Annotated in this window: 110 protein-coding genes (1 of these 110 running past the window's edge); 48 read left to right on the top strand and 62 right to left on the bottom strand. The window is 68.6% G+C overall.

Annotated elements, in window-relative coordinates:
* Positions 1-565, bottom strand: the start of a protein-coding gene (gene mutS / locus V3W47_RS12250) for a DNA mismatch repair protein MutS (protein WP_331825498.1). Its footprint begins 2,006 nt before the window's first position; the window shows 565 of its 2,571 coding nt (coding positions 1-565); its start codon is at positions 563-565; its stop codon lies off the left edge, out of view.
* 177 nt (positions 566-742) lie between these two features.
* Here mutS and V3W47_RS12245 point away from each other — a divergent pair, with 177 nt between their 5' ends.
* From V3W47_RS12245 to V3W47_RS12235, 3 genes are all read left to right on the top strand, one after another.
* A complete protein-coding gene (locus tag V3W47_RS12245) occupies positions 743-1,240 on the top strand; it encodes a hypothetical protein (RefSeq protein WP_331825497.1) in 498 nt (165 codons plus the stop codon).
* A 338-nt stretch (positions 1,241-1,578) separates the two neighbouring features.
* A complete protein-coding gene (locus tag V3W47_RS12240; RefSeq protein ID WP_331825496.1) occupies positions 1,579-1,911 on the top strand; it encodes a 4a-hydroxytetrahydrobiopterin dehydratase in 333 nt (110 codons plus the stop codon).
* On the top strand, positions 1,908-2,369 hold the full coding sequence (locus V3W47_RS12235) for an acyl-CoA thioesterase (protein WP_331825495.1): 462 nt from the start codon (positions 1,908-1,910) through the stop codon (positions 2,367-2,369). Before V3W47_RS12240 ends, V3W47_RS12235 begins: the two co-directional genes overlap by 4 nt.
* Positions 2,370-2,535: 166 nt before the next feature.
* Here V3W47_RS12235 and V3W47_RS12230 read toward each other — a convergent pair whose 3' ends face one another.
* From V3W47_RS12230 to V3W47_RS12220, 3 genes are all read right to left on the bottom strand, one after another.
* The gene (locus V3W47_RS12230; RefSeq protein ID WP_331825494.1) at positions 2,536-3,180 is read right to left on the bottom strand and encodes a cyclase family protein; all 645 of its coding nucleotides are present in this window, start codon (positions 3,178-3,180) and stop codon (positions 2,536-2,538) included.
* Between the two features lie 110 nt (positions 3,181-3,290).
* Complete coding sequence (locus V3W47_RS12225; RefSeq protein WP_331825493.1) at positions 3,291-3,773, bottom strand: hypothetical protein; 483 nt, start codon at positions 3,771-3,773, stop codon at positions 3,291-3,293.
* Between the two features lie 137 nt (positions 3,774-3,910).
* Positions 3,911-5,917 (bottom strand): vWA domain-containing protein, encoded by a 2,007-nt coding sequence (locus V3W47_RS12220; protein WP_331825492.1) that lies wholly within the window; start codon positions 5,915-5,917, stop codon positions 3,911-3,913.
* A 133-nt stretch (positions 5,918-6,050) separates the two neighbouring features.
* Between V3W47_RS12220 and V3W47_RS12215 the strand changes: the two genes are divergently transcribed.
* The 3 genes from V3W47_RS12215 to V3W47_RS12205 all read left to right on the top strand — a co-directional run bounded on the left by V3W47_RS12215 (position 6,051) and on the right by V3W47_RS12205 (position 12,227).
* Positions 6,051-7,961: a serine/threonine-protein kinase gene (locus tag V3W47_RS12215; RefSeq protein ID WP_331825491.1), complete on the top strand. Its 1,911-nt coding sequence runs from the start codon at positions 6,051-6,053 to the stop codon at positions 7,959-7,961.
* Positions 7,958-10,045, top strand: coding sequence for a patatin-like phospholipase family protein (locus tag V3W47_RS12210; RefSeq protein ID WP_331825490.1), 2,088 nt, complete (start codon positions 7,958-7,960; stop codon positions 10,043-10,045). Before V3W47_RS12215 ends, V3W47_RS12210 begins: the two co-directional genes overlap by 4 nt.
* A gap of 208 nt (positions 10,046-10,253) precedes the next feature.
* Positions 10,254-12,227: a DNA topoisomerase subunit B gene (locus tag V3W47_RS12205; protein ID WP_331825489.1), complete on the top strand. Its 1,974-nt coding sequence runs from the start codon at positions 10,254-10,256 to the stop codon at positions 12,225-12,227.
* A gap of 56 nt (positions 12,228-12,283) precedes the next feature.
* Here the strand turns inward: V3W47_RS12205 and V3W47_RS12200 are convergent, their stop codons facing one another.
* The 8 genes from V3W47_RS12200 to V3W47_RS12165 form a co-directional block, all read right to left on the bottom strand.
* Entirely contained in the window at positions 12,284-14,341 is a 2,058-nt protein-coding gene (locus V3W47_RS12200; RefSeq protein WP_331825488.1) for a S8 family serine peptidase, read from the bottom strand.
* Positions 14,342-14,373: 32 nt separating this feature from the next.
* Complete coding sequence (locus V3W47_RS12195; protein ID WP_331825487.1) at positions 14,374-16,761, bottom strand: tetratricopeptide repeat protein; 2,388 nt, start codon at positions 16,759-16,761, stop codon at positions 14,374-14,376.
* A gap of 59 nt (positions 16,762-16,820) precedes the next feature.
* Positions 16,821-17,021, bottom strand: coding sequence for a hypothetical protein (locus tag V3W47_RS12190; RefSeq protein ID WP_331825486.1), 201 nt, complete (start codon positions 17,019-17,021; stop codon positions 16,821-16,823).
* 204 nt (positions 17,022-17,225) lie between these two features.
* A complete protein-coding gene (locus tag V3W47_RS12185; RefSeq protein WP_331825485.1) occupies positions 17,226-17,645 on the bottom strand; it encodes a type II toxin-antitoxin system VapC family toxin in 420 nt (139 codons plus the stop codon).
* Positions 17,645-17,887, bottom strand: coding sequence for a hypothetical protein (locus tag V3W47_RS12180; protein ID WP_331825484.1), 243 nt, complete (start codon positions 17,885-17,887; stop codon positions 17,645-17,647). The genes V3W47_RS12185 and V3W47_RS12180 overlap by 1 nt, the downstream gene beginning before the upstream one ends.
* A gap of 883 nt (positions 17,888-18,770) precedes the next feature.
* Positions 18,771-21,896, bottom strand: a complete 3,126-nt coding sequence (locus V3W47_RS12175) for a DEAD/DEAH box helicase (RefSeq protein WP_331825483.1) — start codon at positions 21,894-21,896, stop codon at positions 18,771-18,773.
* 92 nt (positions 21,897-21,988) lie between these two features.
* A complete protein-coding gene (locus V3W47_RS12170) occupies positions 21,989-22,429 on the bottom strand; it encodes a hypothetical protein (RefSeq protein ID WP_331825482.1) in 441 nt (146 codons plus the stop codon).
* Positions 22,430-22,720: 291 nt separating this feature from the next.
* Complete coding sequence (locus V3W47_RS12165; protein ID WP_331825481.1) at positions 22,721-23,887, bottom strand: VLRF1 family aeRF1-type release factor; 1,167 nt, start codon at positions 23,885-23,887, stop codon at positions 22,721-22,723.
* A 208-nt stretch (positions 23,888-24,095) separates the two neighbouring features.
* Here V3W47_RS12165 and V3W47_RS12160 point away from each other — a divergent pair, with 208 nt between their 5' ends.
* From V3W47_RS12160 to V3W47_RS12135, 6 genes are all read left to right on the top strand, one after another.
* A complete protein-coding gene (locus tag V3W47_RS12160) occupies positions 24,096-25,070 on the top strand; it encodes an ABC transporter substrate-binding protein (RefSeq protein ID WP_331825480.1) in 975 nt (324 codons plus the stop codon).
* A 111-nt stretch (positions 25,071-25,181) separates the two neighbouring features.
* Complete coding sequence (locus V3W47_RS12155) at positions 25,182-25,898, top strand: hypothetical protein (protein ID WP_331825479.1); 717 nt, start codon at positions 25,182-25,184, stop codon at positions 25,896-25,898.
* Positions 25,899-26,421: 523 nt separating this feature from the next.
* Positions 26,422-28,605, top strand: a complete 2,184-nt coding sequence (gene glgX / locus V3W47_RS12150) for a glycogen debranching protein GlgX (RefSeq protein WP_331825478.1) — start codon at positions 26,422-26,424, stop codon at positions 28,603-28,605.
* Positions 28,606-28,922: 317 nt separating this feature from the next.
* Complete coding sequence (gene treZ / locus V3W47_RS12145) at positions 28,923-30,731, top strand: malto-oligosyltrehalose trehalohydrolase (RefSeq protein ID WP_331825477.1); 1,809 nt, start codon at positions 28,923-28,925, stop codon at positions 30,729-30,731.
* Positions 30,728-33,586, top strand: a complete 2,859-nt coding sequence (gene treY / locus V3W47_RS12140) for a malto-oligosyltrehalose synthase (RefSeq protein ID WP_331825476.1) — start codon at positions 30,728-30,730, stop codon at positions 33,584-33,586. The genes treZ and treY overlap by 4 nt, the downstream gene beginning before the upstream one ends.
* 362 nt (positions 33,587-33,948) lie before the next feature.
* The gene (locus tag V3W47_RS12135; protein WP_331825475.1) at positions 33,949-34,413 is read left to right on the top strand and encodes an SRPBCC family protein; all 465 of its coding nucleotides are present in this window, start codon (positions 33,949-33,951) and stop codon (positions 34,411-34,413) included.
* Between the two features lie 143 nt (positions 34,414-34,556).
* Here the strand turns inward: V3W47_RS12135 and V3W47_RS12130 are convergent, their stop codons facing one another.
* Positions 34,557-34,856 (bottom strand): hypothetical protein, encoded by a 300-nt coding sequence (locus V3W47_RS12130; protein WP_331825474.1) that lies wholly within the window; start codon positions 34,854-34,856, stop codon positions 34,557-34,559.
* 289 nt (positions 34,857-35,145) lie between these two features.
* On the opposite strand from V3W47_RS12130, the gene V3W47_RS12125 reads away from it, so the two are divergent.
* From V3W47_RS12125 to V3W47_RS12110, 4 genes are all read left to right on the top strand, one after another.
* The gene (locus V3W47_RS12125) at positions 35,146-36,024 is read left to right on the top strand and encodes an AAA family ATPase (protein WP_331825473.1); all 879 of its coding nucleotides are present in this window, start codon (positions 35,146-35,148) and stop codon (positions 36,022-36,024) included.
* Positions 36,025-36,027: 3 nt separating this feature from the next.
* The gene (locus tag V3W47_RS12120; RefSeq protein ID WP_331825472.1) at positions 36,028-37,251 is read left to right on the top strand and encodes a VWA domain-containing protein; all 1,224 of its coding nucleotides are present in this window, start codon (positions 36,028-36,030) and stop codon (positions 37,249-37,251) included.
* A gap of 19 nt (positions 37,252-37,270) precedes the next feature.
* Positions 37,271-37,612 (top strand): hypothetical protein, encoded by a 342-nt coding sequence (locus tag V3W47_RS12115; protein WP_331825471.1) that lies wholly within the window; start codon positions 37,271-37,273, stop codon positions 37,610-37,612.
* Positions 37,613-37,999: 387 nt separating this feature from the next.
* Positions 38,000-39,169 carry an RNA-guided endonuclease InsQ/TnpB family protein gene (locus V3W47_RS12110; protein WP_331825470.1) on the top strand — a complete coding sequence of 390 codons (1,170 nt, stop codon included), beginning with the start codon at positions 38,000-38,002 and terminating at the stop codon, positions 39,167-39,169.
* Positions 39,170-39,181: 12 nt separating this feature from the next.
* Here V3W47_RS12110 and V3W47_RS12105 read toward each other — a convergent pair whose 3' ends face one another.
* Genes V3W47_RS12105 through V3W47_RS12095 form a run of 3 tightly spaced genes read right to left on the bottom strand, consistent with a single transcriptional unit; the run spans position 39,182 to position 40,229 of the window.
* A complete protein-coding gene (locus V3W47_RS12105; protein ID WP_442877224.1) occupies positions 39,182-39,490 on the bottom strand; it encodes a metal-sensitive transcriptional regulator in 309 nt (102 codons plus the stop codon).
* Positions 39,487-40,032: a DUF305 domain-containing protein gene (locus tag V3W47_RS12100; protein WP_331825469.1), complete on the bottom strand. Its 546-nt coding sequence runs from the start codon at positions 40,030-40,032 to the stop codon at positions 39,487-39,489. Before V3W47_RS12100 ends, V3W47_RS12105 begins: the two co-directional genes overlap by 4 nt.
* Positions 40,029-40,229, bottom strand: a complete 201-nt coding sequence (locus V3W47_RS12095; protein WP_331825468.1) for a CopZ family metallochaperone — start codon at positions 40,227-40,229, stop codon at positions 40,029-40,031. The genes V3W47_RS12100 and V3W47_RS12095 overlap by 4 nt, the downstream gene beginning before the upstream one ends.
* Positions 40,230-40,370: 141 nt before the next feature.
* Between V3W47_RS12095 and V3W47_RS12090 the strand changes: the two genes are divergently transcribed.
* Positions 40,371-42,890: a heavy metal translocating P-type ATPase gene (locus V3W47_RS12090; protein ID WP_331825467.1), complete on the top strand. Its 2,520-nt coding sequence runs from the start codon at positions 40,371-40,373 to the stop codon at positions 42,888-42,890.
* Between the two features lie 135 nt (positions 42,891-43,025).
* Here the strand turns inward: V3W47_RS12090 and V3W47_RS12085 are convergent, their stop codons facing one another.
* Positions 43,026-43,244: a hypothetical protein gene (locus tag V3W47_RS12085; RefSeq protein WP_331825466.1), complete on the bottom strand. Its 219-nt coding sequence runs from the start codon at positions 43,242-43,244 to the stop codon at positions 43,026-43,028.
* A gap of 149 nt (positions 43,245-43,393) precedes the next feature.
* Between V3W47_RS12085 and V3W47_RS12080 the strand changes: the two genes are divergently transcribed.
* The 3 genes from V3W47_RS12080 to V3W47_RS12070 are packed head-to-tail and all read left to right on the top strand — an operon-like array spanning position 43,394 to position 45,394.
* Positions 43,394-44,572 carry an amidohydrolase gene (locus V3W47_RS12080; RefSeq protein WP_331825465.1) on the top strand — a complete coding sequence of 393 codons (1,179 nt, stop codon included), beginning with the start codon at positions 43,394-43,396 and terminating at the stop codon, positions 44,570-44,572.
* Positions 44,573-44,582: 10 nt separating this feature from the next.
* Complete coding sequence (gene sufU / locus V3W47_RS12075) at positions 44,583-45,008, top strand: Fe-S cluster assembly sulfur transfer protein SufU (RefSeq protein WP_331825464.1); 426 nt, start codon at positions 44,583-44,585, stop codon at positions 45,006-45,008.
* A complete protein-coding gene (locus V3W47_RS12070) occupies positions 45,005-45,394 on the top strand; it encodes a nuclear transport factor 2 family protein (RefSeq protein WP_331825463.1) in 390 nt (129 codons plus the stop codon). The genes sufU and V3W47_RS12070 overlap by 4 nt, the downstream gene beginning before the upstream one ends.
* A gap of 210 nt (positions 45,395-45,604) precedes the next feature.
* Here V3W47_RS12070 and folE read toward each other — a convergent pair whose 3' ends face one another.
* From folE to V3W47_RS12050, 4 genes are all read right to left on the bottom strand, one after another.
* Positions 45,605-46,216: a GTP cyclohydrolase I FolE gene (folE, locus tag V3W47_RS12065; RefSeq protein WP_331825462.1), complete on the bottom strand. Its 612-nt coding sequence runs from the start codon at positions 46,214-46,216 to the stop codon at positions 45,605-45,607.
* 100 nt (positions 46,217-46,316) lie between these two features.
* Positions 46,317-46,961 carry an FMN-binding negative transcriptional regulator gene (locus tag V3W47_RS12060; protein WP_331825461.1) on the bottom strand — a complete coding sequence of 215 codons (645 nt, stop codon included), beginning with the start codon at positions 46,959-46,961 and terminating at the stop codon, positions 46,317-46,319.
* A gap of 59 nt (positions 46,962-47,020) precedes the next feature.
* The gene (locus V3W47_RS12055; protein ID WP_331825460.1) at positions 47,021-48,235 is read right to left on the bottom strand and encodes an adenylosuccinate synthase; all 1,215 of its coding nucleotides are present in this window, start codon (positions 48,233-48,235) and stop codon (positions 47,021-47,023) included.
* A 201-nt stretch (positions 48,236-48,436) separates the two neighbouring features.
* Positions 48,437-50,074: an E3 binding domain-containing protein gene (locus tag V3W47_RS12050; protein ID WP_331825459.1), complete on the bottom strand. Its 1,638-nt coding sequence runs from the start codon at positions 50,072-50,074 to the stop codon at positions 48,437-48,439.
* 685 nt (positions 50,075-50,759) lie between these two features.
* Between V3W47_RS12050 and V3W47_RS12045 the strand changes: the two genes are divergently transcribed.
* The 4 genes from V3W47_RS12045 (at position 50,760) to csaB (ending at position 55,693) form a co-directional block, all read left to right on the top strand.
* The gene (locus V3W47_RS12045; protein ID WP_331825458.1) at positions 50,760-51,815 is read left to right on the top strand and encodes a Glu/Leu/Phe/Val dehydrogenase family protein; all 1,056 of its coding nucleotides are present in this window, start codon (positions 50,760-50,762) and stop codon (positions 51,813-51,815) included.
* Between the two features lie 94 nt (positions 51,816-51,909).
* Positions 51,910-52,524 (top strand): uridine kinase, encoded by a 615-nt coding sequence (gene udk, locus V3W47_RS12040; protein ID WP_331825457.1) that lies wholly within the window; start codon positions 51,910-51,912, stop codon positions 52,522-52,524.
* Between the two features lie 102 nt (positions 52,525-52,626).
* A complete protein-coding gene (locus V3W47_RS12035; RefSeq protein WP_331825456.1) occupies positions 52,627-54,519 on the top strand; it encodes a DUF5693 family protein in 1,893 nt (630 codons plus the stop codon).
* Between the two features lie 202 nt (positions 54,520-54,721).
* Positions 54,722-55,693: a polysaccharide pyruvyl transferase CsaB gene (gene csaB / locus V3W47_RS12030; protein WP_331825455.1), complete on the top strand. Its 972-nt coding sequence runs from the start codon at positions 54,722-54,724 to the stop codon at positions 55,691-55,693.
* A gap of 64 nt (positions 55,694-55,757) precedes the next feature.
* Here csaB and V3W47_RS12025 read toward each other — a convergent pair whose 3' ends face one another.
* Together V3W47_RS12025 and V3W47_RS12020 are read right to left on the bottom strand one after the other, a co-directional pair.
* Positions 55,758-56,237, bottom strand: coding sequence for a PaaI family thioesterase (locus V3W47_RS12025; RefSeq protein WP_331825454.1), 480 nt, complete (start codon positions 56,235-56,237; stop codon positions 55,758-55,760).
* 23 nt (positions 56,238-56,260) lie between these two features.
* Entirely contained in the window at positions 56,261-57,214 is a 954-nt protein-coding gene (locus V3W47_RS12020; RefSeq protein WP_331825453.1) for a CobW family GTP-binding protein, read from the bottom strand.
* Between the two features lie 60 nt (positions 57,215-57,274).
* On the opposite strand from V3W47_RS12020, the gene V3W47_RS12015 reads away from it, so the two are divergent.
* Entirely contained in the window at positions 57,275-59,056 is a 1,782-nt protein-coding gene (locus V3W47_RS12015; protein ID WP_331825452.1) for an ABC transporter ATP-binding protein, read from the top strand.
* Positions 59,057-59,103: 47 nt separating this feature from the next.
* On the opposite strand, the gene V3W47_RS12010 is transcribed toward V3W47_RS12015, so the two are convergent.
* The 6 genes from V3W47_RS12010 to dnaX form a co-directional block, all read right to left on the bottom strand.
* Positions 59,104-59,373: a hypothetical protein gene (locus V3W47_RS12010; RefSeq protein WP_331825451.1), complete on the bottom strand. Its 270-nt coding sequence runs from the start codon at positions 59,371-59,373 to the stop codon at positions 59,104-59,106.
* A 79-nt stretch (positions 59,374-59,452) separates the two neighbouring features.
* The gene (locus tag V3W47_RS12005; RefSeq protein WP_331825450.1) at positions 59,453-59,941 is read right to left on the bottom strand and encodes a flavin reductase family protein; all 489 of its coding nucleotides are present in this window, start codon (positions 59,939-59,941) and stop codon (positions 59,453-59,455) included.
* Positions 59,942-59,970: 29 nt separating this feature from the next.
* On the bottom strand, positions 59,971-61,680 hold the full coding sequence (locus V3W47_RS12000; protein ID WP_331825449.1) for an NPCBM/NEW2 domain-containing protein: 1,710 nt from the start codon (positions 61,678-61,680) through the stop codon (positions 59,971-59,973).
* Positions 61,681-61,822: 142 nt separating this feature from the next.
* The gene (locus V3W47_RS11995; protein ID WP_331825504.1) at positions 61,823-63,343 is read right to left on the bottom strand and encodes a family 10 glycosylhydrolase; all 1,521 of its coding nucleotides are present in this window, start codon (positions 63,341-63,343) and stop codon (positions 61,823-61,825) included.
* Between the two features lie 394 nt (positions 63,344-63,737).
* A complete protein-coding gene (locus tag V3W47_RS11990; RefSeq protein WP_331825448.1) occupies positions 63,738-64,823 on the bottom strand; it encodes a GGDEF domain-containing protein in 1,086 nt (361 codons plus the stop codon).
* 60 nt (positions 64,824-64,883) lie between these two features.
* The gene (gene dnaX, locus V3W47_RS11985; RefSeq protein ID WP_331825447.1) at positions 64,884-67,163 is read right to left on the bottom strand and encodes a DNA polymerase III subunit gamma/tau; all 2,280 of its coding nucleotides are present in this window, start codon (positions 67,161-67,163) and stop codon (positions 64,884-64,886) included.
* Positions 67,164-67,372: 209 nt separating this feature from the next.
* Between dnaX and V3W47_RS11980 the strand changes: the two genes are divergently transcribed.
* From V3W47_RS11980 to V3W47_RS11945, 8 genes are all read left to right on the top strand, one after another.
* On the top strand, positions 67,373-68,422 hold the full coding sequence (locus tag V3W47_RS11980) for an SRPBCC family protein (protein ID WP_331825446.1): 1,050 nt from the start codon (positions 67,373-67,375) through the stop codon (positions 68,420-68,422).
* 151 nt (positions 68,423-68,573) lie between these two features.
* The gene (locus V3W47_RS11975; protein ID WP_331825445.1) at positions 68,574-69,779 is read left to right on the top strand and encodes a CinA family nicotinamide mononucleotide deamidase-related protein; all 1,206 of its coding nucleotides are present in this window, start codon (positions 68,574-68,576) and stop codon (positions 69,777-69,779) included.
* Entirely contained in the window at positions 69,776-70,597 is an 822-nt protein-coding gene (thpR, locus tag V3W47_RS11970) for an RNA 2',3'-cyclic phosphodiesterase (protein WP_331825444.1), read from the top strand. Before V3W47_RS11975 ends, thpR begins: the two co-directional genes overlap by 4 nt.
* Positions 70,594-71,673, top strand: a complete 1,080-nt coding sequence (gene recA, locus V3W47_RS11965) for a recombinase RecA (RefSeq protein WP_331825443.1) — start codon at positions 70,594-70,596, stop codon at positions 71,671-71,673. Before thpR ends, recA begins: the two co-directional genes overlap by 4 nt.
* Before the next feature lie 124 nt (positions 71,674-71,797).
* On the top strand, positions 71,798-72,121 hold the full coding sequence (locus tag V3W47_RS11960; RefSeq protein WP_331825442.1) for an AbrB/MazE/SpoVT family DNA-binding domain-containing protein: 324 nt from the start codon (positions 71,798-71,800) through the stop codon (positions 72,119-72,121).
* Positions 72,118-72,534, top strand: a complete 417-nt coding sequence (locus V3W47_RS11955) for a type II toxin-antitoxin system VapC family toxin (RefSeq protein WP_331825503.1) — start codon at positions 72,118-72,120, stop codon at positions 72,532-72,534. The genes V3W47_RS11960 and V3W47_RS11955 overlap by 4 nt, the downstream gene beginning before the upstream one ends.
* 56 nt (positions 72,535-72,590) lie before the next feature.
* Positions 72,591-72,863, top strand: a complete 273-nt coding sequence (locus V3W47_RS11950; protein WP_331825441.1) for a hypothetical protein — start codon at positions 72,591-72,593, stop codon at positions 72,861-72,863.
* Positions 72,860-73,282: a type II toxin-antitoxin system VapC family toxin gene (locus V3W47_RS11945; RefSeq protein WP_331825440.1), complete on the top strand. Its 423-nt coding sequence runs from the start codon at positions 72,860-72,862 to the stop codon at positions 73,280-73,282. The genes V3W47_RS11950 and V3W47_RS11945 overlap by 4 nt, the downstream gene beginning before the upstream one ends.
* Before the next feature lie 165 nt (positions 73,283-73,447).
* Here V3W47_RS11945 and V3W47_RS11940 read toward each other — a convergent pair whose 3' ends face one another.
* The 3 genes from V3W47_RS11940 to V3W47_RS11930 form a co-directional block, all read right to left on the bottom strand.
* Positions 73,448-74,218 carry a DUF6338 family protein gene (locus V3W47_RS11940; RefSeq protein ID WP_331825439.1) on the bottom strand — a complete coding sequence of 257 codons (771 nt, stop codon included), beginning with the start codon at positions 74,216-74,218 and terminating at the stop codon, positions 73,448-73,450.
* 230 nt (positions 74,219-74,448) lie between these two features.
* Positions 74,449-75,033 carry a biotin transporter BioY gene (locus V3W47_RS11935; protein ID WP_331825438.1) on the bottom strand — a complete coding sequence of 195 codons (585 nt, stop codon included), beginning with the start codon at positions 75,031-75,033 and terminating at the stop codon, positions 74,449-74,451.
* Positions 75,030-75,965 carry a biotin--[acetyl-CoA-carboxylase] ligase gene (locus V3W47_RS11930; RefSeq protein WP_331825437.1) on the bottom strand — a complete coding sequence of 312 codons (936 nt, stop codon included), beginning with the start codon at positions 75,963-75,965 and terminating at the stop codon, positions 75,030-75,032. Before V3W47_RS11930 ends, V3W47_RS11935 begins: the two co-directional genes overlap by 4 nt.
* Positions 75,966-76,123: 158 nt before the next feature.
* Between V3W47_RS11930 and V3W47_RS11925 the strand changes: the two genes are divergently transcribed.
* Together V3W47_RS11925 and V3W47_RS11920 are read left to right on the top strand one after the other, a co-directional pair.
* Complete coding sequence (locus V3W47_RS11925; protein ID WP_331825436.1) at positions 76,124-76,528, top strand: Fur family transcriptional regulator; 405 nt, start codon at positions 76,124-76,126, stop codon at positions 76,526-76,528.
* Between the two features lie 176 nt (positions 76,529-76,704).
* Entirely contained in the window at positions 76,705-79,437 is a 2,733-nt protein-coding gene (locus tag V3W47_RS11920; RefSeq protein ID WP_331825435.1) for a hypothetical protein, read from the top strand.
* Between the two features lie 181 nt (positions 79,438-79,618).
* Here the strand turns inward: V3W47_RS11920 and pth are convergent, their stop codons facing one another.
* The 3 genes from pth to V3W47_RS11905 all read right to left on the bottom strand — a co-directional run bounded on the left by pth (position 79,619) and on the right by V3W47_RS11905 (position 81,255).
* Positions 79,619-80,254 carry an aminoacyl-tRNA hydrolase gene (gene pth, locus V3W47_RS11915; protein WP_331825434.1) on the bottom strand — a complete coding sequence of 212 codons (636 nt, stop codon included), beginning with the start codon at positions 80,252-80,254 and terminating at the stop codon, positions 79,619-79,621.
* A 1-nt stretch (position 80,255) separates the two neighbouring features.
* The gene (locus tag V3W47_RS11910; RefSeq protein ID WP_331825433.1) at positions 80,256-80,678 is read right to left on the bottom strand and encodes a hypothetical protein; all 423 of its coding nucleotides are present in this window, start codon (positions 80,676-80,678) and stop codon (positions 80,256-80,258) included.
* 73 nt (positions 80,679-80,751) lie between these two features.
* A complete protein-coding gene (locus V3W47_RS11905; protein WP_331825432.1) occupies positions 80,752-81,255 on the bottom strand; it encodes a DUF427 domain-containing protein in 504 nt (167 codons plus the stop codon).
* A 171-nt stretch (positions 81,256-81,426) separates the two neighbouring features.
* Here V3W47_RS11905 and V3W47_RS11900 point away from each other — a divergent pair, with 171 nt between their 5' ends.
* Genes V3W47_RS11900 through V3W47_RS11880 form a run of 5 tightly spaced genes read left to right on the top strand, consistent with a single transcriptional unit; the run spans position 81,427 to position 84,283 of the window.
* Positions 81,427-81,591, top strand: coding sequence for a hypothetical protein (locus V3W47_RS11900; protein ID WP_331825431.1), 165 nt, complete (start codon positions 81,427-81,429; stop codon positions 81,589-81,591).
* Between the two features lie 32 nt (positions 81,592-81,623).
* A complete protein-coding gene (locus tag V3W47_RS11895; protein WP_331825430.1) occupies positions 81,624-82,736 on the top strand; it encodes an alpha-hydroxy acid oxidase in 1,113 nt (370 codons plus the stop codon).
* 58 nt (positions 82,737-82,794) lie between these two features.
* The gene (locus V3W47_RS11890; RefSeq protein WP_331825429.1) at positions 82,795-83,262 is read left to right on the top strand and encodes a MarR family winged helix-turn-helix transcriptional regulator; all 468 of its coding nucleotides are present in this window, start codon (positions 82,795-82,797) and stop codon (positions 83,260-83,262) included.
* Positions 83,263-83,273: 11 nt separating this feature from the next.
* Complete coding sequence (locus V3W47_RS11885; RefSeq protein WP_331825428.1) at positions 83,274-83,810, top strand: DUF6022 family protein; 537 nt, start codon at positions 83,274-83,276, stop codon at positions 83,808-83,810.
* 53 nt (positions 83,811-83,863) lie between these two features.
* Positions 83,864-84,283: a VOC family protein gene (locus tag V3W47_RS11880; RefSeq protein WP_331825427.1), complete on the top strand. Its 420-nt coding sequence runs from the start codon at positions 83,864-83,866 to the stop codon at positions 84,281-84,283.
* 32 nt (positions 84,284-84,315) lie between these two features.
* On the opposite strand, the gene V3W47_RS11875 is transcribed toward V3W47_RS11880, so the two are convergent.
* The 16 genes from V3W47_RS11875 to V3W47_RS11800 all read right to left on the bottom strand — a co-directional run bounded on the left by V3W47_RS11875 (position 84,316) and on the right by V3W47_RS11800 (position 96,824).
* Positions 84,316-84,729 (bottom strand): DoxX family protein, encoded by a 414-nt coding sequence (locus V3W47_RS11875; protein WP_331825426.1) that lies wholly within the window; start codon positions 84,727-84,729, stop codon positions 84,316-84,318.
* Positions 84,726-85,769 (bottom strand): DNA topoisomerase IB, encoded by a 1,044-nt coding sequence (locus V3W47_RS11870; RefSeq protein WP_331825425.1) that lies wholly within the window; start codon positions 85,767-85,769, stop codon positions 84,726-84,728. The genes V3W47_RS11875 and V3W47_RS11870 overlap by 4 nt, the downstream gene beginning before the upstream one ends.
* Positions 85,769-86,521, bottom strand: a complete 753-nt coding sequence (locus tag V3W47_RS11865; protein ID WP_331825424.1) for a uracil-DNA glycosylase — start codon at positions 86,519-86,521, stop codon at positions 85,769-85,771. Before V3W47_RS11865 ends, V3W47_RS11870 begins: the two co-directional genes overlap by 1 nt.
* A gap of 131 nt (positions 86,522-86,652) precedes the next feature.
* Positions 86,653-87,162: a hypothetical protein gene (locus tag V3W47_RS11860; protein ID WP_331825423.1), complete on the bottom strand. Its 510-nt coding sequence runs from the start codon at positions 87,160-87,162 to the stop codon at positions 86,653-86,655.
* Positions 87,163-87,178: 16 nt separating this feature from the next.
* Positions 87,179-88,363, bottom strand: coding sequence for a glutamine-hydrolyzing carbamoyl-phosphate synthase small subunit (carA, locus tag V3W47_RS11855; RefSeq protein ID WP_331825422.1), 1,185 nt, complete (start codon positions 88,361-88,363; stop codon positions 87,179-87,181).
* A 141-nt stretch (positions 88,364-88,504) separates the two neighbouring features.
* A complete protein-coding gene (locus tag V3W47_RS11850) occupies positions 88,505-88,957 on the bottom strand; it encodes a hypothetical protein (protein ID WP_331825421.1) in 453 nt (150 codons plus the stop codon).
* Complete coding sequence (locus V3W47_RS11845; protein WP_331825420.1) at positions 88,954-89,484, bottom strand: N-acetyltransferase; 531 nt, start codon at positions 89,482-89,484, stop codon at positions 88,954-88,956. The genes V3W47_RS11850 and V3W47_RS11845 overlap by 4 nt, the downstream gene beginning before the upstream one ends.
* Before the next feature lie 97 nt (positions 89,485-89,581).
* Complete coding sequence (locus V3W47_RS11840; RefSeq protein WP_331825419.1) at positions 89,582-90,052, bottom strand: GNAT family N-acetyltransferase; 471 nt, start codon at positions 90,050-90,052, stop codon at positions 89,582-89,584.
* A 103-nt stretch (positions 90,053-90,155) separates the two neighbouring features.
* Positions 90,156-90,662, bottom strand: a complete 507-nt coding sequence (locus tag V3W47_RS11835) for a GNAT family N-acetyltransferase (protein ID WP_331825418.1) — start codon at positions 90,660-90,662, stop codon at positions 90,156-90,158.
* Positions 90,659-91,186 (bottom strand): HIT family protein, encoded by a 528-nt coding sequence (locus tag V3W47_RS11830; protein WP_331825417.1) that lies wholly within the window; start codon positions 91,184-91,186, stop codon positions 90,659-90,661. The genes V3W47_RS11835 and V3W47_RS11830 overlap by 4 nt, the downstream gene beginning before the upstream one ends.
* A complete protein-coding gene (gene argH / locus V3W47_RS11825) occupies positions 91,183-92,580 on the bottom strand; it encodes an argininosuccinate lyase (protein ID WP_331825416.1) in 1,398 nt (465 codons plus the stop codon). Before argH ends, V3W47_RS11830 begins: the two co-directional genes overlap by 4 nt.
* A gap of 192 nt (positions 92,581-92,772) precedes the next feature.
* Positions 92,773-93,237 (bottom strand): GNAT family N-acetyltransferase, encoded by a 465-nt coding sequence (locus V3W47_RS11820; protein ID WP_331825415.1) that lies wholly within the window; start codon positions 93,235-93,237, stop codon positions 92,773-92,775.
* Positions 93,234-93,653 carry a hypothetical protein gene (locus tag V3W47_RS11815; RefSeq protein ID WP_331825414.1) on the bottom strand — a complete coding sequence of 140 codons (420 nt, stop codon included), beginning with the start codon at positions 93,651-93,653 and terminating at the stop codon, positions 93,234-93,236. Before V3W47_RS11815 ends, V3W47_RS11820 begins: the two co-directional genes overlap by 4 nt.
* A gap of 1 nt (position 93,654) precedes the next feature.
* The gene (locus V3W47_RS11810; RefSeq protein ID WP_331825413.1) at positions 93,655-94,902 is read right to left on the bottom strand and encodes an argininosuccinate synthase; all 1,248 of its coding nucleotides are present in this window, start codon (positions 94,900-94,902) and stop codon (positions 93,655-93,657) included.
* 269 nt (positions 94,903-95,171) lie between these two features.
* Positions 95,172-95,642, bottom strand: coding sequence for a hypothetical protein (locus V3W47_RS11805; protein WP_331825412.1), 471 nt, complete (start codon positions 95,640-95,642; stop codon positions 95,172-95,174).
* A gap of 54 nt (positions 95,643-95,696) precedes the next feature.
* Positions 95,697-96,824, bottom strand: coding sequence for a pyridoxal phosphate-dependent aminotransferase (locus V3W47_RS11800; RefSeq protein ID WP_331825411.1), 1,128 nt, complete (start codon positions 96,822-96,824; stop codon positions 95,697-95,699).
* 149 nt (positions 96,825-96,973) lie between these two features.
* On the opposite strand from V3W47_RS11800, the gene V3W47_RS11795 reads away from it, so the two are divergent.
* Entirely contained in the window at positions 96,974-97,585 is a 612-nt protein-coding gene (locus V3W47_RS11795) for a LysE/ArgO family amino acid transporter (RefSeq protein ID WP_331825410.1), read from the top strand.
* A gap of 30 nt (positions 97,586-97,615) precedes the next feature.
* On the opposite strand, the gene V3W47_RS11790 is transcribed toward V3W47_RS11795, so the two are convergent.
* Both V3W47_RS11790 and V3W47_RS11785 read right to left on the bottom strand, forming a co-directional pair.
* The gene (locus tag V3W47_RS11790) at positions 97,616-97,837 is read right to left on the bottom strand and encodes a DUF433 domain-containing protein (RefSeq protein ID WP_331825409.1); all 222 of its coding nucleotides are present in this window, start codon (positions 97,835-97,837) and stop codon (positions 97,616-97,618) included.
* Positions 97,838-97,868: 31 nt separating this feature from the next.
* Positions 97,869-98,690: a DUF5984 family protein gene (locus V3W47_RS11785; protein ID WP_331825408.1), complete on the bottom strand. Its 822-nt coding sequence runs from the start codon at positions 98,688-98,690 to the stop codon at positions 97,869-97,871.
* Positions 98,691-98,812: 122 nt separating this feature from the next.
* Between V3W47_RS11785 and carB the strand changes: the two genes are divergently transcribed.
* Both carB and V3W47_RS11775 read left to right on the top strand, forming a co-directional pair.
* Positions 98,813-101,884, top strand: a complete 3,072-nt coding sequence (gene carB, locus V3W47_RS11780; protein ID WP_331825407.1) for a carbamoyl-phosphate synthase large subunit — start codon at positions 98,813-98,815, stop codon at positions 101,882-101,884.
* A 20-nt stretch (positions 101,885-101,904) separates the two neighbouring features.
* Positions 101,905-102,777, top strand: a complete 873-nt coding sequence (locus tag V3W47_RS11775; RefSeq protein WP_331825406.1) for a hypothetical protein — start codon at positions 101,905-101,907, stop codon at positions 102,775-102,777.
* Here the strand turns inward: V3W47_RS11775 and V3W47_RS11770 are convergent.
* The 5 genes from V3W47_RS11770 to V3W47_RS11750 all read right to left on the bottom strand — a co-directional run bounded on the left by V3W47_RS11770 (position 102,748) and on the right by V3W47_RS11750 (position 105,940).
* Positions 102,748-103,983, bottom strand: a complete 1,236-nt coding sequence (locus V3W47_RS11770; protein WP_331825405.1) for a site-specific DNA-methyltransferase — start codon at positions 103,981-103,983, stop codon at positions 102,748-102,750. The genes V3W47_RS11775 and V3W47_RS11770 overlap by 30 nt on opposite strands.
* Before the next feature lie 434 nt (positions 103,984-104,417).
* Entirely contained in the window at positions 104,418-104,843 is a 426-nt protein-coding gene (locus V3W47_RS11765) for a type II toxin-antitoxin system VapC family toxin (protein ID WP_331825404.1), read from the bottom strand.
* The gene (locus V3W47_RS11760; RefSeq protein WP_331825403.1) at positions 104,840-105,220 is read right to left on the bottom strand and encodes a helix-turn-helix domain-containing protein; all 381 of its coding nucleotides are present in this window, start codon (positions 105,218-105,220) and stop codon (positions 104,840-104,842) included. Before V3W47_RS11760 ends, V3W47_RS11765 begins: the two co-directional genes overlap by 4 nt.
* Positions 105,221-105,359: 139 nt before the next feature.
* A complete protein-coding gene (locus tag V3W47_RS11755) occupies positions 105,360-105,707 on the bottom strand; it encodes a type II toxin-antitoxin system PemK/MazF family toxin (RefSeq protein WP_331825402.1) in 348 nt (115 codons plus the stop codon).
* Positions 105,698-105,940: a ribbon-helix-helix domain-containing protein gene (locus V3W47_RS11750; RefSeq protein WP_331825401.1), complete on the bottom strand. Its 243-nt coding sequence runs from the start codon at positions 105,938-105,940 to the stop codon at positions 105,698-105,700. The genes V3W47_RS11755 and V3W47_RS11750 overlap by 10 nt, the downstream gene beginning before the upstream one ends.
* Positions 105,941-106,104: 164 nt before the next feature.
* Between V3W47_RS11750 and V3W47_RS11745 the strand changes: the two genes are divergently transcribed.
* The 4 genes from V3W47_RS11745 to V3W47_RS11730 all read left to right on the top strand — a co-directional run bounded on the left by V3W47_RS11745 (position 106,105) and on the right by V3W47_RS11730 (position 107,407).
* Entirely contained in the window at positions 106,105-106,314 is a 210-nt protein-coding gene (locus V3W47_RS11745; protein WP_331825400.1) for a type II toxin-antitoxin system VapB family antitoxin, read from the top strand.
* Entirely contained in the window at positions 106,311-106,712 is a 402-nt protein-coding gene (gene vapC / locus V3W47_RS11740; RefSeq protein ID WP_331825399.1) for a type II toxin-antitoxin system VapC family toxin, read from the top strand. The genes V3W47_RS11745 and vapC overlap by 4 nt, the downstream gene beginning before the upstream one ends.
* A 34-nt stretch (positions 106,713-106,746) precedes the next feature.
* On the top strand, positions 106,747-107,151 hold the full coding sequence (locus V3W47_RS11735) for an excalibur calcium-binding domain-containing protein (RefSeq protein ID WP_331825398.1): 405 nt from the start codon (positions 106,747-106,749) through the stop codon (positions 107,149-107,151).
* 64 nt (positions 107,152-107,215) lie between these two features.
* Positions 107,216-107,407 carry a hypothetical protein gene (locus V3W47_RS11730; RefSeq protein ID WP_331825397.1) on the top strand — a complete coding sequence of 64 codons (192 nt, stop codon included), beginning with the start codon at positions 107,216-107,218 and terminating at the stop codon, positions 107,405-107,407.
* A gap of 69 nt (positions 107,408-107,476) precedes the next feature.
* On the opposite strand, the gene msrB is transcribed toward V3W47_RS11730, so the two are convergent.
* On the bottom strand, positions 107,477-107,944 hold the full coding sequence (gene msrB / locus V3W47_RS11725; RefSeq protein WP_331825396.1) for a peptide-methionine (R)-S-oxide reductase MsrB: 468 nt from the start codon (positions 107,942-107,944) through the stop codon (positions 107,477-107,479).
* 138 nt (positions 107,945-108,082) lie between these two features.
* Between msrB and V3W47_RS11720 the strand changes: the two genes are divergently transcribed.
* Positions 108,083-108,853, top strand: coding sequence for a DsbA family oxidoreductase (locus V3W47_RS11720; protein WP_331825395.1), 771 nt, complete (start codon positions 108,083-108,085; stop codon positions 108,851-108,853).
* Between the two features lie 19 nt (positions 108,854-108,872).
* On the opposite strand, the gene V3W47_RS11715 is transcribed toward V3W47_RS11720, so the two are convergent.
* From V3W47_RS11715 to V3W47_RS11705, 3 genes are all read right to left on the bottom strand, one after another.
* The gene (locus tag V3W47_RS11715) at positions 108,873-109,175 is read right to left on the bottom strand and encodes a hypothetical protein (protein WP_331825394.1); all 303 of its coding nucleotides are present in this window, start codon (positions 109,173-109,175) and stop codon (positions 108,873-108,875) included.
* Between the two features lies 1 nt (position 109,176).
* The gene (locus V3W47_RS11710; RefSeq protein WP_331825393.1) at positions 109,177-110,808 is read right to left on the bottom strand and encodes a carboxylesterase/lipase family protein; all 1,632 of its coding nucleotides are present in this window, start codon (positions 110,806-110,808) and stop codon (positions 109,177-109,179) included.
* A gap of 132 nt (positions 110,809-110,940) precedes the next feature.
* A partial coding sequence (locus V3W47_RS11705; RefSeq protein WP_331825392.1) for an ATP-dependent metallopeptidase FtsH/Yme1/Tma family protein occupies positions 110,941-111,650 on the bottom strand: 710 nt, incomplete at its 5' end.

The following is a 111,650-nucleotide window of genomic DNA, read 5'->3' as shown; positions in this document are numbered from 1 at the left end:
CCGACAGCTCCGGCGCGAGCAGCACCTCCCGCGCCCGGTGCCGCGCGAGTTCGTCGTACAGCGCGGTGCGCGTGTGGAAGGCGGCGCAGCGGAACTCCCCCGTGGACACGTCGAGGAGCGCCAGCGCGTACCCGTCCCCCGTCGCCACCGCCGCGAGGTAGTTCTCATCGGCGGTCAGGTGCCGCTCCTCGGTGACGGTGCCCGGCGTGAGGAGTTGCGTCACCTTGCGGTCCACCAGCCCCGACCCCGGCTCCTCGATCTGGTCGGCGACGGCCACGCGCACGCCCGCCGCGAGCAGCCGTTCCACGTTGCCGTCGAGCGCGCGCAGGGGCACGCCCGCCATCGGGGTCGAGAAGTCCCGGCTGCTCTTGTGCGTCAGCGCGATGCCCAGCAGACGGGCGGCGCGTTCGGCGTCCTCCCCGAAGGTCTCGTAGAAGTCGCCGACCTGAAACAGCAGCAGGAAGTCGGGGTGCTTGTCCCGCAGCGCCACGTACTGTTCGAGCATCGGCGGCAGCACCCCCGATCCCGTCCCCTTCAGCACGCTTTGCGGTACGCCCACCGGCATGGGGGGAGGATAACGCACGGCGTTCTGTTGTGGACGGAACGGCGGTCGCAATTGAGGAAGGAGTTGATCTACGGGCTGGCACGGGAACGAAGAGGACGACCCCACCCCGACCGTGTTTCCGTCACCAAACACAGCCGTAAGGAAACTGTCGGAGGCCGGGGCCGACTATGTGACCGTATGGCCGTGACCGTGAAGTGGTTGACTCCAGAGCAGGCGCACGCCGGGCCGAGGCTGACCCTCACGCCCGGCGGCAACACCTCCATGGCCCTGCGGGGGGGCACCCTGTACGTCCGCCCCCGGCCCGGCGCGGGCCTCACCGCCTGCGACCACGACCGCGCCGCCGCGCTCGGTCACGTCTTCGAGGGGGAGGCCGCCCCCTGGTCCTCGTGGAGCGAAGCCACCCCTTCCCTCCCCAGCGCGCCCACCCGCGACCCGCGCGCCACGCTGATGCTCGGCCTCCACGCCCTGCTGCCCGGCTATACGTGGGACGTGCAGGCGGGACCGCCCGACATGCCCCTCCTGATCAGCGCCGACAGCGCCGAGGGGGCCGTGACCGTGCGCGTCACCCACGCCACCTACCGCCGTCACCGCACCTCCGCCACCCTCGTCTGTGACATCGCGGAAGCGGTACAACGGCGGGTGGAGCGGGAGCCGGTGAGCCTGCTGACCCTCTAGAGCAATTGATATAAGAATGGTCATGCTGAGCGTCAGCGAAGCATCCAGAGATGGGAGGGAAGAGGCCCTTCGCTTCGCCCAGGGTGACGACCGATCTTCTCTTCACCGTTTTAGGGACGGGGGTCGCCAGTCGCCAGTATCCAGTCACCAGAGAACGCTTGAGCTGAGTCACGGTTTGAGGAGGAGCGTTTCTCGCCGTCCAGCAGGACGAGTTACACATACCCCCTCTGCCAGCAGCTCTCCGAGTCCCCCACAAGGAGGGAAGACGACCCGTCCCTTCACCCTGCACCGCGTCCCGCCCCACGCTTTCTCCTCGCCCCCGCGCCTAGCATGACCGCATGAGCTATCACCCCTACGATCCGCGCATGGCCTTCGACCCCGAGCGCAAGCTCACCGACGGCGACGTTCACGACCTCAAGCCGGAGGGCTGGTGGGGGGACGACGGCAAGCTCTACCGGGACTTCGCCTTCGAGACGTATGGGGCGGGGGTGGACTTCGTGGTGCGGGTGGCGGCGCTCGCGGAGGAGCAGGGCCACCACCCCGACCTCCGGCTGTCCTACCGCCGGGTGCGCGTCCTCTACTTCACCCACGACGCGGGCGGCGTGACCAGCCTCGACATTGAGGGTGCGCGGGCGGTCAACGACCTCGCGGCGGAGATGGCCCGGCCTTGAAGCTCCAGATTCCCGACGCGGACGTGCTGTGGGACTCGCTGCCGGACGAGCGGCGGCACGAGATCGAGGTGACGGTCGCGCCGGGCGACCTCGACGACCTGCACCACGTCAACAACACGGTGTACCTCGCGTGGTGCGAGGCGGTGGCCCGCGCCCACGCCCTGCGCCTCGGCATGGGCACGGAGACGCTGATCGCGCTCGGGGCCGTGCCTGTCGCCCGGCAGCACACCATCGTCTACCACCGCCCCGCCCTCCTCGGCGACCGGGTGCGCGTCCGCACGGCCCTCACGGTGACGGGAGGGGTGCGGAGCGTGCGCGCCTACGCCCTCGACCGCCTCATGAAGGACGGTCAGGAGGTCCGCCTCGCCGAATGCGAGACCGAGTGGGTGTGGGTGGACCCGGCGAGCGGCAGGCCGAAGCGCACCCCGGCGGAGGTGGTGCGGGCGTTCGGGTTCTAGGGAGCAGTCAGCCGTCAGCGGTCAGCAATCAGAGCTGCCGTGTTATGGACGGGAGGTGCGAGACAACTGTGGGGGGAGTGTGCAACTGAGTCGTCACGTCGCCCCCTCACCCTGGCCCTCTCCCACGAGGGGAGAGGGAGAAAAACAAATCGCCTCTTCTCCGGCCTCACCCTCCCACGGGCGGCGGTTCGGGCAGCGTTCCGGCGGGAAACAGCACCGCGCGGGCGGGGGCACCGTCCACCCCGGCGAGGGGCAGGGGCAGACACAGCAGGTCATATTCGCCGTCTGGCACGGTGGAAAGGTTCAGGCCCTCCACGATGAGGAGGCCCGTCTCGCGGCAGGCGGCGTGGGCGTCGAGCGTCTTGCTCGTCAGGGGGTCCACGCTGGGGCTGTCGGTGCCGACGAGTTGCACGCCGCGCCGATACAGTTCGTGGATGAGGGCGGGGGCGAGGGCGGCGAAGTCCTCGGGGAAGGTCTCCCAGTGGGCGGGCTGGCCGGTGTGGAGCAGCAGCCGGGGCGGGAGGCTCTCCGGCAGGCCCTCCAGCGCCTCCGGGCCGACGAGGGGGCCGCGCGCCGTGACGACGAGGCAGCGGCCCACGTACACGTCGAGGCCGACCTCCTCCAGCCGCAGCCCGGTGTCGTCGTAGTGCCACGGGGCGTCCACGTGGGTGCCCGTGTGGGTGCTCGTGCGAAGTTCGCCCGTGTTCACGCTGTCGCCCCGCGCCATGCGCGCCCCCGGCTCCACGCGGAAGGGCGGGTCGCCGGGCCAGGTGGGGTGGCCGGGGGTGAGTTGCCGGGAGATGTCGAGCATGGGGGGAGGATAAGCGGTCAGGCATCAGCTTTCAGCAGTCAGCCGAAACGCCGAAGCTTTGGCAAAGGCCCTCCTTGCTGAAAGCTGACCGCTGAGGGCTGACGGCTCCCTCACGTCCCCGGCGTACTCCCCGGCAACACGGCCACGCGCCCGACCATGTAGGCCACCCCGTAGAGAAACAGCGTGGCGACGGGCAGGAAGCGCAAGCCCTGCCTATGTTCGATCATGCGGCCCTTCACCAGCACCTCGATGACGTAGAGGCTCAGGAGGGCAAAGGCCGTGTACATCCAGTGTTCCCAGTCGCGGGAGGGGTCGTAGGGCAGGCCGTACTTCGTCAGGCCGCCGCCGACATTCGTCGCGCTCGGCACCTTCGCGCCGCCGACCGAGAGGATCACGCCCGTCACGGCGGGAATCAGGGTCAAGGCCCACACCACCCGCAGGCCGACGAGGAAGGAGGTGCGGACCGTTCCCCTCAGCGCCGGGCCGAGGCTCCACACGAAGAGGATCAGCGTGGCGAGCGCAAAGGGCGTGGGAAACAGCAGGGCGAGCGAGCTGCCGAACTGATACCCGTGAACGAGCCGCAGGAACTCCATACCCCTCAGCGTAACGCGGCCCCTCCCCACGGACAGGGGGCATCCGTCCAGGGTGGGGCGGGCGGGTGAAAAATAGTGTCCTACTCGAACTCACAGCCTCCGTCGCTGGCGGCTGGAAGCTGGCCGCTGGCCGCCCCTCACCCCTCCTCTGGAAGATCGAGATGCGCCTCCGTCGGCAGGTACGTCCCCGGTCGCAACGGCGTGGTGTCCGGGGCGCGGCGAACGGTGAGGGACGCGGGCACGTCCGCGAGGAGGATATGCGGGCCGCTCGGCGCGACCTTGAGACCGTTCAGGACGGGTGCTCCCAGCACCACGCCGAGGTCCGTCGTGCCAGGGTGCAGGGTCAGCGCGTGATCGCCGTAGGGGCCGACCACATGGAGCGTCACCCCGTCGGCGCGCAGCCGCAGCGGCAGCCCCAGCCCGACGAGGGTGCCCAGCGGCGGCCACGGCGAGCGGGCGGGCCGCGCCACCGCGACGCCGAGCAGCGTGCCGGGCCGCACGGTGTCCCCCTCGGCGAGCAGGCGGGCACCCTGGCTCACCTCCAGGTCGGCGGGCACGCGGCGCACGCGCAGGCCGCCCTGATCCTGCTCCAGCCGCAGCCCGCTCAGGTGCGGCACCCGGCCCACCTGCCCCAGATCGAAGGGGCCGCCGAGCGGGATGGGCACCGCCGTCACCAGCCCGTCACGCCCCACGAGCGCCAGGGTGCGGTCCTCGCGGTACTGGAGACCCTCGACGGTCGGGGGAGGGGCGGCGGGCGGCACGGAGACGGGAACGGGAACGGCGCGGCGGAGCCGGATGCGCGGGCGGCGGCGGGCCACGAGCAGGAGCGCGGCGAGCAGCCCGAGGACGAGGAGACCGCCCAGGATGGCGAGCAGGCGCGGCGGGAAACGCGGGTCCCCCTCCAGGCTGGAGCCATTCGGGGACGACGGGTCGGGCGGGGGAGTGGGCGACGTGCGGTTGAGGACGACGACCGGGACGGCCCGCCCGCCCGTATCCCCCGTGATGGAGGCCAGAGGAACACCGCGCCCGCCCACGAGGTTCAGGACCGGCGTCACCGAGCGCCCCGGCTCCAGCCCCGCGTTCGTGAGCCGCACGGCGACCTCCCGCCCACCGGGAAGGCGCACGAGGTCGCCCACCAGCCCGGTGCCCGGCGGGACCTCCAAAGCCGCCCTCTCCGCCCCCTCCCCCACCCGGAGGCGCAGCGTGACCGTCTCCCCCGCCGCGAGGGTGCGGTCGGCACCGGGGTTGAGCCAGGCGAGGCGGGGTGGCGTGCCCACGTTCAGGCGCAGGAGGACGCGGCGCTCCGTCCCTCTCCTCCCCGTCGGCGCGGCGCACAGCAGGGCGGGCGTGCCGGGCGGAAGTTGCCCCTCCACGCTCAGGCGCGCGAGGCCGCCCACCGCCCGGTCGTCCGCGAGGCGCACCCGCTCCCCCGCCGCCCCCACATCCAGCGTGAGGGGCGTGCCATCGGGGAAGGGCACGGGCACGCGCGCCGGGTCGCGCACGCTCAGGAGCGCCCCGCCCAGCCGCGTCAGGTCCGGCACCCCCCCGACGGGGACAGTGAGGCCCGCGCCGTAGCCGCTCGCCCCCAGCGCGGCGCGGGCGGCGGCGGGAATCTCGGTGCCCAGGGCGACGTAATGCAGCGTGTCCAGCGGGCCGCGCTCCCGGAAGGCGGCCAGCGCGCGGGCGGCGCTCACACGGGGGTCGGGGTCGTTGTCGATGCCGTCGGTGAGGACGAAGACGGTCGTGGCGTACCGCTCGCGGGTCGTCAGCGGCGTCAGCGCGCGGGCCACGCTGCGGTAGAGGTACGTGTTCTGCCCGTCGGCGCGCAGGGCGGCGAGGTCACGGTTCCAGCGCGCGGCGTCCCCCGGTAGAGTGTATCCCCGCGCGGGACGCGGCCCCGTGTCGAAGGTCACGAGTTCCACCCGCCGGGGCCGCGCCACCCGCACGTAGCGGTTCACGGCGGCCTTCACCCCCTCGAAGATATCCGCCCGCCCGTCGCCGATGCCGCGCATGCTCCCGCTCGTGTCGAGGATGAAGACGGCCCGCGTCCCCGTGGGCAGCGGTCCGGCGGGAAGGGTGCAGGCGGCGACATGGGCACCGGGGGCGAGCAGGGCGAGGACGAGGAGGGGGGCGGCGCGGTGCATCGGGAGTCCATTGTGCCGCGCGCCCCCCCGAACGCCAAACACCACGCGGTCCTCCCCCGGTCATGGCGCGGTCACGCGGGGCGGCGCAGGCTGTATCCGGGCGGGCAGGAACGGCCCGATCAGGAGGGGACGTATGGAACAGGGCAGGAGCAGGAGGCCAGCTCACGGACGACCCGCTCACGAACGACTCGCCGCCGCGCTGCTGCTGTGGAGCGCGGCGACGGCCCCGGTCTCGGCACAGACCACGACGCCACTCCCCTCCCCTCCGGCCCAGGGGGCATCCAACCCCGGCTCCACCGCCGGTCCGGAGAGGAGTAAGAACACCCCCCCCGTCCCCCAGACGACCCGTGAGGCCACCCCGCCCCTGAGCCTCACCCCGAACGCGGACGGCACGGCAGCGCTGCTGAGCAACGCGTCCGCGTTTCCGTTGCAGGTGGTGATCCGGGGCCGCTCACCGGGGGGAGAGGTCCGTCGCCTCGACGTGACGCCGGGTGCCCGTTGCGAGGGCGACGGCACCGCAAGCACTGGGACCGAAGCACCCCTCGGCAGCGGCGACACGCTCTGCCTGAGGCCCGGCGCGGTCCGGACGGGGGACCAGACGGTTCGGGTGGAGGTGACGACCCGTGAGCTGGGCGGCTGGCGCGAGGTCCTGACGCTCGACGGCCAGCCGCCCCCGCTTTCCCTGCCCGCCGCACCCGTGGCGGTGACGCACACGGTTCGCCGGGCCGCGGCGGTGGCCTGTCCGGAGGGGGCACCCCTCGCCGTGGCCCTGTTCAGCGCGGACGGAGAGACGGCCACCGGCTGTTTTTCACGTGCGGGAGGGTTCCGGGGCTTTCGGGAGGCGCGCGTGGGGCCGGGCGAGTACCGGGGCGGGGCCTTTCCGGTCGGGGGGGAGGCCCGGGCCGCGACCGTGAACGTCCGCCGACACTGGGGCCTGGCGCTGGGACTGATCGCGGCGGGGCTGCTGCTGCCCGCCCTGCTGAAGTTCCTCGTCGACCGCCACCGCGAGAAAAAGGCGCTCGGGTTGGCGATCCGGGAACAGGGGATGAGCCTCCGGCAGCCGCCCGCGCTGGCCGTGCCCTCTCCCCTGGCCGTGCCGCCCGCTCCCGCCGTGGTGTTCAGGCTGGACGTGGACCGCCGGGCGCTGCGGCGGGGGCTGGACATCTCGCCCGCCCAGCCCTTCTCAGAGCTGCAAGACCGCTGGCGGGCGCTGGACGCCTGGCGGGCGTTGCTGCCCCCGGAGGACGTGTACGGTCGCCTGTCACGGTCGGTCGCCACCCTGAACGGGCAGATCGGCCCGTTCTCCGGGTACGTCCCCGCCTGGCCCGTCCAGCCCGCCGGTACCCAGGCCCGCGTGCTGGGCTTTCTACAGCAGACGGTGGCCGGGCGTGGCCTGGGCGTGGACTCCCGGCGGGTGCCGGTCTCGCGCGCCGAGGACGTGGTGGCGAGCCTGCGGGCGGCCCTGCGCCTGGCCCGGACCGTGGAGCGCCTGGGGCTGCCGCGCCTGAGCGCCCTCATCCCCACGCTCTCGCCCGTCCCGCGCGCCGGGGCCACCGCCGCCCGGCGGGTGCTGGAGCGCCTGCTGTTCGAGGTCGCGCCCGGGGGCGGGAGCGCGGGGGAGATCGACGCCTACACGGCGCGGGTGGTGGCGCTGGGCGACGGCCTGATCGCCGCGCTCGTGGGCGGCTCACCGGGGCTGACCCCGGCGGGGCTAGGGGCGGGCGACGACCCCCCGGCGGCGGCGCGGCGTTCCGGTCCCCTGGGCCGCGCGCAGGAGCGGGCGAATCTGGAGGTGCGCTTCTTCACCCTGCCGCTGCTGGCCTTCACGCTGGTGGTCGCCTGCATCGTCGGCCTCAGGGCGCTGTATTTCGAGAACGCGACGTGGGGCCGCGTGCCGCTGGACTACGCGTGGGCGCTTGCGGGGGGCACGGGCGGCTTCGCGGCGGCGGCGCTGATCGAGGGCGTGTTTCGCCGGCAGCTCAGCGGCAGCGCGCTTGTGCCCGGCCTGCTGCGCCGCCCGCGGTCCGGAGGGCAGACCGCATGATCCCGCCGACCGCGACCCCACCTCTGCCCGAGGCCGATCTCGTCATGCAGGGCGGCGTGACGAGCGGCGTGGTCTACCCGCCCGTCGTCTGCGAGCTGGCGCGGACGTTCCGGTTTCGCCGCGTCGGCGGCACGTCGGCGGGGGCGATCTCGGCGGCCCTGCTCGCGGCGGCGGAGCTGCGACGCCAGGACCTGATCACGGCGAAAGACCCCCACCCCCTGCGTCCCTTCGAGACGCTGCACGCGCTGGGTACGCGGCTGGCGGCCCCCCTGCACCCCGACCAGCCGGACGGCCCCCGCGTGCTGGAGGGCCTCTTCGCGCCGGACGAGGCGACCGCCCCTCTCTTCGAGGCGTTGCGGGGCGGGCTGCGGGGCGACGCGCGGGCGGCACTGCGGCCCCTGCTGCGGGAGCTGGGCGCGCGGCCCCACGCGGCGCGGGCGCGGGAGGTGCTGCGCGCCCCCGGGGTGCTGGCCCTGCTGGCCCGCCGGGCCGAGGCCGGGGGGTGGGCCGAGGAGGTCCGGCCCCTGCTCGGCGACGAGGTGCCCGACTCGGCGCTCTCGCGGCTGGCCGGGCATCCGGTGGGGGCGGGGGTGGCGGTCCTTCTCGGCTCGGCCCTCCTCGCGTGGGGAAGCTTCCGGCTGGCGGTTCTCCTCCTGCCCGCCGAGATCGCCGCCGTCCTCGCCGCGCTCGTTCCCCTCGTCGTGCTGGGCGTGCTGGCCGGCCAGCTCGCCCGGCGAGCGCTCGCCTCGCTGCGGGAGGCCGCGCCCCTGCTGCTCGGGGCCGCGCGAGCGGGCCTGCACGGGGCGCACGCCACCCTCGTGGACAACGGCTTCGGTCTCGCCACGGGCTACGGTGGGGGCGAGCCTTCCCGTCTCACGCCCTGGCTGCACCGCGAGTTACAGGCGCTGGCGGGCCGTCCGGGCGGCGTCCTCACCTTCGGGGACCTGAGGGAGCGGGACGTGGAACTCAAGCTCGTGAGTACCTGCCTCACCCGCCAGCGGCCCTACGTGCTGCCGCTCAACCAGCGCAGCGCGGACCACAAGGACTTCTACTTCCGTCCCGACGAGTGGGGCCGCTTCTTCCCCCCGGAGGTGCTGGCGCACCTGACGGCACACGCCGAGCGGATGTATCTCGATCCCGGCCTCGCGCCTCCGCCGGGCCGGGAGGGCTGGACGTACTACCGCCTGCCGCCGGAAGAGCATCTGCCCGTCCTCGTCGCCACGCGCCTGAGCATGAGCTTTCCGGGGCTGTTCAGCGCCCTGCCGCTGTACTTCCTGCAATGGGGCCGCCGGGACGAGCAGCTCAGCCACCCCGACTTCCGGCCCATGTGGTCGCGCCGCTTCGGTGGGGACGGGCTGCCGCCGGACAGGTGGAAGGACCACGAGCGCCGGGTGCGCGTCCTTCCCTGCCTGTTCAGCGACGGCGGGCTGACGAGCAACTTCCCTCTCATGCTCTTCGACGAGGTGATCCCCGAGCGGCCCCTCTTCGCCGTCCGGTTGCAGACGCGCCGCACCGACCACCCCGCCTTCCTGGCCGGGCCGCTGCCGTGGCAGCCCTTCCACCAGCCCACCCGCAGCGTTCCCGAGTTCGCCGTCTCGCTGGTGGAGTCGGCCCGCCACTGGTTCGACAGCAGCCTGCTCACCCTGCCGGGCTACGCCGAGCGGGTGGTGAGCGTCACCCTGCCCCGGGGAGTGGGCGGCCTGAACCTGGGCATGGACGCCGACCGGATTCGCTGGCTGCTCGACAAGGGCACCGACGCGGGCCGGCGGCTGGCGCAGCGCTTCGGCCCGGACAGCGACGACCCCCGCAACACGGCGGGACTGACGGCGGCCCGCTGGCCCAACGTGACCGCCGACCTCGGGGAGCTGCTGGTGGCCTACGCGCGGCAGTACCCCTCCCACACCCCACCGACCTCCCTCACCCCCGAGGAACGCGACGCCCTCGCCGCCCTCATCCGGACGGCGGGGTTGATCCGGCAGGCCGTGCGCGCCGATCCAGACGCCCTCTTCCCCGCCGCGACCCCCTGGAACAAGGTGTCCTTCCGACAGGTGCGCGGCCTGCTGCGCTACCGCCCCTTCCTCTAGCCGCCAGCCTCCCCCGCGCCGGTTCCGCCCCCTCTGGACGCGTCCTTACTCGGACCGTCCTATTACGTTTGGGGCGTAATCTATTTGACCCGTTTCAACTCGCGGAGTATACTAGTTGAACCTTCGGGGGCGCACCCAGCGCCCGTTTTTTCCGAACTCGCCATTGAGAACGCGCCCCTCCGAGACCGGAGTGGGTGCCGGGAGGACCATGACACAATCCATCGATCCCCAGAGCTACGACGCCAGCTCCATCTCGATCCTCAAGGGCCTGGAGGCCGTCCGCAAGCGCCCCGGCATGTACGTGCAGGGCGGCACGGGCATCGACGGCTACCACCAGCTCCTCACCGAGATCATCGACAACGCCATCGACGAGGGCCTGGGCGGGTTTGCCGACGAGGTTCACGTGATCATGCACGCCGACGGCTCGGCCACCGTGACCGACAACGGGCGCGGCATCCCCGTGGACGTGATGAAGTCCGAGGGCCGCAGCGCCATCGAGGTCATCTTCACCGAGCTGCACGCGGGCGGCAAGTTCGGCGGCGGTGCGTACAAGGTATCCGGCGGGCTGCACGGGGTGGGATCGAGCGTCGTGAATGCGCTGTCCACCTACCTCGACGTGACCGTGAACAAGGGCGGCTCGCTCCACCACATCCGCTTCGAGCGCGGGGCGGTCTCCGTGCCGCTGGAGGTCCTCGGCAAGACGCCGAAGGACGTGCAGTGGGCGACCAAAGTCACCTTTCACCCCGACCCCGGCGTCTTCCACGAGTTCGAGAACCGCTTCGACTACGACCGCATCCGCCGCCGCCTGCGCGAGCTGGCGTACCTGACGGGCCTGAAAATCGTCATCCGTGACGAGCGCACCGAGCTGCACGCGGGGGACATCAAGGAAGAGACCTTTCACGAGAAGGGCGGCATCGCCAACTTCGCCCGCGCGCTCGTGACGGACGACACCAAGTTGCTGTACGACCAGCCCATCGTGATGCGCGGCACCCACAGCGATGTGGAGGTCGAGGTCGCCTTCATCCACGCGAACACCTACTCCAGCGACAACATCCTGACCTACGCGAACATGATCCGCACGCGCGACGGCGGCACGCCGCTGACGGGCTTCAAGACGGCCTACACGCGCATCCTGAACAAGTACGCGAAGGACAAGAACCTCATCAAGGCGGGCAACCCGGTCCCCGGCGGCGACGATCTGCTGGAGGGCATCTACTGTGTGGTGTCGGTCAAGCTCGGCGACCCGCAGTTCGAGTCGCAGGCGAAGGTCAAGCTGCTGAACTCCGAGGCGCAGACCGCCGTGAACGCCATCGTGGGTGAGCGGTTCGCGGAGTTTCTGGAGGAGAACCCGAAGGTGGGCCGCACCATCGTGGAGAAGGCCGCCGAGGCCGCCCGCGCCAGGGAAGCCGCCCGCAAGGCCCGCGACATCGTGCGGCGCAGCAACCCGCTGGAGAACGACGACCTGCCCGGCAAGCTGGCCGACTGCTCTTCCCAGGACCCCTCCGAGAGCGAGCTGTTCATCGTGGAGGGCAACTCGGCGGGCGGCTCGGCCAAGGGTGGGCGCGAGCGGCGCTTCCAGGCGATCCTGCCCCTGCGCGGCAAGATTCTCAACGTGGAAAAGGCCGAGCTGAACAAGATTCTCAAGAACGCCGAGATTCGGGCGCTGATCGGGGCCATCGGCGCGGGCGTGGAGGGCACGGGCGACAACGTTCACTTCGACCTGTCAAACCTGCGTTACCACAAGGTCATCATCATGACCGACGCCGACATGGACGGCGGGCACATCACGACGCTGCTGCTGACCTTCTTCTTCCGTTACATGCGCCCGGTCGTGGAGCAAGGCCACCTGTACATCGCGCAGCCGCCGCTGTACCGCATCATGGTGGGCCGCGAGAAGAAGGGCACGTACCTCTACAACGAGGACGAGCTGAAGCAACACGTCGCCCGCGCGAACAAGGAAGGCAAGAAGTACGAGATTCAGCGCTTCAAGGGGCTGGGCGAGATGAACGCCGACCAGCTCTGGGACACGACGATGAACCCGGAAGCGCGGGTGCTCAAGCGCGTCAGCATCGAGGACCTGATCGATACCAACCGAGTCTTCGAGGAGCTGATGGGGACGGACGTAGCGCCGCGCAAGGACTTCATCCGGGAGAATGCGCGGTTCGCGGAGATCAGCGTGTAAGGAAGAACGCAAGGGGAAGGGCGGCCACGGGTGGGTCGCCCCTTCTTCTACTGGGGTTAGGGTTGGGGCTGAGGGTGAACCGTCAGATCGAGGGGTTGTGGGGAAATTGACGCACCTGGGGAAGAGGTTGATGGAATTGTTGATATATCTGCGACCTCGGAAGTGATCTTGTCCCACTCTTTGGGAAGGCCCTGCTGCCCTTCCGCTACACGTTGGGCGAGCAGCCCCGTCACGAGCGGAGTGGCAAAGGAGGTTCCCCGGTAGACCAGCCGTAAACCCTGAAGTCCCTGCTGGGTCACTTGATTGGGGGGCCTGGATTCGAAGTAGAACCTGCTCGGAGCCAGGACATCGGCGGGCACGTTCAAGACTCCGGGGGCCAACCGACCGCCCGGCTCGTGCAACCGCCCGAACTCCGCAGGCTGCCACCCGTCGTCTAGCCATTCTAGGGCACCGACACTCACGATGCTCGAGGCAAGCGACAGGGGGAGGGACGGTTGGGCGCTCCAATCTGCGGGAAAATGGTGACAGCGGTCCCCTGCGACCAGGGTGTAACAGGAGTAACCCTTCTGGTTTTCCTGGTCCTCGACGTTGCCGTGCCCCGCCACGAAGAGAACTCCGTTTCGCGCGGCGTACTTCATGGCGTCGAGGAGGTATTGACCGGGCAGAGGAGTACTCAGGCTCAGATTGACGATGACGGGACGCTTGGTCTCCTTACGTGCCGCGACCGCCTGACAGATGCCCTGAATGACCAGGGCGGTCTCGCAGGAGCCGTCGGCGTCGCAGGCCGGGATGTACTGCACGTCGGCTGCCTCGGGATACGCCATTTTCAGGATTCTTCCAATATACTCTCCATGTCCGTACGCCATGTAAATGCCTCTCTTCACCGCATATCTGTCTGTCATGACGCCGTTCTTGTCTTTACCAAAGGTATCGACGACGTATATAATGGGCTGTTGAGAGGGAGAGGCTGTTTCTCTTGATCCTATGGCTTCGGCGTTTGCCCTATTCACCCCAGCGCCGTCTATATCGTTCAACTTATCCTCGTCGCTCTTATTCAGATGGGCTGTCGAAGAAGGTGAGTCCCCAATATTAGGCTCTCTTGTGGCAATGATATTTGATGCAAGACCATTCGATACAAAGAGTTTTCGAAGAAGATCAATGTCGCGGCTCGTGCCCTCTGTTGAAGTGAATCTCTCGAGCGGCGTAGTACACGCGAGGGGTGAATTATTATCCTTACGTAGCAGATTAATTACTCGGTCATTTGGCTGAAAGACCAGCGTGGGTACTTTCAACTGATTTATAAGTGAACCAAGTCCAGCCTCTCCTCTATCCTTAAATAATGACGGGAATCGTGCTTTTAAATTGGACAAATCTATATTAGAGTTGAGAGGAGGTTTGATTGAGCGACGTATTCCTTGATTCAACGGGAGTTGCCAAATAGGAAGGCGTGATGTATTGATTTGTGGAAGACCCCTTATGGGAGAGAATTGATTTACAGTAAGAGGGCTAGAAACATCCCCGAGTGTTCCTCTTAATCCATCAGGTAATTGCTCAAGTTCATCCATAAAGAATAAAAGGCTTCCGTCATTCAATTGACGCTCCCGAATGTCGAACGGTTGTAGCCGCCTCGGAGATTTAAATTCTCTATTCAGAATATTGTTTACTTCCTCGACACTAATCGAGGAGTCTGAAGCGGAGGCCCGAGGCAGTACATTGACGATCAATTCTGAGGCAGTGCGGTTGATTGAAGGACTTAGGGAAGTCGGCTTAACTTGCTCCGTTTGAAGGAGGAGGCCGAAGTCCCCTGGAAGAACTACCCAGGTGCCGAGGACATCCTCCTTCCCATCTTTCACCCTGACCAAGCTGACATCTTGCTCCCCGAGGGCGGCATCTTTGGGCACTGCACACGTCCACTGACGGGGCGTTCCTGAACATGCAGGCCCACGCTTTCCTCCCACCTTTAAGACGGGCGGCTCCTCCTCCAGAGAGGACACTGGAACGACCTCCCCCTGAAAGACGTGGCTCTCCTTATCAGGTTGAGTCTGAACGCCTCCCGCCCAAGCGGCCAGGCCGAGGACCAACAGCGCCAGCGGGAGTTTCTTGAGGTCGCTCATCCTTCTCCTCCGAAGCGGGGCATGAGGGGTGGCTAGGACTTCCGGGCGGCTGAGATGAAGTCGGAGGCGTTAAGCCGGATCGTTTGCACGAGCTGGGTGTGGCCCGCCCGGCCCAGCAGGTCGAGGGTGTGCTCGAAGCGGTTCAGGTCGCCCTCAACCTCGCTGAGGTTGCTCATGACCAGGCCCAGGAGGCGCAGGTTGCCGCTTCCTTGCAGGAGGGTCAGGGCCTGAAGGTAGAGGGCGCGCGCCTGCTCCCGCTCCCCGCGCTCGTACAGGGTGACTCCTCGGGCGTTGAGGACATGGGCCTGTCCCTCCCGGTTTCCGAGCACCATGTAGAGGTCGGCGGCCTCCTGATAGGCGGCGTCCACCCGCCTGCGGGCCTCCAGATCGTCCGGGCGGTAGGTGGCGAGACTGTCGGCGTAGTTGTTGAGGAGCGAGGCCCGCTGAACGGGGGCGGAGTTGCTGTGCTCCCACAGTCCCCCGAACGCCTCGTCGGGAGGCTGTCCATCCTGCGCGGCCAGGGTGGCCGTCAGGTTCTCCGCCTGCAGGGCAGCCTCCGCCTCACCGCTCAGGCGGTACAGGTGCGCCGCCTGGTAGTAGAACCGCCGCGCCTCCGTCCGGGCGTTCTCCCGCAGGGCCACGTGACCGAGCACGAGCGTCGCGTAGGCGGCGGCGGTACTGCCGTCCATCGCAACGTCCTGGGCCAACGCCATCGCCCGGCGGAACTGTCCGAGTTTGAAGGCGGTCAGGGCCAGACAGGCGCGGACCAGCGGCGTCTCCGGGAGCGCGCGCAGGAGGTGTTCCGCCCGTGGCGTATCTCCGTTCTGAAGGGCGATGCGTGCCCAGAAGAGCCGTACCTCCCCCGTCTGCGGGGACACCTCCAGCGTCGCGGCGGCCTGCGCCGGGTAGCCGCGCCGCAACTCCTCCCCCGCGTGGACGTGCGCGGCGTGGGCGGCGGCGGCGTGGTCGCCCTCCTCCCACAGCGGGCGGGCCGCGAGCCAGTGGCCCCAGCCCGTGCCGGTGGGGTGCGCGCGGGCGAGATGCAGGTGACGCAGCGCCGTGGGGGTGGGGTGCGCCGCCAGCAGGTCCCGCGCCGGGCCGGGCGTGCGGACCTCCCCCGTCGGGGCGCACAGGCCCTCGCGGGTCAGGCGGTCGAGCGCGCGGGTCAGCTCGGCGGCCCCCAGCCCCAGCGCGGCGCGGGTCGCGGCGAGGTCGGGGACGGGTTGCAGCGCGAGCGTCAGGTACAGCTCGCGGGCGGGCGCGGGCAGGGTCCCCAGGTGGTCGGCGAGGGTGCGGTCGGGCGGCACGCCACGCAGGAAGGCGGCGACGTGGGCCGGGTGCCCGCCCGTCACCTCCAGCGCCCCAGGATGCCCGGCGAGGTCGGCGGCGGTGAGGGGGTCGAGGGCGAGGTGCAGGTCGGCGGGCAGCGCGGGCGGGTCGCGCGCCGCGACGAGGAGGGTCGCGCCGGGCCGCTGCCGCGCGGCGAGCGTCAGGACGTGGCGGGTGGCGTCGTCGGCGTCCTCCCAGCCATCCACGGCGACGCGCAACCGGGGGTCGGCGAGCGCGGCGAGGGCGTCCGCCGTCCCCGACAGGCGCGGGGCGAGGGCTTCCAGCGTGGCGAGCGGCAGCCCCCCGCGACCCGGCAGCACCCGCCACCCACCTCCGGCGGCCAGTGCGGCGAGCAGCGCGCTCTTGCCTATGCCCGGCGGCCCGCTCACCCAGGCGACCTCACCGGGCGCGAGACGGCCCAGGGCGGCGTGTTCGGCCCCCCGACCGAGCAGGGGCGGCGCGGCGAGTGTGGGCGGCGGCTCCAGCGCCACACCCAGCTCGTCCGCCTCCCGCCGCACGGTGACGGCGAGGGGATGCGCCCCCGCCACGAGGAGGCGGTACAGGCGCGGCAGTTCCGCCGGGTCGGGTGGGGGAGCGCCCGCCACCGCGTAGGCCGCCTCCGCCCCCGCCGCCGCCCCCACCGCGTCCCCGAGGGCCAGCCGCCGCTCGGCCAGGGCCAGCGCCGCCGCGCGGGCCTCGCGCCCCAGCGCCTCGCGGGTATCGAACAGCCACTCCTCCAGGTCGGGGCCGAGGTCCACCCCCACCCCCTCCAGAAACGCCCCGCCGTACCCCTCCAGCGCCTCGCGGTGCCGCCCGGCCCGCCCGTGTTCGCGCAGGAGGCAGGCGTCACACACGAGTGTTCCGTCCACTCGCCCGCCGTCCTCGCGCACCGCGTCCCCCAGGGGCCGCAGCCGGATCAGGTGCTGGGCGAGCGAGTTCATCGGGTTCGCTGCCTCAGGCCAGAACAGCGAGGCCAGCCGCCGCCGGGGTTGCGCGCCCTCCAGGCACAGGTAGGCCAGCAGCAGTAGAGGCTTTTCACGCCGGTACGCGGCCCCCTCCACCGAGAGGCCGCCCAGCGTCCTGAGTTTCATGAGATAGTGTAGGGCTTTTCACACTGTCCGCGTCAAGTGACGGGTTGGCTAGACCGGGTTCAACCTCCTTGCGGCGTCACGTAGATGCGGGTCATGGCGGCGGGATGGCCGTCCATCGGGTCGCCCGCGAAGTGGGTCACGCGCGTCACCCGGAAGACGCCCGCGCGGATAATTTCGATCTCCTCGTGGACGTGGGGCACGCTCTGGAAGCCGTACACGCCGATCAGCCCGCCCGGCCCGAACACCTGCACGACGATCAACGGGCACCCCCTTTCGCCTTCATGGGGTGAGGGTAGGGGGAGGGGGATGACCGGGACGTGACCACGGGGAAACAGAGAGGATGTTGAACTCTCCCGCTCGAACTTTCCTTCAAAGCTCGGAGGTCAGCCTGGAGGCGACTTCGGCGATGGCAACAGGGATGCAGAGCGTGGGGTCAGGGGCCGCCTGCCCGCGCGGCGCGGGGCCTACTCGACGGGATTGACGACGGCCAAGCCCGCGAAGTTCTGGCGGAAGTGCTGTGGATCAAGGGTGACGAGGGTGGCTCCCAGGCTCTCCGCATGGGCACCGATCAGGAAGTCCGCAAGAATCCGTCGGGGCCTCTCTCCGCCACTTCTGCGCCTGCGCGCGGCGTATTCCTTGAAGGTCCGCGCGGCTCTTAACCAAAGCACTTCGCCCGTCTGCCACTCCACCCGCACGCCCGTATCACGCAGGAAGTCGAGCGCGTCTTCTTCCCGAATGCCGGGACCGGCCAGAAACTCGCAGAAGGCCGCGCCGTGCATCACGATCTCCTCGCCCGTCCGCACCTCCAGGAGGGCCAGGATCGCCTCGGCGCTGTCTTCGGCACGAAAGATGGCACTGACGACGTTGCTGTCCAGTGCCAGCATTATTCGTCGTGGCCGCGCAGGTCCCGGTGAAAAGCCGCGCTGCCCTCCTCCAGCGGTGGAGCCACGCCCAGATACTTGCGGAAGGGGCTGGAAGGGACGACCCGGCGTTCGTCGGCAACTTCCCACCGGGCCTGCCGCACTGCCGTCACCCGCAATCCCAGTGCCGCCGCCTGAGCCTCGGTCAGGCGGAAGATGGGTTGCCCGCGCTCATCCAGTTGCACGTCCACGGTCAATTGGATCATAGGGTGAGTATCGCACTATTAAATGTGACTGGGGCAGACTAAATCTTGAACTGCATAATTCTTAGATCGAAGCTCTAGACAGAAATACACTCAATATTAGTTATAGATGATTCATATATCGTCTAGCCTCAACCTCGCACCTAGAGGTAGCTCAATTAGTTTTTCTCTATCAATGACGGCATCTATACTTTCTATTACCGCTAACCTTAATATATACTGCACCAATCTGAACTGTGCCATAATAGTAATGGTGATGATACCAAGAACAGTAAAGAGAAACCAATTAAATCTATAGCATTTTCTGAAAAAATTATTTTTCCAATAATACATATTGAGTATGTCGATTCCCAGCCCATCTGATATGATTTTATGAACGGTGTATATAGATAGTAAAGCAAGCGGAGCAAATAGAGATTTCAGGAAATCTGAAAGGCTTTTATAATACGCCTTCACCTCTTTGTACCATTGCTTAACCTCGGACTTTTTTATATTACTTAGCCCAATCCCACGTATTAATAGACGCTACGTTATAATATTCTTGCATCCTGCTGTCGAACAAGCTAAGTTTTGTTGCATTAAATATATTTATGGGGGGAAGCGCCTATAAAGATTAACGATATTAGATAAAATATAATTAGGTGGACTAAAATAAAAGTTAGAGCCGCAACAGCTATTCTCCCTTGATCGTGTTAAGAGGGCTAAAATCGCTAACACAGCTACAGCTATAGGCAGCCGTAGAAACAATAAATTAAACGAACTACCTCTTATACTTGGGAATCTATTAGCGTTATGCTTAAAAACACTCTCTTTAGGCCCTCGAACTCTAGAAATTTCACCAAGCTTAGCATCTCGTCATGCAACTTATTATTCAACATCATCTCCCTTAGCCGAAATATCCCAGCAACTCGATCAACGTCCTCACGTAATCGTCCGGCTTCAGCCCGCGCTTCTCCAGTTTCACGCCGGGCGGGAAGGTCGTCACTTCCGTCTTGTGGGGGAAGCGTTTCAGGCCGGGGGCGTCGTAGTCGAGGCCCTTGTAGGCGAAGGCGACCTGGATATGCGTCATCGTCTCGCCGACGCTCAGCACCCGTTTGGCGAGGGCGGTCAGGCGCAGCTTGGCGAGGTCGATGAAGTTTTGGACCTCGGGGGTGGGCGGGCCGTACTTCTTGCGGAGGTCACGCTCGACCCGGCTGACGGCCTGCAACGTGCGGGCCTCCGAGAGCCGCCCGTAGGTGGCGATGCGCTCCTCCTCGTTACCGTCGAAGTATTCGGGCGTGAGGCGGGAGTTCACGGGGAGGTCGATGGACACGCTCGCGGGCGTCTCCATCTTCTCGCCCTTCAGGCGGGCGACGGCCTGCGCCAGCAGCTCGGTATACACGTCGATGGACACGGCCTGAACGTGCCCGTGCTGCTCCTCACCGAGGATGTTGCCCACGCCGCGAATCTCCATGTCCTTCTCGGCGAGGAGGTGCCCGGAGCCGAGGTCTTGCAGGTCGGCGATGGCCCACAGCCGCCGCTGGGCGTTCTCCGTCATGCGCGGCGGGTAGAAGAGGTAGGCGTAGGCCGTCTGCTGCCGCCGCCCGACGCGTCCGCGAAGCTGGTAGAGCTGCGCCAAGCCCAGACGGTCCGCCCGCTCGATCAGGATGGTGTTCGCCTCGGGGATGTCCAGGCCCGTCTCGACGATGGTGGTGGAGAGGAGCACATCGAACGCGCCCTCCGCGAAGCCGAGCATGATCTCCTCCAGCTCCTCCTCGTTCATCCGCCCGTGCGCCACGCCGATGCGCGCCTCGGGGATGAGGTTGCGGAGGTAGAGGCTCCGCGCCCCGATGGAGGCGATGCGGTCATGAATGTAGAAGACCTTGCCGCCGCGCTCGATCTCACTGAGGATCGCGTCGCGCACGGTCACGGGGTCGAAGGGCGCGAGGACCGTCTGGATGGGCTTGCGGCCCTTCGGCGGCGTCTGGATGCTGCTCATGTCGCGCAGGCCCACCATGCTCATGTAGAGGGTGCGCGGGATGGGCGTGGCGGAGAGGGCGAGGGTGTCCACCGCCTTCACGCCCTCGGGAATGTCGATCTTGCCTTCCTTCGAGACGGGGGGCAGACCGCGCAGCGCCCGCAGCTTCTCCTTCTGACCGACGCCGAAGCGGTGTTCCTCGTCCACGACGATGAGGCCGAGGTCCTTGAACCCGATGTCGCCGGAGAGGAGGCGGTGCGTCCCGATGATGATGTCCACCTTGCCCTGCGCGAGGTCGGCCAGAATCGCCCGCGCCTGCTTGTCGTGGGTGAAGCGGCTCAAGCCCTCGACGCGGACGGGCAGCTTCTTGAACCGCTCGACGAACGTGGACGTGTGCTGCTCGGCGAGGAGAGTGGTGGGCACGAGGACCGCGACCTGCTTGCCGTGCCCGACGACGCGGTGGGCGGCGCGCAGGGCCACCTCCGTCTTGCCGAAGCCCACGTCGCCGGAGATCAGGCGGTCGGCGGGATTGGCCTTTTCGAGGTCGCGCATCGTCTCCTTCAGGGCCGTGCGCTGATCCGAGGTGAGGTCGAACTGGAAGTTCTTCTCCACCTGCGCGTCCCACTCGGGCTGGGGTGGGAAGGCGTTGCCCGGCGTGACCTGCCGCGCCGCGTACTGGACGAGGAGTTTTCCGGCGACCTCCTCGGCATTCTTGCGGGCCTTTTCCTTCGCCTTCGCCCAGTCCTTCTTGTCGAAGGAGGACAGCACGGGCGGATCGTCCGTCGTACCGGGATGACGGCGCAGCACGGGCAGTTGCTCGATGGGCACGGCGAGGCGGGCACCGTTCCGGTAGTCGAGGTTGAGGTAATCGCGCGTGACGCCGAGGACCGTGCGCGTCTCCAGCCCCTGAAACTGCCCGATGCCGTGTTCCGGGTGGATGAGGTAGTCGCCCACGTGCAGGCCCAGCGCGTCCGTGACGGGCTTGCCGCCGAGCTTCCTGCCCCGCAGCGCCGAGCCGCCCTGAAAACCGTAGATCAGGTCCTCCGTGAGAACGACCGTCCGATGTTCGGGGATGACGAAGCCGCCCTCGCCGCCCGCACGCAGGAAGCCGAGGCCACCCTCCTCGACTCGGGGGATGGTGAGCCACGGCACTTCCCGACTTTCCAGCAGCTTCTCCGCGAGGTACGTCGCCGTCCGGTCGTGGCGCACGAGGATCAGGACCCGGTAGCCGCCCGCGCGCCAGTCGTCCACGTCCCGCGCGAGGTCAGATAAGCGGGCGCGGTAGAAGGACAGCACCTTGAGATCGAGGTCGAAGTCGGCCAGCTCCAACGGCGAGCGGCCAAAGGACGTGACCTCGCGCCCCCGCAGCCGAGGCCAGAGCGTGTCGGCGAGCGGACCGAGCGCGGAAGGATAGAACTCCGGCGCGTCGAGGAAGACCCGGCCCGGCAGGAGGTCGAGGCGGGTGGCGTCCCACTTCACTTCCGTCAGGTAGTCGGCGGTCGGCTCCAGCGTGAAGGTCCTGATCTTCTCGCCCGTCAGGTCGCCAGGCGCGAGCATCCGCAACGTGTCCAGCTCGTCCCCGAAGAACTCGGCGCGAATCCACACCGGGTCGCCGCCCTGCGGCACGCCCGCGCCCGGCTCCAGCCTCAACTCCAGCGTGTCGCCGCGCAACTCGAAGCCGGGTTCCTCGCCGCGCTCGTAGCCCAGCCGCTCCAGCTTGTCCAGCAACTCCTCGCGCGGAAGAGAGCGGCCCACCGTCAGGGTCAGGGCGTGGTCCTCCGGGCGGGCGGGGAACAGGTCGAGCGCCGTATTCACGTCGAGGACGACGTGCTCGTGCCGCCCCTCCCAGTCGCGCAGGCCGGGGTTGACGGTCAGGGGTGCCCCCAGCGCCCCCGCCGAGGCGTACACACCCACACGGTCGGGCGTGGTGAGCAGCACGGCGGGACCGGGGTGGGCGGCGAAGAGGGCGGCGCGGGCCACCTGGGGCAGCAGCAGGACGTTCCCAACCGGCGCAGTGGGCAGGAGCTTGGAGAGGTTGGGGGCGGCGACCGTCACGGGGGGATTGTACGCGGGGGTTGGGGGGACAGATGGAGGGGAAACGACGAATGGGCGAACCCCATCGGCTCAGGGGTCCGCCCGGACGACCACTACTTCTTCATGTACATCAGAACGGCCTGACAGGGTTCCCAGTCGCAAGACTCCATGCTCAGCCGCACGGTGTAGTCACCCCGCGTGGCCCGGAAGGACACGATGGGCAGGCTGTCCAGGCCGTAGTCCGAGGCGATCACGTTGCCGTCGGAGTCCAGCACCTCCAGGTCGATGTCGTCGCAGTCGTCGTCACAGATCGCCTTGAAGCGGTACTCGCCGCCCGTCAGGCCGACCTCCTCGGTTTCCGTGTCACCGTCGTCCATGCGGTACACGTCCGGCTCGAAGATTTCGCGGTAGCCGTACCCCTGGGTCTGGTTCCGTTGCGACGCATACTCACCGTACATCCCCGACGGCACCGTGTCCGCCCCCACCGAGCCACCCACCAGCAAGGCCGCCGACGCCAGCAGGACGAGCCGCCTCCACCCTCTCTGTGTGCCCATCTCTCAGCTCCTTCCCCCACCGGGGCGGGGTGAGCGGGCCGGGTCAGTCCTCCTTCGTCCCGTCCGCCGTGTGCCCACGCTAGGCCCGACCCAGTGACCGCCTCATGACCGGGGGATGACCGGCGGCAGCGTGTTCCGCACCCGCTCATCTGGGGCACTTCGGGAAGACTCTCTGCGATGTCGGCGGGCACACCCCTGCCGCGTGTCTGGGGGAGGGCAACAACGATAGCGCCCCGCTTCCACTTGAGCGGGACGCCGCATCGTTCTCTTCTCTCCTGTTGTGAGGACTCCTCAGTACCTGGGCAGCCCCGCCAGCCCGCCGTATTCCTTCACCAGCCGCATGGCGTGGTCGCCGTGGACGCGCTTCACCTCCACCCCGTAGAGGTCGATAAAGTCGTCCAGCACTTCCTCCAGCGTCACGCGCTCCATCAGGCTGCCGTCGAGGGGACTCTCGGTCACGTCCTTCTTGCTCGTGAAGTACGGGACCTCGCGGTTGTGGCTGCGGTACAGGTGCATCTGCGAGCCGTCCTCGGGGATGACGAGGCGGTAGAGGCGGGCCTCCTGAAGCATCTCCAGCACGCGCTCGGTCTCCATGACGCCGCTCTCCTGAATCTCGCCGAGCAGGGCGTCCTCGGTCCTCAGGCGGTGCTCTTCGAGCATGGGCTGAATCTTTTCGAGGATGTCCGCCGGGTTGACCCAGCCCGCCCCGCCCGTCACATTCGTCTCGCCGATGACCTCGAAGCGGGCCTTGTCGGGAATCTCCGCCTTGAACTCCGCGAGCCGCTGCACCGGCCCCACGAGGATAAGCGACTCGATGTCCCGCCGCGTCATCATCTCGCTGAGTTCGGCCACGATGCCGTTGTAGAAGCGTTGCTGCGCCGCCGACTCGCGGTTCTCGAAGAGGTCGGTGCCGCTGTCGCTGCGCGGGCCGCTGCCCTGGCCGCCCGTCCCCTGCGCGCCCGGCACATGGCGGGTGCCCGACACCACCGTGTCCCAGCGTTCGCCGTCGTCCAGCCGCACGTTCTCCTGACGCCGAATCTCGATCAGCTCGCCCTGGCGCAGCAGGAAGAGCCGCGCCCACTCCCGGTCCACCGCGAGGACAGCCACGGTGGGCAGCAGGTCGAGGATGCCCGCCAGCATGGACTTGAGGGGCCGCCCGTAGTGGAAGCGTTCGGGCAGGTCGGCGTTGATGTCGTGGCGCTCGAAGGAGCTGCCGTCGCTGCCCACCACGTACAGCGAACTCTTGCCGCTGTGGTCGCGCACGTGGCCGAGGTCGTCGAGGACCTGCGCCATGACCGTGGGGGGCACGCCCGCCTCCTGCATGGCGACCTTCGCGCGGGTTTGCAGCGCCCCGCCCTCGTTGTCCACCAGCGCGGGGTTGTCGTTGACGACGGCCATGAGGACCATCGCATTGTCGGGCAGCTCCTGAATGCGCCGGATGGCGGCTCTGGAAATCATGTGTTCCCTCCCTTTGCGGCCATTCTTGAAAGGTGAGGGCGTGCGGACTTTCCCGTTTCGCTGAAGCCCGGTTCACGATTCGGAGAGGCGGGGTTGCGAGTTGGGGCGGCCAGCGGCCAGCGGCCAGCCGCCAGCTTCCAGCCACCAGCAAAAACATCGGTCAGACTAGTTTACAAAATGACTCACTTTATCTGCTATTGTATTCGGGATGAAGCGCACCCTTCTCTCTCTCGCCACGCTCGCCCTCACGCTGGGTGGGGCGGAGGCTCAACAAGCTAAAGAACTCCGGCTGGGGGTCTTCCCCAACGTCACGCACGCCGCCGGACTGGTGGGCGTGCAGCGCGGGCTGTTCCAGAAGGAACTCGGGAACGTCAGGCTGACCGTCAGGGAGTTCGCCAACGGCTCGCAGGTCAACGAGGCGTTCGCGGCGGGGGCCATCGACGCGGCCTATGTCGGCCCCGGCCCGGCGATGAACGCCTTCCTGCGGGGCGTGCCCGTGCAGGTGTACGCGGGGGCGGCGAACGCGGGCGCAGTGCTCGTGGGCCGCAAGGACAGCGGCATTCGCAATGTGAAGGGCCTGAGCGGCAAGAAGGTCGCCGTGCCCACGCGCGGCTCCACCCAGGACATCAGCCTGCGGCACCTGCTCCACGTCAACGGCCTGCGGGCGACCGACGAGGGCGGCACCGTGACGGTCGTGCCCATCGACCCGGCGAATATGCCCGCCGCCTTCGCCAGCAGGCAGGTGGACGCCGCGCTCGTGCAGGAGCCGTGGGGAGCTGTGATGGAGACGCAGGGCGCACGCCTCATCGCCAACGAGAAGGCGATCTGGGAGGGCGGCAACTACACGACCACCGTCCTCGTCGTGAACACCCGCTTCGCCGAGCAGAACCCGGAGGCCGTGCGGGGGCTGCTGCGCGGGCACCTCGCCGCCATCGCCTTTATCGGCAGGAGCAACGCGGGGGCGCAAAAGGCCATCGCCGACCAGATTCAGGAGTTCACGGGCAAGCGCCCCAACTCCGCCGAACTGTTCAAGGCGCTCGCCCGCACACGCGTCACGTGGGACATCAACCTCAAGACCCTCGCCGAGTACGCCCAGCTCAACAAGGAGGCGGGCTTCGCGCGGGACGTGCCGGACCTCAGCCGCTTCGTGAACCTGAGCCTGGTGCGGGAGCTGGCGAGGTAGAGCTTCCAGCGGCCAGCTTCCAGCAACCAGAACACCACAGGCCCCGGCGAAAGCTGGGGTTTTTGTCTTTCTGGCCGCTGGCGGCTGGAAGCTGGCCGCTACACTACCCCCATGACCGGACCCAAGAAGGGATCAAGAGGCCGCGCGCCGAAGCGCAACACCGCGCAGGGGCGGGGCGGGGCGACGCGGGACACCTCCGCCCCCGTGCGCGACCGCACGCCGCGTGCCGAGGGGGAGGGGGCGAAGGGTGAGACCCGTCCCGCCGCCCCGCGTGGGGGCGCAGGCCGCAGCGGGACCGGGAACGCGAATCAACGCGGCGGCACCAACCCGGCGCGGCGCAGTGGAGGCGGGCGCACGGCGGGACCGGGCGGCGGCGAGGGCGGCTTCAATCCCGCCACGGGCCGCAAGTCGCCCCCCAAAGTGGCGAAAAAGCCCCTCCCGGAACTCAAGCGGGTCCAACTGGACGCCCCGCCGTCCGAGACCGTGTTCCGCGACCGCGACGGCGAGCGGCTCACCTTTCCCGACAGCAATCTCAAGCGGGTGGCGGCGCACATCCTCACCGAGCGGCGCAAGGCGTGGCGCTACCGGCCCTTCTCCTTTCCCCTCTTCACCGACAAGGGCAACGAGCAGGCCTTCCACTTCGACTTCTACATCTACGACGCCGAGGACTCCGTGATTCGCCTCCTCCTCGTCGTGCCCTACGAGTCGCGCGAGGTCTGGGACCGGGTGGGCCGCTTCAAACGCCAGTACCCCATGTACACCTACGAGCTGTGGACGCCCGAGCGCCTCGCGCAACTCAGCCGCCCACGGGCGCAACTGGGGTTCTGACGGGGATGTAGGGCGAGGTTGGGGAGAAGACGGGGAGCCTGCTTCTTCTGCTCCTCGTTTTTGAACGCCCGATTTGGGTGATGGATGGGCCAATGGAAGCCTTCCCGTCGTCGGGCAGGAGGACGAGCGGTGCTCGTCACCCCTCTCCCCAGCCCTCTCCCGCAGGGGGAGAGGGAGCAAAAAGCACATCCGGTACGCTTATTTCCTCATTCACATCAAGCGTCTTGAGGGAGAGGTTGGGAGGGGTGAGCGGGCGGGGCGTCTCAAGCGACCCAACCGCCCAATCTCGCCTCATCCCTCATCACTCCCCCCACCCCTTCCTTGACCCCTCCTTGACTTAGGAGGGGGGGCTATCTAGGGGTGCGGGGCGAGGTTGTAAGGTTTGTGTGACACACCTCGCCCGCCATGTGAGAAGAGTTTGGTAACGTTTCCAAAGCGAGGGCGCTTCCCCGGCCCTGCCGGTGGGAACGCCCGGCTTCCCGAGACAAACACCGGGCTGCGTGCCCGTGGAGGACAGGAATCTATGACGATCACCGAACCTACACCCTCTCCCCTGGCTGGGCCGACCGCGCCGCGCATCCGGCCCGGCAGTCCCTACCCGCTGGGGGCGACCTGGGACGGCAAGGGAACCAACTTCGCCCTGTACTCCGAGAATGCCACCGGGGTCGAGCTGTGCCTGTTCGACGAGCGGGGGCGGGAGACGCGCTTCCCGCTGGGCGAGCAGACGGCCTTCGTGTGGCACGGCTACCTCCCCAGCATTGGGCCGGGGCAGCGGTACGGCTACCGGGTGCATGGGGAGTACGCGCCCGCCAGGGGTCTGCGCTTCAACCCCAACGTGGTACTCCTCGACCCGTACGCGAAGGCGCTCGACGGCACCGAGCGGTTCGAGGCGGGCGTCTTCGGGTACGTGCCCGGCGGCGAGGACACCGTGATGCAGACCCAGGAACAGCGTGGGGCACCCCTGGGCGTCGTCATCGACCCGATGTTCAACTGGGTGGGCGACCAGAAGCCGAAGGTCCCCTTTCACCAGTCGGTGATCTACGAGACCCACGTCAAGGGGCTGACGATGACGCATCCCGACGTGCCCGAGGCGCTGCGCGGCACGTATGCGGGCGTGGCGACCGAGCCGGTGCTGCGGTATCTGAGGGACCTCGGCATCACGGCGGTGGAGTTCCTGCCCGTCCATCAGCATGTGGACGACCCCTTCCTGCTGGAGAAGGGCCTGACGAACTACTGGGGCTACTCGACGCTGAGCTTCTTCGCGCCCGACGTGCGCTACTCGGCGGCGGCGCGGCGAGGCGACCCGGCGGGAGCGGTGCCTGAGTTCAAGAACATGGTGCGGGCGCTCCACGACGCGGGCATCGAGGTCATCCTCGACGTGGTGTACAACCACACCGCCGAGGGCAACCACCTGGGGCCGACGATGAGCTTCAAGGGCATCGACAACCCGACGTACTACCGCCTCGTGGCCGACAAGCCGCGCTTCTACTTCGACTACACCGGAACCGGGAACAGCCTGAACGTCCGGCACCCCCAGACCCTCCAGCTCATCATGGACTCCCTGCGCTACTGGGTGACGGAGATGCGGGTGGACGGCTTCCGCTTCGACCTCGCCTCGACGCTGGCGCGCGGGCTGCACGAGGTCGACCAGCTCTCGGGCTTCTTCACGATCATCCACCAGGACCCGGTGATCAGCCAGGTCAAGCTCATCGCCGAGCCGTGGGACGTGGGCGAGGGCGGCTATCAGGTCGGCAACTTCCCGGTGAACTGGGCCGAGTGGAACGGCATCTACCGCGACGACATGCGCGCCTTCTGGAAGGGTGAGGGCGGGCTGGCCTCCGAGATCGGCTACCGCCTGACGGGATCGTCAGACCTCTACCAGCGCGACGGGCGCAAGCCGTACGCCTCCATCAACTTCGTGACCGCCCACGACGGCTTCACGCTGCGCGACTCGGTGACGTACGAGCAAAAGCACAACGAGGCGAACGGCGAGGGGGGCGCGGACGGCCACAACCACAACATCACGTGGAACTGCGGGGTGGAGGGCGAGACGGACGACCCGGAAATCAACGCCCTGCGCGCCCAGCAGCAGCGCAACTTCCTCGCCACGCTCCTGCTCGGGCAGGGGACGCCGATGATCCTCGGCGGGGATGAGATCGGGCGTACCCAGAAGGGCAACAACAACGCCTACTGTCAGGACAACCCTGTCAGTTGGTACGACTGGGCGAACATCGACGCCGACCTGCTGGCCTTCACCCGGCGGCTGATCCGGCTGCGGAAGGCCCACCCGGCGCTGCACCGCCGCAAGTTCTTCTCCGGGCGTACCATTCGCGGCGCGGACGTGCGCGACATCGTGTGGCTCAGATTCGACGGCAAGGAGATGAGCGACGCGGACTGGAACAACCCGCAAACGCAATCGCTGGGCATGTTCCTCGACGGCGACGGCCTCGACGACGTGGACGCCGAGGGAAGGCCCGTCAAGGACGACGACCTGCTGCTGCTGCTGAGTTCGTCGTACATCCCCCTGCCCTTCCGCCTGCCCGACCTGGATGACTGCGACGCCTGGGAACTGCTGCTCGACACCACCGACGACGGGGCGCAGGAGACGGTCGAGGCGGGCGAGGAGACGACCCTCCAGGCCCGGAGCGTGAAGCTCTACCGTTGCGCGCGGCCAGGACGCAGGCGGGTCACAGACCGGAACGGATAGGCACGGAATAGGCACGGACCCGGCGGTTCGGCAGAGGTGGGGGAAGTTCCGGCTTCCTTCACCCTTCTCTTTGGCAGTAGCGGAGACACCTCGGTTTCCCTGAAGTCCATCTCATCTCCACCCGCTCGCCTCTCCCTACGCTGATCCGTCGGGGGGGTGCCCCTGTGTATGACCATTTCCTCAAGGCACACGGTCCCGCCCCGCTCGCCCGACCTTCTCTGCACACAGGTTGTCCGGCCATGTGACGACCTTCCCAACATCTCCAACTTCTGTTCTCGCGCCACCCGCCCCGGCCCGGTGGCCCGCAAGGAGTTCCCATGACCACGCCCACCGCCCATGACCCGGCCCCCCCCACCCCGCCCGACTCGCCCGAAACCCGCCTGGGCGCGCACGTCCTCCCGGACCGGAGCGGCACCCGCTTCCGCGTCTGGAGTACCCTCGCCCGTGAGGTCGCCGTGCGGGTGGACGGCACAGACCATCCCATGAACGCGCTGGGAGGCGGCACGTTCGAGACGGTGCTCCCCGTCGGCGTGGGCACACGGTACAAGTTCGTCCTCGACGGGCTGGCCCTCCCCGACCCCTATGCGCGCTTCCTGCCCGACGGCGTGCACGGGGAGGCGGAGGTCGTGGACCTCGGCACCTTCGCCTGGGAGAACACGAGTTGGCGCGGGCTGCCCCTGAACGAGTGCGTCTTCTACGAGCTGCACGTCGGCACCTTTACCCCGCAGGGCACCTACCGGGCGGCGATGGAGCGGCTGCCGGACCTCAAGGAACTGGGCGTCACCGCCGTGGAGCTGATGCCGGTGGCGGCCTTTCCCGGCTCGCGCGGCTGGGGGTACGACGGGGTGGCGCTGTACTCGCCCTATGCGCCCTATGGCCGCCCCGAGGACCTGATGGCCTTCGTGGACGCGGCGCACGGGCTGGGGCTGGCCGTCTTTCTGGATGTGGTGTACAACCACTTCGGGCCGGATGGGAACTACCTCAGCGCGTACAGCCCGTCGTACTTCACGGAGCGGTTCCATACCCCGTGGGGCGCGGGGCTGGACTACGCCGAACCCCACATGCGCCGCCTCATCACCGGGAACGCGCGGATGTGGCTGCGCGACTACCGCTTCGACGGGCTGCGGCTGGACGCCACCCAGGAGATGCAGGACGACTCCCCCACCCACATCCTGCGCGAGATCGCCGACGGGGTACACGCGCTCGGCGGCACCCACCTCATGCTCGCCGAGGACTACCGCAACCTGCCCGAACTCGTGACCGACCACCACCTCGACGGCATGTGGGTGGACGACTTCCACCACGTCATGCGCGTGACGGTGGCAGGCGACCGCGACGGGTACTACCAGTATTACGAGGGGGGCGCGGCGGCGGTGGCGAACGTGATCAACCGGGGCTGGGTCTACGAGGGCCAGGAGTGGGAGTGGGACCAGGGGCACGCCCCGCGCGGCAGGCCCGCCGACGCGCTGAATTCCCCCTCCTTCGTGTACTTCATCCAGAACCACGATCAGGTCGGCAACCGGGCGGTGGGCGACCGCATCCACCACCTGAGCCGGGTGACGCCCGCGATGTTCCGGGGGGCCACCACTCTGCTCCTCACGCTGCCCACCACGCCGCTACTCTTTCAGGGGCAGGAGTGGCTGGCCTCCACGCCCTTTCCCTTCTTCAGCGACCACCACGGGGAACTGGGGGCGCTGGTGAGCGAGGGTCGCAAGCGCGAGTTCGCCGCCTTCGAGGGCTTCGGCGGGGACACCATCCTCGACCCGCAGGCGGAGGCGACCTTCGAGGGGGCAAAACTCGATTGGAGCGAGCGCGAGGAGGGCGAACACGCCCGCACGCTGGGGCTGTACCGCGAGCTGCTGAGGTTGCGCCGGGAGGACCCCGTGCTGCGGGACCGCGAGCGCCGCAATCTGGAGGCCGGAACTGTGGGCGACGTGGTATGGGTGCGCCACAGAACGGAGGAAGGCGAACGCGCCCTGCTCTGGAATACCGGGGGGGCCGAGCTGAATATGGACGCCGTGATCCTCTCCCTCAGCCTGCCCTCCGCCGTTCTCTTTCACTCCGAGGGCCGCGAGGACGCTACCCTCGCCCCCGGTGAGGCCGTGCTGCTGGGGTCCGGGGCATGACCCAGGTTCTCGACGCCCCGCTCCACACGCCACAGGCCACGAGCCACACGCCCTCCTCCACCTACCGCCTCCAACTTCACGCGGGCTTCGACTTCGCGGCGGCCCGCCGGGTGCTGCCCTACCTCGCGCGGCTGGGTGTGACCGACGTGTACCTCTCGCCGATCTGGACGAGCACGCCCGGCTCGACGCACGGCTACGACGTGACCGACCACGCCTCGGTCAACCCCGAACTCGGCGGCGAGGCGGGGCTGCGGCGGCTGGCGGGGCGGGCGCACGCGCTCGGGCTGCGGCTGATCGTGGACTTCGTGCCCAACCACATGGGCATCCAGGGCGGGCACAACCCGTACTGGGAGGACGTGCTGATGCACGGGCGGGCGAGCCGCTACGCGCACTTCTTCGACATCTCGTGGCAGCCCCTCAAGCGGGCGCTGGAGGGCAAGGTGCTGCTGCCCACCCTCGGCGACCAGTACGGACGGGTGCTGGAGCGCGGCGAACTGAAGCTGGAGCGCGACGGTGGGCGCTTCTTCCTGCGGTACTGGGAGCGGCGCTTTCCCATCTCGCCGCGCAGCCTCGCGGCGCTGCTGGGGCAGGTGGCGGGACGGCTGCTGGGGCGGCCCGAGCATCCTGAACTCGCCTCGGTCGCGCGGGCGGCGGCCAATCTGCCCCGCTCCACCTCCGACCTCACCGACGCCGACCGCCTCGCCCGCGCCGAGGAGGTGGACATCATCGCCCGGCGCCTCGCGGCCCTCACGGAAACCTCGCGCCCGGTGCGGGAGGCGCTGGACGGCGTGCTGGACACCGCGAACGGCGACCCGGCCCTCCTCGACTCGCTCATTCAGGAGCAGAACTACCGCCTCGCCTCGTGGCGGGTGGCGTCCGAGGAGATCAACTACCGCCGCTTCTTCGACATCAACGACCTCGCCGCCCTGCGGATGGAGGACTCCCGCGTCTTCGTCTGGGCACACGGCAAGCTGTTCGACCTCGTGCGGGAGGGCGTGGTTTCGGGCGTGCGGCTTGACCACACCGACGGCCTGTACGACCCGGCGGGCTACTTCCGGGCGCTGCAACTCGGCGCGGCGGAGGCGCTGGGCCTGCCCGCCCCGGCGGAGGACGCGCCCCGCGAGGCGCTGCCCCTGTACGTCGTTGCCGAGAAGATTCTGGAACCCGGCGAGCATCTGCCCGAGGACTGGGCCATCCACGGCACGACCGGCTACGACTTCCTCGCGCAACTCGGGGGCGTGTTCGTGGACGGGGCGAACGAGGAGGAGGTGACGGCGATCTACCGCCGCTTTACGGGCGACCGCGAGAGCTACGGCGACCACCTCTACCGGGGCAAGTCGCTGATCGAGCGCGTGTCGCTGCCGGGGGAGGTCAACGTCCTCGCCGAGCATCTGGGGCGGCTGGCCGAGGCCGACCTGCGTTTCCGCGACTTCACCCTCAGCGCCCTGCGCGACGCCATCCGCGAGGTGATCGCCTCCTTCCCGGTGTACCGCACCTATGTGCGGGCAGACGGCTCGCGCGAACCCGGCGACGACGCCAAGATCGAACACGCCGTCCGCGACGCGAAGGCCCACGTGCGCCGCCAGAACCGCGACCTGAGCGGGAGCCTCTTCGACTTTCTGGAGGCAGTTCTCAAGCTGGACGCGGAGGGTGAGGCAACCCGCGCCTCCTACGCCGACTTCGCGCTGAAGTTCCAGCAGCTCACCGGCCCGGTGACGGCGAAGGGGGCGGAGGACACGGCCTTCTACCGTTACGGGCGGCTGCTCTCGCTGAACGAGGTGGGCGGCGACCCGGCGCTGTTCGGCACGCCGCCCAAATCCTTCCACGCCTCGGCGCGCGAGCGGGCGGAACGCTGGCCCGCCTCCATGCTCGCGGGCAGCACCCACGACACCAAACGCGGAGAGGACACCCGCGCCCGCCTCAGCGTCCTCTCCGAGCTGCCGCAGACATGGGCCGCGCACCTCAGCGGGTGGCTGCCCCTCGTCCGCTCGCTGGAGACCCAGACCGAACTCGGTCCGGCCCCCACCGCCCTCGACGCGTACACCCTGCTGCAAACGGCGCTGGGAGCCTACCCGCTGGACGGGAAGACGGACGATTTCGCCGACCGCCTGAGCGCCTACATGCTCAAGGCCGCCCGCGAGGCCAAGCTGCGGACAAGCTGGGCCGCCCCCGACGGCGAGTACGAGGCGGCGCTGGACACCCTTGTCCGTGGGTTGCTGGCGAACGAGCGGTACTTGACGGACCTGCGCGGCCTGCACGCGCGCATCAGCCCTTATGGCGCGCAAAACGGCCTGTCCGCGACGCTGGCCCGCCTGACCGCCCCCGGCGTGCCCGACACCTACCAGGGCTGCGAGGGCTGGAACCAGAGCCTCGTGGACCCCGACAACCGCCGCCCGGTGGACTACACCTGGCGGACGCGGACCCTGGCGCGTATCGAGCGGAAACACCCGGAGAACGGGCTGAGACTTGCCTCCGACCTCCTCGGCGGGTACGAGGACGGCGGCGTGAAGCTCCTCGTCACCTGGGCCGCCCTTCGGGCTAGAGCCGCGCACCCCGACCTGTTCCGGCACGGCGGCTACCGACCGCTCGGCGGGGGCAGGCACCTCCTCGCCTTCGCCCGCGAACACGGGGACGAACTGGCCGTGACCGTCGCGCCGCGCCTGACGTACAGCCTGACGCGGGAGAAGACGCCGTGGGCGATGGGCGAGGTCTGGGGCAACCGCCTCCTCACCCTCCCCCGCACGGGCCTCTACGAGAACGTGCTGACGGGCGAGCGGGTGCGCGTGCGCGGGGAGAAGATCGCGGTGGCGAAGGTGCTGGAGGACTTCCCGCTGGCGCTGCTGGTGAGGCGGTAGGGGAGTCGCCGGCTTCCAACGCCGTTGAGGGCCTGAAACGGCGTAGTCATCGGCACATCGGCTCAAAGCACCTTCGGGCACAGTCACACCGGAGTCTCAACCTCAACGGTCGGGACGCGGTGCCGCTGGACTCTGACGTTTGGGGCGTTCTGTCAGAATTTGCTCTCCGGCACATCAAATTCAGGACCTACACGGGGTTTTCAGTCGCCAGTCGCCGGAGAGCGGGCCTGTCCTCCCGGCCTTCCTCATGGCACCCCGGAGGTGCCCCGGACCTCAGCCGGGCGGTGGTGGGGCACAATGGGGGGGCACCCTCCTTCCACCCTGCTCCCGCCGCACTCCCACGCGGCCACGAGGTCCATAGCATGAAACTCAACTACAGCGGTCAGGAACACGTAAAGGCACCCCCGGCGGCGGTGTGGGCCTTCGTGCAGGACCCCGAGCGGGTGGCGCGCTGCCTGCCCGACGTGCAGGAGGTCGTCGTCCACGACGCCACACATATGGACGCCACCGTGCAGGTCGGCGTGGGCATGGTACGCGGCAAGTTCAAGTTCAAGATCGAGGTCCTGCCCGACGAGGCGCAGCACCGCGTCAACGTCAAGGTGCAGGGCGGCGGCCTCGGCAGCGTCGTGGACCTGACGGCGGGCGCGAACGTCGTGGACAACGGCGACGGCACGACCACCCTGGACTGGACGGGCGACGCCACCATGCGCGGCCCGGTCGCCACGGTGGGGGCGCGCGTCCTCGATGCCCAGGCCCAGAAGCTCATCCAGAAGACCTTTCAGAACATGAGTTCGCAGGTGGGGGCACATTCGGGGACGCTGGCCTGAGTCGCGTGGGGGAGCCGCCAGGGGCCAGCCGCCAGTCGCCAGGGACACCGGGGAACGTGTGCGCTTCCCGGCCAGCGCCCGGAACATGAAGCAGCGGAAGAATCTTTCCTGTTCTCTCTGGCGACTGGCGGCCCTCTCCCCCGCTAACTCGCCGAGGTCATTTCTGCCGGGACCGGCTCGGCGGCGGGTGCCGTCTTCCGGCGTTCCCACAGCATTCCGGCGGCGAATCCGGCGAGGCTCACCCCGGCGACAGCCAGCCACAGCCCCCCGGCGGGGGTGGAATCCAGAAACGTCCCGAGCCACGCGGCGAACACCGACACGGCAGCGTGGGCGAGGACGCAGACGACGATCAGGTGGGGAAGGCGGCGCAGGGCCAACGCGCGGGCACCGAAGTGCAGCCCGGAGGCGGCCACCAGCACGCACAGCAGGAAGGGAACGATCATGCCCAGAGGGTAGGCGAGGCTGTGTCACCCGCCTCTCAACCGCCGTCACATGGACCGAAGGTGAAGGAGTCGGCGGAGTTCGGCCCCTTCGGGAGAAGAACTTGCCGAGGTCGGTCTACCCAGGAAGAGAATATCCTCGGCAGGAACGATGTTTTTCCTTCGTTCCTCCCATGAGGAGGCTGGGTAGGACAGTCCAAGCACGCCCATCGTTCTCCAACGAAGTCTTACTCGGACTTACTGGCCCGGCGCGTCTCACCCCACGGGGCTGTGAAACAGGCGAGGATGGGGCATGAGTCAGCGTCCAGAGCCAGCCCCCGCGCCGGGAGACCTGCGGGCCGCCTTTCGGGAGCGTGGGTACGTGGCGGGTGACGCGCTGGCGACGGCGCTGCGGCTCGTCGTGGCGCTGGGGAGGCCACTGCTGCTGGAGGGTCCGGCGGGGGTGGGCAAGACCGAGGCGGCCAAGACGCTCGCGGGGGCGCTGGGCACGCGGCTGATCCGGCTGCAATGCTACGAGGGGCTGGACGCGCAGGCCGCCCTGTACGAGTGGAACTACGCCCGCCAGCTCCTGCACCTGCGCGCGGCGGAGGCGGGTGGCCGCCCCGTGACCGACGCAGACCTGTACGGCCCCACCTTCCTGATGCGCCGCCCCCTCCTGGAGGCGATCAGCCAGCCCACGTCGCCCGTCCTCCTCATCGACGAGGTGGACCGCGCGGACGACGCGTTCGAGGCCTTCCTCCTCGAACTCCTCGCCGAGTGGCAGGTCACGGTGCCGGAGCTGGGGACGATCACCGCCACGAGCCGCCCCCACGTCCTGCTGACGAGCAACCGCGCCCGCGAACTCAGCGACGCCCTGCGCCGCCGATGCCTGTACCTGTGGATGGACTACCCCACCCGCGCGCAGGAGCTGGAGATCGTCCGCGCCCGGCTGCCCGGCATCGACGAGGCCCTCGCCGCGCAGGTGACGCGGGCCGTCCATGCCCTGCGCGAGTTGCCGCTGGGCAAGCCGCCGGGGGTGGCGGAGACGCTCGACTGGGCCGCCGCCCTCGTCGCCCTGCACCGCGACCATCTGGACGAGGGGGCGCTGAATCTGACGCTCGGGGCCGTCCTGAAGCTGCGTGAGGACCAGGCGCTCGCCCGTGTGACGCTGGAGCGGCTGGTGAGGGGGTAGGGGGTGGAGGACCCCGCCAGCCTCCCCGCGCGGGTGGTCGTCCTCGCGGCGCGGCTGCGGTCGGGGCACGGCTTCCTCGTCGGGCCGGGGGAGATCGTGGACGGGCTGCGGGCGCTCGGCGCGGTGGACGTGCTGAGCGTGCGGGAGGTCCGCGACGCGCTGCGACCCGTGCTGACGGCCAGCCCGGCGCAGGGGCGGGTCTTCGACGCGGAATTCGACGCCCTCTTCCGGCCCCGCACCGGGCCTCCCCCGCCGGAGTTGCCGCCCCTCCTCCCCCAGACGGAGGCTCCACCCCCACCGCCCCAGAGGGTGGGAGGAGACGCGGGCCAGCCCCGCCCCATGCCCGGCGAGACGAGGGAGGAGACCCTACCGGAACCGGCGGACACCCAACCGCTTGGAGGTCGCACCCCACCCCGCGAGGCGGAGGGAGAACCGGACCAGCCCGGCGAGCCGCCCCGGTTGCTCACTGCCCGGCTGAGTCCGCACGCGGGCGCAGGGGGTGGAGTGGAGGCCGGGGGCGACGACCTGCCGGAATTGCTGCGGGCGGCGGGGGCGCTCGCGCGGGCGGTGGAACTGGGGCGGGCACGGCGGCTGGTCCCGCAGGGCCGGGGTTCGAGGCTCGACGCCCGGCGCACCCTGCGGGCGGCAGCACGGACGGCGGGCGACCCGGCGCGGCTGCGCTGGCTGGGCCGACCGCGCTGCGCGCCCCGCTTCCTCCTCGTGCTGGACGGGAGCCGGAGCATGGGCCGGAGCGCCACCCTGCTCTTGCGCTTCGCCCACGCGCTGCACCTGCGCTCGCGGCGGGTGGAGGTGTACGCCTTCAGCACGGCGCTGACCCGGCTCACGCCTCTCCTGCGCGGCACTCTCCCCGGTGCCCCCCTCCGCCTGCCCGACCTCGGGGACGCGTGGGGCGGCGGCACGCGCATCGGGGAGAATCTGCTGCGGCTCGCGCGTGAGGAACGCGCCCGCGTCACCCGCGATACCGTGGTCCTCATCCTCAGCGACGGGCTGGACACGGGCGAGCCGGAGGCCCTGACGCGCGCCCTGCGCGACCTCAGCCACCGCGCGGGCCTCCTCGTATGGCTCTCGCCGCTCGCCGCCGCGTCCGGCTACCGGCCCGTGCAGCGTGCGGTGCAGGCCGCCCTGCCGCATCTGGACGCCTTCCTGCCCGCCGCGAGTGTCGGCGACCTCCACGCCCTCGCGCGGGAGTTGCGCGGGCGGTGGTAGGTGTCTCAACCTGCCTTGCATGAACGACGAAGAGATCGGCCTCGTGTACCCCGACGACCTCGACGACGAGGGCTGGCCGGAGGACCCCACCGCCGACCCCCGCTTTCTCGTCTGCTCCCAATCTGTCAAGGAACAGGCGTTCGAGGTGCTGTGGCAACCGCTGGGCGAACAGCTCGGCTTGGACTTCGAGTTGCTGGACCTTCAGGACATCCCCGCCGAGGACGTGCCGACGGCGCTGGAGATGATGCGGGAGGTGCGGGAGACACACGAGGACGGCGAACTCGGGGCGTATCTGGAACGGTTGGGGGCGTTCCTGGCGGAGGCGATGGATCGGGGGCAGGGTGTGACCGTCTCGCTGTAGCTCCTCGCCCCAGCGCGTGTTGGGCGAGCGGTACTTGCCACCCCCCACCCGGCCTCCCCCGCAAGGGGGGAAGAGCTACACGCCCGGCGTTCTCGCCTTGCTAAGCCGTCCCGCCGACTTTGCACCCGTTTGAAGGAGTCGGAACGGACCTCACAACGCCCCTTCAACGGAAGGCGGCCAGCCCGGACGGAATCAGGCTGACCGCTGACGGCTGAAAGCTGAGTGCTCTACCGAAAGGGCCGCAGTGCCCCCGGATTTATCCGTGGGGGCAAACGCGGCCCCCGCCCGTCAGGGCGGCAAGGCTGAGGCCCAGAAGTGCTAAGCTAAACGAGCAATGGCCCCGCGCTGCTGATACAGCCGGGACCGTGGCAGACACCTTTCGAGGAGGTGCCGCACACGGAAAATACCACTTTGCGGGCGTTTCGCTATCGCCTGTCCCCCACCAAAGCGCAAGAAGCGGCGCTGGACACCACGTTGCTGCTTTGCCAGCGGCTGTACAACGGCTGTCTCGAAGAACGGCGGGGGGCGTACAGGAAGGCAGGCAAGAGTCTCACCGCCTACGACCAGATGAAGTCGCTGCCCGAGGTGAAAGCGGCGCTGCCCGAGTACGCCGGGGTGAACGCGCAAGTGCTTCAAGATGTGGTGAAGCGTCTGGACAAGGCGTTCAAGGGCTTCTTCCGCCGGGTGAAGGCAGGACAGAAAGCGGGCTTCCCCCGGTTCAGGGGCAGGGAACGGTACGACAGCTTCACGTACCCGCAACCCTCGCAGAACAGCGTCTCCGGGGACGGGAAGCACGTCTATTTGCCCAAGATTGGGAATGTGCGAATCAAACTCCACCGTCCCTTCTGCGGCAAGCTTAAGACGCTGGCCGTGAAGCGGGAGGGCCGGGAGTGGTACGCAGTGCTGACCTGCGAGGTGCCGAGGGCGGAGCCGCTGTCGCCGACCGGGAGCAGCGTGGGGATAGACGTGGGAACGACGTGGTTTTACGTGACCTCGGATGGGGAGTTCTGCGAAAACCACAGGCTCTTCCAGCGTTCCAGCAAGAAACTCCGGGTGGCACAACGCGCCCTGTCGCGCAAGTCCAACAAGCGCAGCAACCGTCGCTGGAAGGCGAAGGAGCGGGTCGCCAGGCTGTACCGCAAAACGGCACGGCAACGGCTTCAGTTGCATCACGAACAGGCGAAGAAGCTCACCACCGCGCACGACCTCATCTGCCACGAAGACTTAGGTGTGAAGGGCATGGCCCAGGGCAATCTGGGCAAGCAGATTCACGATGTGGCGTGGGGGCAGTTCTTTTCCATCCTCTCCAGCAAAGCGGAAGAAGCTGGCCGGAGAGTCGTCGCCGTGGACCCGAGGTTCACCTCCCAGCGGTGCCGTATCTGCGGGCACACCGAGCGGGGGAACCGAAGGGGGCAGGCGGACTTCAGGTGCCTGAGTTGTGATCATGCCGAGAACGCCGACGTGAACGCAGCGAAGAACATCTTGAGCAAGGGACTTGCTTTCGTGGCAGGGCGTATCTCAACGGAGACTGCGTGCCCCGAGAAGCCCCCGCTTTAGGCGTGGGGTAGTTCACCTGTACCGCAGCGCCTCCATCAGCTCCTCCACCATCTCCACCGTGTCGCCGCGTGTGGCGGCGGTGGCGACGTGTGCCTCAAGGTGCCCACGCAGCACGACCTCGCCCGCGCCGCCCAGCGCCCCCTGCACGGCCTTGATCTGCCGCAGCACGTCCACGCAGTACACGTCCTCCTTTTCCAGCATCCGCACGATGGAATCGAGGTGCCCCCGCGCGATGCTCAGGCGTCGGGCGGCCCGTTTGCGGGCGTCTTCCGGCATACACAGCTTGTTCTCGGCGTGGCAGTGGGTGGCCGTGTCGGTCATGGCAGGTCCTTCAGCCAGGCGCGGTACTGATTGATCTCCGCCGTCTGCGTCCTGACGATCCGCGCGGCGAGTTGCCGGACCTGCGGATTCTGGGAACGGGCCGGAACGAGCCTCGCCATCTCCACCGCGCCCTCGTGGTGGGGAATCATGCCCTCCAGGAACCAGCGGTCAGTATCGCCCTTCGGCGACATGGACATGCTCCGGGGCGTGTAGCTCTTGCCCGTCCACTTCCGCACCCACGCGCCGAGCTGGGCGATCTCCTTCTCCTGCGTGGCGATGACCTCACGGGCGGCGGCCTTCACCCGCGCGTCGTTCCCCAGCCGCAGCTCCGCGCGGGCCATATCCACGGCCATCTGGTGATGGTCCATCATCCGCAGGGCAAAGCGCACGTCGAAGGTCCAGCCCAGGAGCGGGCGCAGTTGGTCGAGCGGCCCCGCCTCCTTGCCCGTCGCGGTGGACGCGCCGTGCCCGCCGTGGCCCGTATGAGTCCCGGCGAGCGCCCCACCCGTCAGCGCCAGCGTGAGCAGCAGCGCCGCCCTCATCGTGCCTGTGCCCCGTAGCCCTCCTCGGCCACGGCGGCGACGAGCGCGTTCGCCTCCACCTGCCCTTCCACGGTCGCCTTCCCGCCCTCCAGGTCCACCCGCACGCCCTCCACGCCGGGTACCGCCTTCAAGGCTCCCTCAACGGCCTTCACGCAATGCCCGCAGCTCATCCCGGTGATCGTCAGTTCGGTGGTCATGGAGTCAGGCTATACCCAGGGGGGGAGGGTGTCAAGGAGCTATCAGCTATTAGCGGTCAGCTATCAGCAAAGGAAGGCTGAAAGCTGAAAGCTGATGGCTGACAGCTTGCCAGACCCTCCCTGGGGGGATATGCTCCTCCCATGAAAACTCTCGAACTCGATATCGGCGGCATGACGTGTGCCGCGTGCGTGGGGCGGGTGGAACGCGGGCTACGGAAGGCGGAGGGGGTGGAGGCGGCGGCTGTCAACCTCGCCACCGAGCGGGCGAGCGTGACCTACGATCCGGCGCGGACTGACGCGGCGACGCTCGTGCGGCGGGTGGAGGACACCGGGTACGAGGCGCGGACGGCGGAGGCGAGCTTCCCCGTGGAGGGGATGACCTGCGCGGCGTGCGTCGGGCGGGTGGAGCGGGCGCTGAATCGGGCGGAGGGCGTGCTGAGCGCGTCCGTGAACCTCGCCACCGAGCGGGCGAGCGTGACGTACCTGCCCGCTGCTACCTCGCCCGCCGCCCTCAGGGACGCGGTGCGCGGGGCGGGGTACGCGGTGCCGGACGAGACCGAGCGGGCACAGTCCAGATTGGATGCCGACAGGGAACGCCGGGCGCGTGAGATGACCGACCTTCGCCGGGCTGTCCTCTTCGCGGCGGCCTTTTCCATCCCCCTCTTCCTGCTCGCCATGCTGCCGATGCTCTGGATGCCGCTCCACATGTGGCTGATGGAGAACGTCGGGATGAACGCGCTGAACTGGATCATGCTCGCGCTCGCCGCGCCGGTACAGTTCGGCCCCGGCCTGCGCTTCTACCGCTCGGGCTGGGCGGCCCTGCGGCACCGCTCCCCGGACATGAACACGCTCGTCATGCTGGGCACGACCGCCGCCTTCGCGTACTCGGTGCTGGCGACCGTCGCGCCCGGCCTCTTCCCGGTGGGGAGCGCGCACGTCTACTTCGAGGCGTCGGCGGTCGTCATCACCCTGATCCTGCTCGGCAAGCTGTTCGAGGCGCTGGCGAAGGGCCGCTCGGGCGAGGCGATGCGGTCGCTGCTCGCCCTGCGCCCCAGCACGGCCCGCGTGCGGCGCGGCGGCGAGGTGGTGGAGGTCGCGGCGGACGACGTGCGGGTGGGCGATCTGGTCCTGATTCGCTCCGGCGAGCGGCTGCCCGTGGACGGGGAAGTGACAGAGGGCCGCTCCTACGTGGACGAGTCCATGCTGACGGGTGAGCCGGTGCCCGTGGAGAAGACGACCGGCAGCCGCGTCACGGGCGGCACGGTGAACGGCACGGGGGCGCTGACCTTCCGGGCGACGGGGGTGGGGGCGGACACGGCGCTGGCACGAATCGTCCGCCTCGTGGAGAGCGCGCAGGCGAGCCGACCGCCCATTCAGGGCCTCGCCGACCGGGTGGTGGCTGTGTTCGTGCCCGTCGTCCTCGTCATCGCGGCGCTGACCTTCCTGACGTGGCTGCTGCTCGGCGGGGAGGGGGCGCTGGCGAACGCGCTCGTCCACACCGTCGCCGTCCTCATCATCGCCTGCCCGTGCGCGATGGGACTCGCCACACCCGTCTCCGTGATGGTGGGCAGCGGGAAGGCCGCGCAGCTCGGCGTGCTGTTCCGCTCCGGGGCGGCATTGGAGGGGCTGGGCCGGGCCGGGGTGGTGGCGCTGGACAAGACGGGGACGGTGACGCGGGGGGCACCGGAGGTCACGGAAGCGGTCAGCTCTCAGCCGTCAGCCGTCAGCGAGGATGAACTGCTCTCGCTCGCTGCCGCCGCCGAGGCTTCCTCGGAGCATCCGCTGGCAAGGGCGGTCGAGCGGGCGGCGCGGGAGCGGGGGTTGGCGGTCCCCACGGCGACGGAGTTCGAGGCCCTGCCCGGCTTCGGGGTGCGGGCGACGGTGGACGGGCGGCGGGTGGAGGTCGGCGCGGCGCGGTTCATGGCGCGGCTGGGGCTGCCGCTCGGCGAGTTGGGGCAGGAAGCGGACCGGCTCGCCACTCGGGGACGCACCCCCGTCTTCGTGGCGTTGGACGGGGAACTGGCGGGCCTGCTGGGCATCGCCGACCCGTTGCGCGAGGGCAGCGCGTCGGCCATCCGCACGCTTCAGGGGCAGGGGGCAGAAGTGGCCCTGATCACGGGCGACACCCGCGCGACCGCCGGGGCCGTGGCCGCCGAGGTCGGGGTGTCGCGCGTGCTGGCCGAGGTCCTGCCGGAGGGCAAGGCGGACGCGGTGGCGGAGTTGCAGGCGGGGGGACGCACCGTCGCCTTCGTCGGGGACGGCATCAACGACGCCCCGGCCCTCGCGCGGGCGGATGTGGGCGTCGCCATCGGCACGGGAACGGACGTGGCCGTGGAGACCGCCGACGTGATTCTGATGAGCGGCGACCTGCGCGGCGTGCCGAACGCGGTGGCCCTGTCACGCGCCACCCTGCGGAACATCCGGGTCAACCTCTTCTGGGCCTTCGCGTACAACGTCCTCCTCATTCCGGTCGCGGCGGGCGTGCTGGCCCCGTGGGGCGTCACCCTCTCCCCCGTCCTCGCCGCCGCCGCGATGGGGTTATCGAGCGTCTTCGTGCTGACGAACGCGCTGCGGCTCAGGACCTTCCGGCCCCCGCTGAGGGTGGCGTCGTCTTCCCCGGAGGTTCCGATGAGGCAGACGGTGGCGCGAGGACAGACTTAAGAGGCTGCGTCTTTCCACTCCTCCCCCCTTGCGGGGGAGGCCGGGTGGGGGTGGCAAGCCCCGCTTGCCCAACATCACCAACACAGGGAGGAGCGCCCCGGCACACTCTCCAGGGCGCTCCTCTTCTCTCCCTCTTCAGAACCAGCGGCGCTTGCTCGCGGTCCGCTTGCCCAGACGCTTCTCGGCCTGCCCCAGCAGGAAGTCGAGGGCGCGGTCGCGTTTTCCGAGCTTGGTGTACTTGCCGCGCCCCACCTGCCGCTTGCGGCGCACCATGCCGATGAGTTCGAGGGCGACGGGGGCGTAGACCATCCACTTGCTGAGTTTGCCGCCGCTGCGGCTGCGGGTCGTCTTCATGCCTCCCATTACGACATCCAAGAGAGAAAAGTTGCTGAGGACAGGCTCAGCCGGGTTCACGAAGGCGCTCAAGGTCTCTCTGGCGACTAGAAGCTGGCGACTGGCGACCCCGAAACGGCCCTCCCCCGGCAAATGCTCTACGCTGGGGCATGACCCAGACCGTGGACCCGGTGGCGGCCCTGCGCGGGCAACTCGTGGCGTGGCGGCGGCACCTGCACATGCACCCCGAAGTCGGCTTCGCGGAGCACGAGACGGCGGCATACATCGAGGCCGAGTTGCGGAAGATGCCGGGCCTGACCGTCTCCCGCCCGACCGCGACGAGCGTGCTGGCCGTGCTGAGGGGCGGGAAGCCGGGCCGCACCATCCTCCTGCGCGCGGACATCGACGCCCTGCCGATGGAGGAGGAGAATACCTTCGAGTACGCTTCGCGCAATCCGGGGGCCATGCACGCCTGCGGGCACGACGGGCACACGGCGATTCTGCTCGGGGTGGCGCGGCTGCTGTCGAGTGACGCGGCGAACGTCCCCGGCGAGGTCCGCATGATCTTCCAGCACGCCGAGGAGATCGGGCCGGGCGGCGCGGAGGAACTCGTCACGGGCACGGGCCTGATGGACGGCGTGGACGTGGTGACGGGCCTGCACCTCAACTCGCAGCTTCCGGTCGGCGTGGTGGCGGTCAAGCCAGGGGCGTTTATGGCCGCGCCGGACACGGTGGAGATCGTGATCAAGGGCAAGGGCGGGCACGGCGCGCACCCGGAGCAGGCGGTGGACCCCATCGCGGTCGGGGCGCAGGTCGTGACGAACCTTCAGCACGTGGTCAGCCGTCAGGTCGCGGCGCTCGACGCGCTCGTAGTGTCCATCACGTCCTTCCACAGCGGCACCACGCACAACGTCATCCCCGACACGGCGAACCTGCTGGGCACAGTGCGGACCTTCGACCCGGAGCTGCGCGAGCGGGCACCGCAACTCATCGAGCGCGTGGTGAGGGGCGTGTGTGAGGCGCACGGGGCGGGCTACGAGTTCCGGTACGAGCTGGGCTACCGTCCCGTCATCAACACGGACTGGGTATCCGCGCGGCTTCGGGAAATCGCGCTGGAGACGGTCGGCCCCGAGCACTATCAGGACGCCAGGCCCACGATGGGCGGCGAGGACTTCAGCGCCTACCTCCAGCGGGCACCCGGCGCGTACTTCAACGTCGGCTCGGGCAGCGACGAGGCCGACAGCCGCTGGCCGCACCATCACCCGCGCTTCACCCTGGACGAGGCCAGCCTGGAGACGGGGGTGCGGATGCTCCATGCCGCCGCGCTGCGCCTGGGGCTGCCGGAGTAGGAGGAGACCCGTGCTGCCCGAAGCCGTCGCCCGCCAGATCATCGCCGAGCATGGGGGGCGTCCGCGTGGGGTGGGCCAGATTGCGGGTGCCCCGCACGCCGCGCGCGACAACCCCGGCTGCGGCGATCACGTCACGGTGTGGGCGCGCGTGGAGAATGGGCGGCTCGCGGAGGTGCGCTTCACCGGGAAGGGCTGCGCGGTCAGCCGGGCAAGTGCGAGCCTGATGACGCAACGGCTCGGCGGCCTGGCGCTGGGGGAAGTTCACGCCCTGAGCGCGAGCTACCGGGCGATGGTCATGGGCGAGGCCCTGCCCGATCCGGCGCTCGGCGACCTCGTGGCGCTGGCGGGCGTGAGCCGCCTGCACGCGCGGCGCAAGTGCGCGCTGCTCGCCTGGCAGGCGCTGGAGACAGCGTTGAGTGAGGTGGAGAAGGCATGACCATACCCTCACCCACCGAGGTCGTTCGCGCCTGGGAGGAGGCCGTCAACGCGCGGAACGAGACGCGGCTGCTCGCCCTCTCCGACCCGGAGATCGAGATTGTCGGGCCACGGGGCAGCGTGCGCGGGCATGCCGTCTTGACCGACTGGCTGGGACGGGCAGGGTTGCGGTTTGAGACGAGACGCCGCTTCGCTCGGGGCGCGGAGGTCGTCCACGAACAGGTGGGACGGTGGCACGACCTGGATACGGGCGCGGTGGTAAGTGAGGTGCCCATCGCCTCCCATTACCGGGTCGAGGGTGAGCGGGTCGTGTATGTGGCGCGTTACGACGAGTTGAGCACGGCGTTGGGGCGTGCGGGGTTGGAGGAGGGGCAGGGGGTGGGTTGACGACTTCGTTTTTTAGGAGGCGCTGCCCGCTCACCCCCTCCCGGCCTCCCCCTCAAGGGGGAGGAGTGAAAAGAGCAAGAGCTTGAGCGTCTTTTCTCCCCGCCTCCTCGTGGGTGATTCGAAGAGCCGCTTGCAGAGGAAGCCACGTAACAGCTCCGCCACCCAATTCCCCTTCATCTGGCCGCTGGAAGCTGGCGGCTGACTGCCCCCTCACCGACCCCGCAATGTGTTCTGCACGGCGCTCATGAACTCCATGCGGGTCCGCATGTCCTCCTTGAACACGCCCCGCATGGCCGAGGTGGTCGTGGAGGAGTTCTGCTTCTGCACGCCGCGCATCGCCATGCACAGGTGAACGCCCTCCATCAGGACGGCCACGCCCTTCGGGTCGAGCAGTTCCTCCACGGCGTCGGCAATCTGGGTCGTGATGCGCTCCTGCACCTGAAGGCGGCGCGAGTAGAGGTCCACGATGCGGGCGAACTTGCTCAGGCCCAGGATTTTGCCGTCGGGGATGTAGGCGATGTGCGCCCGGCCATAGAAGGGCAGCATGTGGTGTTCGCACATGGAGTAGAACTCGATGTCCTTGACGATCACCATCTCGCTGCCCTCCGCCTCGAACACGGCGTCCCCGGCGGCGTCCCGCAGGGTCTTCTGATACCCGGCGGTGAGAAAGCCCCACGCCTTCGCCACGCGGTGCGGCGTCCGCAGCAGCCCCTCGCGCTCGGGGTCCTCGCCGATGGCGGCGAGCCAATCATGGGTCAGGTCGCGCAGGCCCGGCACTTCCTCCCGCTCGTCGGCGGCGCTGATGGTGGGGGGGGTGGTCATGGGGATGAGTGTAGGGGTTGGGAGTTGGAGAGGAGGCGTTAGGGTGGTCTGAACCCAGGTTCCTAAGAATGACGGGCCTGGGGAACGTTTGTCCCCAACTTCAGTCCTCCCCGACCCCACCGTATTCGGCCACCAGCGCGGCCATCGGGTGAGACTCCTCTCCCCGTTGCCGGAACCCGGCGACCACGCCCCTCCGGTCCGGTTCCGGGCGGTTCTGACTCACCTTCCATTTGCCCGCCAGCCGGTCGATCTCCAGTTCGATGCCGACGATGCCCTTCATCTGTGAAGTGATGTACGAGTCGGGCGCATCGGCCACTTCCCACGGGACCGGGCGTTCCTGTTCCTGGGATCGTGTCAGCGCGTTCAGGTGGTGGGCGAGCCACGCGGCATCCTCAATCAGGCGCGGCCTGCCCCAGGCGTGAACCGTGGCGTAGTTCCAGGTGGGAACGACCTTGCCGGTCTCCTGTTTGGTTGGGTACCAGGAGGGCGTGACGTACTCCTGCGGCCCCTGGAACACGACGAGGCATTCGGAAGCGGGGCCAAGCTCACGGAGTTGCGGATTGGCGCGGGCCAGGTGAGCCTGGAGGGTCCCCTTCGCGGAAGCCGACGGTGCCAGGACGAAGGGGATGGGATTTGCCATCAGGCCACCCGGACCTGCGGTGATGAGTAGACCGAGGGGGAACTTCCGAATCAGCGCGTGCTGGACTTCAAGCCGTTCTTCCCGAAAGTGTGGGGGTTGGTACATGGCCTTCTCCTTTACCCAGACGCTCTCGATGCTGTCAACAGCTCGCAGCCTCTCCTCCCTCACCCCCACGTCACCGCCCCGTACGTCTGCTCCCGCGCCGGGCCGCACGAGAAGATGACGACGGGGCAGTTCACGGTCTCCTCGATGAGGTCGAGGTACGCCTGGGCCTCCCCCGGCAGGGTGCCCCGGCTACTCGCGCCGTCGGTGGTGGTCCAGCCGGGCAGCTCGCGGTAGACGGGCTGGCCGCCTTCGTCGTACCTCACGCAGACCTTGACTGTCTCCAGGCCCGCGAGGATGTCCATCTTGTTGATCACGAGACCGTCGAGGCCGTTCACGTCCACGGCGTACTTCAGGAGGTCGAGGTCGAGCCAGCCCACCCGGCGGGCGCGGCCCGTCGTCGTGCCGAACTCGTCCCAGGGGTTGGAGCCGTCGCCGCGTAGCCGAGTCTCCATCGCGCCGAAGACCTCGGTGACGAAGGGGCCGTGGCCCACGCGGGTGTTGAACGCTTTGGCGACGCCGTACACCTGCCCGACCGCCTTGTGGTTCACGCCCGCCCCGACGAGGATGCCGCCGACCGTGGGGTGGCTGCTCGTCACGAAGGGGTAGGTGCCGTAGTTCAGATCGAGGAGAGTGGCCTGCGCGCCCTCGAACAGGACGTTCTCGCCGTCCTTAATGGCCTGGCGCAATTCGGCCCCCGTGTCGCGCACGAAGGGCAGCAGCGCGTCGCGGATGGGGAGGAGGTAGCCCAGCGCGTCGGCCACGCTGGACCAGCCCGCCTCCCGCGTGGAGTTGGGTTTGGCCTCCAGCAGCCGCTCGATGCGCTCGCGCAGGGTGGCGTCGTCCGCGAGGTCCCCGAAGCGCAGGCCCACCCGCCGCGCCCGGTCGGCGTAGGCGGGGCCGATGCCGCGCCCGGTCGTGCCCACGAAGTCCTTGCGCCCGTCCACGTACTTGTGGTGGGGCAACACGAGGTGCGCCCGGTCGCTGATCCGCAGCTCGGGCCTCAGCCCGCCGTCGAGGAGGCTCTGGCGCTCGGCGAGGAACTTCTCGGGGTCGATGACCATGCCGTCACCCAGCACGCTGACCGCGCTCTCGTGGAGCACGCCGCTGGGCAGCAGGTTGAGCTTGTAGGTCCGCCCCCCCGCCGTGACGGTGTGCCCGGCATTCGCGCCGCCCTGATACCGCACCACGTACCGCGCTCCGGGCGCGAGAAAGTCCGTGATCTTCCCCTTGCCCTCGTCTCCCCACTGCGCGCCGATGATCGCTATTCCGGGCATCCTGAAGCCTCCAGCCACGCGCCCGGACTTGCCCCCCTCCGGCCCGAAAGCAGGCCAAAAAAAAGCACGGCGCGCAGCACCGTACTTGAGTCTAACCCGGTCGGGGAGGGTGGAGGGGCGGATGTCCAGAGAGCTATCAGCAGTCAGCAGTCAGCCGTCAGTCACAGGGAGCTGAAAGCTGACCGCTGACGGCTGAGAGCTTTACACCACCAGGATGATCGGCTCCTCCAGCTCCCGCGCCACGTCGGCCAGGAAGCGCGCGGCGTGGGTGGGGTCGAGGTCGCCGCAGAGGGTGAGGGCGGCGCGGTCCCCCGCAACGCGGCCCAGGCTGAGGGTAACGGTGTGGCCGAAGTGCAGGTCGTCGAGGTCGAGGTGGCCCGCGTCGGTCACGAGGAGGTCGGGGGTGAGGTCCTGGGGGTGGTTCAGGGCGTCCAGAGCGTCACGCAGGGCACCCGCGACCACCGGGCGGGGGTGAGCCGTCTCCGCGTCGTGCAGGGCGACGGTGCCGAGGCCCAGGCTCTCCGCGTGACGGGAGGCGGCGCGGGCGACGAGGAGGGCGAGGGGAACCTCACGGCCCAGGGCGCTGGCGAGCTGGCGGCTCAGGTCGGTGATGGGCCGGGCGTTCACGTCGCGGCGCAGGTAGACGCCGAAGGACTGAGATTGAGCGGGGGCGGGCAGTTCGGCCACCGCTTCCACCGTCTCCTCCACTTCCATTTCGGGCACTTCTACTTCCACTTCGAACACGGGCACTTCGAACACGGGCACTTCCGGCTGCGGCTCGGCGACCTCGGGGGCGGCCTCGAACACGGCGGCGGGCTGGGCTTCCTCCATCACGGCCCCGGCGGCTTCTGTGGGGAAGGCGACCTCCACCTCCGGCTCCACCTCGGCCACGTCGAGCGCGGGCGTGACCTCCACGGGGGCGGGCGTCTCCATCACGGGGAGCGGGAAGTCCAGGCTGGGGAGCGGGGCGGGCGCGGGCGGCGCGGCGGGCGTCTCCGGCAGTTGGAAGACGGGCGTGGGTTCCGTCACGACGGGGATTTGGGCGACGGGTGCCTGAGCAGCGGGCGTCGGGAAGGCCGGAAGCTCGGGGAGAACCGGGGCCGGGGCGGGCTGGACGGGCTGCGGCTGGGGCTGGAAAAACTGAGTCGGCGCGGCCTCGGGCTGCGAGGTCTGGGGCTGAGAGATTTGGGGCTGAGAGATTTGGGGGTGAGAGATTTGCTGCGGGGTCGGGGCGGCGGGCTTGTACAGGCTGGAGAGCAGGCTGCCCAGGCCCAGCGACATCCCGCTGCTCGCCGGGGCGGGCGCGGCTGCCGGGGTGGGAATCACCGGGACGGGTTCGGGGCGCACGGGTTCGGGCACCGTGAAGGCGGGCACCGGGGGCAGCGTCGGCTCGGCGGGCGCGGGGGCACTCCAGGCGGAAGCGGCGACCGGGGTGGGCGCGGGCGGCGCGAGAATCGCCTGGTCGTCGTCCAGCTCGAAGTCGAGGGCGTCGTCGGCGAGGGCGGGGGCGACGGCGGGGGCCGGGGCGCTCTGGGCCTGCGCGACGAAGGCGGTGATGTCGGAGTCCACGCCCGCGCCCCGCAGTTGATCGGCGGTGGGCAGGCCGGGGGCGGTCAGGCCGAGGCCCAGGCTGGCCGAGAGGTCCTCGCCGGTCCAGTCGGGCGGTGGGGCGTCCACGGGCGTGGGCGGCGGTTCCTCGTCGCCGCTCATGATGCGCGCGAGGTGGCCCAGCACGTCGCCCTCCACGATGAGGCCGCCCTCACCGCTGCCGCGCAGCGTGCGCCAGTCTATTCCGTTTGCCTCTGCCAGAATTTTGGCGAGCGGAGCGATTTGTTCCATGCGTTCCCCCTTTGGCCCCCTCGCGTGCTTCCCGTCTGGAAGCCGCATTGCCCACGGGGGCGGGATGGGCCTTGTTACCTTCAGGCAGGGTGCCGTGTTGGACCTGACAGCCTTCTTTCAGAAGCAGGTGGGAAAGGGCGGTGGTGCAGACAGAGGCGAGGGTGAGAAGGAGGGGATTGGGCAGTGAGGGTGGGCACACTCGGCCTCAGTCCGACCCCTTCCAGCGGACGTTCGATATAAGCGGGAGATCGAGGAAAAGTATCTTTTACACCCCGTTTAGGGCCTGAGTTTCCCGTACCAGACAGCAAAGCTTCCAAGAATGCCCTGTACGCTGGATTTTGGCTCCACAGCCTCCCAGCCGTGACTCTCAACGATCCGACATGACCGTGCCCAACTACGGCGTGAGCAGGGAGGCCGATGAACACGGCATTCCAAGCCCTAAACGGCGTTTTACGTCTGGCAGCAGGACGAGCGATGCTCGCCACCCCTCTCCCCGGCCCTCTCCCGCAAGGGGGAGAGGAAGCAAGACCTCCTGTTCGTCGTCCTGCTCCCTTTACTCCACGCGACGCGCCGGATGTGGGCAGGAACCCGGCGCGGTGGTAGGCTCGGGGCGTTGCCGCGCGGGCCGGGCACAGCGCCCAGAAGGGACAGTGCCCAGAAGGACCGCGCGATTTCGGGAGCCACCATGCAGATATTCGAGGAGATGCAGTCGCGCGGGCACGAGGCCCTGACGCTTCTTCACCACGCGCCGAGCGGCCTGCGGGCGGCATTGGCGATCCACTCCACCGTCCTCGGCCCGGCCATCGCGGGGGTGCGGCTGCGCTCCCTGGACGAGGAGACGGCCCTGAAGGGCGCGCTGGCCCTCAGCGAGAGCCTGACCCTCAAGGCGGCGCTGGCAGGCCTGAACTACGGCGGCGGCGCGTGCGTGCTGATGATGCCGGACTCGGGCGTGGACGATCCGCACGCCCGCGAGGCGCTGTTCCGCGCCCTGGGCCGACAGGTCAAGCCGCTGGAGTCGCGCGCCGTGCTCACCGAGGACATCGGCGTGACGCCGCGTGACATCGCCTTTGTGGCCCAGGAGACGCCCGCCACGCTGGGCGTGAATACCGACACGAGCAGCGTCACCGGCTACGGCGTCTACCGGGGCATCAAGGCCGCCGCCCGGCACGCGCTGGGCAGCGAGAGCATGCGCGGCGTGCGGGTCGCCGTGCTGGGGACGGGAGCCGTGGGCCGGGCGCTGGCCGGGCATCTCCACCGCGAGGGGGCGCGCCTGACCCTCGCCGACAGCCACCCCGAGCGTGCCCAGGCGCTGGCCGACGAGTTGGACGGCACGACCGTCGTGGGGGCGGGGGAGTTGCTCGACGCGCCGTGCGACATCCTCGCGCCGTGTGGGTACGGGCATTCCATCCGCAGCACGGACGTGCCCCGGTTGCAATGCCGCCTCATCGCGGGCGGCGAACACCACCCCCTCACCCGCCGGGGCGAGGCGGCGGTCAAGGAGGCGGGCATCGTCTACATCCCCGACTTCGCCATCAACGCGGCGGGATTGATCGCCGCCGCCACCTCCTCCACCCCCGAGCAGGCCGCCGAGCGCGTCTACGCCACCGTCGCCCGCATCTCCGCCGTCGCCGAGCAGGTGGGCAAACCGCCCCACGTCGTCGCCCGCCGCATGGCCGAGCGCCGCATCGACCTGATCGGCAGCCTGGGAACGGGCGGGGCCGGGGCGGGGAGGAGGGCGTGAGGCTTGTGCCGCGTCGCCCGTGGCTGGTGGAGGAGGCCCCCTTCTTTTTCCACAAGCCACGGGCCACAAGCCACAGGCCGCGCCGGAGGCGCGCATGACCTCCCCCTTCGTCATCGGCGTCGCGGGCGGCTCGGGCAGCGGCAAGACCACCGTCACGCGGCGGGTGATCGAGACGGTGGGGGCGGGGGGCGTCGCCGTGCTGAGCCAGGACAACTACTACCGCGATCAGACCGACGTGCCCGAGGCGATGCGGGAGGGGACGAACTACGACCACCCGGCGGCGTTCGACTGGCGGCTGCTGCGCGAGCACCTGGCGGCGCTGCTGGCGGGCGTGCCCGTGGAGATGCCGGAGTACGACTTCACGCGGCACACGCGCTCCAGCGAGACGACGACCGTGCTGCCCGCGCCCGTGGTCGTGCTGGAGGGCTTCTTCGCCCTGTACGACGAGGAGTTGCGGGGCCGGATGCACCTCCGGGTCTTCGTGGACGCCGACGCCGACGTGCGCTTCATCCGTCGCCTCCTGCGCGACACCCAGGAGCGCGGGCGCACGCCGGAGAGCGTCATCACGCAATATCTGGAGTTCGTGCGCCCCATGCACCTGAGCTTCGTGGAGCCGACCAAGCAGTACGCCGACGTGATCATCCCCCACGGCGGCATGAACGAACCGGCGCTGGACATGCTGGCGGCGCGGATTCGTACAACTATTTGAGGAGTTGGGGGTAAGGGGTGAGGCGTTAGGGTGGAAGAGAACGGCCTCACCGCCTTAGCCCTCACCCCTCCACCCTGATTCCTACCCCCTAGGATATTCCCCGTGACCGACCCCAACCCCACCCGCCCCTCCCTCTCCCGCGCGGCGTCCGGGCCGCTCGCGCCGTCCTCCGCCCGGCCCGACGCGCCACCGCCCACGCGGCATCCGCTGACGTGGCCGCTCCTTGGCGTCATTCTCCTCTCGCTGATTCCGGCGCTCGTGCTGGCGTGGCAGCGCGTGGGCTACGAGCAGGGGCAGAAGACGGTGGCGGTGGTGGTGGACTACCCGGCGCTCGTGCAGCAGGCGCGGCGGGTGGGGCTGGAGCCGCAGGCGCTCCTCGACCGCTACAAGGCCCTCGGGGTGAACGGCGTCTCCATTTACGAGGACGTGATCGGCTCGCTGGAACAGCGCGGACAGATTTACGTGAAGTCGGGGGCGGACCTCGCCTTCGAGAATCCGGGGGCGGGGGTCAACCCGCAGTTCGTGTACATGCGCTCGCTCGTGCCGGGGGCCGCCGAGGCGCTGCCCGCGCGCTACACCATCCCCACGCGGGAGGTGACGATTGCGGGGCAGCGGTGGCTGAGCTGGCCGACCGACCCGTCCTTCCTGCCCGCCGGGCCGAACCGGGAACTCATCGCCAGCCTGGGGGCGCAGGGCCTGGTGCTCGTCTACCGCCCCTACGACGACGAGGCGGTGCGCGAACCCGCCGCCGACTGGCCGGACGTGCCCTTCGTGGCCTTTACCGGCGACGAGGTGATCGGGGCGCGGACGCCGGAGCGGCTGGAGAAGGTGGGCGCGCGGTTCGGGGACCGTCTGCCCGCCCTGATCGAGGGCAACCCGCAGCGGGAACTGGACACCCTGATCGAGACGCGCGGCGCGGCGCGGATGTTCGCCATGAACCCGTCGTGGCAAAACCGCCTCGGGCCGGAGGACGTGGCGAGCAAGTACGCGCTGGCCGCCAACGAGCGCAGCCAGCGCCTCCTGTACGTGCGGCCCTTCCCCACGGTGTACGAGACGGAGGCGTTCCTGCGGCGCACCTCGGAGCTGCTGGGCAACAAGGGCATCCGGGTGGGCACGCCCGCCGTCGCCCCCTTCGAGCCGAACGACACGCTGCGGTGGCTGAGCCTGCTGGGGCCGCTCGCCGCGCTCGTGCTGCTGGGCCTGAGCTTCCCGCTGCCGCGTCTGGGGCTGCTCGTGGCGGGGCTGGCGGGGCTGGGGGCGCTGGGGCTGAACGGCCTCCAGCCCTTCCCCGGCACGGCGCTCATCGCGGCGATCACCTTTCCGGCGCTGGGGCTGGTGCTGCGGCGGTCGCGGGTGACGGACTGGTTCGTGGCGACGGGCCTTTCCCTCGTCGGGGTGCTGTTCGTCTCGGCGCTGGGGGCGAGCCGCGAGAGCGTGCTGGGGCTGGAACCCTTCCGGGGGGTAGGGCTGACCCTCGTGGCCCCGCTGGCCCTCGTCGCGCTGAGCTTCCTGCCGCGCCAGGACCTGCGGAAGACGGCGCGTGACCTGTACACCGCGCCCATCAAACTCGGGGACATCGCCGTGATGGCCCTCGGCCTCGCCGTATTCGCCCTCGTCTTCCTGCGGCGGGGCAACACGAGCGCGGTCGGCGTGAGCGACACCGAGGCCCGCTTCCGGCAGGAGTTGCAGGACTCCATCGTCCGCCCCCGCTTCAAGGAACTCGCCGGGCATCCCCTCGCCCTCGTCGGCCTGAGCGGCGTGCTGCCGGGCTATTTCAGCCTGCTTCTGATTCTCGGCGGCGTGGTCGGACAGGCGAGCATCCTCAACACCTTCTCGCACTTCCACACGCCCCTGCTGATCAGCGCCACCCGCTGCTTCATCGGGCTGGGCGTGGGACTCATTGCGGGTCTGGTGGCGATTCAGGCCGTCAAGTTCGGGCTGAAGTTGTGGACGACCTACGGCTCGCGGCGTGCGGTGGCGGAGGTGCGGGCGTGAGGGGGCGGATCGGGGGGGCACTGGGCGGAGGACGCAACGAGTTGTTCGTCTCTTTTTCGGGGACGCCCTGCCCGCTCACCCCCTCCCAGCCTCCCCCCTCAAGGGGGAGGGGGAAAAGAAGGGGTTCCAGCCGTCAATCTGGTCACTTATTAAGGTCTTCCGTCCATTCCACTGCTCCTCTCCTCCCTGTATGGGAGACCGTATGAGGGTCGCCGTCAGCGGCTACTACGGCTTCGGCAATACCGGAGACGAGGCGATTGCCCTCGCCATCACGCGCGAACTCAAGGGGCAGGGAGTCACGCCGTTACTGCTCTCCCACACGCCGGAGGAGACGGCTCGCACCTACAGCTGCGAGAGCGCAGCGCGGATGAAACCGGCGGCCCTGCTCGGTGCCCTCGCCCGCTCGCAGATTGTCCTTTCGGGCGGCGGCGGCCTACTGCAAGACCGGACGAGTGCGCGCAACCTCACCTACTACCTCGGGGTGATCCGCGCGGCGCGGCTGCTCGGCAAGCGGGTGGTCGTCTTCAACCAGAGCATCGGCCCGCTCAGCGAGGCGGGGGGGCGACGGGTGGCCGCTGCCCTGAAGGACGTGCGCGTCATCGTGCGCGACCGGGGAAGTCTGGACACGCTGCGGTCGCTCGGGGTGGAGGGGGAACTGGGGGGCGATCCGGCGCTGCTGCTCCAGCCCACTCCCAATTTCACCCGCGACCCTGACCGCGTGATCGTCGCCCCGCGCGGGGACGTGACGGACGCGACGGAGGGGCTGAAGGCCGTCACGTCCCGTCTGCGAGAGCGGGGCCGCCGCGTGACTGCCCTCAGCTTCATGCCCGACCACGACGACAGCGCGGCCCGCAGCCTCGGCGCGGACGAGGTGCTGAGTACCCGTGACCCGCAGGTAGCGTTGGATGCCATCGCCTCCTCCGGCTTCGTGGTTGGGGTGCGGCTCCACGCGGTCATCCTCGCCGCCGCCGCCGGGGTTCCTTTTGCGGGCGTGGCCTACGACCCGAAGGTGGCGGGCTTCTGCGCGGACGCGGGGGCACCGAGCCACCCCACCGCCCTCGACGTGGAGACGGTATGCGCTCAGGCTCTCGCCCGCGCCGCCCCCGACTGGGCCGCCGTGGAGGAGATGAAGGCGCGGGCGCGGAGGAGTTTCGCGCGGGCGCTGGAGCGTTAACAGTCAAGGCATTGGGGCACGAGGCGGCTGAATCATGGGCCGCCGCCTCTCGTTGTGCCCGCCCTCAACCCCCGTGATTGATGACGTTGCAGGTACACCGCGCCAGCGTCGTCGTTCGTCCCCGCTCGTCGCGCACCTCCACCGTCCAGACCATGACGGAGCGGCCCCGGTAGGCGAGCGTGGCCTCGGCGGTGACAAAACCATCTGTCACGCCGCGCACGTGGGTCCCGCTCACGTCCACGCCGACGCCGATCTGCCGCCGCACGTCCAGATTGAGCCAAGTGCCCACGCTGGCGAGTTCTTCGGCCAGGGCGAGGCTTGCGCCGCCGTGGAGCCGTCCGGCAGGCTGGCGGTTGCCCTCCACGGGCATCCGGGCGGTGATGCGCTCGCGGGTGGCGGTGAGGAGTTCGATGCCCAGCCGGGAGCCGAGGGTGCCCTGAAGCCCGTTCAGCCCGGCGGCGACCTCCTCGGGACTCAGGCGGGCGAGGTCGTCCGGGGTGGGCAGGTGCAGGTCGGGGTGCAATGCTGACTCGGGTGGGGTCATGGCGGGAGGATACGGCAGCCCTCTCAGGCGGGCACCTCCTCCACCACGCAGCCCGCGAACGCCGCCGCGTACTCTGCCCGGTCCAGCCCCCGTCCGATGAACACGAGTTCGGTGCGCCCGTCCGCCTCGTCCCAGGCGTCGGCGGTGAAGAGGTCGCGCACGGCCTGAAACAGCACCCGCTGGGGGTAGCCGTGCAGGCTGAGGAAGCCCTTCACCCGCAGCACCTCGGCGGGGCGGGAGAGGATGTGACTCGTCAGGAAGCGTTGCCAGCGGTACGGGTCCAGCGGGCGGTCGGCGCGCAGGGTGAAGCTCCCCAGGCCGGGCGTGTGCGTGACCGCCGGGGCGTCCTCCACCACGCGCGGGTCGAAGTCGTCGCGGGCGAGGAGAGCGTCGGCGTCCACCTGCCCGCGCTCCACGGGCACGAGGCGGGCGAGGGGATTGATGCCGCGCAGCACCTCCCCCGCGTGGGCCAGCCGGGCCGGGTCGGCGAGGTCGGTCTTGTTCAGGACGACGACGTTCGCGTAGGCGAGTTGCCGGGCGGCCTCCGGGTGCTCGCGCAAGGTTTGGAGGACGTGCCGCGCGTCCACCACGGCGACGAGGGTGGTCACCCGGAAGGCGGCCCGCACCGACCGTTCAAGCAGCGTGGCGAGGACCGGGGTGGGGTCGGCGACGCCACTCAACTCCACGAGCACGGCGTCCGGCCTCTGCTCGCGCAGCGAGAGGGTGACGAGCGAGCGCAGCAGGTCGTCGCGGCCCGTGCAGCACAGGCATCCGGCGGTGAGTTCGGTCACGTCGTCCGACAGCCGCTCGATCAGCCCACCGTCCACGCCTGTCTGCCCGAACTCGTTCACGATGACGCCGAGGCGGTGGGGTAGAGAGCGGATGAGGTGGTTGACGAGGGTGGTCTTGCCCGCGCCGAGAAAGCCGCCGATCACGACGACGGGGATGCGCTGGTCGGTGGGAGCGGGGCCAGTCATGGGGGAAGGATAGGGCGTCCACCCCCGAACCGACCGTGAGGGGCGCGTTACCCTGCCCGCGTGACCGACCCAGCCGCCTCTCCCACCGTCACCCGCCGCCTGTACGGCCTGCTCACCCCCTACCGCCGCACGGTCGCGCTGGGGCTGCTGCTCCTCGTGGGGAGCGTGGCGGCGGAACTGTACCCGCCCCTCGTGTGGATTCGGGTGGTGGACGAGGGGTTGCCGAGGAAGGACTGGGGCTTCATCGGCGGGCAACTCGCGCTGCTGGTGGGGGTCTTCGCCCTGCAACAGCTCCTCTCGGCGTGGCGTGGCCTGCTGCTGGAGCGGGCGGGGCAGCAACTGACGCTCGACCTGCGGCTGCGGCTCTACCGGAAATTGCAGGGGCAGTCGGCGGCGTACTTCGAGTCGCAGCGGACCGGCGACCTGCTCGCGCGGGTGGTGGGGGACGTGGACGGCATTCAGGACGTGCTCGTGCGCGGCACCGACGCCGTGCTGGCGAACGCGCTGCGGCTGATCGGCGTGGTCGGCATCTTCATCGCGCTGCAACCGCTCCTCGGGGTGCTGGTGACGCTGCCCATGCTCGCGGTCGGGCTGATGCTGCGGCGCTACGCGGCCACGGTGCGGCCCGCCTACCGGGCGGCGCGGACCCGGCTGGGGGACCTCAGCGCCCTGATCGGCGACCGGCTGGCGGGCGTGCGGCTCGTGCAGGGCTTCGCGCGGGAGGAGGCCGAGGGGCGGCGGGTGGAGGCGCTGGGCCGCGAGCTATACGCCGAGGGCGTCCGGGCCATCACCCTGCGGAACCGGGCCTTTCCCCTCGCCCGCTTCGTGGGCAACTTCGGCAACGTGATCATGCTGGGGGGCGGCGCGTGGCTGATCATCAACAGCCAGTTCACGCTGGGCGGGCTGCTCGCCTACCGGGGCTACGGGCGCTACTTCTACGGCCCCATCGACGACCTCGTGAACATCGGCGACCTGCTGCAACGGGCCGAGGCGAGCGGGCGGCGCATCTTCGAGGTGCTGGACGCGCCCGTGACCGTCGCCGAGCGGGAGGGCGCGCGGCCCCTCCCCGACCCCGTGCGCGGCGAGGTGCGGCTGGAGGGCGTGACCTTCGGCTACGACCCCGCCCGGCCCGTCTTGCGCGACGTGACGCTGACGATTCCCGCCGGACAGCGGGTGGCGATTCTGGGCGAGTCGGGCGCGGGCAAGAGCACGCTGCTCTCGCTCGTCACGCGCGGGCACGACCCCCTCTCCGGGCGCGTGCTGCTCGACGGGGTGGACGTGCGCGACGTAACCCTGGGCAGCCTGCGGACCCACGCCGTCACCATGCCGCAGGACACCTTCCTCTTCCACGACACGGTGTTGGAGAACGTGCGCTACGCCCGCCCGGACGCCACGCCCGACGAGGTGGAGGCCGCGCTCCGGGCCGCCCACGCCCTCGACTTCGTGCGGGCCTTGCCGGAAGGGTTGGAAACTCTCGTAGGTGAACGGGGCGTCAAGCTCTCCGGCGGCCAGCGGCAGCGCCTCGCCATCGCCCGGACGCTGCTCGCCCGACCCAGCGTCCTCCTCCTCGACGAGCCGACGAGCGCCGTGGACGCCGAGAGCGAGGCGCAGGTGGTGGCCGCGCTGGGGGAGCTGATGCGCGGGCGCACCGCCCTCATCGTCACCCACCGCCTCAGCCTCGCGCGCGGGGCCGACCGGGTGATCGTGCTGGCGGGCGGGCGCGTGGTCGAGGACGGGCCGCCCGCGACCCTCCGCACCCGGAACGGAGCCTACGCCGCATTGGAACGGGCGGCGCAGAGGTTGGACGGAACGCTGCCCGACCTCACCCCCAACCTTCCCTGACCCATCTGTGAAGGAGGCGAGCCACCCGCCGTCGTCCTGGCGACTCCCTACCGTGGCGCGAGCGCGCGGACCATCGCCCACGTGATGAGCGCCGCCGTTCCCAGCCCCGCGAGGACGAACCATGCGGGTGCCCGCCCCCCGTTCGCCGCGTTCGCCGCACTCCAGCTCACCCGCAGATTCACGAGCGCGAAGACGAGCAGAAAGGCGTCGAGCGCGTCCACGCTCCGCCCCTCCCCCACCGCGAGCGGGTACGACACGAGGAAGGTCAGGCCCGCCAGCGCGAGCGCGATGAGGAGTTGGAGGAGGGAGGGGGGCACGGGGAAGATGGTACGCGGTAGGCGGTGCGCGGTAGGCGGTGAACTTCCAGTGCGTCCCGCGCACCGCGCCCTGCCTCCCTCACCCCAACTCGTGGTACTGCCCCCGGAAATACAGCAGCGGGTCGTCGTCCGTGTAGCGCGTGTACTCCACGAGGCCGAGGTAGAGGGTGTGGTCCCCGGCGGGGATGGCCTGCATCTTGCGGCACACGAGCTGGGCGACGCTCCCGCCGATGAGGGGCAGGCCCTCGTGGTCGAACCAGGGCACGGCGTCCTCGGGGCCGGGGCGTCCGGCGAAGTGGTCGCTCAGGGGACGTTGCGCCGCGCTCAGCACGCTCACGCCGAAGCGCGTCACCTCCTCCCGTGAGAGCAGGGCGTGCATCCCCGCGCGGTGGTCCACGCTCACGAGGATCAGCGGCGGCGTCAGGCTCACGGACACGAAGGCGCTGGCGGTCATGCCCCGGCGCTCCTGGCCTTCGGTGGCCGTGATCACCGTAACGCCGCTGGCGAAGCGCCCGAGCGTCTGCCGGAACTCGTGGGGGGGAATGCCGTCGGAGAGGGCGGAGGTCATGAACGGAGTGTAACCACAGGCGGCGGCGTCTACGGCCAGAAGCGCAGGATGGTTTCGCCGACCGCGACGATCTTGCCGTCGGGCTGGATCAGCACCCGCTGGATCGTCCTGTCCGTGGAATTGACCTCAGACACGAGCCGGACCCGGCCCCCCTCACCGAAGCTGGTGTCGAGCGTGAGGTCGGGATTCAATCGCACCAGAACGGCAGTGTAGAAAGGGGCTCCCCCCTCATAGCTCATAGTGTAGCCCGACACTAAAATCTTCCCATCTGCTTGAACGGCGATATCGCCAGCCTGATTGCTGTCTCCTTCTGCACCCATGAAGAACTGGACGGACTCCCCGCCTAACTGCCCCACCGCCGGAATGCGGTCGAGTGTCACCCCGAAGATGTAGGTGTATGGTCCTCCTCTAACGTTCAGGACGTCTCCATCGGGTTCTATCGTGAATGACAACCCGTAGACGTAGTTGGAGACGTCTCCCCACCCCCCGTTCAGAAAGGTGGTGTCCAGCGAGCCGTTTGCCTGGTAGCGAGCCAACGTGCCAGACACTCTGGTGTTGTAGATGTGGTCGCGGGAGCCATACACCAGGATGGTGCCCTTCGGTCCTAACTGCACCTCGACAGCGGCTTCCGCACTATCCACAGGCGGACGGTCAGGGTAGGGGTTGCCAGCCAACGGCGTGATGTCCGTGAACACCCGCCCGCCTGAGCCGAAGGACGGGTCCAGACTGCCGTTCGGGTTGTAGCGGGCCAATGCAAGATCGGTGCTGCCACTCGGCCCCAACCCCTTGCCCACCACAATCAACTTGCCGTCCGGCTGTAACACGGCGTCATTGGCACCATAGCTCTCGTCATAGGCATAGGGACTATCGCGCACAGCCCCGAAGTCGGTCGTGGCCTTGCCGCCCTGCCCGTAGCTGGCATCCAGGCTCCCATCGAGGTTGTAGCGCCGGACCTCGAACTTCCCACCGTCCGGAAGATTCGTCACCACCAATCGCCTGCCGTCGGGCTGCCGCGCGATGATCTCCCCGGTCAGCACATTGAGGTCTGGTTCCAGCAGTACGGTGCCCAGCGGTCCCGAAGTCACCACCGGAGCCCAGCTCGTATCCAGACTGCCTGCCTTCGGCTTCTGAGTCGCACACTCCACTTTCGGGTCGGCCCAGTCGGCATGGTCGTAAGAGATGCCATTGCCCCCATCCGTGACGACCAGCCGCAACTCCTGCCGCCCCACCACCCCGACATTCACCCGCTTCGTCGCACTCGTTCCCGTCATCACGCCACTGTCGTACAGCTTGATACCGTCCCCATACACTTGAAAGACGACCGAGCCGCGCGACCCCACCTCGTCGTCCACGCCCACTTCTGCGGTGAAGTTGTTGCACGATGCCCCGTTCGTGCCCTTGAGACTGAACTTCAACTCACTGCCCGCGTGGACGCCGTAGCCCTGCGTGTAGGTCCTGCCATTCAGGGTGAGAGGTTTGCCGTCTCCGGCCTTCTGCTCACCGTTGCTGGTGTTACGTTCAATGGGACCCCAACTGTTGCGGGCATATGTAGGAGTCTCGTACTGGAGGGTGTTGGTGCCGGGCGTGAGGGCCTGGGTGGCAAGATTCACCTGTTCCCAGGGGTAGGACTGGCCCCCGGCGTAGGGGTCGGTCTGGTCGGGGGACGCCCCCTGACTGCACGCCAGCAACAGCATCGGCAGCGTGAGGGCGACGAACGGAGCAACGGAAGGCTTCGACATGACCTCTCCCCAACCCACATGACAGGGCTCGTTCTGACGAACGTGGATCGCCCCAGTGTTCGCCGTCTCACCAGTGGGGACACCCCGTTTTCATGAACTCGCGCTTCACAGCGTTCACATCAGGGAGGGGCGGCGCTGCCGCTCACCGTCCGCTGCCCACCTCCCGTTGCACGTCGCGCACGAGAAGGTCGGGGTAGCGGATCACGCCCACCTCGGGAACGGGTTCGGCCCAGCGCTGCCCGCTGACGTGCACCTCGACGGGACCGGGTGGCAGGTTCAGGAAGCCGTAGTGCCCGCCGCCGTCGGTCAGCGTGCGGGCGACGACCACGCCGCCGCGCCGGGCCTCCACCACGCGGCCCCCCGGCACGGCGGTGCCCACCACCCGTCCCAGCAGCCCCCGCACGGTGCGTGGCTGCGCGGTCCACGCGGGCACGGCGGCGAGCGCCCCGCCGGGGCCGGTCAAGGCGTCGCGCACGGCGGCGAGGCCCTCCCCGGTCGTCTGACGGGTGCCGTACACGTCGATGGTCGGCGTGCGGTACGAGTAGCCCACCCACCCCAGCCCGGCGGCGACCGTGCGGCGGGCCTGCGCGGCGGTGACGGCGGGCGGGTTGAGGTACAGGGCGCTGCCCCCCGCGACCTCCGCCCCGCGCGCCTCGCCGGGAGCCGCGCGCACGCTGGCGGCGAAGGCGTTCCAGCCGTCGAACCACGCCGACTGAGCACCGATGGCGTCGCGCTTGTAGTTCATCAGCACGTTGAGGTCGATCAGGCCGCCTTGCATCCACGTCGGCCAGTCCTGAAGCACGTCGCGGTAGGTGCGCGTCTGGCGAAAGGCGGCGAGGTCGCCGGGCGCGGGCGGGGCGAGGTAGGTGATGGTGGCCGCGCTCACCCAGGCCGCCCAGCGCACGGCCTTGACCTCCAGGCTGATGCGGCGCACGAGGGCCGTTACCTGCTCGCGCTTCCAGGCGAGCCAGCGGGGGTCACTTCCGGCGGGCGTACCCCGCGCCCCCGTCTCCGCGCGGTAGCGGGCCAGAACTTTGGGGTCGTAGCCCCACACGCCGCCGTCGGGGTAGCGGATGCGGTCGAGCTGCACGCCGTCCACCGGGTAGTTCCGCACGAGGCTCACCACCCCCGCCACCATGAAGTCGGCGGCTTCCGGGAGGGCGGGGTCGAGCCAGCCGTCCACCCCCTCGCGCCACGTGCCGTCCGGGCGGCGGGCGAGCCACGACGCCGCGCCCGCGCTCGGCCCGTGCCGTCGGAAGACGTGCGCCGGGTTCGTGTTCGGGGCGCGCGTGTTCGAGGCCCCCGTCACGCTCGCCCACGCGATGACGCGCATTCCCCGCCCGTGCGCGAGGCGCGTCACCTCGGCCAGCGGGTCGAAGCCCGGCTCCAGGTCCGCGTCCGTCACGACGGGCAGGGCCGAGCGTCGGCACAGGCAGTCGCCCCGGCGAATCGCCTGCACGAAGAGGGTGTTCACGCCGAGGCGGGCGGCCTCCTCCACCGTCTGCCGCACCTGCGCCGCCGTCTTCAGCCCCGGCCCGAAGGCGTCCACCCACAGCCCCCGCACGTCGCTGATGGAGGCCGGGGAGGAGGGGGGCAGGGGGCTGATCTCCGGCAGCGGATTCGGCGCGAGTTCGGCGGGAGGCTCCACCACCGGGGCAGGCATCCTGGCGACGGCGAGCGGGACGAGCGTCAGGGCGAGGAGCGCGGCGAGATGCACGGTGAGGGGGCGCACGGCAGGAGGAGTCGTCACGGTCGTGCGGGCAGGGTAACGCGGGCGAACGTGGGGAGGGTGAAGGCGGGAGGGCGGCGGTTCACCCGCGCTGTTGGACGCCCACGGTCTTTGGGGGCGAGACCGCCAAGCCGTCTCTTCATGTCCCCGCCAACCAGTGGGGCGTGAGGTTTATGTCGGACTTCCTCCAGGCCCGACACCGCCGCGCGTAGACCATTCGACCGCCAGGGGACGCGCGGCCTGATCTTTTCCCGTTCGGCGGGCTGCACTTCAAACGCCCCGTTTGGACCTGGGCGGCGCTGCCCTCCCTCTGCCACCCCCCCACCCGTCACACCGCCACCCGCACGAGTGCGCGCCCGTTCCGCTTGGCCTCGTACAGCGCCTCGTCGGCCCGCTTGAGGAGGTCGCCCGTCGTCTCGCCGGGGAGAGCCTGCGCCACACCGCAACTGACCGTCACGCGGCCCACGCCCGTGTGGTGGAAGGCCGAGAGCGCCGCCTGAAGGCATTCGGCGACCGCGCGGGCCTCGGGGCCGGGGGTGCCGGGCAGCAGCACCAGGAACTCCTCGCCGCCCCAGCGCCCGAGCCGGTCGTGGGGGCGCAGGGCCGGGCGGGCGGCCCCGGCCACGGCGCGCAGCACGCGGTCCCCGGCGTCGTGGCCGTGGGTGTCGTTCACCCGCTTGAAGTGATCGAGGTCGAAGAGGATCACGCTCAGGGGGGCACCCACCACCTGCGACTGGTGTTCGGCCAGCCACACCTCAAGCTGGCGGCGATTCGGCAACTCCGTCAGGGCGTCCACATGGGCGAAGCGGGCCTCCCCCTCGGCCTTGCGGACGGCCTGCACGAGCTGACCGAGCAGGCGACCCTGAAGCGCCAGGAACGCGATCAGGGTCGCGTGCATCAGGTACATCTGCGCCAGCGTGTTGCCGTAGGTCGCCTTGAGGTGGGCCGGAACGTCACCTGCGAACCAGTACAGCCCGCCCTGCACGAGCAACACGGCAAACAGGGCGAGCGAGGCCACCACCGCCTGACGCCCCCGCAGGACGAGCGAGGCGACGATGTAATACAGGATCAGCCAGAAGGTGTACCCCCCCAGGCCCTGCGCGGTGTGTTCGTCCAGCAGCGTCACCCCGAACTTGTAGGCTCCCGTGACGCCTTTGGTCAGCAGTTCCACGAGGCCGACGACCCGGAAGTGGGCGGGCCACCACCACAACCAGCCGAACAACACCACACTCTTCACGGTCAGGAACGTCAGGCCGATGTCCTCCCAGGTCCCGTTGGTGAACGACCACGAGGACGACGCCCCCAGCGACAGCACGGACACGACCGCCACGCAGCCGAGCAGGCTGAGCAGGGCGTGACGCCGGAACTCCTCCTCCGGGGCCACCTTCACCTCGTTCGCCGTCGCCGACCTCATACCGGCCCACAGTAGGCGAGGGCCTCTCACAACCCTCTGCCACCCGGCTTTCGTTAAGCGTTAAACGATAGCCGGAGGGGTCGCCTCCCCCTCACCCTCGTCGTCCCCCTCGGCGGCGGCGGTCGGCTGGGGATTGCGGTTCTTGCCGATCTCGCGCACCCGGCCCGAGAAGCGGCCCCGAATCTCCTCGTACATGGGGTGGGCGCGGATGTCGCCGGGGCGGGCGTTCGCGGGCGCGGCGGGCTGGGCCGGGCGTGGGGCGGGGCGGGGCGGAGGGGCGGGCCGCTCGGGCACCACCCCCGCGAAGCGCGCGGCGTCCAGGCTGGGGGGTGGTCCCTCCACCGCGCCGCCGATCTCACCCCAGTCGGGTTCCTCGGTCACGGCCTCCACGATGTACAGGTCGTCCCGCGCGCCGGGCGGCGGCACCCGGTCCCCCGCCTGCGCGTCGGCGGGCGCGGGCGGCGGGTCGGCGGCGTGTTCCTCCTCCCAGGGTGCGGGTGGGGTATCCGGCAGAGGTGCCGGGGCCACGTCGTCCGGGCTGGGGGGCGGGGCGGGACGGAGGGGCGCGGCCTCGGCGGGCGGGTCAAGTGTGGCCGCCGACGCACGGGGAGGCGTTCGGCTCGGCTGAGGCTGTGGTTGAGCGGGCGTGGACGACAGCGGCGCGAAGTCTGGTCCACGCTGAGCACGTGGGCGCGGGGCCGGGTCGAAGGCGGGGAGGGGGTTGGGGGGCGCGGCCTCCCTCGGTGTCGGCGCGGGCGGAGGTGGGGCCGATGGACCCGGCGTGGTCGGCCCGTCCGGTCCACCCCCTCCACCATTCCCCCCCAGCCGGACCTTGCGCCCGCCCTCCGGCGCGATCAGCTCGAAGGTGACGGGGCCGAAGACCTTCAGGACCAGAGCAGCCACCTCGTCGAACTTGCTCACCACCTGCCGGGCGTGGAAGGCGCTCTTCTCGTCGTAGGTGAGGCTGACGTACCCGGCCTCCGCGTGGGTGCGTGCGGGCTTGAGGAAGGCGCGCAGTTGCATGGTGGCCTGCCGCACCACGTCGGCCCAGTTGCCCTGTTGCACGGGCGCGGCGGGGGGTGGGGTTGCAGCGCGGGTCGGCGCGGGGGTGTCCGTGGCGGGCTGGGCAGGCGCGCGGCGTGCCCCCGGATCGAAGGTGGGCACCTCATTGGTGGCGGGAGCCTGAACGCCAGCAGAACGCAGCGCCGCGACCTCCCGCTCCAATCGCCCCAGCCGTTGCGTCACGTCAGCGGGCACGCTGGCCGAACTGGTGGGGGCCGAAACCGCCGTCACACCCGTCCCTGTGCCCACATCGGCGGCGAGGAGCGCGTGGGTCAGGGCGAGTTCCAGGCTCAGGCCGTCCGCCGAGCGCGCGAATCTCGCCTCCTGCTCGTCCAGCGCCGCCTGCAACTTGAGCAGCCTCGGCACGTCCGCGCCCTCCAGCCGCTCGCCCTCCAGCCCGAGTTCGGCGTGCAGGGCGTCCGCGAGGGCGGAGACCAGCCCCTCGACCACCGTGCGCGCCGCGAAGCCCTCGCGGTAGAGGGCCGCCGCCCCCTGAATCGCCCCGCCCGCGTCCCCCAGCACGAGGGCGGAGGCCAGCGCCCGCACCCGCTCGCCCGGCGGCAGGCCCAGCGCCTCCTCCACCCCGGCGCGCGTGATACCCGACCCCGCCGCGAGCATCCGCTCCAGCAGGCTCTCGCCGTCGCGCATCGCCCCGTCGGCCAGCCGCCCGATGAGATGCAGCGCCTCCGGCTCGGCCCGCATCCCCTCGCGCCCGGCAAGGTCCGCGAGCTTCCCGGCGATCTCCTCGGGCGTCAGGCGGCGGAAGCGGTAGTGCTGGCAGCGCGAGAGGATGGTGGGGATGATCTTCTCCGGCTCGGTCGTCGCCAGGATGAAGATGACGTGGGCGGGCGGCTCCTCCAGCGTCTTGAGGAGCGCGTTGAAGGCCGCCCGACTCATCATGTGCGCCTCGTCGAGGATGTAAATCTTCTTGCCGCCGTGCATGGCCGCCAGACCCACCTTCTCACGCAGGTCGCGCACGTCGTCCACGGAGTTGTTGCTCGCCGCGTCGATCTCCAACACGTCGGGGTGGGACCCGGCCCGTACGCTCAGGCACGACTCGCAATCGCCGCAGGGCTTGGGCAGCGGCCCGGTGCAGTTCGCCGTCATGGCGATCAGGCGGGCGGTCGTCGTCTTCCCCACCCCGCGCGGCCCGGAGAAGAGGTAGGCGTGCCCGACCCGCCCCTGCTCCAGCGCGGCGCGCAGCACGTCCTTGACGTGTTCCTGCCCCACGACCTGATCCCAGCGAATGGGGCGGGCGCGTTGGTAGATGGCGCTCACGGGCGCGCTCCGTGCTTGGGAAGTGGGAAGTGGTGAGTGGTGAGTGGGAAAGGCGAGGCGAGAGCGGGAGCCTTCGCCCCGGCTCCCACTGACCACTGACCACCGACCACGAACCTCTTCACCCTCCCAGTCTATCGGCACCCCCCACCCGGCGGGGTGAGGCAGGCCACCGGGACCTTTGCGGGGAGTCGGTGAGGATAGGGTGAGGCATGGGACCTTACGGGCGGGGCATGGTGACGGGGGCGGTCGCGGGGGTGGGGTACGGGCTGCTCGTGTACCTGTGGCTGCACCACCTGAACGGGGACGTGGGCGTGATGGTCTCCACGTACCTGTTCGCCGTGCCTTTCGCGCTGGCGGTGCTGTCGGCGCAGTTCGTCCCGCCACCCACGTCCCGAACGCTCGCCGCGCCGATTGAGGAGGCACCGGACGCCTGGGGGGACGCCCCCCTTCCCCGCGTGCGCCCTCCGACGACCCACCCTCTCGCCGAGGCCGTGCTGATCTCCTTCGCCACGATCACCACCTTCCTCGTCGTGGCGACGGTCACGGGCTTCGAGGGCGTGCTGTGCGCCTTCCTCGCCGCGCCCGCGATGTACGTCGTGGCGCTGCCCGGCGCGCTGCTGGGACTGGGACTGCGCTCGCTGTGGCGGCGGGGCCGCACGGGAGGGCTGCTGTTCACGCTGGGCCTGCCCCTCCTGCTGGGGCCGCTGGAACAGGCCCGCCCCCTGCCGAGCGAGTACCGCACGGTCGCCGACAGCATCCTCATCCACGCCCCGCCGGGGGCCGTCTGGACCCAGATTCGCAGCGTTCCCCGCATCGAGGACCATGAGATTCGCGCCGGGTGGGCGCACTCCATCGGCCTCCCCCGCCCGCGCGAGGCGGTGCTGAACCGGGACGGCGTGGGCGCGGCGCGGCTCGCCACCTTCGACGGCGGCCTGAGCTTTCTGGAGACGATCACCGACTGGGAGGAGGGGCGGCGGCTCGCCTTCCGCATCGAGGCGCGCGACCCCGGCGGGCTGGACCCCCACGTCCGTGTCGGCGGGCGCTTCTTCGACGTGACGAGCGGGCGCTACGAGCTGGAGGAGGTCGCCCCCGGCCTCACCCTCCTGCACCTGAGCAGCACCCAGCGCGTGAGCACCCACTTCAACGGCTACACCGCCTTTTTCACCGGGGCGATCATGCACGACCTCCAGCGCACGATTCTGGAAGTGGTGCGCGACCGGGCGGAGGGAAGGAGCGCGGGCGTGACGGCGACGCGGTAGAACTTCCCATCTTTTGCTGACCCCTGAACGCTGACGGCTGACCGCTCCCGCACCTCCCCACACACGGCGAATGCTCTAAGCTACCCGCCTTGCCTTCCCCCTGCCCCCTGGTATCCGGTTTCGCTTTCACCTATACTCTGGCGAGGTTGTTATGCTGCTAGCAGAAATTATCAGCGTGGGGACGGAGCTGCTGTTCGGCGAAATCGTCGACAGCAACGCCGCTTACCTGGCGCGGGAACTCGCGGCGCGCGGGGTGAACCTGCACCGCAAGAGCGTGCTGGGCGACAACCTCGGGCGGGTGGTGGAGGCCCTGCGGCTGGCCCTGTCCCGCGCCGACCTCGTGCTGGTGGGCGGCGGCCTCGGCCCGACCGACGACGACCTGACGCGCGAGGCCATCGCCGCCGTGCTGGGCGAGACGCCCGAGGTGGACCCCGACCTCCTCGCGTGGCTGGAGGGCCTGTTTACCTCCCGTGGCCGCACCATGCCCGAAATCAACCGCAAGCAGGCGTGGCTGATCCCCAGTTCCGAGGCCCTGCCCAACGCGGTCGGCACGGCACCGGGGTGGTTCGTGCGGACGGAAGGAAAGATCATCGTCGCCCTGCCCGGCCCGCCGCGTGAGATGCAGCGGATGTGGCGCGATCAGGTCCTCCCCCGCCTGCCCCAGCCGGAACAGGCCCTGTCCGCCGTCACCCTCCACACGCAGGGCATCGGGGAGGGCAACGTGGCGGAGTTGCTGGGCGACCTGACGCGGCAGGCCAATCCCTCCGTCGCCACCTACGCGCGCCGGACCGGGGTGGACGTGCGCGTGGCGGCGAGTGCGCCCACTGCCGACGACGCGCAGACCCTCGCCGCCCCCGTGCTGGAGCGCGTGCGGCGCGACCTCGCCCGCTGGACGTGGGGGGAGGACGGCGACACGCTCGCCGGGGCCGTCACCCGCGCGCTGAACGGGCGCACCCTCGGCGTCATCGAGGCGGGGAGCGGCGGTGCCCTGTCCCTGCTCCTTGCCGACGAGCCGGGCTTCCTCGACGCGGCGGTGACGGGGGACCACGCCCGCCTGATCACGCTGGGGCTGACGCCCGTGACGCTGAACACCTCCGGTGTGGTGAGCGAGGCGGGAGCGCGCGAACTCGCGGCGGGTGCCCGTGAGCATCTGGGTGCCGACGTGGGTCTCGCCGTCGTGACTGCGACGCAGGGACCGCACGCCGGACATACCCATGTCGCCCTCAGCGCGGAGGGGACCGAGCGGGTGAGCAGCCTGAACTGGCCGGGGGACGCCGCGCAGATTCGGGAACGTGCCAGCGTCGCCGCCCTCGCCCTTGCGTACCGCGCGCTGCGTCCGGGGGGGTGGAGCGCATGACCAGCAAATCCCCGACGAAGATCAGGCTGGGGAAGGTGAGCAAGCCCCGCCCCCGAGTGGAGGCCGAAACGCCCGAGTTCCCCGAGTCCGCGCCGGAAGTGCAGGAGGCGACCGCTTCCCCCCGTACCCAGCGACCGACCCGGCAGGAGGACGGGCACGAGGACCAGAGCCGCACCCTCCGCCTCTTCTACGCCCTGAAGGTCCCGCAGGACGTGGCGGCCCCGCTCGCGGAAGCCCAAAAGCAACTGCGCGGCAACTGGCGTCCCGTGCGCGCCGACCAGTTCCACGTCACCCTCGCGTACCTGCCCGCCGTGCCGCCGGAACGGGTGAACGACCTCAAACGGCTCGGCACGGCGCTGACAAAGGACGTGCCGCCGCTGGACGTGCGGCTGCGCGGCACGGGCTACTTTCCCAACGAGGGCAGCCCGCGCGTGTGGTTCGTGAAGGTGGAGGCGGAGGGTCTGGACGCCCTCGCCGCCGCGCTGAGAGCGGGGGTGCGCGACCTCGGGCTGGAGACGGACGACCTGCCCTTCCGCGCCCACATCACCCTCGCGCGCAAGAAGGGACCGGCCCCGCGCGTCGCGCCCCTCCTCTTCGACCTCGGCTGGCAGGCGGGACACGCGGTGCTCTACCGCAGCATCCTCCGTAAGACCGGCCCGATCTACGAGACCGAGAGCACCTTCCGGCTGAGGGGGGAAGCGGCCAGCAACCAGCCCCCAGCCGCCAGCGAACCCACTCCACAAGCCACGAGCCACAAGCCACAAGCCCCCCACCCACCACTCACCACTACCCACTCACCCGTGGAGGAGACCCCATGAGCAAGGAAAGCACCAAAGAGTTCGGCACGCCCAGCGACAGCAAGGAGCGCAGCAAGGCCATCGACATGGCGATGAGCCAGATCGAGAAGGCGTTCGGCAAGGGTTCGATCATGAAGCTGGGGGCCGAGAGCAAGCTCGACGTGCAGACGGTCAGCACGGGCAGCCTCAGCCTCGACCTCGCGCTGGGCGTGGGCGGCATTCCGCGCGGGCGCGTCACCGAGATTTACGGCCCCGAGTCGGGCGGCAAGACCACGCTCGCGCTGAGCATCGTCGCGCAGGCGCAGAAGGCGGGCGGCACCTGCGCCTTCATCGACGCCGAGCACGCGCTCGACCCCGTGTATGCCCGCGCTCTAGGCGTGAACACCGACGAACTCCTCGTCTCGCAACCCGACAACGGCGAGCAGGCGCTGGAGATCATGGAACTCCTCGTGCGGTCGGGGGCGATTGATGTTGTGGTCGTGGACTCCGTGGCCGCGCTGACCCCCCGCGCCGAGATCGAGGGCGAGATGGGCGACAGCCTCCCCGGCCTGCAAGCCCGCCTGATGTCGCAGGCCCTCCGCAAGCTCACCGCCATCCTGAGCAAGACGGGCACCGCCGCCATCTTCATCAATCAGGTGCGCGAGAAGATCGGCGTGATGTACGGCAACCCGGAGACGACCACGGGCGGGCGGGCGCTGAAGTTCTACTCCTCCGTGCGTCTGGACGTTCGCAAGATCGGCCAGCCCGTCAAGCTCGGCAACGACGCCGTGGGCAACACGGTGAAGGTCAAGACCGTCAAGAACAAGGTCGCGCCGCCCTTCAAGGAGGTCGAGCTGACCCTGATGTACGGCAAGGGCTTCGACCAGCTCAGTGACCTCGTGACGCTCGCCGCCGACATGGACATCATCAAGAAGTCGGGGTCCTTCTACTCCTACGGCGAGGAGCGCATCGGCCAGGGCAAGGAAAAGGCCATCGCCTACATCGGCGAGCGCCCCGAAATGGAGAACGAAATCCGCGAGCGCGTGCTGGCGAGCATCAAGGAAGGCCGCGCGGGTGAGCTGCCGACGGTGGCGACGGTGCCCGCCGTGGCGGAGTGAGCCGGTAGACCGCAGAACAAGACAGGAGCGCCCCTGCCCGGTGGATGGGTGGGGGCGTTCTCCTTCGGGTCGGGAATCCTGTGCTTCTTACTTCTCGTTGTAAGCTGTAAGACGGAGGTGGCGGATGCGAACCAAGACAGCGACCATTAGCAGCAAGGGGCAGATCGTTCTGCCGCGTGAAGTCCGCGAACGGTTGGGGGTCGGCCAGGGGGACGAGGTGGAATTCGTGATGGATGAGCAGGGTATCTATCTGCGCCCTTACCGCGAGGAAAAGAACCCCTTCGTCAAATGGATTGGTGCCTTGCGGCAAGGAGACGAAACAACGGAGGAGTTCATCCGCAACTCTCGCCATGAGGGGCTGACGGATGAAGAACTTCATATCCTCCGAAGCGGTCCAGGGGCGCAGGTCTTCCGGATAGGTCCGGACGGGAAAGAGGAGCGGGTCTGATTACCGCGTTAGATACCAACGTCATCAGCGATCTACTCGATCAAACTTCCCATTCCGCAGCCCTCTCGGTGCGACTGGGACAGTACGCGCAGCAAGGTCCACTGGTTATTTGCGGCGTCGTCTATGCCGAGTTGCATGGCCGACGCCACACCAACCGGGCCGCCATTGACACGTTTCTTACGAGCACCGGCATTCGCCTTGACGCCACCATGAGCGAAGACGCCTGGGCTGAGGCAGGCCGCGCCAACGCCGACTACCACGCGAGGCGGCGGGCGGGGGGAGCCGCTGGAATCCGCCCGGTCTTGCCCGACTTCCTGATCGGCGCACACGCTCAGCACCATGCCCACCGCCTCTTCACGCTCAATCCGGCAAACTTCGCCGACTTTCCACAGTTGCGCGTGTTGACGCTCTGAGCCTCGGCAATCCTTATGGGTCGACTCGCGCTACGCAGCCGCACAGGGAGGCCACCATGACTTCACACCGCACCCCCTGGCCCTATGCCGAAGCTCTGGCCCACATGGACGAAGTTCTCGAACTCGTCGCCAACGGAGAACCGCAGAGCATCACCCGCCCTGACGGTGTGACGTTCGTGATTCACACGGCTCCTCCGGCGACTTCAGAAGTCACCGACTTGCGAGAGGAGCCGTTCGTCAGCGCCATGACTGCTTTCAGGAACATTCCCCGTGACGAGGAGTTCAGGCTGGAACGCCTTCAGGACAGGCCCGGCGACGTAGAGCTGTGATCTACCTGCTGGACACGAACATTGTCAGTGAGACCTCCAAACCACGCCCAAACCTGGGGGTTATCGCTTGGCTGGAGAACGTTTCTATCAGGGACACGGCCCTGAGTGTCGTCACGCTCGGGGAGATCGAACGCGGCCTTCTCAACACGCCGGACCCCACCCGACGCCAACGGCTTGAGGCGTGGTACAGGCAGGACTTGCTCCCACAGTTCGCCGGTCAGGTCCTCGACGTGACGCATCCCGTGATGACCGAGTGGGCACGACTGGTTCAGGCCGCGCGCTCCGCCGGTCAGACGCCGGGCACCCTCGACGCCCTGATCGCCGCCACCGCCAGCGCCCACGGCCTCATCGTCGTCACGCGAAATATCAAGGACTTCGCCCCGCTCGGCGTGCCCACGCTCAATATCTGGACGCTCTGACCGCCTCCCCTCCCCCTTTTGGCCGATGCGCCCGCCCCCGCCACGGCGCACACTGGCCGCAGACTTCGGGTGGGGCCTCCGCACGGGAGCGCACCTGCAACCCACGCGAAGAAGAAGCCCCCACCCGAGTGAAGGTGGGGCTGTTTTCTCTCCCGAGGGGAAGTTTTAGTACGTATAGTAGAGGATGAACGCAGATATGATAAACAAAGTTATAAATGACAGTAGAACCTCATCCCGATCAAAAAGCCTCATTACTCTCTCTAGGAGGCTATCTCTACTATACCCACCATAACGAATTATATAATTTATGTTGTCGCCAGGTACAAACATATATGGTTCGCCGTTTAACTCTATGTCCTCCAACTCTCCTGTGTTCTCATCTACAAACGACACATCATACAAAATCACACCCTTATTAGAAGGTACTTCTGAGGCGTACGCCAGATTAGCAAGCAGCTCTTTACCGTCCTTGGTTTTAATATAAACACAAGGATGAGTGTCATCTATAAAATACTCGTTCCATATGTCAGGGTTGTACGAATGTCCTGTATACCTCCTACTTAGAAAGTTGAAACTTCTAGACCTCACCAACTTTCCCGCAAAAAAACCAGTCATAGCACCAATCATTGATACAGACAAAGACAGATAGATTATATCAATAACACTGGTGTCACCGAAACCAATCCTTCCCTCCTTTAAATCAGTTTTAAGTACCTGAGCTATAGTCACTCCCGGTATAGTTAGACCGAGCTTGCTTACAAGAACACCGATCTTGTCAAAAACGGCGTACAGTAGAGCCGCAGCTAATACGCTCCAAACAGTAGAGGCAACAAACTCTCTTGATCTAGAGCCAATAACGTAGCTAAATACAGATATTGCCACATAACCAGGAATTATTATTATAAGGCTGGCTAATAGAGTAGATACGTCACTCATTTATTGTCTGGTTTGGATTTAAATGGTCCCCCTTTTGGCACCCCGTCCTTTGGACTACCTTTGTTTTTATTTCCAATGGATACACTTGGCTTCGAATTTCCAATTATACTCTTTTCTGTCTCGCGCGGAAAGCTGCGGCTCTCCTCCAACCTTTTTCTTTCAGTCATGCACCTACTCCTTTCTCAAGTCGTCAGTGTTTCCTTCACAACCATCAGCTCCTACGAAACACTTTACCGCTTCCCCACCCACGCCCACGCTCCCGGCAGCAGCAGGGCGGCGAGGCCGAGTTTCAGGGCGTCACCGAGGAGGAAGGGGGTGAAGCCCGCGTTCAGGAGGGCCTGGCCTTGCAGCCCCGTGACGGTGCCGAGCCATGCCAGCCCGCAGGCGTAGATGACGGCGCTGCCCGCGAGCATGGCGAGGGCGGTGCCCCGAACGGTGCGGTCCAGCGCGTACCGCTCCACCAGCCAGCCGACGAGGGCGGCGGCGAGGATGTAGCCGACGAGGTAGCCGCCCGTGGTCCCCGCGAACTTGGCGAGACCCGCGCTGCCCCCCGCGAACACGGGCAGGCCGACCGCCCCGGCGAGGAGGTACGTACTCAGGCTCGCCGCACCCCGCCTCCACCCCAGCGCGGCCCCGACGAGCAGCACGGCGAGCGTCTGGAGGGTGATGGGCACGGGCCACAGCGGGATTTCGACCTGCGCGACGAGGGCGACGAACGCGGCCCCGCCGAGGACGAGGGGCACGTCACGGGTCAGACCACGCGCGGGCGCGAGCGTGCGGGCGAGGGTGGGGTGGGCGGGAACGGCTGGGGTCATGGGTGGTCCTCCTGCGAGTGGGATGGGGTGAGAGTACCAACAAGCTGAACGTCCCCCGCGTGAACGGTGACGGGCGGGCCGCCGGGCGGCTGGACGACGAGGCCCCCCTGCGCGTCGAGGTCCAGAGCGGTCCCGATGAGGTCGCCGCGCCCGGTGGAGAGGCGCACTTCCCGCCCGAGGGTGACGTTGGATGCGCGCCACGCCTCCAACACGGCGTCGGGCGACGCGACGAGCCACCGTTCCAGCTCGGCGAGGAGGCGGGCGAGGAGGGCGGCGCGGGTGACGCCGGGCAGAAATTCCGCGAGGTGGGCGGCCCCCGGCGGCGCGGCGGTGACGTTCACCCCGAGACCGAGGACGGCGCGGCGGGCCTCCTCACCCCGCAGGTCGGCTTCGAGGAGGATGCCCGCGAGCTTGCGCCCGTCGGGGGACAGGAGGTCGTTGGGCCACTTCAGCCCGCCGACGCCGCACGCGCGTTGCAGGGCCACCCCCGCCGCGAAGGGCATAAGCGCGAGGTCGGGGAGGGGCAGCGGCCCGTGGAGGAGCACGCTGAAGACGAGGGTGCCGTGGGTGGTGTCCCACTTCCGCCCACGCCGTCCACGCCCGGCGGTCTGCCGCTCGGCGACGAAGGCGGCACCGTGGGGGACCAGGTTATCCGGGTCGTCCGCCCACGCCCGCACCTCGTCCTGCGTGCTACCGACCGTGCCCGCGTAGCGCATCGCCCGCCCGAAGTGGCCCGTGACGGGCACGAGCTGAGGCGCGGGCGTCCCCACCTCCAGCGCGTACCCGCCCCGCGTGGTGACGACGGGCACGCCGCCTTCCGCCAGCCGCCGCGCCAGCGTGTTCACCGTAACGCGGTTCACGCCGAGCCGCGCCCCCAGCGTCTCCCCGGACTGGGGCACGTCGGTCAGCAGCGGCAGCAATCGGGCGGGCACGTTCAGCACTATGCGGGGTGGGGGTGAACGAAGGCAAGAAGGACGGCTTGTAGCACGTGCCTGTCGCTTGTAGAGGAAGGTCTTTTTCGACGGGCCACAAGCTTCCAACCGTAACGCTCGCGTCAGGCCCGCATCACCCCGTCTGCTATCCTCGCCCCATGACGATGGTGCGGCAAACCCGGCAGCGGCAGGCGGTGATCGAGGTGCTGCGGGCGTCTCGGGGCCACCCGGACGCGGCCTGGATCCACGGGCAGGTCCGGGGACAGTTGCCCCAGGTGAGCCTGGGGACCGTGTACCGCACGCTCGACGCCCTCGTACGTGACGGCGTGGTGATGACCATCGAGCGCGCGGGGCAGGCCACCCGCTACGACTACAAGCACGCGGGCGAGGACCACCACCACGCGGTCTGCCGGGGCTGCGGCGCGATCTTCGACGTGGACGCGGGGGCCGTGCCCTCCATCCCGGCGGCGGCGCTTCCGGCGGGCTTCCAGATCACCGGGGTGCGCCTGGAGTTCATGGGCCACTGCCCCGACTGCACGTCCCGGCCAGCCCAGGACAGCTAGCGTTCTCTCCACCAGCGGCCCGCCCACGCGGCGGGTTTTTTCTTGTGCCGCGTTCCGGTTGCCCGGCCCGTGGGGTGCGGACGGAGTACCGTTCGGGAAAGCGCGGGAACGAAAGGGGAAGGCATGGGGGACGCACGGCGTTCGGCGGGCCGGGGACGGGACACGGGGCGGGCGGGATGACGGAACTCGCGGTGGTGCTGGCGCTGGGGTTGGCGGTCTGGGCGCTCGTCCGCGCCTCACGGCTGGAGCGGCGGCTGGACGAACTGCGGGCCGAACTCGCGCGGCTGCGGGTGGGGGAGCGGGCTGGAGTGCCCGAAGCGACCCTGCCTGCCGAAGAATCCCTCGCCCCACCGGAGGAGACACCCACCATCTGGCCGGAGGATGTGCCGGTCGTGGTCTCCCCCGCCCCGGCCAGACCGCGCGGCCCCTCCCTGTGGGACCCCGAGTACAGCCGGGCGCGGATCAGCGTGATCGGGGGCGTGCTCGTGCTGGGCGGGCTGGCCTTCACGCTGCGGGAGCTGGGAGCGCCGAGCTGGACGGGGTTGCTGGCGGTCTTCGCGTTCGGGGGGCTGCTGTTCCTCAACGCGCGGCGGGTGCCGTGGCCGGTGTCGGGGGCGCTCCGGGGGCTGGGGTACGGGGTGACGGCGCTGGGACTGGGCAGCGTCACCCAGTCCCTCCCCGACGCCTGGGGTCCCGCCGTGGTTATGCTGGGCCTCCTCGCCCTGAGCGCGGGGCTGCTGTGGGACGGGCTGCGTCGCCGCGAACCGCTGCTCGGAGCATTGGCGGTCCTCGGGGCGGGCCTCTCGGTGTGGATGCTCACGGACGACCTGGGGCGGGCGTCCGTCCTCGCGGCGGGGGCGGTGCTGCTCCTCGCGGGGGTGGCCGTGTCGGGGAGGGCACCTGGGCAGGTGAAGACTAGCGGGGAACCGGAGGGCACGAACCGCGCGGCGCTCGCCCTCACCCTGGGGGTCTCCGGGCTGGTGCCGCTGGGGTGGCTGATCGCCTCGGCGAGCCACACCGACCCGGAGTTGCTGTTCGAGAGCGAAGGAAACTACGCGCTGGAAGTGCTGGCGCTCGGTGGGGCGGGCGGGATCGTCCCCGGACTCCTCGTCTGGCTGGCCTTCTCCGCCCTTGCGCTCGCCCCGGCGCTGGCCCTGCTCATGCGGCGGGTGGAGGAGGAGGAGACCCGCCCTCGCCCTCCCGTGCCCGCCCTCGCGGCGCGGGCGACGCTGGGGCCGCAGGTTCTCGTGGCCGCCGCCGTGGGCACGGCCCTGGCCGAACGCGGGCGGACAGACCCGCTCGTGGGTGTCCTCTCGCTGGTCATTCTCGCCCTGCTGGCGCTGACGGCACGGTACGCCTGGGGACGGCGCTTGGTCACGGGAGAAGACACCGCGCCCCCACTCACGGGCACCCTCGCCGGAAGTCTCACCGCCGCCGCGAGCGGGGTGGCCGGGGCGGCGGTCCTCGGCCTGCTGGGGGCGCGGACCCAGCCCGCCGCCATCGCCGGGGTCGCCCTCGCGCTGCTGCTCGTGGGCCTGAGCGCCCGCAGCCGGGGCTGGCTGACGGCGGGGGCGGGGGGCCTGGGCCTGAGCGCCGTGTGGGGAGCTAGCCTCGCGGGCACGGACCTCACAGGGACGAGATGGGACGCGCTCCTGGGCGCTCTGCCCGCAGGAATTGCCGTCCTGGGGGCGTTGCGGGTGGCGAGGGACCCGTGGGCCACCTCCCCCCGTCCGAACCCGAATCCCGACGGCACGCCCAGCACCCCCACCCCCCGCCTCACGGCCCCGCTCCTCGCCGGGGGTGGCAGCCTGCTCGCCGTGGCCGCACTCCAGACGGGCAGCGATGACCTTCTGTGGCTGGCCGTGGCGGCGCTCTCGGCGGGACTGTGGGCGCTCCGGGCCAGGGGGCGGGCTGACACTCCCCCCACCCCTCCCCGGAGGGCGGCCTTCTGGGCGCTCGCTCCCGGAGCCGCCGTGGGGGCATTGCTGCTGGTGGGGACGGCGGACGGCTCGGGCGGGACCGCGTTCACCTCCTGCCTCGTGGCGCTCGTCGCGGCGGGGTCGCTGCTGGGCACCGCGCGGCGGGCGGGCGGAGGGGCGAGGGCGGTGGCCGAGGGCGCGGGCCTGCTCGTCCTCGCGCTCACGCTGAGCCGCGTCAGCCTGACCTGGCTGCCGGGGGTGGGCGTGCCGGGGGCGCTGGCCCTCACGGCAGCCCTGACCGTGCCGCTGCGCCTCGCCTGGGGGTGGTCGCGGCTGGACGTGGGGCTGGGGCTGGGGCTGCTGGCCGCCCTGGTGGTCCTGCTCGCCGCGCCGCTGGGGGGGTCCTCCCCGCTCCCGGTGGAGTTGGGCCTCTCCGGCGCGTTCGTGGCCTCGCTCCTCGACCCGCTGAGTGGGACGCTGACGGTCCCGGCGCTGGGTGCCCTGCTCCTCAGCCTCGTGTGGGCGCTGACCCGCACGGCGGGCGGCCTGCGGACGCGGACCCTGAACAGTCTCCCGGCGGAGGACGCCGCGCCGCAACGGCCCCACGTTCAGGCCCTGTGGCTCGCGGCGCTGCTCCTCGTGGGGCTGCTCTCGCTGGGGGCGCGGCTTGACCCGGCGGCGGAGGTGGGGTGGCCCTGGCTCACGCTCTCCAGCCTCGCGGTCCTGGGGGTCGGGCTGGGCGCGTGTGTGGGAGCGCGGCGAACGGGCGAGCCGCCCCGCCTCCTGTGGGACACCGGCCTGGGACTGATCGTGGCGGCGGGCCTCAAGGGGGTCCTCCTCGACGCCCCGGAGGTGCCGAACACGGGCGCGGCGGTGGGCGTGGCCGTCCTCGTCACGGGATTGAGCTTGCTGGCGGTGGCGATTCTGGCCCCCCGGCCTCCGGGTTCAGCCCCCGCTCTGGGGGAGGCAGCGGACCAGCCGGAGGGCTGAGCGCCCCAGATCAAGGGCGCGGATGGTGGAGGAGGTCGGCCCACCACGCCGAACACTCGTCCGGTGAGGGACGACCTCTCCGCCGCCGGGAAAGGGCCGGGGCGAAGGCCTCCTCCTCACGGCGGTGGCCGGAGCGGGGCGAGCATCCGCCACGAGAGCGGCCCCGTGTGAAGGACCGCGCTCAGACCGTCTCTTGCGGTGGGGCCTCGGCGGCGGGGGCGGGCGGGTCGGCCTTCGGGCGGAGGTCGGTGCCGTTGAAGCGGCCCTGCGCCTCGGCCAGCCCGAGGGTCGCCCACGCTTCCACCGCGTTCGCGCCGAGGCGGACGAGTTCGGCGAGCGTGTCCGCCTCCTCCTCGCGCCACCTGCTCAGCACCCAGTCCGCCGGGTTCCAGCCCGCCGGGGGCCGCGAGATGCCGACCTTCAGCCGGGGAAAGGCGTCGGTGCCGAGGACGCGGAGAATGTCGCGCACCCCGTTCTGCCCGCCGTGCCGCCCGCCCAGCCGGAACTTCAGGAGGCCGAAGGGGCTGTCGAGGTCGTCCTGCACGACGAGCAGCGCGTCACCGCCCAGCTTGTAGAAGGTGACGAGCGGCCCCACCGCCCGCCCCGCCGCGTTCATGAAGGTCAGTGGCTTGACGAGCAGGACGCGGGTGCCGGGAGCGGGACCGATGCGGACCTCGGCCACCTCGGCGTCCTTACCCTCCCTGCGCCATGCGGCACCCCAGCGGCGGGCCACCTCGTCCACGACGAACCAGCCGACGTTGTGGCGGGTGCGGGCATAGTTCGGCCCCGGATTGCCCAGACCCACGACGAGGCGCATCTCAGGCCTCCAGGCTGCTCAAGGTCTCACGCCAGCGGGCCTCGGTCTCGCGGACGCGGGCCTCGGTGCGGGCGCGGGTATACCCGGCGCGGAAGTCGGTGAAGCGGGTGTCCGTGTCGGCGAACAGGAGGCCGAGGGCCTGCCGAACGTCCTGCACGTTGCGGTCGGTGAGGGTGGTGTCCTTCTGGTCGAGCACCTCGTCGAGCGTCGCCATCAGGCCGGAGAGGGGCCGCAACCACTGGAAGGCGGGATCGTTCATCACCAGCGAGTAGAGCGCGAACGGCCCCCCCACCGGGCCGTGGAGAAACTCGTATTCCCCCCTGGCAAAGTCGAGCAGCGCCGAGTGGAAGTGCCGCAGCCCCTGCGCGAGCGCCGTGAGCCGCTGACGAACGCGTGTGTCGGATGGAAGCGCCGAACCGGTCATAGCGGCAGGGTAGCAAGGGCGGCGCGGGCAGCGGCCCAGAGCGTCAGCGTCCGGTGACTCTGCTCACCGAACCTCACCACCCCAGCGTTCCCGCCTCGCCCTTGAACGGCCCGACCACGTTCGCCGTAATCCAGCCGCCGTAGAAGCCGCCCGGCTGCGGCGTCACGCGCTCGCCGTCCACCCGGCACTCATCCATACGGCCCGCGTAGACGGCGACATGCCCGGCGATGGGGAGGAAGGCGGACGTGGGGCGCTCGTAGCTCCAGCCCGCACTTTGAGCCGTCTTGCCGCCCGCACTCAGCGTCCAGTAACTCGCCTTCCCCTTCCACTCGCAGACGCTGCCGCCTCCCGCCGGAACGAGGACGCCGGGCAGGAAGGCGGTGGGTGGCAAGTAGTAGGTCGGTGGGTGACTCGTCTCCAGGACGCGAAAGCCTTCGGTCGTATCGGCAATTCTCACGCCGCCGAGCCAGATTTCAAGTCGTGCGGGTGTGCGCTCCAGTCGGGGCGGGCGCGGGTACTCCCACACGCTCTCCTGATGGGGACCGGGCGGGGCGGGACGCGGGCGCGAGGGGAACATGAGCCAGTCTGACAGACGGGGAGGAGGGGTGCCGTCGGCCTTCACCCGGACAGGTTGGGCAGGCGGTACGGTGCGGCTATGGAGAAACCTGACCTGGAACCATACCGCGCATTGGCCGGGGCCGGGCCTCTGGCAGTGGCGGAGGAGGCGAGGCGGAGGAGGTTAAGTCCCGTGAGCATCCTCTACGTGCTGCACGAGATATGTGGTCTGAGCATCGGAACGGGGAAGGAATTCTTGTTTCAGGTGGACCCGGAGGCACACGGCTTCCACACCCGGTTTCTCGCCGATCTGGACACCCTTCACACCGAGATAGACCGCGAGAACGGCTCCCAATAACCCAGGCCAGCCCAGCCAAGTACGCTAACCCCGTGACCACCCCCAACCTGCCGGACGCCGACCAACCCGAACTGCGCGGCACGGTCAACCTCGCGGACCTCGAAGCCCTGGGACGCTCCCGGCTGGACCGCAACGCACTGGAGTATTACGCGAGCGGCGCGAACGACGAGGTGACGCTGCACGCGAACCGGGCGGCCTTTCGCGCCCTGCGGCTGCGGCCCCGGATGCTCGTGGACGTGTCGAACGTGGACACCTCCACCACGGTCCTCGGCCTGCCCCTCGCCTGTCCGGTAGGCATCGCGCCGAGCGCCTTCCACGGCCTCGCGCACAGGGCGGCGGAACTCGGCACCGCGCGGGCGGCGGCCTCGGCGGGCAGTATTATGACGCTGAGCACCTTCTCCAACACGCCGATTGAGGACGTGGCGGACGCGGCACCGGGCCGGATGTGGTTTCAGCTCTACCCCTGCATCGACCGCGAGCTGAGCGCGGACCTCGTGCGGCGGGCGGAGGCGGCGGGCGCGCGGGCGCTCGTCGTCACGGTGGACGCGCCCTTCGTGGGCCGCCGCGAGCCGAACGAACGCCACCGCTTCGCCCTGCCGCCACATCTGCGCGTGCCCAACGTGGCGAGCCGCGACCACCTCGCCCGGCTGGAGTCGGAGAGCGGGTCCCAACTCGTGAACTACTTTCAGGGCCTGATCGACAAGGCGTTCACGTGGGACGACCTCGCGTGGCTGCGTTCGGTCACGTCCCTCCCCGTCGTTCTCAAGGGCCTCCTCACCGCCGAGGACGCCGTTCTCGCCGCCGAACACGGCTGCCACGTCTGGGTCAGCAATCACGGGGGGCGGCAACTGGACACCGCCATTTCTTCCATCGCGGCGCTGCCCGAGGTCGTGGACGCGGTGGGCGGGCGGGTGGAGGTCTACCTCGACGGTGGGGTGACACGCGGGACGGACGTGCTGAAGGCCGTCGCCCTCGGCGCTCGCTGCATCTTCCTCGGACGGGCGGCACTGTGGGGTCTTGCGGCGGGCGGGGAGGCGGGTGTGCGCCGAACGCTAGACCTGTTACAGGACGAACTCCGGCTGGCCCTCGCCCTGTCCGGCAAACAGAATCTCGGGCAGGTGGGGCGGGACCTCGTGCGGCTGTGAAGGGCGTCTCTCCCCCTAATTTGACAGGAGCCTGTCAAAGCAGTAGGGTAGTCTTCCCGTGACCCAATCCACGGCGGAGGGGGCCGCCTTCACGGAACTGTTGCTGGAGGTCTTCCGGCTCAATGGCCTGTTGCTGGACGCGGGCGACCGTCTGACGAGGCCACTCGGACTGACGAGCGCCCGGTGGCAGGTGTTGGGGGTGGTGGAACACGGCCCCGTGACGGTGGCGCAGATCGGGCGGGTGATGGGTCTCGCGCGCCAGAGCGTGCAGCAATTGACGGACGCGCTGGAGCGGGAGGGCTTCGTGCGCTACGTGGACAATCCCCGTCACCGCCGCGCCCGGCTGGTGCAGCTCACGGAGAAGGGGGAGGACGCCGCCGCCCGCCTCATCCCCGCTCAGGCCGAGTGGGCAGATCGCATCGGCGGCGTGCGAACGCTCGCAGAGTGGCAGGCCGCGCTGGCAACTCTCCGCGCCCTGCGTGCCCGTCTAGAAGAGAACGCGTCGCCGACGGAGAACAACTCCTGAAGGAGGAGCGCATGACCGAGACCTTCCCCAACGCCGTGAACGGTTCGCCCGACATCCTCGCCCTGGGGCAGTGGGTGGACGCTCAAGTTGCCGAGCAGTGGGAAACCGTGCTGGACACCCACCGCGAGAAACTGGCGGACGCCTACGCGCGGGCCGGGGACATGGCCTTCGGCACCTACCTGAACCTGCTGCTGCGCGACGTGAAGCGGCACATGCGCGATCTTGGGCTGAAGGCCACTCCTCCCCTCCCCGGCGACTTCGACATCTCGCGCGAGTGGGGCAACGCCGACGGGACCGACAACGAACGCTGGATGTGGAGCCTCGTCACCACGACCTCCGGTGAGGCGCTGGGCACGCTGGTCCTGTCCATTCCACACGACCACACCCGCTTCCGGCTGCCGCGCCCTCCCCACGTGTTCGCCCTGCGCGAGACCGAGCGGGCCGGGGTGGAAGCCGCCCTGAGCGCCCGCTCCAGCGACTTCGCCCGCGCCCTGCCCTTCCACGAGGAGTACGCGGAGTATCTGCGGGGGCAGGAGACGGAGGCTTGAAAGGAGCCGCCGATGGGACTCAATCACCTCTGATCCGCGCCTAAAGGAGTCCCATGAATGTCACCGCCTCCGCCCTCTCCCTCAACGTGCCCGACGTGGCCGCCTCCGCCGAGTTCGTCAAGCGGCACTTCGGCTTCGTGGAGAGCATGACCGTCCCGGACACCATGTGCTCATTGACCCGGCCAGACGTGGGCTTCAACCTGATCTACCTGAGAACTGGGCTGGACAGCTTCAAGCCGCCGCACATCGCTGGAAGTGCCGGACAGGGGCTGCTCGTCGTCTTCGTGGTCGAGAACATCGATGCCGAGTACGAACGCCTGCGGGCGGAAGGCGTGCCCGTCGTCACGCCCATCGAGACCGAGCCGTGGGGCGAGCGGTACTTTCAGATGGAGGACCCGAACGGCGTCATCTTTCAACTGGTGCAGTGGGTAGAGGTGTCAGGGAACGAAGGCGACGATTCTCAGTCACCCTAAATTGACGACTTGCGGAGGGTGGACTTGGTACGCTAGCGCCGCTCCCCACGCGGCCTCGGCCACGCTCCCGTGGACCACAGCGCCCACAGCACCAGCAGGGGTTGGAAGAACAACCGGATCAGCCGCGCCCGGTCGGTGTCCAGCCCGAAGGCGTCCGTGCGCGTGAGGTACTGCGAGACGTTGCCGGGAAAGATGGCGACGAAAAAGGCGGCGACCACCCATCCCACCGCGACCCGCTGACGCGGCAGCGCGAGCAATGCCACCCCCAGCCCGACCTCCACGACGCCGGAGGCCAGCACCACGAAGTCCTTGTCGAGTGGAAGCCAATTGGGAACCTGGGCCTGGAACTCCCGCCGCAGGGTGGTGAGATGACCGACGCCCGCCCCAACGAGCGCCCCACCCAGCAACCAGCGGGCCAGCGTGCGCGGCCATGACCGGACGCTCACGCCGCCTTCTTCCGGCTCCGTCCCGTCCGTAGCGCCTTCTCGCTCTCCAGCATCCGCTTCAACGCCGCCTCGCTGCGGGTCAGGCCCTCCAGCTCCGGCTCGGGGCGGCCCGCCCTCGGCTCGTAGTCGTCGAGAACCTTGCCCTCCTGGTAGCGGTCGAAGATGACCGGGCAGATGTAGCTGCCGCGCGTGACGGCGGGCGTATTGCCCAGGTCCTCGGCGACGAACTTCACGCACTCCACCAGCGTCTTGCGGGCCTGCCGCTCGGACTCGGGCGCTCCCGCCTCGGCCAGAAATTCGGCGGCGACGAGGGTACCGCCCCAGGTGCGGAAGTCCTTCGCGGTAAAGGGGCCGACCACCTCGCGCAGGTAGCCGTTGAGGTCGGGGGCGCGCACGCGCAGGCGGGTCTCCTCATTGTCCACGCTCTGAAAGAGCCACGGGCCGGGCAGTTCTAGCAGCCGCCCGACGTTCGTGGTGAGGGTGCGGTCGCGGACCGTCTTTTCCTGAAGGATGCCGTGCTTGCCCTTGAAGCGGAAGGTGATCGCCCCGCCGTCCACCTTCACATGGCGCTGGCGCAGGGTGGACAGGCCGTAGGTCTTGTGCGCGCGGGCGTAGGCGTCGCTCCCCACCCGGAAGTGGGCGACGTGCAGCAGCCGCGACATGACCGCCAGCACCTTGCGCCGGGGCAGCCCGGAGAGCCGGAGGTCCGAGGCCGTCACCGTTCGCAACGTGGGCAGCATGTCCGCGAAGCGCGCGAGCCGCTGCCACTTCTTCAGGGCGCCCGCCTGCACGAAGTCGGAGTGGTAGCGGTACTGGAGCCGCCCGGCGGCGTCGCGCCCGAAGGCCTGCAACTCGGCGTCGGGGTCGGGTGAGACGAACACGCCCTCGTAGGCGGGCGGCACAGCGAGGGCAGAAATCCGGGCGATGCCCTCCGCATCGATGTATTCGGTGTCGTCCGGCCAGAAGTAACGGAACTCGCCCTGCTTGCTGCCCTCGCGGCGGAGGTATTCGTCTTGGAGGATTTCGGTGCGACTCGGCATTACTCGCTGGCCTCCATCGGAAGCTGCCAGTCAATCGCCGTCTCCCCGACCTCCTCCAGCGCCGCGTTCACCTTCGAGAAGGGCTTGGTGCCCATGAACTTCGCCACGCTCAGCGGGCTGGGATGGGCCGACTCGATGACGACGTGCTGCTTGCCCGTGACGAGCTTCGCCTTCTTGCGGGCGTAAGCGCCCCACAGGACGAAGACCACCCGCTCCGGCTTCTCGTTCACGGCGCGGATCACGGCGTCGGTGATCGCCTCCCAGCCCTTGCCCGCGTGGCTGTTCGGCTCAGCCTGCCGCACGGTGAGGACGGCATTCAGGAGGAGGACGCCCTGCTCGGCCCACGGGCGCAGGTAGCCGTGCCTCGGCGGCTTGAAGCCCACGTCCGCCTGCAACTCCTTGTAGATGTTCACGAGGCTGGGGGGCGGGCGCACGCCGGGCCGCACGGAGAAGCTCAGCCCATGCGCCTGACCGGGGCCGTGGTAGGGGTCCTGCCCGAGGATGAGGACCTTGACGTTCTCCAGCGGCGTGAGGCGCAGGGCGTTGAACACGTCGGGCGCGGGCGGGAAGACGGTGTGGGTGCGCCGCTCCTCCACCAGAAAGTCGCGCAGGGCATGGAAGGATGGCGAGGCGAACTCGGCGGCGAGCGCCGTCTGCCACGACTCCGGCAGCCCGGCGGGCACGAGGGGTTTGGGGGTGTCGGCGGTGGGATTGGTGGCCACTTGGCCGAAAAGGTCGGGCTGGTCGGTCATGGCGTCCTTTCGGGTCTGGGAGGGAGGATGGCTCGGAAGTTCAAGCCGCAGTCTCCCCTACCCATGCCGCCGAACGGTACGAGGCCACCGCTTCTCAAGGAAAGGTGAAGCGCCCACGCCTACTTGACCCGCTACTTCACCCGCACCCGGTAGGAGAACTTCAGCGTCTCCTCTGCCCGCAGTTCGCTCAGGACCCAGCGGACGTGGGTGTACTCGCTGACGGGGGCGGCGACCTCGCGGGTGACGCTCAGCCCGTTCTCGCTGACGGTGACGCGGCGTTTGGGGGTGGCGCTGTAGGTCCGCCCGTCGTCGGCGCTGTATTCCACCCGCCAGCGGCCCGTGGTTGCCGTCGCCCCGCCGCCGAAGAAGGTGCCGCGCGGCACGGGCATTCCCACGGACACGTCGCGCAGCACGCCGCCGCTGACGTTCCGCACGCCGACCTCCTCGCGCAACAGGTCGCCGGGCACAACGAGTTTTACGCCCTGGACGAATTGCTCAGCCACCCGGTCCCCCTGCGTCACCCGCCGCACGAGGTCCTGCGAGACCGTGAACTCCACGCGGGGGGGCGAGGATGGCGCGGGCGGGGCCGCCTGAGCCGGAAGCAGGCTGGCGAACACGAAGGGCAGCGCGAGGCGTCGCACGGTCAACACCTCCGCCCTACAGCCCCAGCCGCCCGGAGGCCGCCTTCTCCACGGGCGTCCCGTTCGCGCCGTCGAAGGCGTCGATCTCCTCGATGAAGCGGTCGAAGAGGTAGCGGCTGTCGTGCGGGCCGGGGGACGCCTCCGGGTGGTACTGCACCGAGAAGACCGGGTAGCGCGAGTGCGCCATGCCCTCCAGCGTGCCGTCGTTGAGGTTGACGTGCGTGGCGACGAACGATCCGTTCGGGATGGAGTCGAGGTCTACCGCGTACCCGTGGTTCTGCGAGGTGATCTCCACGTTCCCGGTGAGGAGGTTCTTGACGGGCTGGTTGCCGCCCCGGTGCCCGAACTTCATCTTGAAGGTGCGCCCGCCCGCCGCGAGGCCGAGAATCTGGTGCCCGAGGCAGATGCCGAAGGTGGGCAGCAGGCCCATCAGCTCCCACGCCGTCCGGTGCGCGTACTCCAGCGGTGCGGGGTCGCCGGGACCGTTCGACAGGAAGAGGCCGTGCGGCTGGAGCGCCATGATCTGCGCCGGGGTGGTGTGCGCGGGCACGACGATGGGTTCGATGCCGACCTCCGCCAGCCGCTCGATGATGGTGTGCTTGATCCCGAAGTCCATCAGCACGACGCGCTTGCCGTGCCGCAGGGTGGGGAAGGCGTAGGGCAGGGAGGTCGTGACCTCGCGGGTCATGTCGTGCCCGTCGATGTCCTGATGGCCCTTGGCCCGCTGAACGTAGACCTGCTCCTCGGCGGGGGTGAACTCCCCGTAGGCGTCCTCCGGGTGCGTGTACGAGCGGTGCGCGATGACGCCCTTCACCACGCCACCCGACCGCAACCGCCGCACGAGGGCGCGGGTGTCGATGCCCTGGATACTCACCACGCCGTACTGCTGCATGAACGCTTCGAGCGACTGCTGGGCGCGGTGGTTGGAATACTCACCGGAAAACTCGCGGGAGATGAAGCCGCGCACATACGGCTTGTTGCTCTCCATGTCGTAGATCGCCACGCCGTAGTTGCCGACGTGCGGGTAGGTGATCGTCACGATCTGCCCGTTGTACGAGGGATCGGTCATGATCTCCTGGTAGCCCGTCATGGAGGTATTGAACACGACCTCGCCGACCGTCTCGCCCCGGTGCCCGAAGGCGTAGCCCCGGTACACGGTGCCGTCTTCGAGGGCGAGAATTGCACGTTCCTTCCGAATCATAGGGGGCCTCCATACCGGCTCACGGGCCGGGTTTCATGGTGGGGGAGCGGTCAGCCGTCAGCGGTCAGTCGTCAGCTTTCAGCCACCGAGGGTAGCAGGGCGGGTGTGGGCCGAATGTCAGTCCTGCCGGAACACCTCTGCTCAAGCGAACGCCTCAAGCGGCTGCCCCTCGCAAAAAAGCACAGGAACTCCATGCTCGGGGTCAAGCTCCGTCGCATACGTCATGCGAATGCAGCGTGGGTCCTGGCCCTCAACTACCAGCGATTCAAGGCGGAAATCGTCGAAATACTCCGCCTCGCTCATCTGGAAGTAGGGCGCGGCCCACGGAGCGGGGCGACCCTCCTCCTCCAAGAGGCCGTAACGGTCCGGTCGGGTCAGCACCTCGTTCCGCACGAACGCCACAGCCAGCCGCTTCAGCCTTTCGGCATCTCTGACCGCCGCACGCATGAAGTCGAGTTGGGCAGACGACGGGACTTGACCTTCCATCCCTCGAAAGTAACCCCGAACAACACCATCCGCAGTAACAGTTTTGAAGGAAAAGCTTCCAGACGACTGCCGGACGGTCCCCAACACATCGTCGAGGAACTGCCTCACCCCAGCTCCCTATACATCGCAATCTCATTGCAATTCTCGAAGAACGCGCACCGCTGGCACTCGCTCCAGACCTTCGGGTGCAGGTTCGTCTTCTCGATGCGGGTGAAGCCGCACTTCTCGAAAAAGGCCTGCTGGTACGTCCACGCGAAGAGGGCGGGGAGCGCAATGTCGCGCGCCTCCCGCTCGCAGGCTTCGACGAGTTGTTTGCCCAGCCCCCGCCCCTGCATATTCGGGTGGACGGCGAGGCCGCGCACCTCCGCGAGGTCGGGCGCGAGCATGTGCAGGCCGCAGACGCCCGCCAGCCCGCCCGGCTTTCCCCCATGCGGCTCGGCGAGGACGAGGTGGAAGTCGCGGATGGTCTCGGCGAGGAGGCTCTTGGAGCGCACCAGCATCTGCCCGCGCGCCGCCCAGTAGCCGATCAGCTCGTGAATGGCGTCGATGTCGGAGAGCCGGGCCTTGCGCGTGCCCAGGGGAGCCTGCGGGTGCAGGTCGGGAACGGCGATGGAGTCGAGGGAGAGGAGGGTCATGGGTGGACCCCAGGCCGGAACGTGGAACGTAGGGGGTGGATCGTAGAGAAAGACTGGTGCCCTCCTACGATCCACACTCCACGCTTCACCCCCCCCCTTACGCCTTGCTCGCCGTCCGGTCCAGCGGACGCATCCAGGTCGTGCCGCCGGGGCGCTCGCTGCGGGCGCGGTAGGCGCGAATCTGGGGCGTGTCGGGGAGTTCGCCCATCACCACGGCCAGCGGCACCTGCTGAAAGCCGAAGGTTCCCCAGTCGCCGCCCTTGCTGAACATGTAGATTGCCCGGTCGCCCCGGCCCTGCGCGTACTGCACGGCGCTCATGACGAGGCGGTGGCCCAGCCCGCTTCCCCGCGCCGTCGGCAACACCGCCGCACCACGCAGCAGCGAGGCTCCGTCCCCGTGTTCCAGGCCGATGGCCCCGACGGGTTGACCGCTGCGTGTGGCGAGCCAGTAGGTCGTGCCCTCGGCCAGCGTCGCCTCGGTGGTCAGGCCCGCCTCCTGCATGATGCGGGTCACGGTGTCCTTGTCGTTGGCGTCGGCGAGGCGAATCTGCACGTTCTGGTCGGTCATGGGGGGTTCCTCCGTGGTCTGCCCCGTCCCGAGGACCCACGCGGGCGTCCGGGCGGGTGGAATTGTGTGTGGCGGCAGCATAGCGCAGGTCAGCCGTCATCGGCTAAGGCCCTCCCACTTCGGACAGCACGTTCAGGGGGCGCACCCAGCCCACCTCGTCCCGGAGCCAGCCCCGGCACTCGCCGCTGCGAACCTGCGGCGTCCCCGGCAGGGCGGCGGCCACCGTCTCGGGCGGGACCTGAGTAAAGCCGAACTGCTCCCAGAACGGCCCTGAGTCGCTGGAGAAGAGGTACACCGCCCGGTCCCCGCGCAGGCTCGCCTGGGTGAGCGCGCTCATCGCCAGCGCCCGCCCCAGCCCCTGCCGCCGCGCGTGGGGGAGCACGGTCGCCGAGCGGATCAGGCTCGCCCCCTCGCCGTGCTCCAGGCCGATGCACCCGGCGGGCACGCCGTCCAGTTCGGCAATCCAGTACGTCGAGCCGTCCAGCGTCGCCGTGATCGCCGCCCGCTCATGGCTCAGGCCCACGGCGAGGATGAGGTCGCGCAGGGTTTCGAGGTCGGCCCCGCTCGTCGCCTGACGAAGTTTGATGTGGGTATCGGTGTCCAGGGTCATGGGGAACCTCCAGAGGAGTGCAGGGGCGTGGGGGATGGGCCACCGTCCTCGGGTCGTCGTCGCTCGGCCTCCCGCGCCGCCGCCTTGAGGAAGTAACGCAGGCCCGCCCCCGCTGAGGCGTCCGTCCTCCAGCGGGGGATAACGTGGAGGTGAACGTGGGGGATGTGCGCCCCGCCCGCCGGGAAAACGTTCCAGCCGACCGTGTAACCGTCGGGCCGAACGGTGGCGTCCAGATGGGCGCGAATCTCGGCGAGGAGAGCGTGGGTGGCGAGCACTTCCTCCGGCGTGAGATCGAAGACGGTCAGGCAGGGCCGTTTGGTGACGATGTGCCCCACGTAACGTAGTCCGTCGCCGTAAAGAGAATCCTGCACGTACACGCACAGCTCGTTCTCCAGCACGACCTCCGCCCCCGTGAAGGTGGCCCGCGTGGAGAGCGGGTTCTCCTCGGGGTGGGCGAGCCAGTGTGCCCACTCCGCCTCGCGCTTATGCAGGAGCGTCCCATCGAGGCCCACCGTCACTCTCATCCCAACGCCGCCTTCGCCGCGTCCACGGCCTCGCGCACCCGCTCAGGTGCCGTGCCGCCGTAACTCTGCCGCCCTCTCACGCTCTCCTCCACCGTCAGGCTTCGGGCAACGCCGGCATTCAGCAGGGGGTGGGCCGCCCGCAACTCCGCGTCCGTGAGGTCCCACAGTTGCCGACCCGAGCGGCTGGCGAGGCCCACCAGCCCCCCGACGACCTCGTGCGCCTCGCGGAAGGGGACGCCCTGCCGGGCGAGGAAGTCGGCCACATCGGTCGCGGTGGAGAAGCCGCGCGCCGCCGCCGCCCTCGTCGTGTCCGCGTGCCAGACGGTCTTCGGCAGCATATCGGCGTACAGGCGCAGCACGATACTCAGCGTGTCGTAGGAGTCGAAGACGCCCTCCTTGTCCTCCTGAAGGTCCTTGTTGTAGGCGAGCGGCGTGCCCTTCACCACGGTCAGCAGGCCCATCAGGTTGCCGAAGACGCGCCCCGCCTTGCCCCGCGCGAGTTCGGACACGTCGGGATTCTTCTTCTGGGGCATGATCGAGGAGCCGGTGGTGTGCGAGTCGGGCAGGGTCAGGAAGCCGAACTCGAAGGTCGAATAGAGGATCAGTTCTTCCGACAGGCGCGAGAGGTGCGCGGCAAGGATGGCACACGCAGATAGGAACTCCAGCGCGAAATCCCGGCTCCCTACCCCGTCGAGGGAGTTGGCGGTCGGGCGCGCGAAGCCGAGGGCGGCGGCGGTGGCGTGGCGGTCGATGGGCCACGGCGTCCCGGCCAGCGCCGAGGACCCCAGCGGCGACTCGTCCATCCGCCCGGCGGCGTCGCGGAAGCGGCCCTCGTCGCGCTCCAGCATGGCGGCGTAGGCCATGAACCAGTGGGAGAGGAGGATGGGCTGGGCGACCTGAAGGTGGGTGTAGCCGGGGAGGATGACCTCATCCACCAGATACTTCTCTGCCTCCGCAACCATCACGGCCCGCAGCGCCCGCGCCTTCTCGGCCAGGTCGAGGGCCGCCTCCTTCGTGAACAGCCGGAAGTCCACCGCCACCTGATCGTTGCGGCTCCTGGCCGTGTGCAGCTTGCCCGCCACCGGGCCGATGCGGTCGCGCAACGCCGCCTCGACGTTCATATGCACGTCCTCGCGGTCGAGCCGCCACTCGAACGTCCCGGCGCGAATGTCGGCGAGGACGGCCCGCAGACCGTCACTGATCTGGGCCACCTCCTCCACCGTGAGGATGCCGACCTGCCCCAGCATCGCCACGTGTGCGAGCGAGCCGCGAATATCCTGCTCGGCGAGGCGCTGGTCGAAGGAGACGGAGGCGTTGAACAGCTCCACGAGGCCGTCGGTGGCCTCGGCGAAGCGTCCGCCCCAGAGTTTCTTGTCTTGTGTTGGTTGGATCATTGCAGTCTCCACGAAGGGGCGGGGGCTAAATTACGCTAAGCGTCTTCCAAGCGGCGTAAGCCAGGTACACCACCGTCAACACCGAACCGACGACAAAGACCCCTCGCCACAGGGGCAAAGGCGACCACCTCAACCGTGCGCCGACCAAACCCAGTAGGGCCAGAACAGGCAGGCCGAGCAGCAGCGACAGACTTACCATCCGACTTCCTTCACCAGCACCAGCGGCGGCGGGTTGTGCGGGTTCGCGTGGGCGTACCGTGCTGCCCCGTCCACCCGGTAGCCGAGGCGTTCGTAGAAGGGGCGCACAGCGAGGTTGTACTGGCTGACGGCGAGGAGGACGCGGGCGTAGCCGTCACGGGCGGCGACCTCCTCCACCGCGCGCACGAGCGCCGCACCGATGCCCTGCCCGCGCATGTCCGGGCGGGTGGCGAGTTTGTTGAGAGTGAGGGTCCGCGATCCATCCGGACGCCAGCCGACGCAGCCGACCGCCTCGCCGTCCTGCCACGCGAGGAAGCCGCCCCCCTGCCCCAGACTCCACGCCACGTCCTCCACACGAGTGCGGCTCCACGAACTGCGGGGGTCCATGCCCGCCGCCATCATGACGACGTGGAAGATGGGCGCGTCGGCGGGGAGGGCGGGGCGGAGGGTGGGAGTCATTTCTTCGCCCATCTCCGCAGCAACTCCTCACCGTCCGTGCGTTGCCCGTTCTTCTCCAGAAATGCTGCGACATCCTTCAAACGCGTCGGATACTTCTGCCCCGTCGTATGCCCATGCCGGAATCCCGCCGCCGCCAGCCGCCGCGCGACCTCCCAACCCTCGGCATCGGCCTGAGCAGGAGCGCGGAAGTTTTTACCCATCTGGATCATTGCCTGGCTACACTGCGGACAGGGGTAAGTTGCCGCATCCATGCCAAGTCCGTGCGTATTGGATAAGTTGCCGGAGGGGGAACGCGTGGCCTGAAAAATCAGGGGCTTACGAAACTGCTTGCGGCATTCAAAGCAGACGTAGTGGCTGGGACGCCCCTTCCACTTCACCAGGACGGGAACCAGTCGGGGCTTGACAGCGGGCGTCATCTCAGACCCGTTCGGCTTCCGGCTGTTCCTTCAGCCCAGCCCTCGCCTCCACCCGCGCCTGCACCCGCATCCGCAGGGCATTGAGCTTGATGAAGGCCCCCGCGTCGTGCTGGTTGTAGTCGCCGCCCGCCTCGAAGGACACGAGGTCCTTGTCGTACAGACTGCGGGGAGCCTTGCGCCCGACGACGATGCAGTTGCCCTTGTAGAGCTTCAGGCGGGCCGTGCCCGTGACGCCGGAGGCCACGTGGTCCATGTACACCTGAAGCGCCTCGCGCTCCGGGGCGAACCAGAAGCCGTTGTAGACGAGTTCGGCGTACTTGGGACCGAGGGCGTCGCGCTGGTGCAGCACCTCGCGGTCGAGCGTCAGGCTCTCCACGGCGCGGCGGGCGTGGTAGAGCAGGGTGCCGCCGGGCGTCTCGTACACGCCGCGCGACTTCATCCCCACAAAGCGGTTTTCCACGAGGTCGATGCGCCCGACGCCGTGCCGCCCGCCGATCTCGTTCGCCCATTGCAGGAGGGCGGCGGGAGTCAGACGCTCCCCGTTGATCGCCACCGGGTCGCCCCCCTCGAACTCCACCTCCACGTATTCCGGCTCGTTCGGCGCGTCCTCGGGGCTGACGGTGAGCTTGAACATGTGCGCGGGCGGCTCGGCCCAGGGGTCCTCCAGAATGCCGCCCTCGTAGGAGATGTGCAGGAGGTTGGCATCGGTGCTCCACGGGTCCTTCTGGGTGGTGGGGACGGGGATGCCGTGTTCGCGGGCGAACTGCTCCAGATCGGCGCGCCCCTGGAACTCCCACTCGCGCCACGGGGCCACGGTCACGATGTCGGGCTTCAGGGCATAGGCCGTCATCTCGAAGCGCACCTGATCGTTGCCCTTACCCGTCGCCCCGTGCGAGACGGCGACCGCGCCCTCCTGCTGGGCGATTTCGACCATTCGTTTGGCGATCAACGGGCGGGCGATGGACGTTCCCAGGAGGTAGTACCCCTCGTACAGCGCCGAGGAACGGAACATCGGGAACACGTAGTCGCGCACGAACTCCTCGCGCAGGTCGAGGGCGTAGGCGGCGACCGCGCCCGTATTCAGCGCCTTGACGCGCGCCTCCTCCACCTCGTCGCCCTGCCCGAGGTCGGCAGTGAAGCACACCACGTCGTAGTTCCGTTCGGTCTGGAGCCACTTGAGGATGATCGAGGTGTCGAGGCCGCCGGAGTAGGCGAGGACGATCCTGGGCTGGCTGGTGCTCTGGCTCATGGGCTGATCTTCTCCTGGAAACGTCAAGGGATGACGCAAAAGGCAACACAAGTCCCCCGGCGTGACCTACCCGGCCCTTTCCTGTGAGGGAAGGCCGGGGCGTCAGCGTCGGGGGAACAGGGTCTGCATGGCGTGTATGGATATACGCTTTCACGTATACCTATGCAGGCAGGGTAGCAGCCCGTGGGGATGGGGTCAAGGCGGCGTGCCGGGGCCGTCCAGCAGAAACGTCCGGCCCCACATCAGGAACCGGACGGTTGGCGAGTCTCTTAGCGGAACTGGTAGTTCACGCCGACGCGGGCACCGAAGCCGAAGTCGATGCCCGTGGAGCCGGTCCCGACGACGATGCGCGGTCCCGCCGAGCCTTCCACGAAGACGCTCAGGGGCGTCGTGACCTGGAAGTTCAGGCCCAGGATGCCGTTGGGGTAGACGACGAGGCCGCTGGAACTGCCGAGCGACACGTACGCGCCGAGGCCGAGGCCGTAGTAGGGGTCGAACGGCCCGAGGGCCTGGCTTCCGTTCAACTCGCCGAGGTAGGCCACGTCGCCGCCGATGGCGAGCGAGCCGCCCCGGAAGAGGTTCAGGGCGTCGAGGTTCAGGCCGTAGCGGATGGACGAGGTGGAGGTCAGGTCGGTCTGGTAGTGCACGGTGAGGCCCGTGCCGATGGAGCCACCCACGGAATCGGCGGCGGCGGACGAGACGGCGGAGAGGGCCAGGAGTCCGAGAAGGGCTTTCTTCATAGCCTGAGCGTAAGCCATTGCTGCGGGGGTCGTGTTCGTGCCTAAACAAACAATCTAGGCGCTCACATGGGCGGCCCGTTCCAACCGCTCCAGCGCCCGCTCCAGGTCGTCGCGCGACTTGCAGAACGCGAGCCGGAACAACCCCGCCGGGGCAGGGTGCTCGACGTAGAAGGCGTCCCCCGGAATGACGGCCACGCCCGCCTCCTCCACCAGCGTCTCGGCGCTCCAGCCGGGGCGACGGGCCGTAAGGAAGTAGGTGCCGCGCGGCTCGAACACCGTGGCCCCCAGGTCCCGCAACCCGCCCGCCAACAGGCGCATCCGCTCCCCGTACTCGGCGCGCAGCCCCTCGTAGAAGCCCCCCCGCCGCGCGACGGGCAGGGCCGCCGCCACCGCCACCTGAAAGGGCGTGGGCGCGCAGAAGGAACCGACCTGCCGTATGGCCGCGACGTTGCCCGCAAGACCGGGTGGGCAGGCAATCCAGCCGACGCGCCAGCCGGTCGCTTCCAGCCTTTTTCCCGCACTCCCCGTCGTAAAGGTGCGCTCCGGGGCGAGGTCGCGCAGGGACACGGGCCGCTCCCCGAAGTACAGCTCGTCGTACACCTCGTCGCTGACGATCCACAGGTCACACTCACGGGCGAGGGCGACCAGGGACTCCAGCTCGGCGCGGGTGAAGACCGTCCCCGTCGGGTTGTAGGGGCTGTTGAGCAGCAGGGCGCGGGTCCGGGGTGTGACGGCGGCGCGCACGGCGTCGAGGTCGAGCGCCCACCCCTCCCCGTCCGTCAGCCGCATGGGGACGGTGACGGGCACGGCCCCCGCCAGCCGCGCCTGCGGCACGTACACGTCGAACACGGGTTCGAGCATCAGCACCTCGTCGCCGGGGCCGTACAGCGCCAGCGCGAGGACATTCAGCGCCTCCGTCGCCCCCGAGGTCACGACCACATCGGCCCCGTCCACCCCGAGGTCAGCGCCGATGGCGTCCCGCAACGTGGGCAGGCCGACCGGGGGCGCGTACTGGTCCGAGACGCCCACCGCTCGCCGCGCCGCTTCGAGCAGGAAGGCGGGCGGGGAGTCCGACGGGAAGCCCTGCCCCAGATTGACCGCCCCATGCTGCGCGGCAAGGCGGCTCATGCGCGCGAACACGCTCTCCGAGGACGACCGGGCACGCGGCAACAGTTCAGGCATAGGGGCAGTCTGGACGCTCGAGCGCGGGAAGGGGAAGGGGGCGGGTCAGACAGGAGCTTTGGGTGGGTGGCCCGTGGCTCGTCGGAGAGACGGAGAGAGGGGGCCAGCGTCCTCCACAAGCGACGAGTCACCCGCCTATCCTTCCCCCCGTGCCCCCCTTCCTGCGCGGACTGACATTAGGCCTCTCGCTCATCGTCGCCATCGGGCCGCAGAACGCCTTCGTGCTGAGGCAGGGGTTGACGCGGCGGCACGCGCTCCTCGCGGCGGTGGCGTGTTCGTTGGCGGATACGGCGTTGGTGACGCTGGGGGTGCTGGGAGTCGGGGGCCTGCTGGCGCGGAGTCCTGCGCTGACGACCGTCGGGACGCTGGCGGGCGCGGCCTTCCTGCTGTGGTACGGGTGGCGTTCGTTCCGGTCGGCCCGGCAGCCGGGGACGCTGGAGACGGGCGGGCAGGCAGCCACCACACCGGGAACGGTCCTCGCCACTGCCGCCGCGTTCAGCTTCCTCAACCCGCACGCCCTCCTCGACACGGTGGTCCTGATCGGTGGGGCGAGCGCAGGACTGGATGGTGCAGGCCGAAACGCCTTCCTCCTCGGCACCATCCTTGCGTCATGGACATGGTTCTTCGCGCTGGCCCTGCTGGCGGGCCGCCTCGCGCCGCTGATGCGCTCGCCGAGGGCATGGCAGGTGCTGGACGTGCTGATCGGGGTGATGATGTGGGCGATTGCGGCGGGATTGGTGCTGGGGTTGCAAGAGGAGTGAGCGCCGCCTTATAAGGTCCCCGCCATTCGCTCAGGCACTCAGCCGGGGGTCGTCAACGTAGCGCGCGACCCAGACCAGCGCGGCATAAATGTCCTCACGCTTCAGGTCCGGGTAGTCGCTCAGAATCTCGTTTACTTCCACACCTGTGCCGAGCAGGTCCAGCACGTCACTCACCCGAATCCGCATCCCACGGATACACGGACGCCCGCCGCACTGGGAGGGGTTGAGTGTGATGCGGTCGAACAGGGGCATGGTTTGAAACCTACTCCCTGCCATACCGCAGCTAACGAGGTAGGGGCACTACGGACCACTGTTCCAGTTTCCGAATCGCGCTCAACACGTTCAACCAGTCCACCTTGTCTCCGGTCCGACCCTCCTCTTCGATGGAAGCTGTGTGTTGGCGGTGTAGAGATGCCAGCTTGGCGGCGTCCAGAACGCCAAGCTTTTCAACCTCGGAGAGACGTTCACGCATGGCAAGGTCAAGGCGATGGCGAAAGTCTTCTAGCTCCCCTTGAAACTGCGAGCCACTCAGATTCAGCCGTCCGCAGGACTCCACCCAGCAGAGCACGCCGTCCACTCGTTTCTCCTGGGTGTCCCACTGGACAGTCACCTCGTCGCCAATGCGCCAGAAGCGAATGACGGGCGGTGCCTGCAAATAACCCATATCCAGGTGGCGGGCGCTCCACCAAGACCCCGCCTCGTACCAGTCATCCCAGCGGTAGTGTGTCAGTGGGTCATCCTCTGGAGTGGAACGCCACCATTCGTTGACTTGCTCCCACCATATCTCCCAACGCCCAGACTCCACCCAGCCCGCGAACGGCTCAGGCAGTGGCTCCAACGAGTCGTGCGAAACGTCAATCAGGTCTTGCCAGAAGCGGGCAACTTGATAGTCAAGGTGGGGATCACGGCTGGGTTCCAAGCCAAATGCCGTCTCAAAATCCGGATGTCCTGTCGGTATGTCGCCTTGTGGTGTGGTGAGCCAATACCACCCATCCGTCAGCCAGAACCAACCGCTCAGGTATCGAGGCACATCAAAGTTGATGGCCTCCCAGCCCTGGATGATCTGTGGCAGAGGGCGCATGCGGAACTCGAAGAGGGGCGTCACGGGGAGAGCCTACACACGCAATTCCCGTTCAGCATTCGGCATTCGGCATACCCCACCTGCCTGCATAACCTTGCAACTTCCCACCCCCGCCTAACCCCGGCGTGCCATACTCCCTTTCTGGAATGCCCAAGCGCACTGACCTCCAGACCATCCTAATTCTCGGCAGCGGCCCCATCCAGATCGGGCAGGCCGCCGAGTTCGACTATTCGGGCACGCAGGCGCTCAAGGCGCTGAAAAAGGAAGGCTACCGCGTCGTGCTGGTGAACTCCAACCCGGCGACGATCATGACCGACCCCGACCTCGCCGACGCCACGTACCTTGAACCGCTGACGCCCGAGTTCGTCCGCAAGGTGATCGAGAAGGAGCGCCCCGACGCCCTGCTCCCTACCCTGGGCGGGCAGACGGCCCTGAACCTGGCGATGGAACTGCACGGCAACGGCACGCTGAAGGAGTTCGGCGTGGAACTCATCGGCGCGAACGCCGAAGCCATCCACAAGGGCGAGGACCGCGAGGCGTTCCAGGCCGCCATGAAGAAGATCGGCGTGGAGACGGCGCGAGGGAAGATGGTGCATTCGATGGAGGAAGCCGTCGAGTACCAGAAGGAGATCGGCCTCCCCATCGTCATCCGGCCCTCCTTCACGCTGGGCGGCACGGGCGGCGGCATCGCGCACACCTACGAGGACTTCCTGAAGATCACGGAGGGCGGCCTGCGCGACTCGCCGGTAACCTCTGTGCTGCTGGAAGAATCCATCCTGGGCTGGAAGGAGTACGAGCTGGAGGTGATGCGCGATCACGCCGACACGGTGGTTATCATCACCTCCATCGAGAATTTCGACCCGATGGGCGTGCATACCGGGGACTCGATCACGGTGGCCCCAGCGCAGACCCTCAGCGACGTGGAGTATCAGCGGCTGCGGGACCAGTCGCTCGCCATCATCCGCGAGATCGGGGTGGATACGGGCGGCAGCAACATCCAGTTTGCGGTGGACCCCAGCAACGGGCGCGTCATCGTGATCGAGATGAACCCGCGCGTCAGCCGTTCTAGCGCGCTGGCGAGCAAGGCGACCGGCTTTCCCATCGCCAAGATCGCCGCCCTGCTCGCGGTGGGCTACCACCTCGACGAGCTGCCGAACGACATCACTCGGAGCACGCCCGCCTCGTTCGAGCCGAGCATCGACTACGTGGTGACGAAGATTCCGCGCTTCGCCTTCGAGAAGTTCCCCGGCAGCAGTGACGCGCTGGGCACCCAGATGCGCTCCGTGGGCGAGGTCATGGCGATTGGCCGCACCTTCAAGGAGAGCGTGCAGAAGGCGCTGCGGAGCGTGGAAAGCGACGTGCGCGGCGCATTCGCCACCATGTCCGACGACGAGCTGCGCGGCCTGCTGTACGGCAACCCGCGCCGCCTGGAGGCCGTGCTGGAGCTGCTGCGGCGGGGCGAGGGCGTGAAGGCGCTGCACGACGCAACCAAAATTGACCCCTGGTTCCTCTCCCAGCTTCGGGAGATCGTGGACGCCGAGAAGGAAATCCTCGACCTCGGCCCCATCGCGGAGTGGAAATACGAAATCTGGCGCGAGGTCAAGCGGCTGGGCTTCTCCGACGCGCGGCTGGGCGAACTCGTGGGGCTGAGCGAGCTGGAGGTGCGCGAGCTTCGCAAGGCGGCGAAAGCCACCCCGGTCTACAAGACGGTGGACACCTGCGCCGCCGAGTTCGAGGCGTACACGCCCTATCACTACTCGACCTACGAGTGGGAGGACGAGGTGACGCCGACCGACAAGCCCAAGGTCGTGATCCTGGGGAGCGGCCCCAACCGCATCGGGCAGGGGGTGGAGTTCGACTACGCGACCGTCCACGCCGTCTGGGCGCTTCAGGAGGCCGGGTACGAGACGATCATGATCAACTCCAACCCCGAGACGGTCAGCACCGACTACGACACCGCCGACCGCCTGTACTTCGAGCCGCTGACCTTCGAGGACGTGATGAACATCGTCGAGCACGAGAAGCCCGTCGGCGTGATCGTGCAGCTCGGCGGGCAGACGCCCCTCAAGCTGGCGCGGCGGCTGGCGGACGCGGGCGCTCCCATCATCGGCACCAGCCCCGAGACGATCCATGAGGCGGAGGACCGCGCGAGTTTCAACGCCCTGTGCGAGCGGCTGGGACTGCCGCAACCGAAGGGCAAGGTGGCCGAGACGCCCGTGCAGGCCCGATCCTTAGCCGCCGAACTCGGCTTCCCCCTCATGGCCCGGCCCTCCTACGTGCTGGGGGGCCGCGCGATGCGGACGGTGCGGAGCATGGAGGAGTTGACGACCTATCTGGACGAGGTGTACGCCGCCGTCGAGGGGCAGCCGTCCATCCTGCTCGATCAGTTTCTGGAGGGTGCCCTGGAACTCGACGTGGACACCCTCTGCGACGGGGAGCGGGCGGTCGTGGCGGGCATCATGGAGCACGTTGAGGCCGCCGGGGTCCACTCGGGCGACTCCGCGTGCGTGCTGCCCCCGGTGAACCTGAGCGCCGAACTGATGGACCGCGTGAAGGCCGATACGGAACGCCTCGCCCTGGAATTGGGTGTGCGGGGCCTGATGAACGTGCAGTGGGCGGTGAAGGATGGCACCGCCTACATCCTGGAGGCCAACCCGCGTGCCAGCCGCACCGTGCCCTTCGTCAGTAAGGCCGTGAACCACCCGCTCGCCAAGAGTGCCGCGCGCATCGCCGTGGGGCAGACGCTGGAGCAGATCGGCTTTACCGAGACGCCCACGCCGGGCATGTACTCGGTCAAGGAAGTCCACCTGCCCTTCCTGAAGTTCGCGGGCGTGTCCCCCGTCCTCGGCCCGGAGATGAAGAGCACGGGCGAGAGCATGGGCATCGACGCGGACCCGTACCTCGCCTTCTACCGCGCGGCGCTGGGGGCCAAGAGCAACCTGCCCAGGGAAGGCACGGCGCTCCTCCTCGGGGACGGCCTGGACGACGTGGCCGCCACGCTGGAGGGTGCGGGGCTGCGGGTCATCCGCGAGCAGGAGGGCGACCAATTGCCCGACCTCCTCATCGACGTGACCGCCTCGCCGCTCCTCCGCCTCGCCCTGGAACGCGGCAAGCCCATCGTCAGCACCCGCGAAGGTGCCGAGTGGACGGCCAGGGCGATAGCAGCGGCGAAGGGGCAGGAGTTGGGGGTGCGGAGTTTGCAGGAGTGGGTGGAATAGGCATCTGGTAAGTTATGACAATGCCAACTTTTGAAGATTTGGGATCGGATAAACGTCAGTGGCTCACAGCCCTTGGTACACCCTTCTATCCAGACTATCTAGATGAAGCGAAGGTGGTGCATGAGCCAACCATCAAAAAATTTATTGAGTTGGTTGATAGCGCAACCTCATCAATCGATCTTTTCAATACCATACAGAAGGAAACCGGCAAGCAGCATACTCAACTACTCCGCGTTTTTAAGAAGTACGTTCTTCCCGGAATCTCTGTGGAGGCGACAAAAGTTAAGAAAAATGCCGCAGAAATTCTGAAACATCATTCACACGAGTTTCGTGATATTGAGTCTATTCGTAATCTAATAAAGAATCGTCCAACCGATGATGAGGCACTAGTAGCGGTCTTGCAGGAGTACTCAACGCGCGGCTCGAAGGGCTATACTCTTACCGAGGCATTCTTTGAGTGGTTTGAAAATAAGTATGACGGCATTTACACTATTAGCGGACCCAAGCGAGCAGGTACCGACATACAATTAAGAAGCCTCTTAAAAGGCTTTACAGATGAGGCACCAACTGATTTTGTTATCAGAGACGCCACTAATACCATAATTGCTGCTGGTTACGCTAGATATGACTCTGATCGCGGTGGTGCACAAGAGGACGACCGCACAGGCGGCAATAGTGACAAGATTACAAAAATTAGCGAGTACAACAACCGAACTGGCAGTAAGATAAAAATCATCTTTTTAAATGATGGACCTGGTTTAGCTCTTGGTTCAATGTGGCGTGACTATGCCGTCCTCGATGCCAAACCTGGTGTTCTAGTTTGCACTCTAAAGATGCTTGAAGATCGCCTTACTCAAGAGTGGCTAGAAAATGACGCCGATTTCGTCCGCTAGCTTTGCACGATTAACACCAAGCGGGCTATAGATGCTAAAGGGAGGGTTGACGGAAATCAATGGTGTAGTAGAAGTCGCTTTCTTAAAGCTTCCAATCTTCTTTCCACCATGAATAAATCTCTTATTAATAACCCTCGCCGCTAGACTTGAGTTGTCCATCATAATCCATCGCCGTCCCAAACGCTCGGCGGCGAAGCCTGTTGTTCCACTACCCGCGAAAGCATCCAACACAAGGTCTCCAGAGTTGGAGGACGCTTCGATGATCCTACAGAGAAGATCGAAATTCTTCTCTGTAGGATAGCCTGTTATATCTATATTTTGATTGTGTGCATCACGGTAATTCAACCAAATATCCTGTGCTGGTGAGCCAGGACGTGTATCAAGATAAACTTTTCGGCGCGGATTCCCTTTAGCGGACCAGACAATCTCACCACGCTCCTGATAGGCATCTAGTTTCGCTGGAACGTACTGCCAATGCTTACCTGCTGGCGGTAACATACCACGCCATTCACCACCCGTAGCACCATTGCGAACGCCGGGGGCGTGGATTGGTACTAACATGTATCGTCTGCCCGTCTCCGGCTCGATATGTCTATACTCTCTTTTTTCCTTTTCCTCGTCTAGAGGATCAAATTGTTGGCTCCACGTGTAAACTGCTGTCTTGCTGTAAAAAAGAATGTAATCGGATATATTACCATATTGCTTTCTCGTGTAATTTTTAGAATTACACTTCTTACGAGTAATCATGTTACGAAAATTCTCCTGTCCAAAAACCTCATCCATGATTACCTTGATTTGAAATATCATTCTTCCATCAAGATGAACGTAAATTGATCCGTCATCACTCAATAATTCACGCATAACAATAAGTCGTTGACGCAAGGATTCTATAAAATGAGCACCAAAGTGAACATCATCATAAGCATGTTCAAGGTCTCGGGATTCAAAAACACCCTTCGTTGCATAAGGAGGATCGATATATATCAATTTAACTTGATTTCTATAACCATCATGTAATAGGTCGAGCAGTCCGTCAAAGTTATCTCCGTAATAAAAACGGTTTGTGTTGCCATCCAACAGCCTCTCGAACGGTATACGACTACGTGCTAGAACTTCTGTCTCGGGAACTTTGCCTTCGTATAGGAGTTCAAATTCTCCCCCTCTTTGATGATTGGTTAAGCCCTTCCCATATTTACTATGTGCCATTGTTACTTCCCTCCACACAACTTCTAAGACTGGAGATCAGCAACCGAGCTATCTCACGACTCCTACCATACGCACTATCACACTTCAGGCTGAGATGTTCTTCGAGCTGCTGCAACTCATCAGGGTAAAGGTAGGCACTCAATCTAACTGACTTGCCTCCCTTCGCCTTTTTTCCAGGACTGAGGTTTGTCACATTAGGCATGTCAGACATGTTGACCCATATCAGACCTTTTGCCTACCACTCCCAACAAACATTGTGCACGATACCCGCATAGGTGTCAACTATACGAGAGTGTGAGTTACTCTTAGCCCAAATCCCTGCTCTAGCAGGATGAGCGAAGCAGGGAGGGCAACGCAAAACCACTCTTTGATCACGCCCCAGCACGGGCCGCAGCTCCAGTCGGTGGGGTTGGGCGGGGTGGGGTGGGGGAAGGCTACGGCTGCCACACCTGCCCTGGCATGACCTGTTCGGCGACGGCTCGCAGCCTCAGGTCGAAAGTCATGAACTGCACGCCGAGCGGAGAGACGGCCTGAGCGGCGGCAAGGTGAACGGCGTCGTAGGCCCGCAGAGCGTGGGCCTGCGCGAGGTCGGCGGCATCCTGTAACAGTTCCTCGTCCACAGCAACGTGCCGAAAGGTCGGCCAGTCGGTCCTGAACGCCTCCAGGGCCGTCTGGTACGCCCGCCCGCTCAGCAGCTTTCGAGCCCGCCGCCCGGTGAAGGCAGAAACCATTTCCACGTAGGTGATGACATGACAGATCACGCCGTCTGCCTGTTCCTTGCGGGCGGCGACCTGCCCATAGTCCGGTTCACGGGTGTAGAGGCGGAGCAGCGCGGAGGTGTCCAGGTAGAGCAGGCTCAAAGCGACGGCCCCAGGAGGTCGGGCAGCAGGTCCTCAATAGGGGGACCACTCACGGGGACGGGCTCAACCAGACCCTTCGGTTTTAAGCCCCAGGGTTCACCACCCAGCAGTCGCAGGGCGCGTTCACGGGCAGCCTGCTCGGCCTCGGCGGGCTTGTCCACGACCTGCAAAATGTCGCCCACATCGGCCTTGACACCGAGACGCCGCAAGCCCGTCACAAGGTCTACGAGCGTGCCTATCTCGACCCGTTCAACACGGCCCCGGAAGATGGCATTGATTGTTGCGGGGCGCATCCTGGCAGCCTCAGCCAGTTGCTTCTGACTAATATTGTGCCGCCGCAGGAGCTCAGCAAGACTGATTTGCATTTGTGCGGTCATTCTTACCACCTAGCGAAAGGGTAACACTTCCAAAGGTTAGAATGGGAGAGGAGACCATGGGGGCAATTTTCCAAGTTCCTGCCTCGGCACAGGCTGTAGCGACAGACGGTGGGGCTGGGCTGGGCGGGGTGGGAGCAGGCTAGAGGGCCAGATGCTCCCGCACCCTGGCGTCCAGTTCGAGCATCAGGTCTGTGGGGACGTTGCCCAGGCGGCGGAGAACACGGCTGAGGGCGACGGAGCGGATTTGCTCGACCTGCGCTTTGCTGTCCTCGTTCAGGCCCGTGCGCTGGTGGGGCAACAGGAGCTGAAAGGGATACACGCGCTCGACGTTGCTGGTCAGCGGGACCACGGTGATGACCACGTTGTTGGCATTGGCCGCGTTGTTGGTCAGCACCACGGCGGGCCGGGTGTAGTTGGCCTCGCTCTCGCGGGCGAGGCTGAAGTTGACGAGCAGGATGTCACCCTGCCGGATGAGCCCTACAGCCACTGGCTGCCGTCACTTTCCTCCAGCCCATCACCGTTCTCAAGGTCTACGAACTCGCCGGAACGGGCATAGTCGGCGTAGGCTTCGGCCAGTTCCTTCTCACGCAGGGCGTGAATGGCCTGGGCGACGGCTTCACTCCGGCTGCTCAGGCGGTGAGTCTTCTGGTACTGGTCGAGGTAACGGGCGAGGTGCGGGGACAGGCTGACCGTTACGCGTTGTGCAGTGTCGTATGTCATAAACTCATACTAACATTCATACCAACTTAAACACCTCAGCACAGGCCGCAGCGGTAGACGATGGGGCTGGGCGGGGTAGAGACAGGGGACGAAACAGTCTGCCTCCCGCTCAACCTCCGACTTCCCCTTACGGTCCTACACAACCTCTTGTGTAAGCCTGGGGTATGGCGACGAACCTGCAAATCGACCCGGAACTGCTGGAGCGTGCCCTCAAGGTCGGCGGGCACCGCACCAAGCGCGAGACGGTGAATGAGGCTCTGGCCGAGTACATCCGGCACCGCGAACAGCTCAAGATTCTGGACCTGTTCGGAACAGTGGATCCGGCAGATATGGCGACCGACGAGGAGATGCGGGCGCAGCGCAAGCGCTCGTGAAGGTGATCGTTGACAGCAACGTGTGGTTCGGAGCCATCAGGAAGCGGACGGGCGAGCCTTCGCCCGAGTTGAGGATGCTGAGTGATCTGGTGCGCGAGGGCCGCGTCCAGATGCTGGGCTGTATTCGGCAGGAGGTGTTGCAGGGCCTGCACAGGCCGGAGGTCTTCGAGCGAATCCGCCAGAGTCTGCGCGCCCTCCCAGATCGAGAGGCGTCTTTCCTCGAATACGAGTTGGCGGCAGCGTTCTTCAACACCTGCCGGGGCGAGGGCATTCAGGGGAGCAGCACGGATTTTCTGATCGCCGCTTGCAGCGTGACCTGGGGCCTGCCCCTGCTGACCAAGGATAAGGATTTCCAGCGGTACGCCGAGCATGTGCCGTTGGAGCCGGTCAAGGTCTAGCCTCCGACCCCTGTTCGTATGTCATGCTGCTCTCATGCCGTCCATGCGTGCCTTCCTCGCCCCGCTGGCCCTCTCGCTCACCCTGCTGGGCACGGCCCACGCCGCCACCGCCCTCACCACCGCGAACTCGAATCTGCGGCGGACGCCCGACGCGGCGGCCCCCATCCTGAACGTCGTGCCGCGTAACACGTTGCTGCTCGTGGCGTGCCAGGGCGAGTGGTGCCGCACGAGCTACGGGGGACGCGGCGGGTACGTCGCGCGCTCGCTGCTGCGTCCCGTGACGGGCAGCGCCCGCCTGACGGGGCAGGGCACGGTCTACTTCCGAAGCTGCGTGCAGGTGCGGGCGGCGGGCCGGGCACCCCTGCGCCTCGGTGAGCCGGGCTACCGCACCGCGCTCGACCGCAACGGCAACAGCGTGGCCTGTGAAGAGGGGGAATAGGGCTATAAGGCGGGCTTGAGGGGCGGCACACCCACGCCCTCTCCCCCCGCCCTACCCTCGGGGCATGACCGACAAGGGAAACGAGGCCGAGCAGTTGCGCGACATGGCCGCCGAGCGGCAGGAGCACGAGGAGGCGAGCGGCAAGACGAGCGCAGGCGGGGCGGGCAGCACGGGCACGCCCGGCAACACCGAGTCGGGTGTGGACACCACCGACGCCGAGGACGGCGGCCCGCGCTCCGGCATCACCGAAAGCTGAGCGTCCACACGGGCAAGGGCCGCACGGGAGATTCCGGCGCGGCCCCTTCTCTTGCTTGACATGTCTGCCCTACCTGCCGAACAACTTCAGATACTCCCCGTACCCCTGCGCCTCCAGCTCCCCCACGGGCACGAAGCGCAGCGCCGCCGAGTTGATGCAGTAGCGCAGGCCGCCCTGAGCCTGTGGCCCGTCCGGGAAGACGTGGCCGAGGTGCGAGTCGGCGAGGCCCGAGCGAACTTCCGTGCGGGCGTAGCCGATCTTGTAGTCGGTATTTTCGGTCAGGCGGACGGAGGGGATGGGCCGGGTGAAGCTGGGCCAGCCGCACCCCGCGTCGTACTTGTCGAGCGAGCTGAAGAGCGGTTCGCCCGACACCACGTCCACGTAGATACCGTCTTCCGTGTGGTCCCAGTATTCGCCCGTGAAGGCCCGCTCGGTGCCCTCCTGCTGGGTCACGCGGTACTGCATGGGCGTGAGCTTCTCGCGCAATTCGTCGTCGCCCGGCTTGACGAAGGCGGCCCTGGGCGTGTCGGTGGTCATGGGGCGAGTGTAGGCAGGGAGCAAGCGCGAGAATAGGACCTCGGCCCGCGCCGCCAACTCCACGGGAGAACCGACGCCGTGTGGTGAATGGTGCCCGCCTCCCTTGCTTTGCTTTTTAAAGCGAGGCATCATGGCCCCATGACTCTCTTCACTCCCTCCTCCCCGGGCAAGGTGCGCGTGGATATCTGGTCGGACATCGCCTGCCCGTGGTGCTATGTGGGCAAACGGCGCTTCGAGGCGGCGCTGGCGGACTTTCCTCACCGTGACCGGGTGGAGGTCGTGTGGCACTCGTTCGAGCTGGACCCCTCGGCCCCGTCCGAACGCGGGCAGTCCATGAGGGCCATCCTCGCGCGCAAGTACGGCGGCGGCGAGGCCGGGGCACAGCGGATGCTGGACGAGATGACCCGGACGGCGGCGGGCGAGGGGCTGGAGTACCACTTCGAGCGCCTGCAACCCACGAACACCTTCCTGGCACATCAGGTCATCCACCTCGCGGCGGAGCATGGCCTGGGCGACGCGATGAAGGAGCGCCTGCTCGCGGCCTTCTTCGTCGAGGGCGAGTTTCTGGGCGACCGGGAGACGCTGGTGCGGCTGGCGGCGGAGGTCGGGCTGGACGCCGGGGAAGTGCGCGCGGCGTTGGAGAGCGGGCGTCACACGGCGGACGTGCGGCGGGACGAGGCGCAGGCCCACGCCCTCGGCATCGGCGGCGTGCCCTTCTTCGTGCTGGACGGCAAGTACGGCGTGAGCGGTGCCCAGTCCCCGGAGGTCCTGCGCGGGGCGCTGGAACAGGTCTGGGCCGAGACGCACCCCGCGCCCCTGACCCTGCTGGGCGCGGACACGCCCGCCGACGGCTGCGAGGACGGTCAGTGCGCCCTTCCCGAGCGGGACACGGCGGGGACGCAGGGCTGAGCGGCGGACGCCAGGGGACCTAACGTCCGCCCAGCAGCCGCCCGACGAGCAGTTGCGTCCCGACCAGCACCACCGCGAAGCCCAGCGCCGACCCCGGCTCCCGCACCCCGAAGAGGGCCACGCCCGCGAGCAGCCCGACGAGCACCCGCACGACGAGCCGGGCCTGACCCCCGCCGCCGCGCAGCGCGGGCACGAGCAATCCCACCCCCACCAAACCCGCGACGACCACCCCCAGGTCGAGCGGGTCGCGCCGTTGCCACCACGTCACGCCCAGCAGCGCGGCCACGAGCAGCAGCGGGAGGAGGAGCGAGGGGGGCCTCACCTCACCGGCTCCAGAAGTCGCAGCGGTGTTCCTGCCGGAAGGCCGTGCTCTCGGCCACGCGGCCCGGCGCGAAGGTCAGGAGGTTGTTCCGCGCGGGATCGAGGGGCCTCCACTCCGGCACACCGGGGCGGGCGGGCACGTTGGGATTGCCGCTCCGGGCGAAGTTGGCCCAGTACGTCCGCATCAGCCGGGCGAGGTCCGCCTGCACGGGCGTGAACCTGGCCGGATCGGCGAGGCCCTCCAGCCGGGTGCCGAAGACGCTGATGATCTCGGCGGCGTGGTAGGCCCCGTAGCTCGGCACGCTCCGGGTGACTGGGAGGGCGATGGGCGCGGTGCGGTCGCGGAACTCGTAGGCGTACACGGGCGTCACGCGGGCGAGGGTGCGGGAAATGTCGTTCACCGGGCAGGCGAACAGCCCGTCGGTCACGAGCGCGGCGGCGGTCAGCCCCACCGTCGGGTAGTCGCGGGCGGCGTAGGTGGCGAGCACGCGCGGCGCGTTCCACCCCTCCAGCACGGCCACAAGCGCCCAGTACTGCCACAGCGGAATGTCCGCCTCCCGCCCGAGGGGGGCCACGAAGAGGGTCCCCTCGTCGAGGTTGCTGCCGATGAGGACAGGCACACGGTTGAAGCTTCCATCCTCGAACACGTCGCGGGGGGCGCGGGGAACGGTGCCGTCGCCATACACGGGGGGCAGGTCCACCGACCCCGGCGCGCGGCGGCCCGGCACGGGCGTCCTCAGCACCCGCTCGACCGGCACCGCGCGCAGGCAGGCGGCGTCCCCGTCGGGACAGCCCAGGGCGCGGGCGTACTCCCGGCCCGTGTTGAGCGCCTCCGGCAGCGCCGTCATGTTGATCTCGGGCGTGCAGGGGCCGCTCTGGAGGATGGCCCGGTCGAACAATCCCACCGCCGACGGCGAGGCGAGTTGCGCGCACACGCTCATGCCGCCCGCCGACTCGCCGAAGAGGGTCACGTTGCCGGGGTCGCCCCCGAAGACGGCAATCTGGGACCGCACCCAGCGCAGGGCCGCCTGCTGGTCGAGCAGCCCGTAGTTGCCCACCGTCCGCCCCTCCAGCAGCGCGGGCGCGGCGAGGAAACCCAGCGGCCCGACGCGGTAGTTCAGCGTCACGACGACCACGCCCTGCTCGCGGGCGAGAACGCGGGCGTCGTAGTCGCTGCCCGCCCCGGTGCGGAAGGAGCCGCCGTGAATCCAGACCATGACGGGGGCGCGCACGGCCTGATCGGGGGCGGTGACGTTCAGGTACAGGCAGTCCTCCACCCCGCGCAGGCCCCCGCCCGCCTGCGGGTAGCGGACCTGGGCGCACGCCTGCCCCGGAACGGAGGCATCACGTTCCCCCGACCACGACGGCGCGACCTGCGGTGCCCGCCAGCGCAACTCCCCGACGGGCGGCGCGGCATAGGGAACTCCCTGGAAGACGCGCACGCCCTCCGCCTCCCGGCCCACGAGCGTCCCCTGGACCACCCGCACCCGCACGGGCACTCCCGGCGCGGCGACGGGCGCGGCCTGCACCGGCGGCAGGGGCGTCTCCTGCGGCGCGGAAGTGATGGACTCCTGGGCACCCGCGCCTCCCAGCAGCAGGGCGGCGAACAGCAGTAAGCGCGCGAGCGGCGACATGCGACAGGCTAGAGCGGGACGCCGGGTGGGAAAACGGGGGCGATGACCCAAACGACAGAGTTTAAGAAGACCAGAAGACCGCCGCCGGGCGAGGAAGTCCTCAGCTCCAGCGGCGGTGTGGATGTTCGGTGCTCAGGCCGGGTCGGGCGTCAATCCCGTGTGGGAGGCGGGGCCGTCCGGCTCGCCCGAGGGGCGCGGCGGGGTCGCGTCGGGCAGAGTCCCCCCGGCGAGGACCGTCCGCACGTCGTCGCCCGTCAGGAACTCGCGGGCCATCAGCGCGTCGGTAAGGCGGTGGAGGACATGGGCGTGTTCAGTGAGAAGGGCCACGGCGCGGTCGTACTGCCCGTTGAGGATTTCGCCGAGGGCCACGTCGATGTGTTCGGCGGTGCGGTCGCTGTAGGCCCCGCGCTGCGGCCCGTAGCCGAGATACCCCTCGCTCTCCTGCGCGAAGGCGATCTGCCCCGCGTCCGACATCCCCCACTCCGTCACCATGCGGCGGGCGATGTTCGTCGCCTGCTGGAAGTCGTTCGCCGCGCCCGTCGTCACCTGCCCGGTGGCGACCTGTTCCGCCGCGTGCCCGGCGAGCGCCACGCAGATGCGGTCGAGCAGCGCCGCCCGCGTGTGGTGCATCCGGTCCTCGGGCGTGTACAGCGCCGAGCCAAGCGAGCGACCACGGGGAACGACGGTGAGTTTGTGCGCCTTGTCCGCATGTGGAAGGAGCTGAGCGGCGAGAGCGTGCCCGACCTCGTGATATGCCGTCACCTTGCGGTCCGCTTCCCTCACCACCAGTGAGCGGCGTTCGGGTCCCATCAACACCCGGTCCCGCGCCTCGTCCACATCCC

Source organism: Deinococcus sp. YIM 134068 (genome assembly GCF_036543075.1).
Lineage (GTDB): Bacteria > Deinococcota > Deinococci > Deinococcales > Deinococcaceae > Deinococcus > Deinococcus lichenicola.
This window is presented reverse-complemented; position numbering and strand designations above follow the sequence as displayed.

What these genes read in the sequence shown, in the direction of transcription:
- thpR (WP_331825444.1), top strand. Translation starts at nt 69,776, where the DNA reads ATGACCAGCAAATCCCCGACGAAGATCAGGCTGGGGAAGGTGAGCAAG.
- V3W47_RS12090 (WP_331825467.1), top strand. Translation starts at nt 40,371, where the DNA reads ATGAAAACTCTCGAACTCGATATCGGCGGCATGACGTGTGCCGCGTGC.
- V3W47_RS11980 (WP_331825446.1), top strand. Translation starts at nt 67,373, where the DNA reads ATGGGACCTTACGGGCGGGGCATGGTGACGGGGGCGGTCGCGGGGGTG.
- V3W47_RS12230 (WP_331825494.1), bottom strand. Translation starts at nt 3,180, where the DNA reads ATGCTCGACATCTCCCGGCAACTCACCCCCGGCCACCCCACCTGGCCC.
- V3W47_RS11935 (WP_331825438.1), bottom strand. Translation starts at nt 75,033, where the DNA reads ATGACCCCAGCCGTTCCCGCCCACCCCACCCTCGCCCGCACGCTCGCG.
- folE (WP_331825462.1), bottom strand. Translation starts at nt 46,216, where the DNA reads ATGACCACCCCCCCCACCATCAGCGCCGCCGACGAGCGGGAGGAAGTG.
- V3W47_RS12070 (WP_331825463.1), top strand. Translation starts at nt 45,005, where the DNA reads ATGACCATACCCTCACCCACCGAGGTCGTTCGCGCCTGGGAGGAGGCC.
- V3W47_RS12185 (WP_331825485.1), bottom strand. Translation starts at nt 17,645, where the DNA reads ATGCTGGCACTGGACAGCAACGTCGTCAGTGCCATCTTTCGTGCCGAA.
- V3W47_RS11920 (WP_331825435.1), top strand. Translation starts at nt 76,705, where the DNA reads ATGACGGAACTCGCGGTGGTGCTGGCGCTGGGGTTGGCGGTCTGGGCG.
- V3W47_RS11880 (WP_331825427.1), top strand. Translation starts at nt 83,864, where the DNA reads ATGAATGTCACCGCCTCCGCCCTCTCCCTCAACGTGCCCGACGTGGCC.
- treZ (WP_331825477.1), top strand. Translation starts at nt 28,923, where the DNA reads ATGACCACGCCCACCGCCCATGACCCGGCCCCCCCCACCCCGCCCGAC.
- udk (WP_331825457.1), top strand. Translation starts at nt 51,910, where the DNA reads ATGACCTCCCCCTTCGTCATCGGCGTCGCGGGCGGCTCGGGCAGCGGC.
- V3W47_RS11885 (WP_331825428.1), top strand. Translation starts at nt 83,274, where the DNA reads ATGACCGAGACCTTCCCCAACGCCGTGAACGGTTCGCCCGACATCCTC.
- V3W47_RS12160 (WP_331825480.1), top strand. Translation starts at nt 24,096, where the DNA reads ATGAAGCGCACCCTTCTCTCTCTCGCCACGCTCGCCCTCACGCTGGGT.
- V3W47_RS11975 (WP_331825445.1), top strand. Translation starts at nt 68,574, where the DNA reads ATGCTGCTAGCAGAAATTATCAGCGTGGGGACGGAGCTGCTGTTCGGC.
- V3W47_RS12050 (WP_331825459.1), bottom strand. Translation starts at nt 50,074, where the DNA reads ATGGAACAAATCGCTCCGCTCGCCAAAATTCTGGCAGAGGCAAACGGA.
- V3W47_RS12245 (WP_331825497.1), top strand. Translation starts at nt 743, where the DNA reads ATGGCCGTGACCGTGAAGTGGTTGACTCCAGAGCAGGCGCACGCCGGG.
- argH (WP_331825416.1), bottom strand. Translation starts at nt 92,580, where the DNA reads ATGATCCAACCAACACAAGACAAGAAACTCTGGGGCGGACGCTTCGCC.
- V3W47_RS12130 (WP_331825474.1), bottom strand. Translation starts at nt 34,856, where the DNA reads ATGATCGTTCCCTTCCTGCTGTGCGTGCTGGTGGCCGCCTCCGGGCTG.
- V3W47_RS11810 (WP_331825413.1), bottom strand. Translation starts at nt 94,902, where the DNA reads ATGAGCCAGAGCACCAGCCAGCCCAGGATCGTCCTCGCCTACTCCGGC.
- V3W47_RS12025 (WP_331825454.1), bottom strand. Translation starts at nt 56,237, where the DNA reads ATGACCCCACCCGAGTCAGCATTGCACCCCGACCTGCACCTGCCCACC.
- csaB (WP_331825455.1), top strand. Translation starts at nt 54,722, where the DNA reads ATGAGGGTCGCCGTCAGCGGCTACTACGGCTTCGGCAATACCGGAGAC.
- V3W47_RS12220 (WP_331825492.1), bottom strand. Translation starts at nt 5,917, where the DNA reads ATGCACCGCGCCGCCCCCCTCCTCGTCCTCGCCCTGCTCGCCCCCGGT.
- V3W47_RS12045 (WP_331825458.1), top strand. Translation starts at nt 50,760, where the DNA reads ATGCAGATATTCGAGGAGATGCAGTCGCGCGGGCACGAGGCCCTGACG.
- V3W47_RS12085 (WP_331825466.1), bottom strand. Translation starts at nt 43,244, where the DNA reads ATGAAGACGACCCGCAGCCGCAGCGGCGGCAAACTCAGCAAGTGGATG.
- V3W47_RS12155 (WP_331825479.1), top strand. Translation starts at nt 25,182, where the DNA reads ATGACCGGACCCAAGAAGGGATCAAGAGGCCGCGCGCCGAAGCGCAAC.
- V3W47_RS11720 (WP_331825395.1), top strand. Translation starts at nt 108,083, where the DNA reads ATGACTCTCTTCACTCCCTCCTCCCCGGGCAAGGTGCGCGTGGATATC.
- V3W47_RS11770 (WP_331825405.1), bottom strand. Translation starts at nt 103,983, where the DNA reads ATGGCACATAGTAAATATGGGAAGGGCTTAACCAATCATCAAAGAGGG.
- V3W47_RS12020 (WP_331825453.1), bottom strand. Translation starts at nt 57,214, where the DNA reads ATGACTGGCCCCGCTCCCACCGACCAGCGCATCCCCGTCGTCGTGATC.
- V3W47_RS11910 (WP_331825433.1), bottom strand. Translation starts at nt 80,678, where the DNA reads ATGACCGGTTCGGCGCTTCCATCCGACACACGCGTTCGTCAGCGGCTC.
- pth (WP_331825434.1), bottom strand. Translation starts at nt 80,254, where the DNA reads ATGCGCCTCGTCGTGGGTCTGGGCAATCCGGGGCCGAACTATGCCCGC.
- carB (WP_331825407.1), top strand. Translation starts at nt 98,813, where the DNA reads ATGCCCAAGCGCACTGACCTCCAGACCATCCTAATTCTCGGCAGCGGC.
- V3W47_RS11735 (WP_331825398.1), top strand. Translation starts at nt 106,747, where the DNA reads ATGCCGTCCATGCGTGCCTTCCTCGCCCCGCTGGCCCTCTCGCTCACC.
- V3W47_RS12105 (WP_442877224.1), bottom strand. Translation starts at nt 39,490, where the DNA reads ATGACCGACACGGCCACCCACTGCCACGCCGAGAACAAGCTGTGTATG.
- V3W47_RS12125 (WP_331825473.1), top strand. Translation starts at nt 35,146, where the DNA reads ATGAGTCAGCGTCCAGAGCCAGCCCCCGCGCCGGGAGACCTGCGGGCC.
- V3W47_RS11835 (WP_331825418.1), bottom strand. Translation starts at nt 90,662, where the DNA reads ATGACCCTGGACACCGATACCCACATCAAACTTCGTCAGGCGACGAGC.
- V3W47_RS12115 (WP_331825471.1), top strand. Translation starts at nt 37,271, where the DNA reads ATGAACGACGAAGAGATCGGCCTCGTGTACCCCGACGACCTCGACGAC.
- V3W47_RS11840 (WP_331825419.1), bottom strand. Translation starts at nt 90,052, where the DNA reads ATGACCGACCAGAACGTGCAGATTCGCCTCGCCGACGCCAACGACAAG.
- treY (WP_331825476.1), top strand. Translation starts at nt 30,728, where the DNA reads ATGACCCAGGTTCTCGACGCCCCGCTCCACACGCCACAGGCCACGAGC.
- V3W47_RS12060 (WP_331825461.1), bottom strand. Translation starts at nt 46,961, where the DNA reads ATGTACCAACCCCCACACTTTCGGGAAGAACGGCTTGAAGTCCAGCAC.
- recA (WP_331825443.1), top strand. Translation starts at nt 70,594, where the DNA reads ATGAGCAAGGAAAGCACCAAAGAGTTCGGCACGCCCAGCGACAGCAAG.
- V3W47_RS12180 (WP_331825484.1), bottom strand. Translation starts at nt 17,887, where the DNA reads ATGATCCAATTGACCGTGGACGTGCAACTGGATGAGCGCGGGCAACCC.
- V3W47_RS12005 (WP_331825450.1), bottom strand. Translation starts at nt 59,941, where the DNA reads ATGACCTCCGCCCTCTCCGACGGCATTCCCCCCCACGAGTTCCGGCAG.
- V3W47_RS11790 (WP_331825409.1), bottom strand. Translation starts at nt 97,837, where the DNA reads ATGCCCCTGTTCGACCGCATCACACTCAACCCCTCCCAGTGCGGCGGG.
- V3W47_RS12100 (WP_331825469.1), bottom strand. Translation starts at nt 40,032, where the DNA reads ATGAGGGCGGCGCTGCTGCTCACGCTGGCGCTGACGGGTGGGGCGCTC.
- V3W47_RS12205 (WP_331825489.1), top strand. Translation starts at nt 10,254, where the DNA reads ATGACACAATCCATCGATCCCCAGAGCTACGACGCCAGCTCCATCTCG.
- V3W47_RS12210 (WP_331825490.1), top strand. Translation starts at nt 7,958, where the DNA reads ATGATCCCGCCGACCGCGACCCCACCTCTGCCCGAGGCCGATCTCGTC.
- glgX (WP_331825478.1), top strand. Translation starts at nt 26,422, where the DNA reads ATGACGATCACCGAACCTACACCCTCTCCCCTGGCTGGGCCGACCGCG.
- V3W47_RS12170 (WP_331825482.1), bottom strand. Translation starts at nt 22,429, where the DNA reads ATGGGCACACAGAGAGGGTGGAGGCGGCTCGTCCTGCTGGCGTCGGCG.
- msrB (WP_331825396.1), bottom strand. Translation starts at nt 107,944, where the DNA reads ATGACCACCGACACGCCCAGGGCCGCCTTCGTCAAGCCGGGCGACGAC.
- V3W47_RS11800 (WP_331825411.1), bottom strand. Translation starts at nt 96,824, where the DNA reads ATGCCTGAACTGTTGCCGCGTGCCCGGTCGTCCTCGGAGAGCGTGTTC.
- V3W47_RS11870 (WP_331825425.1), bottom strand. Translation starts at nt 85,769, where the DNA reads ATGCCGAGTCGCACCGAAATCCTCCAAGACGAATACCTCCGCCGCGAG.
- V3W47_RS11775 (WP_331825406.1), top strand. Translation starts at nt 101,905, where the DNA reads ATGCCAACTTTTGAAGATTTGGGATCGGATAAACGTCAGTGGCTCACA.
- V3W47_RS12165 (WP_331825481.1), bottom strand. Translation starts at nt 23,887, where the DNA reads ATGATTTCCAGAGCCGCCATCCGGCGCATTCAGGAGCTGCCCGACAAT.
- V3W47_RS11845 (WP_331825420.1), bottom strand. Translation starts at nt 89,484, where the DNA reads ATGACCCTCCTCTCCCTCGACTCCATCGCCGTTCCCGACCTGCACCCG.
- V3W47_RS12095 (WP_331825468.1), bottom strand. Translation starts at nt 40,229, where the DNA reads ATGACCACCGAACTGACGATCACCGGGATGAGCTGCGGGCATTGCGTG.
- V3W47_RS11865 (WP_331825424.1), bottom strand. Translation starts at nt 86,521, where the DNA reads ATGACCGACCAGCCCGACCTTTTCGGCCAAGTGGCCACCAATCCCACC.
- V3W47_RS11960 (WP_331825442.1), top strand. Translation starts at nt 71,798, where the DNA reads ATGCGAACCAAGACAGCGACCATTAGCAGCAAGGGGCAGATCGTTCTG.
- V3W47_RS12195 (WP_331825487.1), bottom strand. Translation starts at nt 16,761, where the DNA reads ATGAAACTCAGGACGCTGGGCGGCCTCTCGGTGGAGGGGGCCGCGTAC.
- V3W47_RS11760 (WP_331825403.1), bottom strand. Translation starts at nt 105,220, where the DNA reads ATGACCGCACAAATGCAAATCAGTCTTGCTGAGCTCCTGCGGCGGCAC.
- V3W47_RS11815 (WP_331825414.1), bottom strand. Translation starts at nt 93,653, where the DNA reads ATGACGCCCGCTGTCAAGCCCCGACTGGTTCCCGTCCTGGTGAAGTGG.
- V3W47_RS12215 (WP_331825491.1), top strand. Translation starts at nt 6,051, where the DNA reads ATGGAACAGGGCAGGAGCAGGAGGCCAGCTCACGGACGACCCGCTCAC.
- V3W47_RS12240 (WP_331825496.1), top strand. Translation starts at nt 1,579, where the DNA reads ATGAGCTATCACCCCTACGATCCGCGCATGGCCTTCGACCCCGAGCGC.
- V3W47_RS11805 (WP_331825412.1), bottom strand. Translation starts at nt 95,642, where the DNA reads ATGAAGAAAGCCCTTCTCGGACTCCTGGCCCTCTCCGCCGTCTCGTCC.
- V3W47_RS11905 (WP_331825432.1), bottom strand. Translation starts at nt 81,255, where the DNA reads ATGTTCCCCTCGCGCCCGCGTCCCGCCCCGCCCGGTCCCCATCAGGAG.
- V3W47_RS12055 (WP_331825460.1), bottom strand. Translation starts at nt 48,235, where the DNA reads ATGCCCGGAATAGCGATCATCGGCGCGCAGTGGGGAGACGAGGGCAAG.
- V3W47_RS11950 (WP_331825441.1), top strand. Translation starts at nt 72,591, where the DNA reads ATGACTTCACACCGCACCCCCTGGCCCTATGCCGAAGCTCTGGCCCAC.
- V3W47_RS11940 (WP_331825439.1), bottom strand. Translation starts at nt 74,218, where the DNA reads ATGAGTGACGTATCTACTCTATTAGCCAGCCTTATAATAATAATTCCT.
- V3W47_RS11990 (WP_331825448.1), bottom strand. Translation starts at nt 64,823, where the DNA reads ATGAGGTCGGCGACGGCGAACGAGGTGAAGGTGGCCCCGGAGGAGGAG.
- V3W47_RS11995 (WP_331825504.1), bottom strand. Translation starts at nt 63,343, where the DNA reads ATGCCTGCCCCGGTGGTGGAGCCTCCCGCCGAACTCGCGCCGAATCCG.
- V3W47_RS12080 (WP_331825465.1), top strand. Translation starts at nt 43,394, where the DNA reads ATGACCCAGACCGTGGACCCGGTGGCGGCCCTGCGCGGGCAACTCGTG.
- V3W47_RS12135 (WP_331825475.1), top strand. Translation starts at nt 33,949, where the DNA reads ATGAAACTCAACTACAGCGGTCAGGAACACGTAAAGGCACCCCCGGCG.
- V3W47_RS11820 (WP_331825415.1), bottom strand. Translation starts at nt 93,237, where the DNA reads ATGACTCCCACCCTCCGCCCCGCCCTCCCCGCCGACGCGCCCATCTTC.
- V3W47_RS12225 (WP_331825493.1), bottom strand. Translation starts at nt 3,773, where the DNA reads ATGGAGTTCCTGCGGCTCGTTCACGGGTATCAGTTCGGCAGCTCGCTC.
- V3W47_RS11925 (WP_331825436.1), top strand. Translation starts at nt 76,124, where the DNA reads ATGACGATGGTGCGGCAAACCCGGCAGCGGCAGGCGGTGATCGAGGTG.
- V3W47_RS11730 (WP_331825397.1), top strand. Translation starts at nt 107,216, where the DNA reads ATGACCGACAAGGGAAACGAGGCCGAGCAGTTGCGCGACATGGCCGCC.
- V3W47_RS12000 (WP_331825449.1), bottom strand. Translation starts at nt 61,680, where the DNA reads ATGTCGAAGCCTTCCGTTGCTCCGTTCGTCGCCCTCACGCTGCCGATG.
- V3W47_RS11710 (WP_331825393.1), bottom strand. Translation starts at nt 110,808, where the DNA reads ATGTCGCCGCTCGCGCGCTTACTGCTGTTCGCCGCCCTGCTGCTGGGA.
- V3W47_RS11745 (WP_331825400.1), top strand. Translation starts at nt 106,105, where the DNA reads ATGGCGACGAACCTGCAAATCGACCCGGAACTGCTGGAGCGTGCCCTC.
- carA (WP_331825422.1), bottom strand. Translation starts at nt 88,363, where the DNA reads ATGATTCGGAAGGAACGTGCAATTCTCGCCCTCGAAGACGGCACCGTG.
- V3W47_RS11830 (WP_331825417.1), bottom strand. Translation starts at nt 91,186, where the DNA reads ATGAGAGTGACGGTGGGCCTCGATGGGACGCTCCTGCATAAGCGCGAG.
- V3W47_RS11750 (WP_331825401.1), bottom strand. Translation starts at nt 105,940, where the DNA reads ATGACATACGACACTGCACAACGCGTAACGGTCAGCCTGTCCCCGCAC.
- V3W47_RS12200 (WP_331825488.1), bottom strand. Translation starts at nt 14,341, where the DNA reads ATGAGCGACCTCAAGAAACTCCCGCTGGCGCTGTTGGTCCTCGGCCTG.